The sequence below is a fragment of the Photobacterium sanguinicancri genome, assembly GCF_024346675.1.
Classification (GTDB): domain Bacteria; phylum Pseudomonadota; class Gammaproteobacteria; order Enterobacterales; family Vibrionaceae; genus Photobacterium; species Photobacterium sanguinicancri.
The window spans coordinates 922,745-1,038,087 of sequence record NZ_AP024850.1; the positions used below are offsets into that span (position 1 = coordinate 922,745).

106 protein-coding genes, 1 other RNA gene and 1 riboswitch (2 of these 108 running past the window's edge) are annotated in these 115,343 nt (G+C 43.3%); of the genes, 71 read left to right on the plus strand and 36 right to left on the minus strand.

Annotation, left to right across the window (positions count from 1 at the left end; all coding sequences use genetic code 11):
- The 9 genes from OCU87_RS04595 to OCU87_RS04635 all read left to right on the plus strand — a co-directional run.
- Positions 1-650 carry the final stretch of a hypothetical protein gene (locus tag OCU87_RS04595; RefSeq protein ID WP_261857906.1) on the plus strand. Its footprint begins 1,372 nt before the window's first position, so the window shows 650 of its 2,022 coding nt (coding positions 1,373-2,022); the start codon falls outside the window, past its left edge; it ends in the stop codon at positions 648-650.
- A 127-nt stretch (positions 651-777) separates the two neighbouring features.
- On the plus strand, positions 778-1,260 hold the full coding sequence (locus OCU87_RS04600) for a hypothetical protein (RefSeq protein ID WP_094956365.1): 483 nt from the start codon (positions 778-780) through the stop codon (positions 1,258-1,260).
- 37 nt (positions 1,261-1,297) lie between these two features.
- Entirely contained in the window at positions 1,298-2,116 is an 819-nt protein-coding gene (locus OCU87_RS04605) for an FTR1 family iron permease (protein ID WP_094956364.1), read from the plus strand.
- Positions 2,113-3,537, plus strand: coding sequence for an FAD-dependent oxidoreductase (locus OCU87_RS04610; protein ID WP_062689790.1), 1,425 nt, complete (start codon positions 2,113-2,115; stop codon positions 3,535-3,537). The genes OCU87_RS04605 and OCU87_RS04610 overlap by 4 nt, the downstream gene beginning before the upstream one ends.
- Before the next feature lie 20 nt (positions 3,538-3,557).
- Positions 3,558-4,148 carry a hypothetical protein gene (locus tag OCU87_RS04615; protein ID WP_261857907.1) on the plus strand — a complete coding sequence of 197 codons (591 nt, stop codon included), beginning with the start codon at positions 3,558-3,560 and terminating at the stop codon, positions 4,146-4,148.
- Positions 4,149-4,166: 18 nt separating this feature from the next.
- Positions 4,167-5,654, plus strand: a complete 1,488-nt coding sequence (locus OCU87_RS04620; RefSeq protein WP_261857908.1) for a hypothetical protein — start codon at positions 4,167-4,169, stop codon at positions 5,652-5,654.
- 40 nt (positions 5,655-5,694) lie between these two features.
- Positions 5,695-8,622, plus strand: a complete 2,928-nt coding sequence (locus OCU87_RS04625; RefSeq protein WP_261857909.1) for a cytochrome D1 domain-containing protein — start codon at positions 5,695-5,697, stop codon at positions 8,620-8,622.
- 382 nt (positions 8,623-9,004) lie between these two features.
- On the plus strand, positions 9,005-10,747 hold the full coding sequence (locus OCU87_RS04630; protein ID WP_094956360.1) for an ABC transporter transmembrane domain-containing protein: 1,743 nt from the start codon (positions 9,005-9,007) through the stop codon (positions 10,745-10,747).
- Positions 10,747-12,528: a SmdB family multidrug efflux ABC transporter permease/ATP-binding protein gene (locus OCU87_RS04635; RefSeq protein ID WP_261857910.1), complete on the plus strand. Its 1,782-nt coding sequence runs from the start codon at positions 10,747-10,749 to the stop codon at positions 12,526-12,528. The genes OCU87_RS04630 and OCU87_RS04635 overlap by 1 nt, the downstream gene beginning before the upstream one ends.
- Positions 12,529-12,759: 231 nt before the next feature.
- Here the strand turns inward: OCU87_RS04635 and tesB are convergent, their stop codons facing one another.
- Positions 12,760-13,620 carry an acyl-CoA thioesterase II gene (tesB, locus tag OCU87_RS04640; protein WP_062689794.1) on the minus strand — a complete coding sequence of 287 codons (861 nt, stop codon included), beginning with the start codon at positions 13,618-13,620 and terminating at the stop codon, positions 12,760-12,762.
- A 235-nt stretch (positions 13,621-13,855) separates the two neighbouring features.
- Between tesB and OCU87_RS04645 the strand changes: the two genes are divergently transcribed.
- The gene (locus OCU87_RS04645) at positions 13,856-14,275 is read left to right on the plus strand and encodes a YbaY family lipoprotein (protein ID WP_094956357.1); all 420 of its coding nucleotides are present in this window, start codon (positions 13,856-13,858) and stop codon (positions 14,273-14,275) included.
- Between the two features lie 72 nt (positions 14,276-14,347).
- Here the strand turns inward: OCU87_RS04645 and OCU87_RS04650 are convergent, their stop codons facing one another.
- A complete protein-coding gene (locus tag OCU87_RS04650) occupies positions 14,348-14,656 on the minus strand; it encodes an MGMT family protein (RefSeq protein ID WP_094956356.1) in 309 nt (102 codons plus the stop codon).
- A gap of 73 nt (positions 14,657-14,729) precedes the next feature.
- On the opposite strand from OCU87_RS04650, the gene OCU87_RS04655 reads away from it, so the two are divergent.
- From OCU87_RS04655 to OCU87_RS04675, 5 genes are all read left to right on the plus strand, one after another.
- A complete protein-coding gene (locus tag OCU87_RS04655; RefSeq protein ID WP_062689799.1) occupies positions 14,730-15,461 on the plus strand; it encodes a VP0952 family biofilm-associated protein in 732 nt (243 codons plus the stop codon).
- Between the two features lie 186 nt (positions 15,462-15,647).
- An RNA gene (ffs, locus tag OCU87_RS04660) (signal recognition particle sRNA small type) lies at positions 15,648-15,744 on the plus strand.
- A 419-nt stretch (positions 15,745-16,163) separates the two neighbouring features.
- Positions 16,164-17,204: an ethylbenzene dehydrogenase-related protein gene (locus OCU87_RS04665; RefSeq protein ID WP_261857911.1), complete on the plus strand. Its 1,041-nt coding sequence runs from the start codon at positions 16,164-16,166 to the stop codon at positions 17,202-17,204.
- A 70-nt stretch (positions 17,205-17,274) separates the two neighbouring features.
- Complete coding sequence (locus OCU87_RS04670; RefSeq protein WP_062689818.1) at positions 17,275-17,850, plus strand: cytochrome C; 576 nt, start codon at positions 17,275-17,277, stop codon at positions 17,848-17,850.
- A gap of 9 nt (positions 17,851-17,859) precedes the next feature.
- The gene (locus OCU87_RS04675) at positions 17,860-18,288 is read left to right on the plus strand and encodes a cytochrome c3 family protein (protein WP_094956352.1); all 429 of its coding nucleotides are present in this window, start codon (positions 17,860-17,862) and stop codon (positions 18,286-18,288) included.
- Between the two features lie 156 nt (positions 18,289-18,444).
- Here the strand turns inward: OCU87_RS04675 and OCU87_RS04680 are convergent, their stop codons facing one another.
- Complete coding sequence (locus OCU87_RS04680) at positions 18,445-19,116, minus strand: GntR family transcriptional regulator (protein ID WP_239928734.1); 672 nt, start codon at positions 19,114-19,116, stop codon at positions 18,445-18,447.
- Positions 19,117-19,263: 147 nt separating this feature from the next.
- Here OCU87_RS04680 and OCU87_RS04685 point away from each other — a divergent pair, with 147 nt between their 5' ends.
- The 10 genes from OCU87_RS04685 (at position 19,264) to OCU87_RS04730 (ending at position 31,541) form a co-directional block, all read left to right on the plus strand.
- Positions 19,264-19,593 carry a hypothetical protein gene (locus tag OCU87_RS04685; protein WP_062689820.1) on the plus strand — a complete coding sequence of 110 codons (330 nt, stop codon included), beginning with the start codon at positions 19,264-19,266 and terminating at the stop codon, positions 19,591-19,593.
- Positions 19,593-20,768: a UxaA family hydrolase gene (locus OCU87_RS04690; protein WP_062689821.1), complete on the plus strand. Its 1,176-nt coding sequence runs from the start codon at positions 19,593-19,595 to the stop codon at positions 20,766-20,768. The genes OCU87_RS04685 and OCU87_RS04690 overlap by 1 nt, the downstream gene beginning before the upstream one ends.
- Before the next feature lie 55 nt (positions 20,769-20,823).
- Complete coding sequence (locus OCU87_RS04695) at positions 20,824-21,780, plus strand: DMT family transporter (RefSeq protein WP_062689822.1); 957 nt, start codon at positions 20,824-20,826, stop codon at positions 21,778-21,780.
- 116 nt (positions 21,781-21,896) lie between these two features.
- Positions 21,897-23,039, plus strand: a complete 1,143-nt coding sequence (locus OCU87_RS04700) for a mandelate racemase/muconate lactonizing enzyme family protein (protein WP_062689823.1) — start codon at positions 21,897-21,899, stop codon at positions 23,037-23,039.
- Positions 23,040-23,446: 407 nt separating this feature from the next.
- Entirely contained in the window at positions 23,447-24,013 is a 567-nt protein-coding gene (locus tag OCU87_RS04705) for a TetR/AcrR family transcriptional regulator (protein WP_062689824.1), read from the plus strand.
- A gap of 391 nt (positions 24,014-24,404) precedes the next feature.
- On the plus strand, positions 24,405-26,024 hold the full coding sequence (locus OCU87_RS04710) for a methyl-accepting chemotaxis protein (RefSeq protein ID WP_062689827.1): 1,620 nt from the start codon (positions 24,405-24,407) through the stop codon (positions 26,022-26,024).
- A 127-nt stretch (positions 26,025-26,151) separates the two neighbouring features.
- Positions 26,152-27,420, plus strand: coding sequence for a hypothetical protein (locus tag OCU87_RS04715; RefSeq protein WP_261857912.1), 1,269 nt, complete (start codon positions 26,152-26,154; stop codon positions 27,418-27,420).
- A 10-nt stretch (positions 27,421-27,430) separates the two neighbouring features.
- The gene (locus OCU87_RS04720; RefSeq protein ID WP_094957881.1) at positions 27,431-27,826 is read left to right on the plus strand and encodes a type 2 periplasmic-binding domain-containing protein; all 396 of its coding nucleotides are present in this window, start codon (positions 27,431-27,433) and stop codon (positions 27,824-27,826) included.
- 197 nt (positions 27,827-28,023) lie between these two features.
- Positions 28,024-28,506 carry an RNA-binding S4 domain-containing protein gene (locus OCU87_RS04725; protein ID WP_261857913.1) on the plus strand — a complete coding sequence of 161 codons (483 nt, stop codon included), beginning with the start codon at positions 28,024-28,026 and terminating at the stop codon, positions 28,504-28,506.
- A 251-nt stretch (positions 28,507-28,757) separates the two neighbouring features.
- On the plus strand, positions 28,758-31,541 hold the full coding sequence (locus OCU87_RS04730) for a M16 family metallopeptidase (protein ID WP_261857914.1): 2,784 nt from the start codon (positions 28,758-28,760) through the stop codon (positions 31,539-31,541).
- 89 nt (positions 31,542-31,630) lie between these two features.
- Here OCU87_RS04730 and OCU87_RS04735 read toward each other — a convergent pair whose 3' ends face one another.
- From OCU87_RS04735 to dinG, 7 genes are all read right to left on the minus strand, one after another.
- Complete coding sequence (locus OCU87_RS04735; RefSeq protein WP_261857915.1) at positions 31,631-32,548, minus strand: cation transporter; 918 nt, start codon at positions 32,546-32,548, stop codon at positions 31,631-31,633.
- A gap of 191 nt (positions 32,549-32,739) precedes the next feature.
- Complete coding sequence (locus OCU87_RS04740) at positions 32,740-34,047, minus strand: phosphatase PAP2 family protein (RefSeq protein ID WP_261857916.1); 1,308 nt, start codon at positions 34,045-34,047, stop codon at positions 32,740-32,742.
- Positions 34,048-34,250: 203 nt separating this feature from the next.
- Entirely contained in the window at positions 34,251-34,412 is a 162-nt protein-coding gene (gene rsmS, locus OCU87_RS04745) for a pleiotropic regulatory protein RsmS (RefSeq protein WP_062689841.1), read from the minus strand.
- Between the two features lie 20 nt (positions 34,413-34,432).
- Complete coding sequence (locus OCU87_RS04750) at positions 34,433-35,344, minus strand: histone deacetylase family protein (RefSeq protein WP_261857917.1); 912 nt, start codon at positions 35,342-35,344, stop codon at positions 34,433-34,435.
- A 2-nt stretch (positions 35,345-35,346) separates the two neighbouring features.
- The gene (locus OCU87_RS04755) at positions 35,347-35,898 is read right to left on the minus strand and encodes a primosomal replication protein (protein WP_261857918.1); all 552 of its coding nucleotides are present in this window, start codon (positions 35,896-35,898) and stop codon (positions 35,347-35,349) included.
- A 40-nt stretch (positions 35,899-35,938) separates the two neighbouring features.
- Entirely contained in the window at positions 35,939-36,712 is a 774-nt protein-coding gene (locus OCU87_RS04760) for a sulfite exporter TauE/SafE family protein (protein WP_261857919.1), read from the minus strand.
- Between the two features lie 14 nt (positions 36,713-36,726).
- Positions 36,727-38,805 carry an ATP-dependent DNA helicase DinG gene (dinG, locus tag OCU87_RS04765; RefSeq protein ID WP_261857920.1) on the minus strand — a complete coding sequence of 693 codons (2,079 nt, stop codon included), beginning with the start codon at positions 38,803-38,805 and terminating at the stop codon, positions 36,727-36,729.
- A 534-nt stretch (positions 38,806-39,339) separates the two neighbouring features.
- Here dinG and OCU87_RS04770 point away from each other — a divergent pair.
- Together OCU87_RS04770 and OCU87_RS04775 are read left to right on the plus strand one after the other, a co-directional pair.
- Positions 39,340-40,308 carry a porin gene (locus tag OCU87_RS04770; protein WP_261857921.1) on the plus strand — a complete coding sequence of 323 codons (969 nt, stop codon included), beginning with the start codon at positions 39,340-39,342 and terminating at the stop codon, positions 40,306-40,308.
- A gap of 134 nt (positions 40,309-40,442) precedes the next feature.
- Entirely contained in the window at positions 40,443-41,090 is a 648-nt protein-coding gene (locus OCU87_RS04775) for a YccT family protein (RefSeq protein WP_315972479.1), read from the plus strand.
- A 188-nt stretch (positions 41,091-41,278) separates the two neighbouring features.
- Here the strand turns inward: OCU87_RS04775 and OCU87_RS04780 are convergent, their stop codons facing one another.
- A complete protein-coding gene (locus OCU87_RS04780; RefSeq protein ID WP_094958489.1) occupies positions 41,279-41,644 on the minus strand; it encodes a TraR/DksA C4-type zinc finger protein in 366 nt (121 codons plus the stop codon).
- A gap of 754 nt (positions 41,645-42,398) precedes the next feature.
- Between OCU87_RS04780 and OCU87_RS04785 the strand changes: the two genes are divergently transcribed.
- From OCU87_RS04785 to recR, 5 genes are all read left to right on the plus strand, one after another.
- Positions 42,399-42,788, plus strand: coding sequence for a YbaN family protein (locus tag OCU87_RS04785; protein WP_062689851.1), 390 nt, complete (start codon positions 42,399-42,401; stop codon positions 42,786-42,788).
- A gap of 99 nt (positions 42,789-42,887) precedes the next feature.
- Positions 42,888-43,433, plus strand: coding sequence for an adenine phosphoribosyltransferase (gene apt, locus OCU87_RS04790; RefSeq protein WP_062689853.1), 546 nt, complete (start codon positions 42,888-42,890; stop codon positions 43,431-43,433).
- Between the two features lie 147 nt (positions 43,434-43,580).
- Positions 43,581-45,794, plus strand: coding sequence for a DNA polymerase III subunit gamma/tau (gene dnaX, locus OCU87_RS04795; protein WP_261857922.1), 2,214 nt, complete (start codon positions 43,581-43,583; stop codon positions 45,792-45,794).
- A gap of 64 nt (positions 45,795-45,858) precedes the next feature.
- A complete protein-coding gene (locus OCU87_RS04800; RefSeq protein WP_062689856.1) occupies positions 45,859-46,188 on the plus strand; it encodes a YbaB/EbfC family nucleoid-associated protein in 330 nt (109 codons plus the stop codon).
- Positions 46,189-46,191: 3 nt separating this feature from the next.
- On the plus strand, positions 46,192-46,794 hold the full coding sequence (gene recR / locus OCU87_RS04805) for a recombination mediator RecR (RefSeq protein WP_062689858.1): 603 nt from the start codon (positions 46,192-46,194) through the stop codon (positions 46,792-46,794).
- 81 nt (positions 46,795-46,875) lie between these two features.
- Here the strand turns inward: recR and OCU87_RS04810 are convergent, their stop codons facing one another.
- Positions 46,876-47,421: a regulatory protein ToxS gene (locus tag OCU87_RS04810; RefSeq protein WP_261857923.1), complete on the minus strand. Its 546-nt coding sequence runs from the start codon at positions 47,419-47,421 to the stop codon at positions 46,876-46,878.
- On the minus strand, positions 47,412-48,272 hold the full coding sequence (locus OCU87_RS04815; RefSeq protein ID WP_062689862.1) for a winged helix-turn-helix domain-containing protein: 861 nt from the start codon (positions 48,270-48,272) through the stop codon (positions 47,412-47,414). The genes OCU87_RS04810 and OCU87_RS04815 overlap by 10 nt, the downstream gene beginning before the upstream one ends.
- A 255-nt stretch (positions 48,273-48,527) precedes the next feature.
- Between OCU87_RS04815 and htpG the strand changes: the two genes are divergently transcribed.
- From htpG to OCU87_RS04840, 5 genes are all read left to right on the plus strand, one after another.
- A complete protein-coding gene (gene htpG, locus OCU87_RS04820; protein WP_261857924.1) occupies positions 48,528-50,432 on the plus strand; it encodes a molecular chaperone HtpG in 1,905 nt (634 codons plus the stop codon).
- Positions 50,433-50,645: 213 nt separating this feature from the next.
- Positions 50,646-51,290, plus strand: coding sequence for an adenylate kinase (gene adk / locus OCU87_RS04825; protein WP_062689866.1), 645 nt, complete (start codon positions 50,646-50,648; stop codon positions 51,288-51,290).
- A gap of 271 nt (positions 51,291-51,561) precedes the next feature.
- The gene (locus OCU87_RS04830) at positions 51,562-51,987 is read left to right on the plus strand and encodes a hypothetical protein (protein ID WP_062689868.1); all 426 of its coding nucleotides are present in this window, start codon (positions 51,562-51,564) and stop codon (positions 51,985-51,987) included.
- 103 nt (positions 51,988-52,090) lie between these two features.
- Positions 52,091-53,068 (plus strand): ferrochelatase, encoded by a 978-nt coding sequence (gene hemH, locus OCU87_RS04835; RefSeq protein WP_062689870.1) that lies wholly within the window; start codon positions 52,091-52,093, stop codon positions 53,066-53,068.
- A 204-nt stretch (positions 53,069-53,272) separates the two neighbouring features.
- A complete protein-coding gene (locus OCU87_RS04840) occupies positions 53,273-54,577 on the plus strand; it encodes an inosine/guanosine kinase (RefSeq protein ID WP_062689872.1) in 1,305 nt (434 codons plus the stop codon).
- Positions 54,578-54,663: 86 nt separating this feature from the next.
- Here the strand turns inward: OCU87_RS04840 and OCU87_RS04845 are convergent, their stop codons facing one another.
- The 6 genes from OCU87_RS04845 to nagB form a co-directional block, all read right to left on the minus strand.
- Positions 54,664-55,569, minus strand: coding sequence for an aldo/keto reductase (locus OCU87_RS04845; protein ID WP_062689874.1), 906 nt, complete (start codon positions 55,567-55,569; stop codon positions 54,664-54,666).
- A gap of 327 nt (positions 55,570-55,896) precedes the next feature.
- Entirely contained in the window at positions 55,897-57,567 is a 1,671-nt protein-coding gene (gene asnB, locus OCU87_RS04850) for an asparagine synthase B (protein WP_094958466.1), read from the minus strand.
- Positions 57,568-57,871: 304 nt separating this feature from the next.
- Positions 57,872-59,461, minus strand: coding sequence for a cation:proton antiporter family protein (locus OCU87_RS04855; protein WP_062689876.1), 1,590 nt, complete (start codon positions 59,459-59,461; stop codon positions 57,872-57,874).
- A gap of 177 nt (positions 59,462-59,638) precedes the next feature.
- The gene (gene nagC, locus OCU87_RS04860) at positions 59,639-60,853 is read right to left on the minus strand and encodes a DNA-binding transcriptional regulator NagC (protein WP_062689878.1); all 1,215 of its coding nucleotides are present in this window, start codon (positions 60,851-60,853) and stop codon (positions 59,639-59,641) included.
- 3 nt (positions 60,854-60,856) lie between these two features.
- Complete coding sequence (gene nagA / locus OCU87_RS04865) at positions 60,857-61,993, minus strand: N-acetylglucosamine-6-phosphate deacetylase (RefSeq protein ID WP_094956958.1); 1,137 nt, start codon at positions 61,991-61,993, stop codon at positions 60,857-60,859.
- 13 nt (positions 61,994-62,006) lie between these two features.
- Complete coding sequence (gene nagB / locus OCU87_RS04870; RefSeq protein WP_094956957.1) at positions 62,007-62,807, minus strand: glucosamine-6-phosphate deaminase; 801 nt, start codon at positions 62,805-62,807, stop codon at positions 62,007-62,009.
- Between the two features lie 254 nt (positions 62,808-63,061).
- On the opposite strand from nagB, the gene nagE reads away from it, so the two are divergent.
- The 3 genes from nagE (at position 63,062) to glnS (ending at position 66,614) form a co-directional block, all read left to right on the plus strand.
- A complete protein-coding gene (nagE, locus tag OCU87_RS04875; RefSeq protein ID WP_062689880.1) occupies positions 63,062-64,552 on the plus strand; it encodes an N-acetylglucosamine-specific PTS transporter subunit IIBC in 1,491 nt (496 codons plus the stop codon).
- A 124-nt stretch (positions 64,553-64,676) separates the two neighbouring features.
- A complete protein-coding gene (locus OCU87_RS04880) occupies positions 64,677-64,811 on the plus strand; it encodes a hypothetical protein (RefSeq protein ID WP_261857925.1) in 135 nt (44 codons plus the stop codon).
- 141 nt (positions 64,812-64,952) lie between these two features.
- Positions 64,953-66,614 carry a glutamine--tRNA ligase gene (gene glnS / locus OCU87_RS04885; RefSeq protein WP_062689882.1) on the plus strand — a complete coding sequence of 554 codons (1,662 nt, stop codon included), beginning with the start codon at positions 64,953-64,955 and terminating at the stop codon, positions 66,612-66,614.
- A 119-nt stretch (positions 66,615-66,733) separates the two neighbouring features.
- Here glnS and fur read toward each other — a convergent pair whose 3' ends face one another.
- Positions 66,734-67,180: a ferric iron uptake transcriptional regulator gene (gene fur / locus OCU87_RS04890; protein WP_062689883.1), complete on the minus strand. Its 447-nt coding sequence runs from the start codon at positions 67,178-67,180 to the stop codon at positions 66,734-66,736.
- Between the two features lie 277 nt (positions 67,181-67,457).
- Between fur and OCU87_RS04895 the strand changes: the two genes are divergently transcribed.
- On the plus strand, positions 67,458-67,955 hold the full coding sequence (locus OCU87_RS04895; protein ID WP_261857926.1) for a DUF4442 domain-containing protein: 498 nt from the start codon (positions 67,458-67,460) through the stop codon (positions 67,953-67,955).
- Between the two features lie 119 nt (positions 67,956-68,074).
- On the opposite strand, the gene fldA is transcribed toward OCU87_RS04895, so the two are convergent.
- The 3 genes from fldA to OCU87_RS04910 form a co-directional block, all read right to left on the minus strand.
- On the minus strand, positions 68,075-68,602 hold the full coding sequence (fldA, locus tag OCU87_RS04900; RefSeq protein WP_062689887.1) for a flavodoxin FldA: 528 nt from the start codon (positions 68,600-68,602) through the stop codon (positions 68,075-68,077).
- Between the two features lie 205 nt (positions 68,603-68,807).
- The gene (locus OCU87_RS04905; protein ID WP_094956952.1) at positions 68,808-69,029 is read right to left on the minus strand and encodes a DUF2788 domain-containing protein; all 222 of its coding nucleotides are present in this window, start codon (positions 69,027-69,029) and stop codon (positions 68,808-68,810) included.
- Between the two features lie 145 nt (positions 69,030-69,174).
- Positions 69,175-69,936: an alpha/beta fold hydrolase gene (locus OCU87_RS04910; protein ID WP_062689889.1), complete on the minus strand. Its 762-nt coding sequence runs from the start codon at positions 69,934-69,936 to the stop codon at positions 69,175-69,177.
- A 103-nt stretch (positions 69,937-70,039) separates the two neighbouring features.
- On the opposite strand from OCU87_RS04910, the gene seqA reads away from it, so the two are divergent.
- Both seqA and pgm read left to right on the plus strand, forming a co-directional pair.
- Positions 70,040-70,591 carry a replication initiation negative regulator SeqA gene (gene seqA, locus OCU87_RS04915; RefSeq protein ID WP_062690032.1) on the plus strand — a complete coding sequence of 184 codons (552 nt, stop codon included), beginning with the start codon at positions 70,040-70,042 and terminating at the stop codon, positions 70,589-70,591.
- A 39-nt stretch (positions 70,592-70,630) separates the two neighbouring features.
- Positions 70,631-72,277, plus strand: a complete 1,647-nt coding sequence (pgm, locus tag OCU87_RS04920; protein ID WP_261857927.1) for a phosphoglucomutase (alpha-D-glucose-1,6-bisphosphate-dependent) — start codon at positions 70,631-70,633, stop codon at positions 72,275-72,277.
- 72 nt (positions 72,278-72,349) lie between these two features.
- Here pgm and OCU87_RS04925 read toward each other — a convergent pair whose 3' ends face one another.
- The gene (locus OCU87_RS04925) at positions 72,350-73,186 is read right to left on the minus strand and encodes a DUF1853 family protein (RefSeq protein ID WP_261857928.1); all 837 of its coding nucleotides are present in this window, start codon (positions 73,184-73,186) and stop codon (positions 72,350-72,352) included.
- Between the two features lie 108 nt (positions 73,187-73,294).
- Between OCU87_RS04925 and OCU87_RS04930 the strand changes: the two genes are divergently transcribed.
- Positions 73,295-74,053, plus strand: coding sequence for a Nif3-like dinuclear metal center hexameric protein (locus OCU87_RS04930; protein WP_261857929.1), 759 nt, complete (start codon positions 73,295-73,297; stop codon positions 74,051-74,053).
- Between the two features lie 114 nt (positions 74,054-74,167).
- Here OCU87_RS04930 and OCU87_RS04935 read toward each other — a convergent pair whose 3' ends face one another.
- A complete protein-coding gene (locus tag OCU87_RS04935) occupies positions 74,168-75,457 on the minus strand; it encodes a citrate synthase (RefSeq protein ID WP_048898703.1) in 1,290 nt (429 codons plus the stop codon).
- A 411-nt stretch (positions 75,458-75,868) separates the two neighbouring features.
- Between OCU87_RS04935 and sdhC the strand changes: the two genes are divergently transcribed.
- The 9 genes from sdhC (at position 75,869) to OCU87_RS04980 (ending at position 85,891) form a co-directional block, all read left to right on the plus strand.
- Entirely contained in the window at positions 75,869-76,255 is a 387-nt protein-coding gene (gene sdhC / locus OCU87_RS04940; RefSeq protein WP_062689896.1) for a succinate dehydrogenase cytochrome b556 subunit, read from the plus strand.
- Positions 76,249-76,596: a succinate dehydrogenase, hydrophobic membrane anchor protein gene (gene sdhD, locus OCU87_RS04945; protein WP_094956947.1), complete on the plus strand. Its 348-nt coding sequence runs from the start codon at positions 76,249-76,251 to the stop codon at positions 76,594-76,596. The genes sdhC and sdhD overlap by 7 nt, the downstream gene beginning before the upstream one ends.
- Positions 76,597-78,363 (plus strand): succinate dehydrogenase flavoprotein subunit, encoded by a 1,767-nt coding sequence (sdhA, locus tag OCU87_RS04950; protein ID WP_261857930.1) that lies wholly within the window; start codon positions 76,597-76,599, stop codon positions 78,361-78,363.
- Between the two features lie 14 nt (positions 78,364-78,377).
- Positions 78,378-79,091, plus strand: a complete 714-nt coding sequence (locus tag OCU87_RS04955) for a succinate dehydrogenase iron-sulfur subunit (RefSeq protein WP_062689901.1) — start codon at positions 78,378-78,380, stop codon at positions 79,089-79,091.
- A gap of 105 nt (positions 79,092-79,196) precedes the next feature.
- Positions 79,197-82,007 (plus strand): 2-oxoglutarate dehydrogenase E1 component, encoded by a 2,811-nt coding sequence (sucA, locus tag OCU87_RS04960; RefSeq protein WP_261857931.1) that lies wholly within the window; start codon positions 79,197-79,199, stop codon positions 82,005-82,007.
- Positions 82,008-82,059: 52 nt separating this feature from the next.
- Positions 82,060-83,274 carry a 2-oxoglutarate dehydrogenase complex dihydrolipoyllysine-residue succinyltransferase gene (odhB, locus tag OCU87_RS04965; RefSeq protein WP_261857932.1) on the plus strand — a complete coding sequence of 405 codons (1,215 nt, stop codon included), beginning with the start codon at positions 82,060-82,062 and terminating at the stop codon, positions 83,272-83,274.
- 141 nt (positions 83,275-83,415) lie between these two features.
- Positions 83,416-84,582 carry an ADP-forming succinate--CoA ligase subunit beta gene (sucC, locus tag OCU87_RS04970; protein ID WP_062689906.1) on the plus strand — a complete coding sequence of 389 codons (1,167 nt, stop codon included), beginning with the start codon at positions 83,416-83,418 and terminating at the stop codon, positions 84,580-84,582.
- Positions 84,582-85,454: a succinate--CoA ligase subunit alpha gene (gene sucD, locus OCU87_RS04975; RefSeq protein WP_094956942.1), complete on the plus strand. Its 873-nt coding sequence runs from the start codon at positions 84,582-84,584 to the stop codon at positions 85,452-85,454. Before sucC ends, sucD begins: the two co-directional genes overlap by 1 nt.
- A 131-nt stretch (positions 85,455-85,585) precedes the next feature.
- A complete protein-coding gene (locus tag OCU87_RS04980) occupies positions 85,586-85,891 on the plus strand; it encodes a VF_A0006 family four-cysteine protein (protein WP_062689908.1) in 306 nt (101 codons plus the stop codon).
- Between the two features lie 65 nt (positions 85,892-85,956).
- Here the strand turns inward: OCU87_RS04980 and znuB are convergent, their stop codons facing one another.
- A complete protein-coding gene (gene znuB, locus OCU87_RS04985) occupies positions 85,957-86,745 on the minus strand; it encodes a zinc ABC transporter permease subunit ZnuB (RefSeq protein WP_062689910.1) in 789 nt (262 codons plus the stop codon).
- Positions 86,738-87,526 carry a zinc ABC transporter ATP-binding protein ZnuC gene (gene znuC, locus OCU87_RS04990; RefSeq protein WP_094957066.1) on the minus strand — a complete coding sequence of 263 codons (789 nt, stop codon included), beginning with the start codon at positions 87,524-87,526 and terminating at the stop codon, positions 86,738-86,740. The genes znuB and znuC overlap by 8 nt, the downstream gene beginning before the upstream one ends.
- A gap of 93 nt (positions 87,527-87,619) precedes the next feature.
- Here znuC and znuA point away from each other — a divergent pair, with 93 nt between their 5' ends.
- The 5 genes from znuA (at position 87,620) to OCU87_RS05015 (ending at position 92,876) form a co-directional block, all read left to right on the plus strand.
- The gene (gene znuA / locus OCU87_RS04995; RefSeq protein WP_094957065.1) at positions 87,620-88,513 is read left to right on the plus strand and encodes a zinc ABC transporter substrate-binding protein ZnuA; all 894 of its coding nucleotides are present in this window, start codon (positions 87,620-87,622) and stop codon (positions 88,511-88,513) included.
- A 2-nt stretch (positions 88,514-88,515) separates the two neighbouring features.
- A complete protein-coding gene (mepM, locus tag OCU87_RS05000; protein WP_062689914.1) occupies positions 88,516-89,865 on the plus strand; it encodes a murein DD-endopeptidase MepM in 1,350 nt (449 codons plus the stop codon).
- Positions 89,866-90,133: 268 nt separating this feature from the next.
- Complete coding sequence (locus tag OCU87_RS05005; RefSeq protein WP_062689916.1) at positions 90,134-90,361, plus strand: FeoA family protein; 228 nt, start codon at positions 90,134-90,136, stop codon at positions 90,359-90,361.
- Positions 90,361-92,637: a Fe(2+) transporter permease subunit FeoB gene (gene feoB / locus OCU87_RS05010; protein ID WP_062689918.1), complete on the plus strand. Its 2,277-nt coding sequence runs from the start codon at positions 90,361-90,363 to the stop codon at positions 92,635-92,637. The genes OCU87_RS05005 and feoB overlap by 1 nt, the downstream gene beginning before the upstream one ends.
- Positions 92,634-92,876: a FeoC-like transcriptional regulator gene (locus OCU87_RS05015; protein WP_062689920.1), complete on the plus strand. Its 243-nt coding sequence runs from the start codon at positions 92,634-92,636 to the stop codon at positions 92,874-92,876. The genes feoB and OCU87_RS05015 overlap by 4 nt, the downstream gene beginning before the upstream one ends.
- 73 nt (positions 92,877-92,949) lie before the next feature.
- Here OCU87_RS05015 and OCU87_RS05020 read toward each other — a convergent pair whose 3' ends face one another.
- On the minus strand, positions 92,950-93,381 hold the full coding sequence (locus OCU87_RS05020; RefSeq protein ID WP_062689922.1) for an HIT domain-containing protein: 432 nt from the start codon (positions 93,379-93,381) through the stop codon (positions 92,950-92,952).
- 372 nt (positions 93,382-93,753) lie between these two features.
- Between OCU87_RS05020 and OCU87_RS05025 the strand changes: the two genes are divergently transcribed.
- Positions 93,754-94,359 (plus strand): DUF924 family protein, encoded by a 606-nt coding sequence (locus tag OCU87_RS05025; protein WP_062689924.1) that lies wholly within the window; start codon positions 93,754-93,756, stop codon positions 94,357-94,359.
- Between the two features lie 92 nt (positions 94,360-94,451).
- Here OCU87_RS05025 and OCU87_RS05030 read toward each other — a convergent pair whose 3' ends face one another.
- Together OCU87_RS05030 and argS are read right to left on the minus strand one after the other, a co-directional pair.
- Positions 94,452-95,471: a GGDEF domain-containing protein gene (locus OCU87_RS05030; RefSeq protein WP_094957063.1), complete on the minus strand. Its 1,020-nt coding sequence runs from the start codon at positions 95,469-95,471 to the stop codon at positions 94,452-94,454.
- A gap of 189 nt (positions 95,472-95,660) precedes the next feature.
- Entirely contained in the window at positions 95,661-97,391 is a 1,731-nt protein-coding gene (argS, locus tag OCU87_RS05035; RefSeq protein ID WP_094957062.1) for an arginine--tRNA ligase, read from the minus strand.
- A 418-nt stretch (positions 97,392-97,809) separates the two neighbouring features.
- On the opposite strand from argS, the gene OCU87_RS05040 reads away from it, so the two are divergent.
- Positions 97,810-98,394 carry a VOC family protein gene (locus OCU87_RS05040; protein ID WP_062690034.1) on the plus strand — a complete coding sequence of 195 codons (585 nt, stop codon included), beginning with the start codon at positions 97,810-97,812 and terminating at the stop codon, positions 98,392-98,394.
- A 143-nt stretch (positions 98,395-98,537) separates the two neighbouring features.
- Here the strand turns inward: OCU87_RS05040 and purU are convergent, their stop codons facing one another.
- Positions 98,538-99,371: a formyltetrahydrofolate deformylase gene (gene purU, locus OCU87_RS05045; RefSeq protein ID WP_261857933.1), complete on the minus strand. Its 834-nt coding sequence runs from the start codon at positions 99,369-99,371 to the stop codon at positions 98,538-98,540.
- Positions 99,372-99,553: 182 nt separating this feature from the next.
- Between purU and OCU87_RS05050 the strand changes: the two genes are divergently transcribed.
- From OCU87_RS05050 to rnd, 7 genes are all read left to right on the plus strand, one after another.
- Positions 99,554-101,491, plus strand: coding sequence for an ATP-dependent DNA helicase (locus OCU87_RS05050; RefSeq protein ID WP_261857934.1), 1,938 nt, complete (start codon positions 99,554-99,556; stop codon positions 101,489-101,491).
- A gap of 20 nt (positions 101,492-101,511) precedes the next feature.
- A complete protein-coding gene (gene tsaB / locus OCU87_RS05055) occupies positions 101,512-102,213 on the plus strand; it encodes a tRNA (adenosine(37)-N6)-threonylcarbamoyltransferase complex dimerization subunit type 1 TsaB (protein WP_062689931.1) in 702 nt (233 codons plus the stop codon).
- Between the two features lie 34 nt (positions 102,214-102,247).
- Positions 102,248-102,550, plus strand: a complete 303-nt coding sequence (locus OCU87_RS05060; protein WP_062689933.1) for a hypothetical protein — start codon at positions 102,248-102,250, stop codon at positions 102,548-102,550.
- A 75-nt stretch (positions 102,551-102,625) separates the two neighbouring features.
- Positions 102,626-103,174, plus strand: a complete 549-nt coding sequence (locus tag OCU87_RS05065) for a Slp family lipoprotein (protein ID WP_062689935.1) — start codon at positions 102,626-102,628, stop codon at positions 103,172-103,174.
- A 29-nt stretch (positions 103,175-103,203) separates the two neighbouring features.
- Positions 103,204-104,076: an alpha/beta fold hydrolase gene (locus OCU87_RS05070; RefSeq protein ID WP_261857935.1), complete on the plus strand. Its 873-nt coding sequence runs from the start codon at positions 103,204-103,206 to the stop codon at positions 104,074-104,076.
- 275 nt (positions 104,077-104,351) lie between these two features.
- Complete coding sequence (gene fadD / locus OCU87_RS05075) at positions 104,352-106,040, plus strand: long-chain-fatty-acid--CoA ligase FadD (RefSeq protein WP_094957059.1); 1,689 nt, start codon at positions 104,352-104,354, stop codon at positions 106,038-106,040.
- A 280-nt stretch (positions 106,041-106,320) separates the two neighbouring features.
- Positions 106,321-107,442 carry a ribonuclease D gene (gene rnd, locus OCU87_RS05080; RefSeq protein WP_261857936.1) on the plus strand — a complete coding sequence of 374 codons (1,122 nt, stop codon included), beginning with the start codon at positions 106,321-106,323 and terminating at the stop codon, positions 107,440-107,442.
- A gap of 79 nt (positions 107,443-107,521) precedes the next feature.
- On the opposite strand, the gene minE is transcribed toward rnd, so the two are convergent.
- The 3 genes from minE to minC are packed head-to-tail and all read right to left on the minus strand — an operon-like array spanning position 107,522 to position 109,281.
- On the minus strand, positions 107,522-107,782 hold the full coding sequence (gene minE, locus OCU87_RS05085; protein WP_062689938.1) for a cell division topological specificity factor MinE: 261 nt from the start codon (positions 107,780-107,782) through the stop codon (positions 107,522-107,524).
- A 2-nt stretch (positions 107,783-107,784) separates the two neighbouring features.
- Positions 107,785-108,597, minus strand: a complete 813-nt coding sequence (gene minD, locus OCU87_RS05090; protein WP_062689940.1) for a septum site-determining protein MinD — start codon at positions 108,595-108,597, stop codon at positions 107,785-107,787.
- Between the two features lie 21 nt (positions 108,598-108,618).
- Positions 108,619-109,281, minus strand: coding sequence for a septum site-determining protein MinC (minC, locus tag OCU87_RS05095; RefSeq protein ID WP_261857937.1), 663 nt, complete (start codon positions 109,279-109,281; stop codon positions 108,619-108,621).
- Positions 109,282-109,502: 221 nt separating this feature from the next.
- On the opposite strand from minC, the gene OCU87_RS05100 reads away from it, so the two are divergent.
- A complete protein-coding gene (locus tag OCU87_RS05100) occupies positions 109,503-109,784 on the plus strand; it encodes a YcgL domain-containing protein (RefSeq protein WP_062689944.1) in 282 nt (93 codons plus the stop codon).
- 7 nt (positions 109,785-109,791) lie between these two features.
- Positions 109,792-110,757 (plus strand): lytic murein transglycosylase, encoded by a 966-nt coding sequence (locus tag OCU87_RS05105; protein ID WP_261857938.1) that lies wholly within the window; start codon positions 109,792-109,794, stop codon positions 110,755-110,757.
- Between the two features lie 446 nt (positions 110,758-111,203).
- On the opposite strand, the gene OCU87_RS05110 is transcribed toward OCU87_RS05105, so the two are convergent.
- On the minus strand, positions 111,204-111,605 hold the full coding sequence (locus OCU87_RS05110) for an H-NS family histone-like protein (protein WP_062689949.1): 402 nt from the start codon (positions 111,603-111,605) through the stop codon (positions 111,204-111,206).
- A gap of 366 nt (positions 111,606-111,971) precedes the next feature.
- Positions 111,972-112,154, plus strand: a riboswitch (Lysine riboswitch).
- 92 nt (positions 112,155-112,246) lie between these two features.
- Between OCU87_RS05110 and OCU87_RS05115 the strand changes: the two genes are divergently transcribed.
- Positions 112,247-113,842 carry a Na+/H+ antiporter NhaC family protein gene (locus OCU87_RS05115; RefSeq protein WP_062689951.1) on the plus strand — a complete coding sequence of 532 codons (1,596 nt, stop codon included), beginning with the start codon at positions 112,247-112,249 and terminating at the stop codon, positions 113,840-113,842.
- Positions 113,843-114,062: 220 nt separating this feature from the next.
- Positions 114,063-114,641, plus strand: a complete 579-nt coding sequence (locus tag OCU87_RS05120) for a thymidine kinase (RefSeq protein WP_062689953.1) — start codon at positions 114,063-114,065, stop codon at positions 114,639-114,641.
- A gap of 124 nt (positions 114,642-114,765) precedes the next feature.
- On the opposite strand, the gene hisIE is transcribed toward OCU87_RS05120, so the two are convergent.
- Positions 114,766-115,343, minus strand: the 3' portion of a protein-coding gene (gene hisIE, locus OCU87_RS05125) for a bifunctional phosphoribosyl-AMP cyclohydrolase/phosphoribosyl-ATP diphosphatase HisIE (protein WP_062689955.1). 64 nt of this gene lie beyond the right edge of the window; the window shows 578 of its 642 coding nt (coding positions 65-642); its start codon lies beyond the right edge, outside the window — the gene reads right to left on this strand; it ends in the stop codon at positions 114,766-114,768.

The following is a 115,343-nucleotide window of genomic DNA, read 5'->3' on the forward strand; positions in this document are numbered from 1 at the left end:
GTTATGCTTCTGCAGAGTCTGGTGATGTAGACCTGAAAACCGCAGCGGGTAAAGACGCATTAGCGATGATCAAAGGTCAGGCTGACTTCATCATTGATCACCTTGTTAGCAGCAACGGCCTTGTGTTTGATGGCCTAACGTTAAATAAAGTGAATACCCTCAACAAAGACAAATCACTGGATGCACAGTTTGCTGCTATTCGTGGTTTGGTCGCCGCTTACCTTGCAACGGATGATGTGAAGTACAAGCAAGCTGCCCGTTCTATTTACCTAGCGGTAGAGAAAAACATGTTTGATAAAAACATCAACACATGGGCAACCGTACCGGGTAAAGCAACTATCCACACTCCGTATACTGAAGCGGCAATTTCAGGTGGTCTGCGCGAAGCGATTCTCCACCTGAAAAACGAAGAAGGCGAGAACGAGCCAGCACTAGAATTAACTACCCTAACGGATCGTTATGTCAGCTGGTTCCGCACTGTGATTAATGGCGGTATGCAGTTAGCAGAGTGGATGGGTGATTCAGGTGAAAACCAAATTAAAGGTAGCAGCTCAACGGATACAGATGAAGATGGTGTTCATCAAATCATCGCTGCTGGTGGCAAGTTTGGTACTGCAATGACAATGGCAAATAAGGCCAGTGTTAAATAACCAGTCACCATAATTTGTTACGGATTAGGCAGCGATTTTGTATCGCTGCCTTTGTCGTTTTTATCATTTTGATTATTTATTGTGTTTTTTATCGGTAAGTAATGACGGGTAGTGAGTAAGAATTGTTATGGCTGCGCATAGTGTGTCGGAACAGCTTCCGAAGTCCGGGTGGTTTAACCAATGGTGGCTGAGTTTGGCTTATCACCATAAATGGGCTGAATCTTTACTCTATATGATGTTTTTCAGCGGGATCTTGCTTTGGGATCGCGTTGGGGTGACGTGGCAGGTTGAGCGTTGGTTACTGTTGGCACACATGCTGGTAGGCGCAACCTTGTTCAGTCTTATTGTTGGCGCATTTTGGGGCGCTCACCGTCGTCTGATCGTTAAAAGTAATAAGCCATTTCTACGCCAAACCGGCACTTTGATTGAGTGGCTCTTGATAGCGTGCAGCCTCAGCGGCTTCTATCTGATTTTTTACGGTAACACGGGCAACCCCCTTGGTGTCGTAATGCAAAATATTCACTTCTATTCATCTTGGTTACTGGCTCCATTGGTGTTTCGCCATGCAATGCGCTGGAGCGTGTTAAACCTATCGAAATTTTTTAAGTGATGAATAGCAAAAACAGTAAAAATTGTTTGGGGAAAACATGTTAGCCAGTTTTTTAATTACTCTACGAGAAGGGCTGGAAGCCTTCTTGCTTGTGGGCATCGCCTTATCCTATTTAGCTAAACTTAATGCCCGCCAATACAATAAATATATCTATTTAGGGGTGTTTGTCGGTTTGTTGCTTTCATTGGTTGTGGCTGTTGTGTTCCAAGTGGTCGTCGATCAGTTTAGCAACGAGCTATACCGTAACTATTTGATGGCAGGGATCCTCACTTTTGCGACTGTCGTGCTGACTTACATGGCGATCTGGATGCAGAATCAGGCCAAAAACCAAGTCGCGCAGATGCAGCAAGATGTATCTGATATGGTCAGTTCGGGCAACTTATTTGGCTTGGTCTTTTTGTCTTTGTTGGCGGTATTGCGTGAAGGTTTTGAGACGATTTTATTTTTCTCTGCCTTGATGTATTCAAACTTTGGTGAATTCAGTACCCAAGATGCCTTAATTGGCGCTGTCGCTGGCCTGTTACTTTCACTGGCAATCGTGTGGTTGATGTTACGTACAACGCGTAATGTGCCGTTGCGATCTTTTTTCCGCTGGACCAGCCTATTGATCATTGTGATTGCAGCAGGACTGTTATCGTCGGCAGTGAACATGTTGCAAGCGGCACACGTATTGCCTGTTCTTCATGCGCAGCTTTTTGATATTTCGCACATCCTCGATGATCGTGGAGTGTTTGGCACTTTCTTACGTGCTTTGTTTGGCTACAACTCTTCGCCGGGGTTATTACAACTCGCGGTTTGGGGCGGCTACATGGTGACATTTATCTTTTTCTGGAATCGAGGTTATAAGCAAGCATGAGTACGGCAGCTGAAAATAAACACATTGCGGTATTAGGTGCCGGTCCTGCGGGTTTGATGGCGGCGTGGGAGTTAATGGAAGCGGGTTACCAAGTGACCATTCTAGATCGTGATGATCATGTTGGTGGTATGTGTGCCACTCAGACTTTTACGGGGCAACATGGTGATTACCGATTTGATTTTGGTGGCCACCGTTTTATTACCAAGAACCCCAAACTGCTGGCTTTCGTGGATTCACTGATGGGTGAAGAATTATTGTTCGCCCAACGTAAAAGTGTCATTCGCTACCGTGGCCGTATTTATCAGTATCCCTTGGCGCTGGTGGATTTGATCAAGAATGCACCTTTACCGTTGTTGGTGGGGGGCGCAGTCGATTTAGCGAAGCAAATCTTTAAGCCAAAACCACAAGATCAATCTTCGGTGAGTTTTGCTGAGTGGATTGAAAGCCGCTTTGGTACCACCTTGTATAAGCACTTTTTTGAAGGTTATACCGGCAAATTATGGGGCATTGATCCTAAGTTTTTATCTGGTGACTGGGCGTCACAGCGTATTAGCCTGATGGATTTGAAAGACGTCGCACGTCGTTTATTACCTGGACGCCGCTCGTCGGTGCGTACTTATGCTCGCCAATACCGTTACCCTAAACTGGGCTTTGGTCAGCTGTATACTCGCCTTGCTGAAGAGCTTGAAAAGAAAGGTGTTACCATCGTTTTAAATAGCGATGTCTGCGGTTTGACGGTCAATGCTAACCAGCAGATTGAGCAAGTTGAGTACCGTCATCAGGGGGTAACGAAAACCCTTAGCTGCGATAATGTGATTTCGACCTTACCACTATCCTTGATGTGTCAACTGACAGGATTCGACAGTGGATTAGAGTTTCGTTCATTGCGCTTTATGAATATGCCAATGGAAACTCAAGATATCTCTGACAACACTTGGCAATACCTTTCGGATCCTGAATTGCTAGGCACGCGTCTGCAAGAGCCCAAACGCCGTTCTTCATTTATGGCACCTGAAGGGCGATCTTCTGTGATGATCGAAATTCCATGTAACAAAAATGATGATGTGTGGAACATGGACGGTGATCGTCTGCAACAGCGCGTTCTTGCGGATCTGGCGTCATTAGGCGTTGATCCTCAGCTTGCGACGGGTGAGTACTTCACGTCTTACACCGAGCATGCTTATCCGTTGATGGACATGACCTATCAAGCGAAGCGCGAAAAAGCGATCACCCACCTTTCGCAATACAGCAATTTAATCATGACAGGACGTCAAGGTACATTCCGCTATATTTTCACCGATACCGCAATGGAAATGGGCATGATGGCTGCGCAATCTGTGATTGATGGTAAAGATCGTCGTCGGGAGATTTTTGATTTTCGTAACGAAAAGACCGTGATTGAAGTCCAGAGTGTCGCATAGCTAGCCAAGAGGAATAACAGATGAAACGACAAGGTTATGTTCAATTATTCGCACGGCTGTTAGTGCTTGGTTTAGCTTTATTCGCGAGCACATCAAGCTATGCCTACTCCTATGCAGCGGCAGGTAAAGAACCTGTTATTGATGGTCGTGAAGCTATTTTGACTGCTTTGAACCAGCAAGACTTTGTGGCAGTACAACGTGCCGTAGATGGGTTGACGGATGAGTTTACCTATCTACAAAAAGAGCATCAGGTTGATCTGTTTACGCCCATGCAAGCGGCAGTGGCAGCCAAGGATGCAGCAAAAGTTGAAGCGGTGATGGATCGCGCTGTGGTTGAAGAAATCATTCGTCGCTTAGACGGTGCAGGTAAAAACTTGGCCGATTATCAAGTCGCAAAAGTCTTAGTTGTAAAAAGTAAGCTGTTTCTGGATTTGATCACGCCTAAGTTGGATGACGTCCACCGCCAACAAGCAGATCTGGCTATCCAAGGCACACTAGAGTCCATTGGTAACCCTGGGGTATTTGGTGTGGGACAAGCGCCAGCGGATCCTCAAGCATTTAAGCAGCAAAGCCAATTGTTGATTGATGTGATCAGCACTTTGCACCAGTAGTAAGGCGGTGAATTAAACGTGGGCCAGCTAAAGCTTGATGCTGTAGCAAGACAGGGTAAACAAACGAGTCTTTGCCTGCTTGCTATGCCCTATAAAGTAGTTTGGCCTGGGTGCGCCCTGTTTACCCTGCTGGCTTACCTGCTTTGGTGGCATTGGATTGGGCAATTTCCACTGCAACTCACCAGTGATGATGCGCTGAATTTTGCTCGCGGTGTTGAGCGCTTTTCGGTGCTGGAGTTTCGACCTCACTTTCCGGGGTATCCTGCATTCATTGGTTTTGCGCGATTAGCTGCGCTATGGGTTGCGCCTAATACTGCTGCGATCTGGGTGTCATTAATGAGCGCCATGCTGATCCCTTTGGCTGTCGCTCGCTTGATTTATTTGTGTTCGCTTTCATTGGTTGCTGCAACGTTCGGCGGTGTCTTGGCTTTAACGCAACCTTTGCTGGCTTCAATGGCCTTAAGTGGCTTATCCGATGCACCCGCAATTTTGTTGTTGCTGGTGGCTTTGGTCGCTGCGGTGCAAAAACAGTACTGGCAGGTGGGCTTGTGGCTGGGGTTGATGCTTGCTACTCGTCCATCCTATGTCGTACTTGCTTTGGGTGTGGCAGCGGTACCATGGTGGCAAGGTCTGCATCGCCAACAGGGCTTCGTCGGGCAAACAAAGGCCTTTTTGAAAGCCAGCTGTTCATTGGCTTTGGTCGGGAGTGTGAGCCTAATTTTTATTTGGGCGCATGATGGTGCAGCTTATATCACCGAAGGGATCCGTTTTACTCAAGGACACTTTGCCATTTGGGGCAATACCGTTGAGGGGAATGATGCAACCTTGTGGCAATGGGTTAGCGCATTGCGTGAGGGCTTTGGTGGATTATTGCTATGGGCAAGTTTGCTGTCACTCAGTGCTGCTATAGCGATGGGCCACATTAAGTCGACCTGTCTAATGGGCTTATCGCGTGCGGTTGCTTCACCAGCGTTGGCAGCTTTAGCCACGGTCGCAGCTTTGTACTGGGTATGGATCAGTGTTGGGCAAAACCCTGACAATTTACGCCATTGGGCACCGGTATTGTTTTTAGCGCTAGTGGTGATGTCAGCACAAATGGCCCGTTTGGTACAAGGTCGCCCAGTGCTGATTGTGGTGGTGGTTGGTCTTATTAGTTATCACGGTGGACGCAACATCGACACCATGATGCCATCGCTTGAGCTGGAGCAAACTCAGCTTCAAGCGCCGATACAGCAGGCGATCCAATGGATCCGTACCCAACCACAAATCAAGGTGGTTGGTACAAATTACAGCGTGAATTTATTACGTGCCCAGCTTCAAGATCGCGCGGTATATGACATGTTTTACCCCAGTAGCGAGCGAGCGCTACGAGAGCAAGCGCACCAAGTTCCAAATAGTGCGTGGCGTATTTCTGGTACTCAGCTATCAGGATTGAAACTTGAAGCACAGTTTGCACCAAGGTTTATTGGTGAACGGCGCCTCTTTTTATATCAGATAAGTCAGTAATGAGACTGGCTGATTGGAAGTTATGTGAGTGTAAAGGCAAATGAATTTAAATAGTAAATATAAGCCTATTAAGCAGTTGTTTTTATTGATTGTTGTGCTGATGAGTCAATCAGTCTTCGCGATCGAAAAAAGCAGCTCGATGCTTTTTAATAGCGATAAAACACAGATCATCAGTGCGAATTTTGATGCCGGCAGTGTCAGTCTGCTCAATCGAGAAAATGGTGACATTGAAAAAGAGGTCACCATAGGTCGTGATATCCGCCGTATTGCGCTTACCCAAGATGAGACACTATTACTGGCAACGGATTACTTAAGTGATCAGGTTGTACTCTTAGATGCCAAAACACTCGCGACCAAGCAAGTGACGCAAGTGCCATCGCGTCCATTTGGTGTGGTGTTTGATGCCAATAATCAGCAATTTTATGTCACCAGCTTTGAACGGGATAAGTTATTGGTGATTGATCGCAAAGGGGAGGTTACTCAAACCTTAGCAACGGCTTCCACGCCACGTGGCTTGGCTCTGACCGATGATGGTCGTTTGTTGATTACCCATGCGTTATCGGGCGAAGTTTCAATTTATAACGTGACAACCCCAACGCCGCAGCTTATCAAAGTGGTGCAACTTGCAGAGACCCCCGCCCATCAAGAGAAAACCACGCCACAAGGTAAGCCACGTTTATTAGATAACATTGTGATTTCGCCTGATGGTCAGCAGGCATGGTTACCCCATGTATTGTGGTCGTTTGGCCATGATTTCCACTTTCAGTCGACTGTCTTCCCTACGGTGTCGATTTTGGATTTGGAGCAGGGCAATGAACATGAAATTATTGATGAACGTAAGCAGCTATTTAAACAAATCAACATAATTGAAAGTGGTAACCGTATCCGCATCGTTTCAAATCCCCATGATGGTGTGTTTACCGCAGATGGAAAGAAAGTCATTTTCACCTTAGCGGGTTCTGAAGATTTGATGGTGTTTGATTTATCTCGCCAAGGTAAGAAAAACAAAAAACGTCACCGCCGTAAGAAGTTTCAAGGCGGGGTTAAAGCTACCCAGATTTTCCGTAATGTGCCGGGTGATAATCCGCGCGGCATTTTGGTGGCTGGGCGAGAGTTGTATGTACAAAATGCGATGTCATTGGATATTGCTAAATTTGATACTGGTGCTGTAGGGCCATTTGCCAAAGTTAAGCTGACGAAAGCAAACTTTGCCAACCTGGTGAGTGCCGATCCACTACCGACACAATTGCGCCGAGGCAAAACCTTATTTAACCGTGCCAACATGGCCGATAATCCTAAATTCCCTATGGCGGGGGATTTCTGGATGAGCTGTAATTCTTGTCACCTTGATGGCTTTAACTTTACTAACCGTCAACTGATGGAAGACGGCAAGAAGGACCGCTTTGAAAATGCAACTACTGGTCATGTTGATGTACGTAAGATGATCGCTGGCGACCCGATTGGCGCTTATATCGATATTATTCAAAAGACGCAAGGTGGTATGGGCGGCGATCCGCGTGAAGACGATATGCCACCAGTGAATGTCGAGCAACCGCCATTGGAAGCGGCAAAAATGATGATGGCTTTGAATGAATATGTTCGTTCACCAGAAAATTTGCCGTATCTCTCAACTTGGCTGCGTCTTGATGACAATAAGCGTTACACCCATCCCGATGAGTGGGTCAATTCCGCAGAGTGTTCAGATTGCCACACCACGATTTACGACCAATGGGCGGATTCTAACCATGGTATGAATATGGATCACCCTTATTACCGTTTTCAAGAAGATGTCGCGGCACAAAGCGAAGGGGAAGAGTTCCGTGTGCTCTGCCGTGGCTGCCATGCGCCTCAAATGGTGATCAATGGTGAGAATAAGCCATTTTCCGACTTTGGTGATATGCGAGAAAAAGGTGGCAAGTCACTCAAACTGGCATTGGCTCATGGTCAGTCAGTGAATGAACGAGGTACTGGGTGTGTGTTCTGTCACCGTGTGACCAAAGCGGAAAATGCAGGTGGTAACACCGACATGACGGTTAACCTTAAAGATCGCGACAGCTATGTGTTTGAAGATGCGAAAAACAGCATGCTGAAATGGCTATCAGAAAAACAAATTAATGCGATGCCAGAACCACATAAAGCCTCTTATTCTAACCCTGAGCTTTATCAGAGTTCATTGTATTGTGCGACATGCCACAATGAATTTACTACGGGGCAAGGGGCGAATGTGAATGACAACTTCGGTGAGTGGTTAGCATCCCCATTTAATGCACCTGGAAATCCAGCCCAGAATAAGACGTGTATTGATTGTCATATGACGCAAGATGTCACTAATTTTGATAATAAAGTCGGTGGTCAATCAACCAATGACGGCCCTATGAAGTCGAACTTACGTTCGCACCACTTGGTGGGCGGAAACTACTTCTTTACTGGGATGCGTAATCCTGAGCATAAGAAGATGAGTATCGACATTCTAAAGACGGCACTGAGCTTAGACGTTGAAAAACAAGGTAACCAACTTACGGCTAAAGTGACCAATGTGAACTCAGGCCATGATATGCCTGGTGGTGCTCGCCGCCAGGTGTGGTTGGAAGTGATTGCCACTGATGCCAACGGTAAGCAGGTGTTTACCAGTGGTGTGATGCAAAATGGCGTGATCCCGAAAGATGCCCATAAATTTATTAAAGTGGGGGTTGATAAAGACGGCAAGCCTGTCGGATTGCGTTTCTGGCGCTATGTCAAAATTGGCAAAGACACCCGCATTAAATCTGGTGAAACCCGCAATGAGGTGTTTGAATTACCTGCTGGTGTGCAATATCCGTTAACGGTTTCAACTCGAGTGCTATATCAAGTGTTTGCCAAAGGCTTAACGGATAAAGTACGCGCCGCATACCCTGATGAGCATATCCCTGATCCTGACGTGATTGAATTGCAGGCTGTGACGAAGACGTATGCTACTAACAATGGGTGACTCAGAGCGTCAATAGCAAAGTATTAAGCTTGCAGTAATCGACTAAAATACCGCAACAAACTGAAAGAGGCTTATCCAGAATAAGCCTCTTTTTTTTTCGTTAATATAATCACCATTAAATGCTAACTGTACAAAGTGATATATGCCTAATCACAGACTAGAGGTGCTCTTAACTTAGATGGATGTCTGCTTTTTTATTAAGGATTAAATAAGTTGTTGAATAAAAATACCATAGTTAGATAATTATCAGTGTTAATGGGATGTTTCAGATTCATTCCTACCTAAGATCTTCTTCGAGATCGACTAAAAAAGACGATAAAGCATTAGCTCTCACCTATTTGATGCTTACATTTTGGCTGTACCTGATGTCTGTGGAGGGATGATGCAGATTTTCTGGCAACTTCGTTGGTTCTTTATACAAGAGTGGCGCCGATACGGTGGCGCAATCATGATTTTGGGTGTGGTAGCGTTATTTGAGCTAGTCCCCCCCAAGGCTATTGGCTGGGTAGTGGACAGTGTTGTGGCTGGCGACATGTCGACATCAACCTTATTACTGAGTTTAGCTGGACTTATTGCTTTGTGGGGCGTGGTGTATGTGCTGCGCATTATTTGGCGAGTCTGGTTATTTAGTGCGGCAGCGAAATTAGGGACAGTGATCCGTAACCGCTTATATCGCCATTTTTCATCACATCCTCCCGTCTTTTTTGAGCGCTTTAAAACCGGTGATTTGATGGCCCGTTCTACCAACGATGTTAACTCGGTGGTGCTAACCGCAGGTGAAGGGGTATTAACGGCTGCAGATTCATTACTCACTGGTATTGTTGTGCTGTTGGTCATGACAACCCAATACAGCTGGGAGTTGACGGTACTGGCATTGCTGCCAATGCCGATAATGGCCATTGCGGTATTTTTTCTGGGGCGTCAATTACACACACGCTTTGGTGTTTCACAAGCTGCGTTTTCTAACCTTACTGATAAAACCCAAGAAACGCTTAATGGCGTGCGGATGATCCGTGCTTTTGGGCTTGAGCAGCGTCAACAGCAAGAGTTTGATGCGGTTGTTGATGATACTGGCCGAAAGAACCTCGCAGTCGAAAAAGTCGATGCACTGTTTAATCCAGTGATCCAAATTACCATCGGCATGTCCTTCTTTTTGAGTGTCGCTGGTGGTGCATATTTTGTTTCGACGGGGCGTTTATCGCTTGGTGATCTGACGGCCTTTACCTTGTATCAAGGCTTGATGATTTGGCCAATGCTTGCCATGGCGTGGTTGTTTAATATTCTGGAACGAGGTTCCGCGGCGTGGAAGCGGTTGCAGCATATTTTTGATGAAGCCCCTGAGATTGTCAGCGGTGAAACCGCTTTAGATAAACATCAGCAAACCTTGTCTGTCGGTATTGAACAATTTACTTGGAAAAGTCAGCAGTTTAGCGTGCTCAATGATGTGAAATTTGATTTACCCGCAGGGCATATGTTGGGGATAGCTGGGCCTGTCGGTAGCGGTAAATCGACCTTGCTAGGGTTATTATTGCGTCAGCAAACCTTGATTGATGGCTCAATTAAATACGGTGATATTAGTATTGAATCAGCCAACTTAGATCATTGGCGCAGCCGCTTTGCCGTGGTGAGTCAAACGCCGTTTCTGTTTTCTCGCTCGATTGCCGATAACATTGCGTTAGGGCAACCTGATGCAACAGAAGAGTCTATTCGTGAAGCGGCGAGATTGGCCTGTATTGATGATGACATTATGCAGTTTCCCGAAGGCTACGCCACCTTAGTGGGCGAAAAGGGTATTACACTTTCTGGCGGGCAAAAGCAGCGCATAGCAATAGCGCGAGCTTTACTGCTTCAGGCCGAAATTTTGGTGTTAGATGATGCACTATCTGCGGTAGATGGTAAAACCGAGCATCAAATCTTAAGTAATTTACGTCGTGAACAGACACGGCAGACGGTGATTGTGATTGCACATCGCCTAACGGCTTTAGAGCAAGCAGAAGAAATTCTCGTATTACAGCATGGTTGTATTGCTGAACGTGGTACGCATAAAGCCTTAATTAAGGCCGAGAGTTGGTATGCAGAAATGTACCGTTACCAGAAATTAGAACAAGCAATCGAGGGGGCGTAATGAAAGGGGCTGTTAATCCGAAAATACTAAAACGCCTGCTGAGTTATGGCTTAACAGATAAGCGAAAGTTAGCGATTGCCATTGTTTTTTTGTTTATTGCATCAATGGCGGATGTGGCTGGACCTTGGCTGATGCAGCATTTTATCGATAACCATATAGCCAAAGATGATTACCCTTTAAAGGTGATGGTTGGGCTGGGCGCGAGCTATGTTGGCTTAATGATTATTGCCGCTCTATTTCAATATTGGCAGGCCATTCGTTTTAATGATATTGCGATAGGGGTGGTGCAAACGGTTCGGAAAGAGCTGTTTGGCAAGATTTTGAATCAGCCATTATCGGCATTTGATTATATGCCGACGGGGCGGTTGATCTCTCGGATCACTAATGACACGGAATCAATTAAAGACTTTTATATCTTCGTGATTTCAACTGTCGTAAAAAACATCGCGCTAATTAGCGTTATGTTGGTTGTGATGAGTATGCTGAGCTGGCGTTTAACGCTAGTGGTCATGGTACTACTACCGATAGTCGTCGGCGTTATGATCATTTATCAGCGCAAGAGTGCAGACACTTACCGCCGTATGCGTGATTTACTGTCAGACATTAATGCCTCGATGAGTGAATCAATTCAAGGTATGAGCTTAATCCAATTAATGCGCCAGGAGCGTGCGTTTAGCCAACAGTTTGCCGAAATCAATAAGGATCACCTAGCTGCTCAAGTGAAAGTAACCAAGCTAAATGGCCTATTGTTACGGCCATTAATTGATTTACTTTCCGGTATTGCACTGATCTCTTTGGTTGCTGTATTTGGCGTCAGCGGCGTGGAGCTTGTTGGAGTCGGGGTCTTATATGCCTTTATTAGTTATCTTGGTCGTGTGACCGAGCCATTGATAGAGCTGACCCAGCAACTTTCATTATTACAGCAAGCCTTGGTGGCGAGTGAGCGTATTTTTGGATTTATTGATGCCAAGCAACAAGCTTATGGTGAAGATAAGCAATCGTTAGCCACCGGTGCAATACAGTGCGATAAGATCACTTTCAGTTATGATGGTAAACAAACCATATTGAAAGATATCTCCATTGATTTACCGCACCGTGGTTTCCTCGCATTAGTGGGACACACTGGCAGTGGAAAGAGCACATTAGCCTCGCTTTTAATGGGCTTTTACCCGGTAAAAGACGGGGAAGTTCGTATCGATGGGCGACCATTGGCAAGCCTTGAGCAAGCCGTATTACGGCAAGATGTCGCTATGGTGCAGCAAGATCCGCATGTCCTCAGTGATACTGTGCGCGAAAATATTTGTTTAGGCCGTACCGTCAGCGATGATGCGGTTTGGCAGGCGTTAGAAGATGTTGGTTTAGCAGCGCAAATTCGTCAATATAGCGATCTACTGGAGACCCGATTAGGTGGTGGTGAAGTCAATTTATCGGCAGGGCAAAAGCAACTATTAGCATTGGCACGGGTATTGGTAGCGAAGCCTAAGCTTCTGATTTTAGATGAAGCAACCGCCAATATTGATTCAGGGACCGAGCAAAATATTCAGCGCGGTCTGGCGTTGCTACGTCAAGATATGAGTATTGTGGTGATAGCCCACCGTTTATCAACCATCATGGATGCTGATGAAATTGTGGTACTCAGCCGTGGTGAAATCATCGAACGAGGCACACACCAACAGCTATTGACCGAGCAGGGTCACTACTTGCAGATGTACCAGCTGCAGCAGGCAAGCGAACACCTTCAACAGCTAGAAAATGATGGTATGGAAGCAGCCTCGGCATAATGCTGATGGAATTGAAATATTGATTGGTCATTATTAGCATAATTGTGCTTAATAGTATGATTAATATGAATGATTTTACTTAACCCTGACAAAGCCTAACTAAGGGGCAGTATGCTTATTCATGGGCTCAATGCTTTGTGAACTAGCATAAAGTCAAACGCCACAGAAACCGGCGTCGTTTCTGTGGCGTTTTATCATTTGCTATACAGTAGTATCTTGATGCCGTTCGCACTATTTATGGTGACGCATCAGCCCTTCTTGGACGGCAGAGGCAACAAGTTCGCCTTGTTGATTGTATATTTCACCGCGAACAAGCCCACGAGAACCACTGGCTGATGGGCTGTCGATAACGTAAAGCAGCCATTCATCTAAGCGGAATGGGCGATGGAACCACATTGAGTGATCTATGGTAGCGACTTGAAGCTTCGGTGTTAGCAGCGTGACTCCATGTGGTTGCAGGGCGGTGACTAAAAAGCCCCAGTCTGAAGCATACGCCAATACATACTGGTGAATACGTAAGTCATCTGGCATTTCGCCATTGGCTTTTATCCATAAGTATTGTTTTGCCTCTGTTTTGGTTGGGCTTAATGGGTTGATAACATTAACCGGACGTACTTCAATAGGACGATCTCGGCTAAATGTTTCTACCGCTTGCTTTGGTAAGTAATCAGCAAGAGATTTCACTAACTCCGTTTCAGATTTAAGTGTCTCAGGAGCTGGAACATCAGGCATCGTAGATTGATGGCTATAGCCTTCTTCTTCTCCCTGATAAGAGGCCGTTAAATAGAAAATAGGACGGCCATTTTGAATTGCTTTTACACGACGAGTACTAAAGCTTTTACCGTCGCGTAAATTTTCGACATCATAAATAATGGGTTTTTGCGGGTCGCCTGGACGAAGAAAGTAGCTATGGAATGAATGAACATGACGGTCAGCTTCCACGGTTTTCTTCGCAGCAGAGAGCGATTGACCAATAACTTGGCCACCATAAACTTGGGGTAACCCGAGATGTTCACTTTGCCCACGGAACAAACCTTGTTCAAGAGGTTCTAAGTGCAACAGCGTGAGAAGTTCAGTCAGTTCTTTGCTCATCTGGTATCCATTATTAATGATATTGAATGTTAAAAGATAAGCACTATCTTGCTGATAGTCTAGGTAATTGCTTATCTTTGATTAAGAGTTTTACGAGGACTTCGCTATAATATCAAGTTAAATCGCATCATGATGTCCAACCTTAACGATATATATGGGGTTTATATCAAACGATTTAAAGGCGAAAGTAGTGAAAGTCATAATGAATGAATCGTAGGGTATTATGAGGTTAACAATGAAAAAGGTTATTACAGTCTTATTGGGCTTAGCCGCAGCATTAGCAGTAACGGCATGCTCAACAATTATTCAGCAAGACAAAGGCATAGATACAGTGGAAGGAACAGTAAGCTACCGTGAGCGTATAGCAATACCCGCGGAAGCCAAAGTGACAGTGACCTTGTCTGATGTGTCTTTAATGGATGTTGCAGCCGAAGTGATCAGCCAGCAGTCTTTCCTCGCTGATGGTAAGCAAGTCCCGTTTAGCTTCCAGCTTGATTATGAAACTGATGAAATTATCGCCAATCATACCTATGCTGTGAGTGCGCGCATTGAAGTCGATGGTAAGTTGATGTTCATTACAGACACTTCAAACCGCGTGATTACCGATCCAAATAAGACTGAAAAGATTGATTTGATGTTAGTAAAAACGCATTAAAAATCCGCGTATTACTAGGTACTCAGTTTGAGAGCAAAGCATTGGTTTCCCCCCCAATGCTTTGAATCTCCTTTAACGGCAGACTTCCCACCGATAAATACGTAACGATAGCTTTCCGCCATCACTTACGGTAACCCCTTCACTACGTAATTTTTCACGCTGACGCGCAAGATCATCCCCCGTTAATGAAATCATCCCTTTAGCGTTAATCACTCTGTGCCAAGGAAGTTTCGAGCCTTCAGGTAAGCGAGACATCAGCTTTCCGACTTGCCGAGCATAACCGGGAAAGCCTGCTAATCGTGCGATATCACCGTAGGTTGCTACCGTTCCTGTCGGAATTTGATAGACCACGCTATAGATTTGCCCAGTAAAATCGTCCATATTAAGAGTTAGACCGTAAGAAATAGACTGCTATTTTTCTATGTCCTACCGAACAACGCAAGGAGGTGCTGCCATGTTGTATGCCGCGTTATTAGTTCTGGTCAGTGTTGCATTAACCGTATTAGGTGTCACTGCACTCGGATACAGTGATGGGCAGCTACCTGCTCTCGCTTTAGCTATTCCTGCTCTCTGGCTTCTTCCGCAAGGAGGAATCGCAGCATGGCTGCTGCTTGTTGGCCTTGGCGCGTACGGCATGGTCTTGCCTGAGCAGCCTCTAGCGCTTTCCATCAGCATTTTCATGATGCTGCCTGTCTTTAATATTTGTATGTCTCAAAAGAGTAGTTGGCAGTTGGGTGCATTGTTAGTCTCCATTATTCTCGCCATGGATGTCGGGCTGATGGCACTACAAAGTGAAGGCAAGTTGCCGGGAAGCAGTTTATATACTGTGGTGCAAATACTCGCTGTGGGTGTTATTTGGTTTGCTTGTCGCTGTTGGAGGCCGATAGAAGGTAATACATGGTGGCCACTGTTTCTTGTGGTGCCATTATGGGTTGGTGGCATGCAACATGCTGCGTTAGTCGCATTATGTATTACTGGCTTAATCGCAGCGATGCAGGGGATGGAGAAGGTTAAATTTGGTGATTGGGTGCCTCGTCTGTCTTGGGTACTCCCAGCTGTGGGGTTTGCTACCTTGGTCGTCGTACCACACTTTGATGTACCCAACCCAATATTGGTAGCTTGGTTACTGATACTCGGTGGCGCATTGCTAGGTGAATACTTGCTGGAAGATCCTGAAGAGGTATAACTCGGCTTAGTACAAGAAATAGCTCAGAAATGAGTTAATTCAAACGGATAAAGTAGTAATGCTCGAGTTTTGTGTAATAAAACACCACTTAAACGAGAGTTTACCGAGAACGCCTTGCAAAGCGACAAGCCTTAGTAGATAATCCATCCCGTTCTCGTCGAGAGACAAAGAATCTATGGAGGCCCCCTTTGGTCCTCCCGCAACACTAACTTGTGAACCTGGTCAGGCCCGGAAGGGAGCAGCCACAATGAGCGACGTGTGTGCCGGGATGTGGCTGGAGGGGGCTTCCACCCATCTGCCGTTTGGCAATACTCCCCATAGAACTATCAATTCAAATCATTCTTCGCGTTTTCATGTATCCCTAACTTTCTTGATATAACCTCCATCTTTTACAGAACCTGCTCCAATCATAAAAACATATCACTAGTCATTTCTATTACACACCCTTGCTGGATCTACATTTGGCCCTAGATGCTCAGATCTGATTATATTTGCCCATGATTTACCTATTTTCCCCTCACTATATTTATATAGAGTATTGATAGTTAAATTAATAATATTTTCATTTTTTATTTCCCAAGATGACTTGATGTTAATCAAGTGTGATCCTTTTATTCGTAACTACGCTTTATGGTAACAGTGCCTTTCACTTGTATTGTTTAGTGGTGTAAGAGCATAGGAATGAATGTAAGGAGAATAGCAATGAAGCTTTCTACCATAGCTGTTTTTATTGTGACTGTATTTACGACCTTTAGTGTGGCCCATGCGAAAGAGACTACCTTAGAGAGCAGTAAACTGTCTGCGAGCTTAATCCTTGATGGTAAAATCGATGCGGCGTGGAATGACGCTAAATCGATATCTCAGAAGCTAACTAAACTTCCTTACAAACCGAATAATGGCTATACCGGAATAAAAAGAACAACTGTTGAAATGAAATCGTTATATGACGATGAATACGTTTATTTTCTTGTTACTTATGCCGATCCGACAATGAGCATTGATAGGTTCCCTTGGGTGAAACAAGACGATGATAGTTGGCAACAGCTATCAAATAAAGACAGCACAGGGCATGACAATACTTATTATGAAGATAAGTTTGCGGTTTATTGGGATATAAATACGCAAGATTTCGCCCAAAAAGGTTGTAATGCCGCCTGTCACAGAGCTGAGGGCGGTATGAATGCTGGGCGTAAAGATAATAACCCTGCACGTAAATACACCAAAGAGGGTGAGTTCATTGATATGTGGCATTGGAAAGGGGTGAGAACTGCCGCGCATAATCAGTTGGATGATCAATACGTTGATAGTAATACCGACCCTAAAGAGAATAAAGGGTGGGGGCGTAAAGGGGACAGTAAAATCAGTGGTGGCTATGTTAATAACATTAAAGATGGTCAGCCCGCATTTGTCTCAGATAACTTAACCAATGAAACGTTGCTAATTCTAGATTCCGAGAAGAAGCCATTTACGGTTGAATACAATAAGACCGATCGCATTCCAGGGCTAACAGGCAAGCCATTTGTTGGTTCTCGTGGTGATGTTGAAGTCGCTGCTCGCTGGAATGAAGGTGTATGGGTACTTGAAATGAAGCGGAAGCTAGTGACCACAGGAGAAAATTCAGAGACTCAAGATGTCCAATTTAATGATCTAACCAAGGTTTATCCATTTGGTATTGCTGTCTTTGATAACTCACAAATCAATCATATATATCACCGTGGGGTACTGAATTTTAAGTTTAAATAAAGTATCAGGTAGATTAGACAGGGCCAATTTATATTGGCCTACCCTCATTTTTATATGAATGAGTCTCGCTATGGTTGTCATTTTTGGTCGTTTTTTATTCCAGCTCTTATTATGCCTGTCACTGTTATCACTTTTATTGGGGTCATACCCAGCTGGATCGATTGATTTAAAAACTAAAGCTTTTTCATCTCAAGCCAGCGATGATGCTCAAATGGCGGTGTTGATAAAAGAGAATAAGCGGTGTATTCGCTGTCATCACAAGCCGCGTTTAATTAAAAGGATAGAAGCGATTACGTCTGTTGGTGTCCATGCGAGTTCTAATTTTTATAACAATTGTACCGCCTGTCATGGCCCTAAGGGCGATCACCCTAAAAGATCTGATGCGATAATTTCATATAAGATTCAGGGCGATATGTCCGTTTTCACTCAAAACAAGCAATGTATAGCCTGCCATTCACCTGATCATTTGCGAAGTAGTGAGTGGACGCATGATGTACATGCCACCAAGTTGCTCTGCTCAACCTGCCATAGTTTGCATCGTGAATTTGATCCAATCATAGGGATAGATAAAAAAATCCGAATAGGCTTGTGTCGAACTTGCCATGAAGCGATTCAGCGCGCGTTGAAGCTTAGGTTAAATAATTAGGTGACTGATATGATCAAGCGTATCGCTTTACTATTCGCAGTTGTGTTGCTTAACGTTGCCTTTGCTGGAGAGCTACCGAACCCAGATGAGGATAATCTTGCGAATTTTCACCTGTTAGATGAGACCTGTAGCGGCCAATGCCACCAAGAAGAAAAGCCATCAGAGGATCTTGAATTCGAGTTCAATAGTTGTGTCGAGTGCCATGATAGTTTATCAAATTTGGATGGGCCTCAGCACAATATTAAACATCAAGAGAGTGAAGGGATGGAGTGCGTAGAATGTCACTTTCCACATGAGGAGTTCGACCCCAAAGAGATCTGTACTGATTGCCATGATGAAGGGTGGAAGGCATTAGGCGTCATGCACCGTGAGTATAGAGGCGGCATGAGCAATAACAATTTACCGTATTTAGTTGTCCTGACGTTTTCTACGTTTTAAATGTCGCATTGATTCTCTTGCACCAGACGACTACCTGCCAGCTCAATGACTGTATGAAATCGCTATTAAGACGGAGATACAATCATTACTGATGAAGGAATATAGTGGGGCCTCTTAAAATTGAGAGGCCTAATTCAGTGTGTCTGGCGACAGCGATTAGTTTTGATTACGATCGTTTTTCTTACTCTGCAGAGAAAGATCAGTGAATGCCGTAATGTTTTGTTTTGATTCTAGCCAAGCACGGTTGGCATCGCCTTCGATGATCGCTTCAACAATACCAGTATGGCTGATACCACTTTGCGAAAGGTCGTAATCATTATGGGTGAGTTTGATGTAACTTTTTAGTTGATTAGAAATCTGTTCATATATTTTTATGAATTTATTGCTCTTACTGATTTCGACAACTTTTCTATGCAATTCAAAGTCTTTTTCACAAACGTCGAAGATATCCAAGGTTTCTGTGCCACATAATTCACAGAATTCATTGTAAATACGACTTAACTCATCTTTATCATCTTGGGTCGCTTTTTCTGCTGCCATTACCGCTGCTTGTGACTCAATGGCAACACGTAAATTGTACAGTTCCCACAAATCGTCGTCCGACAAAGTGAATACATGCCAGCCAACATAAGGCTTTTGTATCACTAAGCCTTCATGTGAAAGTGAGTTCAGTGCCATGCGAACAGTACTGCGCGAAAGCTCTAGTTCTTTCGATAGCGTACTCTCAACAATTTTATCGCCCATCACTAGCTGACCCGAAACTATCATATCTCTAATAAATTCAGTGGCTTGCTCTTCTAGGCTCTGTTTGTTGATCTTCATTTTCATGATTTGTTCTTAGTGCATGCTTTAAGTTATTGAAAAATATAACACGAACTTGTGATGTTTGTCATATTTTGTCATCTGTAGATCTGTATACTGCCGATTGTCGGACAATAGACGATTAACTGTTAACGATAGACAGAGAATATAATAATGAAAGCAATAAAACTTTCTTCTACAGACAACGTAGCCACGCTATTGGGTAGTGTAGAAAAGCATGAATTAGTTGAAATTATTTCCGCTAACAATGAAGTGATTGCACAAGTTAATGCCCTACAAAAAATCACATTCGGTAATAAGATTGCGCTTGGCGATATCCCGCTGGGTGAGCACATTTTGAAATGTGGCCATTCAATTGGTAAATCGATTGTTGAAATCCCGCTAGGTCAACTTGTTCATGTTCAAAACGTTCGTAGCGAACGTTTAGACATTCCAGACGCAATAATCGAAGAAATCATCAAGCAAATGGGGATCGAGCAATAATGAGCGCGACATTTAAAGGCTACCCACGTCCAAACGGTACATTTGGTATTCGCAATAATGTAATGATCGTTGCGATTGATGAATGTTGTGAAGGTATTGCACGCAATATCAGCAAAGAAATTGATGATTCAGTTGTTGTTACTAACCATTACACCTGTATGTATGGTGGCAACGAAGAAATGATCGATACCATCATTCACACGGCAACTAACCCAAACATTGCTGGTGTGCTGGTTATCGCGATGGGTTGTGGCTCTATCGATCCTGAAATGGTGGCAGGGCCTGTTCGTCAACAAGGCTTCCCCGTTCATACCCTGACGGTTATTAAGAACAAGGGCACTGTCGAAACAATTAAAGACGGTATCGAACTTGCGAAAGAACTAAAAGCATACGCAGACAGTGTCGAGCGTGTAGATACACCTGTTTCCGCGCTACGTATCGGTATTAAGTGTGGTGGTTCTGACACCTCTAGCGGCCTAGCTTCTAATCCTTCAGTAGGCGCGGCATCAGACAAGCTTGTAGATATGGGCGCGATCACCATGGCGGGTGAGTTACTTGAACTGCTGGGTTGTGAAGAGATCCTAAAAGCGCGTTCAGTTACCCCTGAAGTGGGCGAGAAGATTGAGCGCTTGATCGCTGAAGACCTAAAACGCTGGCATGTTATCGAAGGCACTGAAACAATGTCTATCGGCAACAGTGTGGGTGGCCTTACAACCATCGATGAAAAATCACAGGGTGCAATGCACAAAACAGGTACTCGTCCTATTCAAGACTGCCTGCGCATTAACCATATTCACCGTGAAAAACCAACCGTTCCAGGTTTCTACCTAACAGAAACAACCATGTTGTGTGGTGGTGCTGCAATGCACTTCGCATCACTTGGCTGTCAGTTAATTCTGTGGACAGCAGGCGCTGCGGGTTTCAATAACTCGATTGTTCCGGTTATTCGTGTGTCAGGTAATACGTCTCTTATCACTGCAGATATGGACATTAATGCTTGTGGAATCATGGATGCAACAGACACGATTGATAACGTATCAAACCAGATCATCGACAAAGTGTTCGCGGTAGCAAGCGGTGCACCAACCAACTTGGAAGGTGTTGGTTTTGCTTATGCTTCGCTATATCAAAAAGACCAGCGATTAGAGCATGTCATCGGTATTTGCCCTCAATAATCATTGTTGCCTTTAAAAAGGGTCTTCTGAGCCCCTTTAATTGAGAATAAAAAAAATGAGTAAACCTATTCCTAATAAATCACTTGGGTTAAGCCTTGCGCTTGTGTGTGCTGCTTTATGGGGTGCTTCGTTCCCGCTAGGTGGTGTTCTTGCAGGTAAACTTGATCCTGTTGTTTTAGCTATCGCACGTTACGCGATTGCAACATTAGGTTTTGTTGTTCTGTTTGCTTTTTCTAAAAAGCACACGCTGAAGAAAATCCAAAACAAGAAAGATGCAATCTTGCTAATGAGTGCGGGTATTTCAGCACAAGCGATATTCTTTTACTTTACGATTCTTGCTTACGAATTCACCTCATCAGGTGAAATCGGCGTTATCAATGGTATGGCCCCGTTCCTAACCATGCTAGCGGTATTTGTTATCGATAAAATTAAGCCGTCGGCGCCAAAAGTCTTTGCCGTTGTTTTGTCTCTAGTGGGGGCGGCAGTTATTGCTTATGACCCATCGAATAAGATCCAAGGTATTAACCTAGGTCACTTATTCGCACTGTGTGGTGTACTGGGTTTTGTTACTTACAACTACATCTTAGGCAAATTCGGTTCAGACCTAAACTCTCGTTACGACACCTTCTCTAGCTGCTTCTACCAATTCGCAGCTGCAACAGGTGCGCTACTTATCGTTGGTTTAGTAACGGGTGCTGATTTTAGCTCGGCAGTGGTACTGGTGGAGAATGGTAAATACATCGCAACTATCTTGTCGCTAGGTCTTCTATGTTCTGGTATTGCATACGCGGTATGGGAAGTGGCAACACTGAAAACGCAAGATGCAGTTATCACCACAATGGCACTGAACGTCCTACCATTATTTGCGATGATCGTTGCTTACTTCCTACTAGGTGAAGTGATGACAATGCAAAAACTGGCTGGTGTGGTAACAGTAGTTGTCGCGCTTTGTATCTACACAGTTGGTGACAAATTCAAGAAAACCCCTGTTGTTCAAGAAGCTGCAGCTTAATTAGAACACGCTACTAACTCGCTGTTAGTCCCTATGCTGGCAGCGAATTTCAAGCTGAGTCTAATTGCTCCACGATTGGACTAAGTACTGAATATATTTAATATCAGAGAAACAAAATGCAATTTAACGAATTGAAAATCACTGAAGTAGAAGTTATTCACCTGCGTGTTCCTGCTCTTGATGAAGCTTGTGAATGGGGTGAGGATGGTGTTCTTATCCGCGTACACACAAACGCAGGTATCACAGGGGTGGGCGAGTCTGATAGCTCACCTATGATGATTCAAGCTTGCATTAAAGCTACTCAAAGCCACGGTTCTTCTCAAGGTATTGAACGTCTTCTTGTTGGTGAAAACCCGCTAGAAATCGAACGCCTATACACTAAGATGTACAACGGCACTCATTATGCTGGCCGTCGCTCAACCATGATCCACGCTATCTCTGCTATTGATATGGCGCTATGGGACATCGCGGGTAAATTCTACAAAGTGCCTGTATGGCAGCTTCTAGGTGGTAAATTCCGTGAAAAGATCCGTGCATACGGCACGTTTATTCCTTCGGCAATTAAAGAAGAAAACATTGCTCGCACAGCTGAATTGCTAGCTCAAGGCTTTACTTCACTGAAGTTTGGTGGCGGTCCGTTAGGTAAAAATGCAGAGACTGATTACGAGATCATCAAGACCGTTTGTGAAACCGCTCGCGGCATCAACAAAGACGTCGAAATTGCAATCGACCTAGCAAGTGCATGGCGTACAGCTGGCCACACTATTGAAATGGCTAAGAAGCTTGAAGAATTTAACCTGCTATGGATTGAAGAGCCGATTACTGATGATGTTCTTGCGGGTTACCGTAAGATTTCTCAATCGACGTCACAAAAGCTGGCTGGTGGTGAAACCTTGACTACTCGTTACGAGTTTGCGAACTTCATTGAAAAGTCGGGCGCTGATTTCGTACAACCTGACGTGACGCGTTGTGGTGGTATTAGTGAGATGGTTAAGATCTACGACATGGCGCACATGGCAGGGATGAAGCTAGTTCCTCACGGTTTCTCAACCGGTATCTTAATTGCAGCCACTGTGCACTTCCTCGCTTCTCGTGAGCATGGTGACTTGATTGAATACTCGCAGAGTACAAGTCCACTGTTTACGTCACTGGTTAAAAACCAAATTGCTTTTAAAGATGGTTATGTTGCAGTGCCAAACACCATAGGCTTGGGTGTTGAACTTGATGAAGAAATTATTGCTAAATACCGTGTAGAATAACTCAAACGGTAGAAATTAAGTGAGGTGGGCTGCTACTCACCTAATTAACGCTTTACCACGTCCTCACTAGGAAATGACCAATAAGTCATTAATTGAATATTAATGACAGCTAAATGTCTGGTTATTTTTGTCTAGTCTAAAATTGAAGAGCTTAGATGCGAAAGTATTTAGGCTCTTTTTTTTGTGTGATAATTCACATCGTTATTTTGTTTTATTTGCATATATCCCCACTTGATCATCCTTTTGTTCGTAGTGTTATCCAATCGTGTTTTTCGTGTCACAATTATCATTTGAATGCTGTTTTTTTGTCGGCTTATATATTATGGTGGCGAAAATTCGCTAGTGAAAAATGCACTAGTCAGTGATATTTACTGCTCAGTGTTGTCCGCATAATAGGTCTGTAATAAATGTTGTCTGAAGCTAAAACAAGAAAAAAAATACTTTCAAATGCAACAGATCTCTTTGCTCATAATCCATATGGAAAAGTGACAATTAGAAAAATTGCACAAAGTGCTAATGTTAGCCCTAGTTTGATTATTTATTATTTCATATCGAAAGAAAATTTATACTGTCAGATTTTCGAAGAGTTTTTTCCTGAGCTTGAAAATATGATTAAAAAACTAAAAAAAGAACCAAAACTAACATTGTCACTGATTGTGAATAGTTATATTGAAGTTTGGCGGATTAATTCACTTATTCCTATCATTATTCATCGTGAACTACTGTCATTAGATAATACGGAAGCGAAGAATCGGCTTGCCAATAAACTATTGATACCTCATAAGAAAAAGCTAATGTCCTTGTTGAGCAGTATTACGGAATGTAGCCCATATAATGAAGGGTATTATTATATGCTTGTGATATCTCTATCTACATATCCATTTATTTCAGATCATATAAGTAATGAGCAAAACACCGATATGTCTTTTTTGCAAAATGTCTATGAAAGTGTATTGCCTCAAGCTGTTTGCTAATTTTTATTGCCATAGGTTTATATTAATTTATCTTTTTTGATGAAGTGGCACTTTCGGGCTCTGCTAGTAAATCCTTGATCTTGAACACTTTATTTTCGTAGCTAATGCACTTGATTAAAGTGCTCATCCTTATATACACGCGCGATGGTGAGGTAAAGCGTATTCCTGTACAAATGGGCTGGTTTGTTTAATGGTTTGAGTTAATAAAACTATACTATTTAAATATAATCATACTTTATGACACTGGTGAGTATCATCACGTGACTATCCGTACTCGTCCTTAGTTACGGCGTATTTAGTTAGAAGCTATAACATTTTAACGACACTGCTTTGACTTTTTTATTTCTTTCATGGCGCTTATCAAGCGAACCATTAAGCACAAGAATATATTATGAATTTATCTCGTTACCTAACGATTCGTCATCAATTTTGGTTGTTAATGGCTTTTGTTTCTACTGGTATTGCCGTCATTATTTTGATGAACGCAAATGTTCATCGTACAAATAATCTTCATTTAGTGTCATTGGATCAGCAATATTACCCAGCGATGGAAGTTGTCGTTCGCTTAGACGGTACGCTTCCACGGCTAACACAACAATTTGAAACCGCTGTCGTAACGGGAGAAGAAGATGCACTTAGCGAAGCAGCGTTACTTTACCAGCTGTTAAATAAAGATTTAGCTGAAATAAAAAAACTGTTACCACAAAAGAGTAATGAATTAGCACATGTCGAAACATTGATGGCGAGTTATTTCGGGGCAGGTAATCAGCTAGCTCTTGATTTTATTAATATGAATGAATCTGTTGCTGTTATCTCTCGCAAAGCAGAACAAAATCGTCAGACTCAAGAAAGCTTAGAAAAAGAATTAAAAACGCTACAAGATTATGTGCGGGAACAAGTCGTTAGCTTGATCGGTAATGCACGTGAAAGCGCTGATCAAGCAGGTGTGAATTCTATGATTTCTGGCTTGATTGTCGTGGCATTTTTGCTGAGCTTCGGTTTTGCTATTCTACGCTCAATTAGTCAATCTATTGCGATTGTTACGGCAAGAATGAATGAGATCGCTAATGGTGAAGGTGATCTTACTGTTCGTATTCATTATGACGGCAAAGATGAAGTGGCCGAGCTTGTTAATAACGTGAACCAGTTTATTAGTAAATTACATGCCACTATTTCAGATACCATTTCAAGTATTCATCAGCTAGAGGCGATAACGGGTCAGTTATCTGAAAGCCGTCAAGATACATCTCGTTTTACTGCTGAGCAGCAGTCAAATATTCAGCAAGTGACGCTATCTGTTGGTGAAATGCTACAAACTGTAAGCCATGTGGCGGACTATGCAAGTCAGGCGTCGGAACAAGCTAACGATGCAAATACCAAAGCTGAAGATGGTTTTACTGTTGTGCAACAGACGGTCAATGTTATTAATGTTCTTTCGGACGATGTTCGTAAAATAGCCACAGTTATCGATAAACTTGAGCAAGACACGACTAATGTCGATGCTATTTTATCTACGATTAAAGGCATTGCTGATCAAACCAACTTATTAGCACTGAATGCCGCAATTGAGGCCGCACGCGCTGGTGAACAAGGTCGCGGTTTTGCGGTTGTTGCCGATGAAGTGCGAACACTCGCGGCTCGTACTCAGCAATCGACAGAAGAAATTCAAGTGGTGCTGGGAGAGCTGCAAGTTGCTTCTAAATCAGCAGTTGAAGCCATGCACCAAGGTTTGCGTCAGACAGAAGATGGTGTGAGTAGCGCAGCGACTGCGGGTGAAAGTTTGCGGTCCATTACGGAGAAAGTTGCCGGTATCACGGTTGTAAACGATCAAATTGCTTCCGCAACGGAAGAGCAGCACCAAACCTCTCTTATCATTCAAGAACAGCTACAAGAGTTTAACCGTAGCGCAGAACAAGTTTCTTCCTCTTCAGACCGACTCGGCATTGCCAGTGATCAACTGGTGGGTGTGGTCGAGCAACTAAGCCATTCGACGGCGCAGTTTAAAGTTTAGCAACATGCAATAAACGATAAATAACACGCTTTTTTACAGAGCCCTTTCGATGGGGCTTTGTGATTAAGGGCGTGACAAAAAACAGTTACACAAGCAGTGACATACTATAAAAATAAACCGGAGTTTCATGATGACAATAAAGGCTTTTCGCCTGTTGCCACTAGCAGCCTTATGCGCGCTTTCTGGCCAAGCTAATGCAACGAGTACTACAGATGCGCGTATTAGTGAACTAGAAAACCAAGTTTCAGTATTAACCGAGCAACAACAATCAAGCGTCGCTGATCGTTTTCAATTTGATGGCTTTGCATCATTAAAACTTCAAGTTGCGAATAATAAGGCGGGTTATGTTGGTGCAACGGATAAGCTGAACCTAGATGAAGGTTCCCTGTTTGGTTTGCAAACCGTATTTACGGTAAACGATTCAACCCAAGCAACAGTTCAGTTGGTTAGCCGTGGTACAGAGCTTGAAAACTGGAAACCACAAATCGAGTGGGCATTTATTAGCCATGAATTTACGCCAAACCTAAAAGGTCGTGCGGGTAAATTACGTTTACCTTTGTTCATGTTGTCTGACTACCTTGAAGTGGGTTATGCACAACTTGGTGTACGTGTGCCAAATGAAGTCTACGGTAATGTTGTCGCAACATCGTTCACCGGTGCCGACATGCTTTACGATATTGAATTAGACGATAGCAGCATTCAACTTCAAGGTTTTGCAGGTTCTCATAACTTGAGTTCTGATAAAACTAAATTCCGTGCGCAAACTACATTCGACCAAATTTACGGTGGTGTGGTGTCGTGGACTAACGATACAGTGACATTGCGTTCAAGCTATGCTCAGGCGAAAGTGACGTCGCAAGACGAGTGGACGCTGAGCGGCGCTTCATTAGCTGGAACGAAGTTCGAAAATGATGAAGCGAAGTTTTACGGTATTGGCGCTCGCTTTGATGGTGAAAACCTATTTGTAATGTCAGAAGTAACACGCACTGAAACGCAAGGTTTTTACCCTGATGCTGATGCTGCATACGTGACAGCGGGCTACCGTATTGAATCTGTAACACCGTACTTCACTGTTTCACATCTGAAAACCAAAGATAATGATGATCGTAAGAAAGCTTCAGCGCAAGCCGTTGCTAACTCGATGAAAAATCCGAAAGATCCAGCAGCCGCTTATTTAGCGGGTTCAACGCAACTACAGCAAGCCGTGCTTGATATGCAGCGTACCAGCTACAGTGTAGGTGCGCGTTGGGATGTTTACACCAATATGGCACTAAAAGCAGATATGACTTATGTGACTAATTTTGGTGATACCAACGGCGGTTTAGCGGGTGCAGCGAAAGATCAGTCCATTGATGACACTATGGTATATACCGTAAAACTTGATGTAGTTTTCTAAGGAGAAAGTCATGTTGAAAAAAACAGTTTTAGCACTTTGCCTTGCTGCTTCAAGCTTTGCACAGGCTGCGGTTGTGGTTATTGCAAATCCTGCAGCAGCAGATCTTGATGCATCGACAATCAAGAAAGTGTACTTAGGTAAAGCGAAATCACTGAACATTGATGCGATTGATCTTGACGATGGTCAGCCACTGAAGAGTGAATTCCACGCTAAAGTTACCGGTAAAACGGAAGCTCAGCTTCAAGCTTACTGGGCTAAAAAAGTGTTCACGGGCAAAGGTCAGCCACCAAAAGCGGTGAGTTCTAGTGCGATTGTGAAAAATACAGTTGCTAATACCGCTAATGCGATTGGTTATATCGACGAAAGTGAAGTTGATGGTAGCGTGAAAGTAATTTTACGCCCGTAGGTTAACCCGTAAGAGTAAACATACAAAAGCCATCATTTTGATGGCTTTTTTGGTGCGCTAAAAATATTAGCATTCGCGCCACATTGGCTTCTCGGGTAAACTGCAGCGTATTAAGCCTAGTGTCGATATAGCGAGACGATTTATCGCGGACTATTGTTAAAACACTAGCATCAGAATAATAACCCAGAGCCAAATTTATGTTTGAACATGAAGAATATGAAGTAGAAGCGCTAGAAGTTGAAGTTTCTGCTCAGCCGATTGAGTTGTATAAAGTGCTTAAAATTGCCAACGTTGTGAGCGGTGGTGGTGAAGCGAAGTTTGCCATATCTGAAGGTTATGTTGGTGTTAATGGTGAATTGGAGCAACGTAAGCGCCGTAAACTTTACGATGGTGACGTCATTGAGTTTAACCAAGAGTACTACGTTGTGGTCTGTAACCAACCAGTGACAGAACCAACAGAAAAAGTGGTGAAAGACGTTAAAGCTGCGGCACCTGTGGGTAAGAAAAAAGCAACAGCTAAAAAGCCGTCGGCTGAAAGTGGCAAAGCGGATAAAAAACTCAGCGCTAAAGCTAAGCCTGTAAAAAGCGCAGCTAAAAAAGCACCTAAAAAATCAGTGAAAAAAGAAGCAGAAAAGCCTTCTTTTGATCAAACGACGGGTCGTAAATCCCTTAGTTTCTAAATGAAAATAATGTGTAACGCTAATCATCTATTTGATTAGCGTAAATATAAAAGACTCTGCGGAGTCTTTTTTTATGCCTGTTAATACCACCCTTAGATAAACGTGCATATAGCGTTTATCTAAGGGCGTTAAGTCTGCGTTGTAAAAGCGATATTTGACTACGATATCGCAAATTAATGCTTCTATATGATCTATTTATCTCAATTATATGAGTAGTGTTGTATTGTCGAGGAAATAGATAAGGGGCATATATGAAACAATGGTTTAGAGCATATAGTTTTCTGCTGATAGGCACGATTTTCCTCGTCGGATGCCAGCAAGATAACCAGTGGCATGCAACAAAAATAACCCCAGATCCCGATTGGCAACATGGGACGTTAGAGAATGGTATGAAGTATCACCTTTATCAGAAGGATGATGAACCCGTCGAGTTACGATTTATTGTTCGTGCAGGTAGCGCTCAAGAAACGGCGCAACAACAGGGATATGCCCATTTTCTTGAACATATGGCGTTCAAAGGTTCTAAAAACTTTGCTCAACAAGATGTGTGGCAATTCTTCGAACGTTTAGGGCTAAGTGCTGGCGCTGATTTGAATGCTTACACTTCTTATAATAAGACTTGGTATCAATTAAAGCTGCCTGATTCAACTGAAGTGACCACCGCGTTTACTTGGTTTAGGGATGTGGCTGATGGCATGCTACTAAAACCTGAAAAGGTTGAGGCTGAAAGAGGTGCGGTAATGGGGGAGTATCGTCTTCGTCTACCGCAAGAGCGCAATATTTATAGCCAGATGGATGAGCGTTTGCGTGCAGATTCTCCTGCTTATCATGAAATACTCGGTACCAAGGAAAGTATTCAATCGGTAACGCCAACTGGCTTGCGTGAGTATTATCAGCGTTGGTATTTCCCAGAAAATACAGAGTTGGTGGTGGTAGGCGATTTCGATAAAACGGTAATTGAGACTCAAATAGCTCAACACTTTGCTTCATGGCAGGCTAAGTCGCAACCGCTCGCTAATATTGAGCCGTTAGTGTTACCAACGCAAAAGCAGCAAGCATTAGTTGCGCCGCAAGGTGGTGACTCTGCACTGATTTTATTGCAGCCATTGGGGGAATCTAAGCGGTTAACTTATGGTGACCAATATCGTTATTTAGAGGTTGGCCTGTTAAATAGTCTTATCCAAGCACGGCTAATGGATCGCAGTATCGCGTTGGCAGCTAATACAAGCTACATCGAAGCTTATGATAGTACTTTCGAAGGGCAGCAATTGGCTACGTTAGCGGTGGGTTTTAAAGAAGGGCATCGTGCTGAGGTTCAAGCATTTTTTGCCAAAGAGTTGGCGAGTTTACGTGATTACGGTGTCGGTGAGGTCGAACTCGCAGCTGCGCTAGCCAGTTATAAATCTAATTTGAAAAATCATGCAATGAATTGGCAGGCAACGGATTCTTGGGTGATCACTGAGGCCATGTTTGCGAGCTTATTCGAACCTCGTGTTTTGATGTCTGAAGCTGAACATAAAGCGGTACTCGAGCGCTTCGTGGCAGAGATGGATCAGAGCCGAGTTAATCAGAGCTTAAAACAGCAACTAGAACAACTGGTACCGTATTACTTCATTGCTTATGCCAATACAGACCAAACTCAGCAGTTAGCGCAAGATGTTCAGGATGTGACGCAGTTACTTGCTAAACCGGGTCAAGCCTTGATGATGGCGAAAACCGTAGCTGTATTTTCGTCGCCAGCGCAAAAAGGAGAGATCGTTTCACAGCAGCAAGTAGATGACACCACTTGGCAATGGCAATTGGGTAACGGTGTTGAAGTTTGGCTTAAGCAAATGCCTGACATTAAAAAAAATGCGTACATGAACTGGGCAGCAAAAGGAGGCAGAGCACAATTGGATCCTGCATTGTATCCAGCCAGTGAGTTAGCGTTTGACACATTATATCGGAGTGGTTTTGCTGGCTTGGATGTGGCAGCCATTGAAAAAGTGTTCGCTGCAAATAATACCTTGCTGACCCCTTATCTTAGCGATTTTGATAATGGGTTATCCATTGCGACTCAGTACGATGATCTGCCGTTTGCGATGTCGGCACTTCATCATGTATTAACGGAAGGTAAAGTTGACCCTGTGCAGTTAAAGCAGGTTAAAAAGCAATATGTTGAAGGTAGAGCTGAATTTGAAACCTCGCCATTTGGGCAGGTACTGACAAAGGTGAATGATAGCCAAGTTGTACGTGGTACTTTTTATAAAATCTGGCCAAGTAGCACTTTCACTGAAATAACAAGCGATGATGTTCAACAGGTTTATCAACGTTTGTTTCAACAGCAACACCACAATCGCTTGGTGATAGCTGGGGATTTTCAACCAGAAGATATCACCCCACTGCTACGTCAGTATGTTGCGAATATTCCCCTTGCGGAAAATAAGCAAGAATTGTTGCCACAAGTTGAGTTAAATAAAACGTCACAAGTGCTGGAGTTACCGGTATCGAATGAAAAGTCTGTGAGTTATTTGATGATAATGACTAACCCGATCCAGACGCAATCACCGGTGACGGCGGTAGATGTGATGGCACAAGATATGTTGTCTCGTATTGTTAATCAGCGTGCTCATCAACTGCTTAGAGGTAAATACAGTTTAAGCTATGCACCTGAAGTAATCACTGAGATCCCAGATAGTGGTTTACACAGTACTGTTATTGTCAGTATGAACTTAGATCAAAAGGATTTAGCTAAATCGAAGCAAGCGGTGGCTGAGCTGTTAAAAGGTATTCAGCAAGATGGCATTACATTACAAGAGCGAGACACTGCAGCGAAACAGTTGGCGGTAGCGTTAAAACCGATGGCTAAAAATGGGGCTGAGACGGTACGCTTTATGGGGCGTTATTTACTGCATGGTTATAGTGTGGACGCAGTGAAAGATCCGCAACCCTACATAGATCAAGTCACGACAGAGTTGTTAAATCAGCAGGTTAAGCAATTCATGGGTAAGCAAAGTTACACCATTGAAGCCACGATACTGCCGAAAGCATCGTAAGCTGTTTGCTTGATTCAAGAAACGAAAAGTCGCCAGATTGGCGACTTTTTTATGTCATTGGGTTATGACGACGTAATGAATGGACGGCATCAGCTTAAGACTAACTCGACATCAATATGTGGGTATTTCGCGGTCAGCTGTGTCGACAGTGATTGTTTAATATGAGCAAATATCGTAATGCCTTTTCTGTCTATCTCTTCGGTCGTAAAGCTTAAAACGACTAAATAACTGCTCCCTGTTTTACTGATGAAAACATTACGTGCCATAGTTTCTTGTTGCGTTAACTGTTGGGTAATAATGCTTTCGATGTCCTCGTAGGCATCAACATTTTGTAGGCGTCCGCCTGCAAGCTCGATAAAGGCTTCTTTAACAATAGTGATGGGTTGTTTTACCATGATAGTCGCCAAAATAAGGACCATGATGGCATCACCTATATACAGTAAGAAATTAAAGCTACTTGCAGGAGTGATGTAACCAATAAGTACTAAAGCAGCACCTGTTCCTGCGGACATACAGCCATCAACCAGAGAAGATGCTTTGTCCGTGGTAAGCATGCTGCTGTTATTACCTGTACGTTTATTTTGGTAGTGATAAAACAACGAAAGACCAAAGCATGTAACAACCATCGCGATAGAGTAAATTAAGATTGGCCCTGTTTTTAACATGGTGAGTTCTTCACCTTGAATAAATTTGCCGATTTTGGTGATGTTTCCCGTTATTGCGGTAAGTAACACTCCACCAATTAGTAGTCCTTTAAGTAAAGAGTAGAGAGCTTCTGATACAAATAAACCAAAAGGAAAAGTGTTAGAGCGGTTAGCTTTAATAGCGGAAATTTTTAATGCTGCGATTGAAGATAAAAACAGGATAAACGAAAAGTTACCATCCAATAATAAAGCTTCTGATCCCGAAAGGTAAAAGGTTGCCCAACCTGAAAAAGCCATGAATAAGTTTGCGCATATTCCTACAGTTAAAGATTGGCGTTCGATCTGTATAATTTTGTCTTTCATCTTTGACTCGTATTGGATGGTTGGTGATTGTTTATTAAAGTCGAAAGGTCGCTATGGTTCAATCTATTCACTTACGGCTATCATTGGTTGGAAATGATATAGTGATATTGGATAGATTTATTATGCTTAGGTATGAAACAACGCCCATTTGGAGGGCGTTGTTTATCAATATTTGTAGTCGCAAATCTAACTTAGAAGCGATTAGCAAAAGTTAGCACAATAGATTGACTATCGTAGTTTGCTTTAAATGTTGAATTGTCGAGTTCGGTATTAGTATAGGAATATTTGAGGCCCGCATCCCACGCAGGGTTGATCTGATACTGAAGACCAGCTTCAGCAACCGCGTAAGCATCACCTTCCCAGAACTGATATTGTGCCTTGGCTAAGACTGAAATTTCATCTGTGAACTTATACTGGGTTTTTACTGCTAAATTTGGGAGAACACGCCATGAGTCGGCGGTTGAATATTTTCCACCTTCATTTTTATCCACATCAACGGAGATCCAGTGTACGTATAGACCTAGACCAAAGTTGACGTCGAATTTTTCATTAATTTTGTAGCCTTTGTACGCGGAAGAGCCCAAAGTCCAATGGCGAAAAGCAGTAAATAGCTGACCATCTCCTGGTTCATAGGTAACACCATCCACCGTAAAAGGTTGGCTTGCGTTACCACGCCTGCGAGTTTCACTTGGAATAAATTCAAACTCAAAGCTGTTGTTATTGGCAAGCTTGCGTTGGTAATTGATGTATGAAAACGGTTGGTATTCATCAATTAGCTCGGAATTCGAGAGAAATTCGGTAGCCCCAAACTGTCCAGAGCTATCTGCGAGATTAACGCCAATACCTAACTCTATGCGATTTTTATAATCAATCGATGATAATTGATAGCTTGCGCGATCTCGACTTTTATCTTCGAATGCTGCGTCAGTTAGGGTTACGCCAACAGCAATACCATCTTGTGTTGGTTGAGCACTAAAATAAACACCCTCCGTGCGGTACGGTGAGACAAAATATTGGTTTACTAAAAATGCGATACCAGCACCAGCGACGACATCACCAGCGTAGTGTCGGTTACCGTGGATTCGACTTAAGCCCACGAAGGTGGCTCCAGCGTAGGCAGGGATACCCCAAGCTGCACCGTAGCGCGATTGCAAAAAAGCAGCACCAGAAAAGGCTGCAGATGTGTGACCCGATGGAAAAGAGTGCCAGTTACTGTCATTTGGGCGTTTTCGACCAACAGTATATTTCATTCCTTGGACTATCGCCTGGGTGGAAGCCGTTGCATAGACCAGTTGTTTCGCCCCTTCTGCATCATCGTACATCCAAGCAGCAAATAACCCTGCTGCAGGAAGTAGTATTTGTAACATGTCACCAGCTTCAACGATATCGCTGTTGACCGTTCGTGTTATCTCATTAGGCTCACTTGGCGGACTATTTGCGTAGGTGAGTGGTGCGATTACAAGTAAAGCGGGTAATGAACATCTTAAGCATTGAAGCATTATTTATCCTTAATTTGATATCTCCTTCAACAAAATTATAGAACGAGAATGCATGCTGAAGAGTAATATTTCAAATGTAGTTCAATGTCAAGCCAGTGTAAATGGTTAATTTGCACTTAAAAATACGTAAAGGCGGTTCAAATCTTTTCAAATAGTGTGAGTAATTATCTTTTATTACTTTTAGTTATTCTAACGGCAGCCATTTACTGGCTATTAACTTTTGATTCTAAATCATTTTTTACAATAGCAAGTGCAGATAATGCTATTTTAGGATCTATGTCATTACTCTCTAGCAAGTAAATAAGATCGACAGCAAGCTTTATATCTTCTGGTGCATTATCTAGCGGTGATTTTTTTTCGGTCATGATTATCTCAATAAGAATATTTAAATAAGCGTCAGAGCGGCTTTTATTAGTTGGCTATGTAATACAACTAATTGTTGGTGATCGGCACGGTAGCCACCACCGACTACAGCCGCAACGGGGATCGCGTGTTGCTTACAATGTGATAATACTAAGAGATCACGTTGATAAATACCGTCTTTGCATACATCAAAGTAACCAAGTTCATCATCAGTGTGGATGTCGACACCAGCATCATAAATAACTAAGTCGGGTTGATGCTGTGCGAGTGCTAACTGCAATATTGGCTGGAAGACCCTCAGGTATTCTTGGGTGGTAGTGTGGCGTGGCAATGCAAGATCTATGGTTGAGTCTGGTTTTCTTGCGGGGAAATTTGTATCACAATGCACTGAAAAAGTAACAACATTATCCTTATCCGCGCAAAGTGTGGCTGTCCCATCACCATGATGTACATCGCAATCAATGATCATCACTTTATCTACATTATCTAAACGCAGCGCTTGGTGTGCCGCTAATGCGAGATCGTTAATCAGACAAAAACCACTACCGAACTCATGGTGAGCATGATGGTAGCCGCCACTTAAATGAATGGCCAAGCCGTGCTGGTGGGCAAGTTCTACTGTTCGACAAGTTCCTCCTGCCGATGTCAGTGTTCGCTGTATTAACTGCTCACTCCACGGAAAACCGATTCGGCGCATTTTTGCTACAGGCAAGGTGTTATTGATTAACGCGTCAACATAATCCGAGTGGTGAACAGATTTTACCGTATCGATTGAAAGTGGCTGTGGCTGGAAAAAAGCTAATCGTTGTAAATCACTGACATTAAAGGTTTTAAGTATATGGCCATATAAACGGCGGTATTTACTGATCGGGTAGCGGTGCTCTGGTGGTATATCCAGTTGAGAGTAGATGGTGTGATAAACAAGAGGTAGCATGTTTAGCCCTGACGCTCTCTGAACGTTATCTGCTTTTCAATTTGAGCAACTGCAGATTGGCAGCGCTGTACTCGCCCTTCAAGAGCTAATATTTCTTTTTGTAATATCTGTTGTTCTGCAAGGCTTTGACATCGATTGAGCATCATGGCTTTATCACGGCTCATACCGACTAAACGGCGTTCCCATTCTTGGTGTTTAGCCAAATCTTGGTACAATTCATGGATTGGACGCTGTTTGGTGTTGTTTTGCTTAGGTTCGTTTTTTCTGATGGTTTGTGTGGCGAGTTCACGTTGAATCGCTTGTATCTGCGCGACGATTTTATCGCAGATATGTGCAGTACGAGAGGCTAATAATCGGCCTGATTGCTGTTCTCGTTGCAGTGATTTTATTTTCTGACTAATTTCTTCAACGCATGGTGTCAGTAATTTACTGCGACTTTGAAAGAGTTGTTCATCAAACAAAGGGCGAAATGCTTCACCACGCTGGCGATCAACCGCAGCAGCGTCTTTTAATAATTGATCAACGTGTGCTTTTAATCTGGTTACATCAAACATACTGACTGCTCTAAACCTTCGTTGTGATCTGATTTATATATTAGAACCAAGCCTGCCAAGCCAGCTTACCGGCAAGAATAACAACCACCGTCACAAAGACAGGACGGATAAACTTTGCCCCAAAACGTATTGCTGAATGTGCACCTATATAGGCGCCCATCATTAAACATACGCCCATTGTTAATCCTAGCGCGACATTAATATGTCCTAAAATGGCAAAGGTAATCAGAGAGGTAATATTACTGGTGAAATTCATGGCTTTGGCTAAGCCAGAAGCAAGCAGAATATCTAACCGGTATAATGCCATACTGGAAACGGTCCAAAATGCACCAGTACCGGGGCCAGCGACGCCATCATAAAACCCTAAGATCCCACCTTGTAACCATTGCTTTTTCTTTAGTTTCTGATCGTCAGTGGGCAGTTGACGCTGCTCTCCTTTAGGCTGAGGGTGCCAAATGGTATAACCGGCGGCAGCTAAAATGATTAACGGAAGGGCTTTTTCTAGCCATTCAGTACTAATTATGTCGACGATTAGAGTACCGCCGATAGCACCTACCAAGGTGGCTATAAACGATAACTGCCAGAAGTGCGGTGAAAAGAGCTGTTTACGATAATAAGTCCATGCCGCAGTTGAAGAGGCAAATGTCGCTGCTAATTTGTTGGTGCCAAGGGCAATATGGGGCGGAAGCCCTAAAGACAAAAGTGCTGGAACGGTAAGCATACCGCCGCCACCTGCAACGGCATCGATAAATCCAGCTAAAAATGCCACAAGCCCAAGTATTATGAGCGTGGTCGGTTCAATCATTTCTATCATTATGGCAATTCTATTTATTTATGTTCGATAATCCGCTTAAACGGTGGTAATGAGTCTAATAATGCTTTGCCATAACGGCGTGAAATTACGCGTCGGTCGAGCAAAACTACTCTACCAGAATCTTCTTCTTTTCGCAGTAAACGCCCAGCAGATTGAATCAGTTTTTTACTCGCTTCTGGTACAGAAATCTGTAAGAACGGGTTCCCACCTCGGCTTTCGATGTATTCCGCGTGTGCTTCTTCAACTGGTGAAGTCGGCACGGCAAATGGAATTTTAGTGATGATCAAGTTTTTAAGTAAATCACCAGGTAAATCAAGCCCTTCAGAGAAGCTGCCAGTACCAAATAAAATGCTCGGAACCTGATTTTTACAGTTTTCTTTATGTTTTTTTAGAATGGCGTGTCGCGCTTCATCACCTTGAACGAGTAATTGCCATTTATTTTTCTTGGCGATAGGCTGCAAGCTTTCCGCGACTTTATTCATCTGCCAATAAGAAGAAAACAACACCAAGCTCGCGGTTTCGCCTTCCAAATATTCAGGTAAGGTTTCAATCAATAGCTCGGTGAATTTATCAGCTTGTGGTTCTAAAGGTAATGCAGGGATCACTAAACGCGCGTTGTTTTGGTAATCAAACGGAGATGCAAGGGCTAGGAATTTCACACCATCTGATTCAGAAATACCGGCTTGGCGACAAAAATAGGTAAACTGGTTAAGTGCGCGCAAGGTTGCTGAAACTAAAATAGACCCCGCGGCACGACTCCATAATAGTTGGTCTAAGCGGTAACCCACTTCGAGTGGTGAAACCTCGATAATATAATCATCTTCACGATCACCGCTTTTTTCAATCCACCGTGCAAGAGGGGCACCTTTCTTATTACAAGGCTGCGCCATTAGCGCCCATACCTTTTCAAGATTTTCTAGACGTTGCAGGTAAAAGCCAGACTCAGCTAAAGCGGGTTCACCTTGACGTGCTGCAATTTCATTATCTTTTAATCGCTCAGAAATTAAGTCATGTAATTTGCCTAACGCTTGTAGTGCCTTCTTACTGGCATCTTTACAGCCTTTTGCTTCTTCTTGTAACCAAGCAGGAAGCTCACCGTGTTCAAAGCGATAGATTCCATCTTTGCTAAAATGGCTCGGATCGATATTTGCTGCTATTTGGCGCAAGGTTGGAATTAGATGCTGAATATTTTCTTGTAAGGGTGACTGGAAGCGACCTGCTTTACTGTAGTCAGCTAGCTCAGCGAGTTTCCCGACAGATTGATTGAGCTTTTCTAACCAATTAGTCGCGCCTTTTAAGCTTGCAGCGGCAGATGAAAAGTCACGTGCCACTTGTGGTAAGTGATGGGCTTCATCTATTACATAAATGGTTTGCTCCGGTTCAGGCAGAATAATGCCACCACCTAACTCAATGTCAGCCATTAAGAGCGCATGGTTTGCAATAATGACATCGGCTTTATCTAAATGTTCGCGTGCCTTAGCAAAAGGGCATTGGCGATGTTTAGGTAAACCTGCGTGACAGCTGTGCTTATCTGCCACAATTTGTTGCCATACACGGTCAGGTATCTGTTTTGGCCAGCCGTCACGGTCACCATCCCACTTCCCTGATTCATAGGCTTTTTTCATGCGAGTCAAAAGTTCTAAATCAGACTTTTTAGGTTTTTCTTGCCAAAAACTCATCTGATCATCGCTCGTTCCATCGCATGACGCCGCTAATTTATGGCCACAACAATAGCGTTGACGCCCTTTGGCAAGAATAAAGCTGAATTCTTTAGGGTAGATGCGGTTAAACAAGGGTAGGTCTTTATCAATAAGTTGCTCTTGCAATGCGACTGTTGCGGTTGAAATGAGCAGTTTTTTATTGTTAAACAGCGCAAAAGGGATACCTGCAATCAGATAAGCCAGTGATTTACCGATACCTGTCCCAGCTTCAGCGACCAACATTCTGTTCTTTTTATGGTATTCACCCGCTAGTGTTTTGGCTATTTCTGCAACTAGGTAGTTTTGAGCACGCCTTGGTCGGAAGTTATCAAGCTGGTTTCCAAGGTTCTCATAGCATTGCTTGATATCGCTTTTTATTTGGCTGTGTAACATAACTGCAACGTGTTAAATGACAAGGGCATTGATTATAACACGAACATCTGAATGTGAGCGGGGGCAAATAAATTGAACAACTTTGAATCTAAATGAGATTTTGGTCACGAAAATAAACTGAACTCAACATGAATGGGTAGTGAGGTTGTCGACAAAACACTAACTTAACTAAAAAAGCAGTGTTTTATAATATAAGTAACTGGATGTTAGTTGGTTTTTCATTTTTTGCAGTTTTTTGTGTTGTTATTTTGTCTTTGTAAAAAACTATATACCAGCTGTTTTGTGACTTTTTTGCTATTTGTCTTTTTTGCTTTCTATGTTAACTCATTGAAAAGTAGGGGATAAATATTTTTTGATTAATTTTTTGAACTATTTGACACTTAGGCGAAAACTCTGTCAGGATAGCCACGCAATCAGATTGCTTTAGATGATTATTCTTTTGGTATTAACCGGGTAGTCCTCTAAAAAAACATAATAGAAAAGGAATTCTGGAAATAGGAATTCCATTCCAAATAAGAAAAGGCAGTGGATCTCATGAAAAAGACTCTTTTAGCACTTACAGTTCCAGCACTTCTAGTAGCAGGTTCTGCTTCTGCAGCAGTATCTCTATACGACCAAGATGGTACACAAGTTACTATGTCTGGTGCTGCTGAAGTTCAGTACATCCTTCGTGCAGAAGATAACATCGCAAAAAAAGACGCATCAATCCGCATTGATGATGGTGACCTAGCACTACGCGTTCAACACGAAGTTAACGCTAACCTATACGCTCTAGGTGCTATCGAACTAGCTATCGGCGAAAGCAAAGATAACCAAAAAGACGGCGCAAGCATTGGTGACGTTAAAAATGACGGCCTGTACGTTGGTCTAGGTGGTGCATTTGGTGAGCTTACTTTCGGTCGCCAACTAGCTATCATCGATGATGCTGGTGTTGGTGTTGACATCGAGCTGAAAGACACAGCTGGTGTTAACTACGAAGATACTGACATGGATCAGTACATCAAATACCGTTTCTCTGGCGAGAAATTCTGGGCAGGTGCTGGTTACAACATCGCTCAAGAAACAAACGGTAAAAAAGGCGAAGAGCTACTAGAAGTTGCTGCTGGTGTTCCATTTGGTGATTTCGAAGCACGCGCTTACTACGCTGACTACAAAAACGAACAAACTGTTGCAGAACAAACTGCATGGGATCTAGAGTTCGTTTACGCTGCTGGTCCTATCTACGTTGGTGCACTATACGGCCAATCTGATAACGGTGCTGACAAAAACAGCGATATCCAAACTTGGGAACTTGCTGGTTCTTACACTATGGGTAAGAACACATTCGGTCTAGGCTACGCACAGAACTCTGGCGATGCTAAATCTCAAGACGCAACTAACTTCTACGGTAACGTTGCTCACCAACTAACTGCTAACACTCGTGCATACGTTGAAGTTAGTTACGAAGACCTAGAAGCAGATAGCGACTTCGGTTACGTAGTTGGTATGGAAGTTAAATTCTAATAACGCTTTTAGCGAATTAGGAACTAATATTTCCCCCTATATGTAAAAGCTGCCTTCGGGCGGCTTTTTTCGTTTATAGTCGAGGGTAACGGTTAGTTAGTTTGGTATTTTGACGCTTTGAAGGAGTAAAGGTAATGAAAAAAACGATTGTTAGCTTAGCCTTAGGTATGCTGCTTGCCGCGACGGCACAAGCAAACACCTTAGAAACGGAATATGGTCTGTCTGTTATGGCAATCAACGGTGTTGCAGTAAACAGTGATAATGCCATTGCCGACAATACTTACAACATAGCCGAAGGCAAAAATCAGGTGGTTATTCGTGGTGAGAAAATGCTACGTCGCGGCACCCAAACGGAACTTTTCAGTACTAAACCTTTTATTATGAGTTTTGACAGTACTGATGATGTGGTTATTCGCTTCCCTGAAGCAGCCAATAATTACCGCGCTGCTGAAACTGAATTTCGTGGTGATGCGCCCAAGTGGAATGTAACTGTCGGTAGTACAGCTTTGCCGTATCAAGCGGAAGTACTACCTGGTAGTGGCGGTTTTATTCCTTACTCGGACATCGAGGAATTAGTGGCTAGCTATAACCAAGAAAAAGGTATTGCTTTAGAGCAAGGTAAGCTAACAGATATGACGAAAGCAGCAGTTGTGGTTAACGATGCAGGTGAAGTCACGATTACAGGTGACTCATTAGCCCAGCTTAAATTGTGGTATACCAAAGCATCAACAAAAGAGAAGAAGGCCTTCAAGATTTGGATGGCAGAGCAAGAGTTTAAGTAAGCGTCATAATCTGTGGTATATGCCACAGCTATCGAGTGTTTAAAGCATGCGTATAAGCTGCATTTATGAGTAAAGTGCAGCTTGACGATACCTTTTGTGAACGTTCACTTTTAGCGTACTTAGAATAGCATCATCAGATCCGATGCATTCATCATGCTTACAAGTCCGCACTAGCGGCGTTTTTCAAGCTAGTCATCATGGTGGTATCTGCTATGCTCGCGACATGCACGGCAACGTGGCTGAGCGGGATCTTTCAAAAGATCGTCGGCTTCAATTTCTTCCTCGCAATCGGCACATAGGCCATACATACCTAAAGTTAAGGTGCATACCGCGGCATCCACTTTTTCTATTTTAGCCGCAAGATCTAATAACGTTGGGATGTAAGATGACTTCGCCATTTTTATTAGTTCATTCAACTCTAACTTTTTCATTGCGGTTAGGTTTGAAATCAGTGCATTTGATATGACTTCATGTCTGAGTGATGCAGCCAAGGTTTCGTATTGAGCTTCTAAATTATGTTGAAGCACATCATCTATTCTCTCTGGGGTAGCCATAATCTTTTATTCTTTTTGTTTTATCGTCTTTTTAGTCTAAATCTCTCTAGATTCATTATCCTGATTTGAATCAAACCATTATAAATCTTTATAGTGAAGATCATATATATCCCTACTTTCAGTTGGTTTTTGTCGGTGATGTCCTCTTATATAGTGTTACCGCGATAAACATCCATAGAGATGCGCCAGCCTCATCACATTGTGCGAGGTTGGATTTGGTAAATTCAGCTCATATGAAGCGAATATATGTGCGTCATTATCTATGATGCTGTGTTTTCGCCGTTTTCTATCATAGAAAGGAATATATAAAGGAAATTAAGATGGAATATGGATATAAAGAACCCTACAACGCGTTGTATTTTATTGGCTTAATTGTTGCTCTATTATTGCCAACATTACCCGCTAGTTTGACACTGCTCGATATTATTGCCCGCTAGTAGAATAACGGTTTTGTCGTCAGGCATTGAAGCGTTATATCCATCATGGTATTGACTATGATGGATATTCTTTTTTGGTTTTTTTAGATTGGATTTAGAGTTAACTATTTCATACTTAACTGTTTATAGCGACGAATGGTGTTACTGATGAATAGCTTTTATAAACGCGCTTTCTAGTCGCATTTTGATACAGATTATTCGAGAGAACAGCTTAATTCTTGCTCTTGTTATACTAAGAATACGATAGAATCATATCGCTCAAATTTCAGGTGCTTATTGGCATTGCATTGACTAGGTTTGTGAAGGCGACGAGTGGAATGATAAAGCGATTTATATTAATAGCATTTGGTTGGGTTTGTGTCGTCTTAGGTGTTCTGGGCGTCTTCTTACCTTTGTTGCCAACAACCCCATTTTTATTATTGGCTAGCGCCTGTTTTATGCGTGGTTCACCACGACTGAACTTGTGGTTAACTACCCATCCAACTTTTGGTCCTATTTTGCATAATTGGCATCAACACGGTGCTATTTCACGTAAAGTAAAACGACGGGCAAGTATCATGATCGTGGCGAGTTTTGCTTTTTCTATCGCTGTAGTACCACTTGTGTGGCATAAAATGATGCTGATTGTGATCGGGGTAACTTTGTTAGTCTGGTTTAATCGTTTGCCCGTTGTCGAGTCGGTTGCTCCTCGCCGCGAAAATTACTAATATTGCGGGCTGATTGCGTCCGCTGCTTGTTTTTGCAGTCGACGTATTGTTTGCGTAAAACCCTAAACTCATTATTAGGGTAGGGTATGGAATACAATTATGACTCAAGACAAGCTAGCTCTAATCAAAAATAGCATCAAATCAATCCAAGATTACCCTAAGCCAGGTATTCTTTTTCGTGATGTTACTAGCTTAATGGAAGATCCTGCGGCTTACCGTGCAACCATTGCCGTGCTGATTGAAAAGTATCAAGATCAAGGTATCACTAAGGTGATTGGTACCGAAGCGCGCGGTTTCTTATTTGGTGCGCCTTTGGCATTAGAGCTTGGCGTAGGTTTTGTTCCTGTTCGTAAGCCTGGCAAATTACCTCGTGAAGTGATTGGCGAGAGCTATGAGCTAGAATATGGTCAAGACACGCTAGAAATTCATGTTGATGCGATCAATGAAAACGACAAAGTATTGTTGGTTGATGATTTACTAGCAACGGGCGGAACAATTGAAGCAACGACCAAACTTGTTCGTCGTTTAGGCGGTAAAGTAGAAGATGCGGCTTTCGTTATTAATCTACCTGACATCGGTGGTGAGGCACGTTTGAAGACTTTAGGCCTTAATGTGTTCAGCATTTGTGACTTTAGTGGTCACTAATCGTTAAGCTTGATGCTCAATGTCTTCACCACTGCTGTGTAATACGCACCAGTGGTGAAGTATTGGACGCTCAAGCTAGAGTCCTCTCGCGCCAAAATCCTCCCTGTGCTAGCATTGAAATCTTGATTCAGTAAGGTTAAATAATTCATGAGTTATCAGGTTTTGGCTCGCAAATGGCGACCACATCAATTCGACGATGTGGTAGGTCAATCCCATGTCTTAACGGCTCTGGCCAATGCACTTGCCCATGACCGACTTCACCACGCATATCTTTTTAGCGGCACTCGTGGTGTCGGTAAAACAACCATCGCACGTATTTTCGCCAAAGGGCTAAATTGTGAACAAGGGATCACGGCATCACCTTGTGGACAGTGTTCGACGTGCCGTGAAATTGATGAAGGTCGCTTTGTTGATTTATTAGAAATCGATGCGGCATCGCGAACCAAAGTAGAAGATACTCGTGAGTTGCTCGATAACGTGCAATACAAACCTGCTCGTGGCCGCTTTAAAGTGTACCTGATTGATGAGGTGCACATGCTATCTCGTCACAGCTTCAATGCGTTATTGAAAACACTGGAAGAGCCACCGGAATACGTTAAGTTTATCTTAGCGACCACCGATCCTCAGAAACTGCCAGTCACGATCTTATCGCGCTGTTTACAGTTTCACTTGAAGCATTTAGATGTCACCCAAATACATGATCAACTTGCCCATGTCTTAACGCAAGAGCAGGTTGATTTCGAACCGCGAGCGCTTAATTTATTAGCCCGCGCCGCTGATGGTTCAATGCGTGATGCGCTTAGTTTAAGCGACCAAGCGATTGCGCTTGGTAATGGCAGTGTAGGAACAGAATCTGTTGCTATGATGCTAGGAACGCTAGATACCGATCAAGCATTACAGTTACTTGAATCTGTTGCTCAAGGCGAGGCACAAGCTGCGATGGCGAGTGTGGCATCGTTAGCGGCCATTGGTGTTGAGTGGGATAGCTTATTACGTGAATTAGCAGCACAGTTGCACCGTGTAGCCCTTCACCAAGCTTTGCCTGCATCGTTAGATGAATCTGCCCCTGATGCTGAACGTATTGCTGCATTAAGTGGTGCTATGTCGCCGCAAGATGTACAACTGAGCTACCAAATTGCCTTACAAGGCCGTCAAGATTTAGCTTATGCACCAGAAGGGCGAACTGGCTTAGAGATGGTCTTGCTGCGTATGCTTGCGTTTAGACCTATGTCAGGACAGGGGATCACTCCGCAGTCTATTAATGTCCCTGTGACCGAGCCTGTTGCGGCTACGCCACCAACGCAAAGTATGCAACAACAGCCAAATGTTCAAGCAGCCCCTCATTCATCACCTGCACCAATGTCGGGTGGAATGGAGCGCATGCAAGCATTAAAAGCGAAGATGCAACCGTCTAGCTCGGTAAGCTCAATGTTGCCTTCTGCGGAAAAGGTAACAACACGACCAGATGCGATGCCTTTAAATTCGCAGCCTGCGTCATATAATGAGCTGCCTCAAACACAGCAGTCTCAAACACAGCAGCCATTGCAACCTATCGCGCCGACAGCGCAGAGTAATACGATGGTAGAGCCCCAACCTATAGCGCCGCCTGCACCGCCGCAATCAGGTGTCTCAGGTCTATTAGCGGCACGTAATGGTTTACGTAGTCAGAAAAACCGAGGTGAACAGCCAGCAGGAAAAAAGCCTGAATCGGCACCCGCCAAGAAAGTCGCAACTAATGTTTTAGATCGTATAGCGACTAAAGCAAGAAATGGCCATGGCCAAACTGCGATGTCGGTGTCGAATTCATCCATGCCGCCACATTTAGCTGCGCAGCATGCGCCACTTGAGCCTGAAGAATACCAGTGGAAGTCGACGCAAGTCGTCACCGAACCGGAATCTAAGGTTAAGGTTGCCCCACGCCAGATAAAGCAAGCGTTAGAGCATGAAAAGACGCCCGAAATGACAAAACAACTTGTCAATGAAGCGGCAAATCAGGATAGTTGGTCAGATTTAGTGACTAAGCTTAATGTGGGACGTTTAGTTCAACAATTAGCACTAAACTCTGCGTATCAGCAAAGTGAACACAAGGTCACTCTGCAATTACGTCAAGCGCAAGCGCATCTCGATAGCCCGAAGGCGCGAGAACAGTTACAAGAAGCAATTGGTCACTTGCTAGAGCAGCCGATTGAATTAGCGATTGAATTAAGTGATGAAGGGCAAACTCCGCTGGAATGGCGAGAGGCGATTTATCAAAATAAATTGGGTCAAGCGAAGCAAAGTTTGCAGCAAGACCCCCATGTGAACTTTATCTGCCAACGCTTTGCGGCTGTAGTAGATGAAGAGAGCATTCGACCGATTTAACTGCAGTCATTATCAGTACTGTGGTATAGCGTGAATATTAACCAGACCAATAGAGAGAGATAATATGTTTGGTAAAGGCGGTATGGGTAACATGATGAAGCAGGCGCAGCAAATGCAAGAGCGCATGCAAAAGATGCAAGAAGAGATCGCTAACATGGAAGTAACGGGTGAGTCCGGTGCTGGCCTTGTTAAAGTTACGATCACTGGTAGCCATAGTGTACGTCGTGTTGAGCTAGATGATAGCCTAATGGAAGACGACAAAGACATGCTTGAAGATCTTATTGCAGCGGCATTTAACGATGCTGCACGCCGTATTGAAGAAACGCAAAAAGAGAAAATGGCTGGTGTTACAGGTGGTATGAACTTACCAGCTGGCTTGAAGTTGCCTTTCTAATCAATGCGTACCAGTCAATTACTGGAACAATTAATGGAGGCCCTTCGTTGCCTGCCTGGGGTTGGTCCCAAGTCAGCACAGCGAATGGCCTTCAGTTTGTTACAGCGCAATCGGCAAGGTGGTCTTCAACTTGCTGATGCTCTAAGCCAAGCCATGACAGAAATTGGACACTGCCAACAGTGTCGAACATTCACTGAAGAAGAGGTATGTGCGATTTGTGCTAACCCTCGTCGTCAGGAATCGGGGCAGATTTGTGTTGTAGAAAGTCCCGCAGATATTGTGGCTGTTGAATCAACAGGACAATTTTCTGGACGATATTTCGTGCTCATGGGGCATCTATCGCCGTTAGACGGTATTGGTCCATCAGACATTGGTTTGGATCTTTTGGAATTTAGACTCCAAAAAGAGACCATCAGTGAGCTGATTTTAGCGACTAACCCAACGGTGGAAGGTGAAGCGACAGCGCATTATATTGCAGAGCTTTGTAGTGAGTATGATGTACCTGCGAGTCGAATCGCGCACGGTGTCCCTGTTGGAGGGGAGCTGGAATTGGTGGATGGCACAACGCTATCACATTCAATTGCTGGCCGTCAGAAGCTGTATTAGGCAAAACATGCTAACAATAAAAAACCGCACTCACGTGCGGTTTTTTTATGTCTTGTTTTGCTGCTTCAACAGACAAGTGACTTACAACGAGTAATACACGGTTGAGCCGTATGTCAGACTGGTTAGCAGTAAGCTCTTTTCATTCAGAACATCAATACGTCGACTTTGGCGTGCATCCATACGGAATATTTTTCTGATCGCTGTTAGCTGCTTTTTCTGGAAGTCTTTATTTGTACCCGAAGTAATGTCTTTAAACTCTGATGGTTCCGTCAGTAAATAACCACCACTGATATTCCAAACACCTGATTCAGAGATATGTAAAGTCAGTGGTTCTTCATTATCACTGTACAGCTTCATGAGTGTGATTCGAGAATAATTCTTGTTAGGCAGATAAACCATGTGGCTTGTTTGCTCAACACGACGAAGCACGACTAGTTCATTATCGAGCAACTTTTCTTCAATACGGCTTACGGTATTTGATTGCCATTCACGCGACATAATCAGCTGTTCTTGCTTATAGTCACTTGAATAATATAGCCAGCTACTGAACACCGTTGATATAGCCAAGATCAGGTATGGCCAAAAGCGTTTAAAAATGGTTGAGGCAGAACTTTTTTTTATTTGCATAACTGGTCGTTATCCTCTTGGCTTGATAACAAACGTAACGTCACATTTTCAGTAGGCGTATCAATACTATGGATATAGTTAATCCAAACTTGGTTTTGTTGGCCACCCGTCGCAATCACTTCGATAGGGCGTTTGTTTTCTGGGTGATACTCAAGGTAATGTGCGACACAGCTACGAATCATTGGCTCCCAGTTACTTAAACCAGGGTGGTTATTAGGTGCAAGAACAGGAATCCCATCTACTTCTGTTATTTGGTTAAAAGCAGCAGATTTAGGTGGGTAACTATTATTGATAATTAAAGGTAGCAACAGTGCTAATGCCAGAGCCAACCAACCGAATAAGTTCACACGTTTATTTATGCTTTCTGATGATGTAACTGCGTGGTGAACCGTATTGTCAACTGGCGTCGTTTCGCTTTCAGTCGCTTTATTTGACGTCGTCGGGATTTGGCTTACGAGGTCTTCTGCAAATGTTTTTTCAGGTTTTTCGGGTTTTTCAATGTGCGCTAAATGCTCAGAAACGGGCGCTATCATTTGATAACCGCGTTTAGGTACTGTTTTTATAAAATCGGGTGATTTGGTTGAATCTTTAAGCGCTTTGCGTAGCGTTGAAATAGCCTGGGTTAGGCTAGAGTCATCTACCTCAAAACCTTGCTCTCGCCAAACAAAATCATGGAGTTGGGTGCGTGTGATGATTGCGCCAGGCTTTTCTATCAAAAGGCTGAGGGCGCGGCTTTCATTACTGCCTAGGCGAGTAAGTTCATCATTTTCAAGTTGATCAATTAAGCTGTTGTCGTAAGGGTCAAAAAGGAAACGCTTACCAATTAAGAACTTAGTGGAGGTGTTATGCATTTTTAGCCCCAGTGAAACAGTTTAGGCACTTATATATCATAATTCCCTGAATATAATCTGAATGTAAAAAAAAGAAAATTACAAATTAGAAATTCTAAAATGAATAAAAAAGACTATTTTAGGTTGAAAATGCACTATTTGACCACATCTAATTAGTATCTAATTTGGAATTTTTGCCATAGATGGACAAGCAGTGGTTTAACTGTATGAATATCGTGGTAATTTTACGTAGAACTACTTGTATTTGGAGTGTCGATGAGCGAACAACATACTGCCACTAATAAGGAAACCCGTGGTTTTCAGTCAGAAGTGAAACAACTTCTTCATTTGATGATTCACTCTTTGTATTCAAATAAAGAGATTTTTTTACGTGAGCTAATTTCTAATGCGTCTGATGCATCAGATAAATTACGTTTTCGTGCACTGTCAGAGCCAGACTTATATGAAGGTGACTCAGACCTTGGTGTTAAATTATCCTTTAATGCTGAAGCTGGTACGTTAACCGTCAGTGATAACGGCATTGGTATGAGCCGTGAAGATGCGATTGAACATTTAGGTACAATTGCAAAGTCAGGCACAAAAGACTTCTTTAGTAATTTAAGTAACGAAGAAAGCAAAGACTCGCAGCTGATTGGTCAATTTGGTGTTGGTTTCTATTCTGCATTCATCGTGGCAGATTCTGTGACTGTGCGTACGCGTGCTGCAGGTGCACCAGCAGAGCAGGGTGTTAGCTGGCAATCGAGCGGTGAAGGTGACTACAGCATTGAAGACATCACTAAGCCGACACGCGGTACCGATATCATTCTTCACCTGCGTGAAGAAGAAAAAGAATTTTTAAGTGAATACCGTCTACGTGATGTGATTGGTAAATACTCAGATCACATCGGTATTCCCGTTCACCTTCAGGCGGCAGAAATGGACGAAGAAGGTAAAGAAACGGGCAACAAAAAATGGGAACAAATCAATAAAGCACAAGCTTTGTGGACGCGTAACAAATCAGATATTTCTGAAGAAGAATATAAAGAGTTCTATAAACACGTATCTCATGACTTTGCAGAACCACTGCACTGGAGTCACAACCGTGTTGAAGGTAAGCAGGATTACACTAGCTTATTATATGTCCCATCGAAAGCACCATTTGACTTATATAACCGCGATAGTAAGCACGGCTTAAAGCTCTACGTTCAACGCGTATTTATCATGGATGACGCAGAGCAGTTTATGCCAAGCTACTTACGTTTCATGCGTGGTTTGATTGATTCTAACGATCTGCCACTGAACGTATCGCGTGAAATCTTGCAAGATAACAAAGTGACTCAAGCACTGCGTAAAGCGTGCACTAAGCGTTCACTGACCATGCTTGAACGTATGGCGAATAACGATGCTGAAAAATACCAAACGTTCTGGAATGAATTTGGCCAAGTGCTTAAAGAAGGCCCAGCTGAAGACTTTGCTAACCGCGATAAGATTGCAAACTTGCTACGTTTTAGCTCAACAAACAATGATGGCGCTGAGCAGGTTGTGTCATTGGCTGATTACGTATCGCGTATGAAAGAAGATCAAGAGAAGATCTACTTCATCACAGCAGACAGTTTTAAAGCGGCGCAAAATAGCCCTCACCTTGAGCAATTCCGTGCAAAAGGTATTGAAGTTATCTTAATGCATGATCGTATTGATGAGTGGTTCATGAGCTACTTACCTGAGTTTGACGGTAAGCAATTCCAATCGATCACTAAAGCCGATCTTGATTTGTCGAAGTTCGAGAATGAAGAAGACAAAGAAAAGCAAAAAGAAACACAAGAAGCATTTAAGTCAGTCGTTGAGCGTACTCAAGCTTACCTAGGTGATCGTGTGAAGGAAGTGCGTACTACCTTCAAGCTGCACGATACTCCAGCGGTTGTTGTGACAGATGAAAACGAAATGGGTACGCAAATGGCGAAGCTAATGGCTGCTGTTGGTCAAGAAGCGCCTGAAGTGAATTACATTTTCGAAATTAATCCAGAGCATGCGCTGGTTAAACAAATGGCAGACGAAGCGGATGAAGTCGTATTTGGCCGTTGGGTTGAAATGCTAATGGGTCAGGCGATGCTTGCTGAGCGCGGCGCGATGGAAGATCCGTCTCAGTTCTTAAATGCAGTAAACCAACTGCTAGCTAAATAGTGAACCATTGGTGAGATACCCAGTACTGGCGTACGCATGAGTGATTAATTCTGACTAAGGTCTAATCGACGCTCTTGCTACTATCGCATAGTATGTTGATAAAGAATGTAAACCGAGCCCAGACTGAGTGCTGGGCTTGCGACTGACGTCTAATCAGTGTATTTTCACTTTTTTTGAGAAACACCAAGCTTATTTATATTAAAGGGGATTACGATGCGCATCATTCTTCTGGGCGCTCCAGGTGCAGGTAAAGGTACTCAGGCACAATTCATCATGGAGAAATTTGGCATTCCTCAAATCTCTACTGGTGACATGCTACGTGCAGCAATCAAAGCGGGTACAGAGCTAGGCAAGCAAGCTAAATCTGTAATCGATGCAGGTCAACTTGTGTCTGATGACATCATTCTTGGTCTGGTTAAAGAGCGTATTGCCCAAGACGATTGTGCTAAAGGCTTCCTACTAGATGGTTTCCCACGTACGATTCCTCAAGCTGATGGCTTGAAAGAAAACGGCGTTGATATCGACTACGTTATCGAATTCGATGTTGCTGACGAAGTTATTGTTGAGCGTATGGCGGGCCGTCGTGCTCACCTTGCTTCTGGTCGTACTTACCACGTTGTTTACAATCCACCAAAAGTGGAAGGTAAAGATGACGAAACTGGTGAAGATCTTGTTATCCGTGAAGATGACAAAGAAGAAACAGTACTAGCGCGTCTAGGTGTTTACCACAACCAAACTGCACCTCTTATCGAATACTACGGTAAAGAAGCAGCAGCGGGTAAAACGCAGTACCTTAAATTTGATGGTACACAAGATGTTGCAGCTGTAAGCGCTGAGCTAGAAAAAGCATTATCTTAATCACGTATTCATTGTGATTAATAAAAAAGGGCATACTTAGGTATGCCCTTTTTTTTGCTTAAATTTACAGAGTAGGCAAGGGGCTCTGTGTGGGTATGCGAAGCGGGCATACACCCTAATTTCAGTCGATAGTGTATCGAACCTCCCAGTCTTTCTTTTTAACTCTGCGAGAGACTACCCATTCTTCTGCTATGCCTTTAGAGTCATACCTTTGTAACAATAACTATCGTTTGTTGAACATGACTAAATACAAAGGAAAAGGAATAAAGGTATGAATGGCGCTGGCGGTACATCGGGCGGTATTGGTCAATTTTTTATTGGCTTGATTATGATGTGTGGAGGATTTTATTTACTCTTTAACGCCATATCGGTGTCATCGAGTTTTGGTTTTGGTTCTAGATTGTATGGCTTTTCTGCGTTAGGTTCAGGCTTTGGTGTGACTGGGGGCATGATTATGATCCCATTTATGTTTGGTGTTGGCCTCATCTTTTTTAATAGTAAAAACATCATCGGTTGGTTATTAACAATAGGCTCACTCGTTGCACTCATTTTTGGCGTTATTTCATCGATTCGCTTTAGTTTCAACGCAATGACAGCCTTTGAATTGATGACGATACTGGTGTTAGCAATTGGTGGACTTGGGTTATTCCTTAGGTCATTAAAAGCCATAGATAAAAAGTATCCTGACTCGAAATAGGTAATTTTGTAAGCTGCGTGATCTTTTACGATATTGAGCCGTACAAGTTAGTGATAGTATTAGCTATTATATGGTTTAACTAAGATAGAGCGGCGGATAGAAAATGAGTCAAAAGTACGGCGTATTGTTGGTGAACTTAGGGACGCCAGACGAGCCAACATCGGCCGGAGTAAAGCGTTTTTTGGGTGAATTCTTGCACGATAAACGTGTGGTTGATATGACACGCTGGCTTTGGTGCCCAATTTTACATGGTGTTATTTTACCTATCCGTGCACCCAAAGTGGCGAAATTGTACCAATCTGTTTGGATGGATGATGGATCACCATTAATGGTGTACTCCAAACGTCAGCAGCAGCTATTACAAACGCAGCTTGATGTTCCCGTCGAGCTCGGTATGACCTATGGCTCACCGAGTATTCAAGATGGTTTAGCTGAGCTTAAAGGGCAGGGCTGTGACAAGGTGTTGGTGCTACCGCTTTATCCGCAATATTCGCAAACAACCACCGCAGCAGTATTTGATAAGCTGGCTAAGTCGATTAAAGCATGGCCAGAAATTCCTGAATTACGCTTTGTTAACCATTATTTTGATCACCCAGATTACATTTCTGCCCTTGCACAATCGGCAACTGATTTTTGGACTGAGCATGGTCAGCCGGATTATTTATTGTGTTCATACCATGGCATTCCAAAGCGCTATGTTGATAACGGCGATCCATACTCGGCACACTGCAATCAAACCACGGCATTATTGGCTGATAAGTTAGATCTACCGCGTGAAAAAATGAGCATGAGTTATCAATCTATTTTTGGGCGTGAAGAGTGGTTGCAACCTTATACAGACAAGACCATTGAAGCTTTAGCAAAAAAAGGCGTCAAACGTTTAGACGTTATGTGTCCTGCTTTTTCTGTTGATTGTTTAGAAACGTTAGAAGAAATTGCAGAAGAGTGCAAAGCGCTATTTATTGAAGCTGGTGGCGAAACGTTCAATCTTATTCCATGCTTGAATGATAACTCAGCACACATCACTATGATGACTCACCTTATTGAGCAACATACGCGAGGTTGGTACTCAGAAAACTGATACTCTAAGTTGTTGATCATCCGAATTTTCGTATTGTTTTGATTGTGATGGTTAACGACGCCTAACATATTCAGGCGTATAAAATGGCATTATTGTGTTACAGGAAAAGGATCGGCCTCTCAAAAAGAATGATCGGCTTTCTTTTATGTTCACGATAATGTGATAGAATTCGCAAAAAGTTCACTAGACAGATAGCTCATTCAGATGAAATTTCCAGGCCAACGTAAATCGAAGCATTACTTTCCAGTGCATGCTCGTGATCCACTTCTGAGTCAAACTAAGCAAGAAAAACGTCTAACTCGTACCCATGTTGTTGGTATCGATCAAACTTTGGTTGATATTGAAGCATGTGTAGATGATGCTTTTCTTGAACGTTATGAGCTAAGCAAAGGTCATTCTTTAGTGATCTCTGATGAAAAAGCAGAAGCTTTATATCAAGAACTAAAAGAACAGAACTTAATTAGCCATGAGTTTGCCGGCGGTACCATTGGTAACACGCTACACAACTATTCAGTATTGGCTGATGATAAATCGGTACTGCTAGGTGTAATGAGTAAAGATATTGAAGTAGGTAGCTACGCATATCGTTACTTGTGTAATACATCAAGCCGTATGGATATGAATTACTTACAGCCTGTACATGGCCCTATTGGTCGTTGCTTTGCGTTAATTTCGGCAGAAGGTGAGCGTACCTTTGCGATTAATGAAGGCCACATGAACCAACTAAGCCCTGATAGCATTCCTGAATCTGTATTCAAAAATGCATCTGCACTTGTATTAACAGCATATCTTGTTCGTTGTAAAGATGGCGACCCAATGCCAGCGGCAACAATGCGAGCAATTGATTATGCGAAAAAATACGATGTGCCAGTGGTATTAACGCTGGGTACTAAGTTCGTTATTCAAGATGATCCACAATGGTGGCGTGATTTCCTACGTGATCACGTGACGGTTGTAGCAATGAATGAAGATGAAGCAGAAGCACTAACTGGTGAATCTGATCCATTGGTTGCAGCAGACCAAACGCTAGAGTGGGTAGATCTGGTTTTATGTACTGCTGGCCCTATTGGTTTATACACAGCAGGTTACACGGAAGACAGTGCTAAGCGCACAACAAGCTTGCCATTGTTACCTGGTGAAATCGCAGAGTTTAACCGCTACGAATTTAGTCGTCCTATGTTGAAAGATGCTTGTGAAGAGCCGATCAAGGCGTACTCTCACATCTCACCATACATGGGTGGCCCTGAGCGCATTAAGAATACCAATGGTGCGGGTGATGGCGCCTTGTCTGCATTACTGCATGATATGTCAGCAAACCGTTACCATAAAGAGAACGTCCCGAATTCAAGTAAGCACCAGCATAGCTTCTTGACTTATTCATCGTTCTCTCAAGTTTGTCTGTACTCTAACCGTGTTAGTTATGAAGTACTTGCGCAGCACTCACCACGTTTATCTCGTGGTTTGCCAGAGCGTGAAGACAGCCTAGAAGAAGCATACTGGGAACGTTAATCACTCGCTGATAACGATGACCAATAAAAAAACCAGCATTTATGCTGGTTTTTTTGATCGTGGCGATAACTCAGCAGCCAATCTTTTTAAGGCACATTATGGCCATTTGATGCAACCCAAATACGGAACCATTGTTGGCGAGTCAATGTAATATCAGCACTGCGTAGTGCTTGGCGAACACGTTCAATTTTACCACTACCAATGATAGGTAACGGATTTGATGGTAATGCTAGTATCCATGCATACACAATTTGGTCGATACCGTCAGCCCCTACTTGAGCGGCAATGCTTTCAAGTTCTGCCCGTAAGCGCTTAGATTTTTCATCTTGCCCACTGAACAAACTACCGCCACCAAGGCATGACCATGCCATAGGGGCAATGCGGTGTTGCTGCATTTGGTCTAATGAACCATCGTGAAGGGTCGTCATGTTTACAGGGGAAATTTCTAGTTGGTTAGTTGCTAACGGGTAATCTAGACGTGACTGTAATAAATCAAATTGGCTGGTAGTGAAGTTCGATACCCCTACATGTTTTACTTTGCCATCTTGTTTTAATAGGTTAAATGCTTCAGCTATATCATCCACATTCATTAATGGATCGGGGCGGTGTACCAGCAATAAATCAAGGTGATCAGTTCGTAGGTTTTTTAGTGATTGCTCAGCCTGCGCGACAATATAGTCTGTAGTGGTGTTGTAGTGTGGAAGGGTTACATCATTTGATGGCGAACTTGGTAAGCGAATACCACATTTACTCACTAGCTCGATGCTATCGCGTAAACTTGGTTCGAGCTTTAATGCCTCCCCAAAAGCTGATTCACACTCATAGTTGCCATAGATGTCGGCATGATCGCAGGTTGTGATGCCTAACTCTAGGTGCTGCTTTAGGAAGGTTAGACGCTCTTGTGGTGTCATGTTCCAATCCATTAAACGCCAATAACCCGCAATGAATTGAGAAAATTCAGGGCCGTTTGCTTCTGTCTTGATTCGTTTCATGTCGTGTTTATCTACTAGTTGTAATTGATGAAAAATTTTAACTTTCCTAGCCAATTGAATAAGTATTAACTAGACGTGATAATTATTTAATACGTGAAATTACTTAGTATTTGGCTGAATATGTAAAGCTTATTGCAGTCAGACTAGGGGATAACATGAAAGGGTTCTGTGGGCTGGTTAGCGTTTTTATAAAAAACGAGGTAAATTTACAACATAAATTCTCAGTCTTTGTGCGTTAAGTTGCAATCAAGTGGCAGTCGTAATAACGAAAAAACGCAACCCGAGGGCTGCGCTTGATCACTAGGAATTGTGGGGGAAATAGGAATACTATTTTTTGTATGCTTCGTTGTGGATTGCTGCCACTGCACGGCCTGAAGGGTCCGCACTGTTTTTAAAACTTTCATCCCACTCAATGGCTTTAGCGCTTGAACAAGCAATTGATGGACCACCCGGTACACATTTCGCCGCGCTTTCTAACGGGAATAACTCTTCAAATATTTCACGGTATACATACGCTTCTTTAGTCATTGGTGTGTTGTACGGGAAGCGGAATTTCGCAGTTTCGAGTTGCTGATCAGATATTTTTGCTTCTGCTACATCACGCAGCGAGTCAATCCAGCTATAGCCCACGCCATCTGAGAATTGCTCTTTCTGACGCCATGCGACTGATTCTGGTAGGTAATCTTCAAAACATTCGCGAAGAATGTGTTTTTCCATCTTACCGTTACCGCACATTTTGTCTTGTGGGTTAACACGCATTGCTACTTCCAAGAATTCTTTATCAAGGAATGGTACACGCGCTTCAATCCCCCATGCCGCCATTGATTTGTTGGCGCGAGCACAGTCAAACATATTCAGAGCGAGTAGTTTACGTACTGTCTCTTCATGGAACTCTTGTGCGTTGGGTGCTTTGTGGAAGTACAGGTAGCCACCAAAGACTTCATCTGCACCTTCGCCAGAAAGTACCATTTTGATACCCATAGCGCGGATTTTACGCGACATAAGGAACATAGGGGTAGATGCACGAATGGTGGTTACATCGTAGGTTTCAATGTGGTAAATCACATCACGGATAGCGTCTAAGCCTTCCTGTACGGTGTAGGTTAACTCATGGTGTACTGTTCCGATGGCGTCAGCGACTACTTTTGCTGCTTTTAAATCAGGCGCATCTTCAAGACCAATTGCGAAGGAGTGTAAGGTTGGCCACCAAGCTTGTGATTGTTCATCATCTTCAATTCGTTTAGCCGCGAATTTTTTCGTAATTGCTGAGATAACAGATGAGTCTAGGCCACCAGAAAGTAATACGCCATAAGGTACATCTGTCATTAGTTGGCGTTTAACTGCACTTTCAAGTGCATCCTTCAGTGCGACTTTATCGGTTTTTGCATCAGCGACAGCATCAAACTCCATCCAATCACGTTTGTAATAGCGTACTGGCTCTCCTTGCTTGCTCCATAGGAAGTGACCCGGAGGGAATTCACTAATCGTTTTACAAACCGGTACTAACGCTTTCATTTCAGATGCAATGTAATAGTTACCGTGTTCATCATGGCCGTGATAAAGCGGGATAATACCAATATGATCTCGGCCGATTAGGTAAGCGTCTTCTTGCTCATCGTAAAGAATAAAACCAAAAATACCGTTTAGATAATCCAGTAGTTCTGGGCCTTTTTCTTTGTATAGCGCCAGAATGATTTCACAGTCAGATTCAGTTTGAAAAGGGTAGTCGGGTGCAAATTCAGCACGCAATTCTTTGTGGTTATAGATTTCACCGTTAACCGCTAACGCATGTGTTTTTTCTTGGTTATAAAGTGGTTGTTCGCCGCTGTTTAAGTCGACAATTGCCAAGCGCTCGTGCACTAAAATTGCTTTGTCAGATGCATAAATACCAGACCAATCTGGTCCACGATGGCGCATTTTTTTAGACATTTCTAATGCCGTTGTACGTAATGCGCTTGCATCACCTTTAATGTCTAAGATACCAAATACTGAACACATACTTCCACTCCAACCTAAACTATTGCAATTCTTGATAATTTCTTCGGGTTGCCTTATTTGGCTAATGGCTCAGTACCAAATTTAACGGATACGTCACTTTTCCCTTACTTGTTTTTTAAAATTGCGTATTCAGTAACTAAATGCAATGAAAAACTCTAGATCAATTAAAGAAAAACACCCTGACTGAATAATATTCATTTATTTTGCTTTTAAGTGAATTATATCTATATCGAGTGTTTTTTTGAGCAAAAAAAACGGTTGCCGAAGCAACCGTGTGAAAATATGCATTATTCGAACATAGAGTCTATGTGCGTTGCTTAAGATCGATATCAAGCTCTTCGTATACATGGCGAGCAAAACCGCGGCCTGCTTCGTGATAAATATTGAAGGCTGCGTCAATGCCTAAATTTTCTAATTCTTCCATCTCATCGGCATATTTTGCAATAGCAGCAACTTTTCCTTTGTAGTTCAGCGTATTGATTTGCTCCATCGCAAAACTGTTAGCGTGGCTGTTTGGCATGGCAAGTAAGACTAACGAGATCTGATGGCTGCCGATCACCCGCGCCCAAAAGTCAGGGTCAGTGGCATCGCCATGTAAAACGTTGCGACCCACAAGAAGGTGATCATCAACTGACTCCTCTCGTGTTTCAATGCCAATGACTTTATTACCATAACGTTCTACTAATTCGTCATAAGCACCACTACCGATACGGCCCATACCTAAAATGAGTACCCTTGCTTGGCCAAAATCAATCAGCTTATCGCTTGGGTTAAGTAGATCTGCATCATATTCTTTAAGCCATTTTGAAGTATCGTTATACAGTTTATGGCCAATGCTGTTGAGTGGGGCTGCTATCAAAAACGAGATAGAGACGGTCATCGCAATCGCGACCAAGAAGCTACCTGGTAGCCAGCCTAATTTATAAGCTAAACCACTCACAATTAAGCCAAATTCACTGTAGTTGAATAGGGTTAATGTACCAAGTAACGATGTGCGTACACGGTAACGGAATAGGTGGAAAATGAGGTAATACAGAATCCCTTTGATGGGTAGTAAGAGCAATAAGATGACAGCCATAATTGCGCCATCTAAAGTTGGGGCTTCCGATAAACCAATATTAAGGAAGAAGCATACGAGGAGCAGCTCTTTCAGATTGAAGAGTGATTTGGACATCTCCGAAGCTTTCGGATGCGCCGCAAGCATCATACCTAGAATCAGCGCGCCAAGGTCTGCTTTTAAGCCAACAAGTTCAAAGAGTCCAGCACCTGCTACTAACGCCAAGAAGATTGAATACAGCACCAGCATTTCACCGTGCCCTGCTTTGTCCAAAATACGAAACATAAGAGGACGCAAGAAAGGGAGTGCAAATAGCCCTAGCGCAGTGATTTCAGGGATCTTACCCGTTGATATAGTTAAGAACAGCACGGCGAAGATATCCTGCATAACCAGAATACCAATGGCTAAGGTGCCGTAGGTTGCATTCAACTCACCTTTATCTTGCAGGGCTTTAATCGCAAAAACGGTACTTGAAAAAGAAAGCGAAAAACCAAGAAGTGCTAGATGGGCAAGGCTCAAATCAGCGAGCATGCCTAAACCGAGTTGTTTTAAACCGAGCAAGGCGAGGGTAAATAACCCGGTTGATAGTAGGTTATGGAGTGTTGCGCCGCCCCAAATTTCTTTGGTAAGCAGGGTTTTAACATCTAACTTTAAGCCGATAGTAAAGAGAAGTAGGGTAACACCAAGATCAGCCAGCATGGAGAGAGTGTCAGTGCTTTGCACTCCCATGCTGCTTAGCCCAAATCCAGCGACAAGGAAGCCGACGAGAGGAGGGAGTTTGCATTGCATTGCAATAAAACCAGCAATGAAGGCGGTGATAATAAAAACGAGTTCCATGGTGGGGGTGATGCTCCTTCTCTCTTGAACGCAAAATATTGCACGAGAATATAACACAAGGGCCATACGTCTGGTGACGTATGGCCCTTAAATAACTGTTACAAATTAAGAGTCTTAGTGTAGCGATGTGGTTAAGGTTGGTTTTATAAACGTTAACCACTCTACTTGTTGCTACTCTTAATCTTCCAGTAGACGTTGCAATAACACACCATTTAACATTGCGCGTTTAATCATTGAAAAAGCGCCAATGGTAGGGTGCGAAACAAGCTCTGATGGCACTATCGGCAAGTCTTTATGGAAAGTTGATAGTGATTGCGTTTCAATGCAGCGACGGATAGCGGGTAAGACCACATCTTTAGCTTGAGTAATATTCCCGGCTAAGACAATTTTTTGTGGGTTAAATAAGTTAATGGTCATCGCGAGTGCTTTACCCAGCTGATTTCCGACCTTAATTAACGCTTGGCTAGCAAGCTCGTCGCCTTTATTGGCAGCTTCACAAATCGCGAGCATGGTGATGTCTTCAAGCTCTTGTAAGCTGCTTGAATAACCCTGGTCGAGTAGTTTTTGTACTTGGGCAATAACAGCAGGATCAGATGCGACTGTTTCAAGGCAACCAAAGTTACCACATTGGCATTTGTCACCGAGTGGGTCGATTTGAATATGACCAATCTCACCTACATTACGATTAAAACCAAGAAAGACTTGGCCATTAACAATAATACCTGCGCCAGTACCGTGATGGACACTAACTAAGATTGAGTCTTTACAGTCACGACTTGCACCAAAATAGTGTTCAGCCAGTGCGAGTCCGCGAATATCATTACCGACAAAACAAGAAACACCAAAGGTTTCAGTGATGATACCTGCGAGTGGGAATTTATCGACTTCAATGTTAGGCATATATTCAATAATGCCTTTTTCAGGGTCGATAAGGCCCGGAAGTGTGATACCAAACGCGACTAATTCCTTCATAACAGCTTCATTATCAGCAATAAACTGATGAATGTGCTTCATTAAGCCTGAAAGTAGCGCATCTTGGGTTTCGTAATGGAATTGTGTCGCCATACCTGCGATATATTTACCGCTTAAGTCGTATAGCGTTAACTCAATTAAATCACGCCCTAGTCGGATAGCAATTGAGTGAAAAGCAGCTGACTCCGTTGTCAGCGAAATAGCACGTCGACCACCTGTCGATGCTTGTTGCGCGACCTCTTTTATAAGGCCACGCTCAAGTAACTGGCGGGTAATTTTAGTAACACTTGCGGGAGCAAGTTGACTTACGTCTGCAACCTGAATCCGTGAAATAGGGCCTTGTAAGTCGATCAGTCTATATACAGCAGCGCTGTTCAGCTGCTTTACTAGATCTACATTACCAATTTGTCCGCCTGTCATAGTTTAGTTCTGCTCGTATTCACCGTTAACAACAGTCGCCCGAACATTGAATTGACGATCAAAAATAGTCAGGTTAGCAACCATGCCTTTTTTGATGGCACCCAGTTTGTTATCCACACCAATAGCGCGTGCAGGATACAGAGTAGCCATACGAATCGCTTCGTCCAGGGCGATACCTGCATGCTCGACACTATTTGCTACTGCTTCAATCATTGTCAGTGCCGAGCCGCCAAGTGTGCCATTTTCATCAACACACTTGCCATCACGATAATATACTTTCTTACCGACAAAAATAAAGTGATCCATGTCTGCTCCTGCAGGTGCAGTTGCATCGGTGACCAGTACGAGCTTCTCACCTTTCATGCGATGCGCCATACGGATGTTGGCATAATCAACATGGAAACCATCAGCAATAATACCCGTATAGACTTCAGGTGTATCGTAAATGGCACCTACCATCCCTGGTTCACGGCCAGCGATAGGGGTCATTGCATTGAATAGGTGAGTGGCAAAAGTAATGCCAGATGCAAAGCCTCGGCGTGCTTCAACATACGTAGCATTGGTGTGGCCCGCTGAAACAACAATACCAGCTTCAACTAATTGCTCGATGTGCTCGTGCGAATTTTGTTCAGGGGCAAGAGTTACTTTCGTTACGACATCTGCGTTATCACAGATAGTTTGGATCATGTCATCATCAGAACGACGAATATGATCAACACTGTGAATGCCTTTCTTCATAACGTTTAGGTATGGACCTTCAAGGTGCAAGCCTAAAGAATGGTTATTGTATTTGCTCTGGTATTCACGTTCTGCAGCAATAGCGGCTTTCATGTCTGCATCTGATGAGGTGATCAGTGTTGGCAAAAAGCTAGTACAACCTGATTTCAGGTTCGCAAGGTGCATGGTATGAATAGTATCTGCGTTGATTTCATCGTTAAGCATTACGCCACCACAACCATTCAGTTGTAGATCGATAAAACCTGGCGTGAGTTCAGCGCCATCTAAATCAAGGGTTTTGATATCTTGAGGAAGTTCGGTAACAGGGCATACGGCATGAATGTTCACGCCGTCAATGATGACGGCGTGGTTATTCAGCACATCGCTACCGGTAAAAATGCGGCAATTGGTAAGCGCGTACATGAACAGTTCCTTATTAAAGGTTTTTGATATTTTCAGCTTCAAGTTCTTGGAAGTAGTTTACTGTCTTCACTTTTAGCTCTTGTGTTGCAGCTTCATCACAAACAATCAGTGATTTAGGGTGAAGTTGCAGTGCTGATACTGTCCACAAGTGATTTACAGAGCCTTCAACAGCAGCTTGTAGTGCTTGTGCTTTGTTGTGGCCTGTAACCAGAATCATGATTTCAGCTGAATCAAGTAGTGTACCTACACCAATCGTTAGTGCGTATTTAGGCACTTGCTCGATATCGCCATCGAAGAAACGAGAGTTAGCAATACGAGTATCTTGGGTCAATGTTTTGATGCGAGTACGAGAAGAAAGTGACGATGCTGGCTCGTTAAAAGCAATGTGACCGTCGTTACCCACGCCACCCATGAATAGGTTGATGCGTCCGTAAGACTTAATTTTGTCTTCGTAACGTTGGCATTCGGCTTCGTGGTTGTCTGTATTACCGTTAAGAAGATTGATATTTTCTTCTTGAATATCAATGTGATTGAAGAAGTTACCATACATAAAGCTACGGTATGATTCAGGGTGATCCGCTGAAATGCCAATGTATTCATCCATGTTGAAGGTAACAACATGCTTGAAACTTACTTCGCCGGCTTCATAAAGTTCAATTAAACGCTTGTAAGTGGTTAATGGCGTGCCACCAGTTGGCAGACCAAGAACAAATGGACGCTCCGCAGTTGGCTGAAATTTGTTAATAGAATCAGCGATATGGCGTGCTGACCACAAACCTACATCTTTAGCGTTATTAAGCGGGATTAGTCTCACAGTGACACCTCATTCAAGATTGATAATACGGTAAAAATATTAACGGCTTCTTGCCTTTGTTTCGAATGATAAAATAAGTTTTATGATCGAGCTAGCAAAATCGCCTAGATCTTGTCTCTGCAGGTGATAAAGATCACAAATGATGACCTTTTAATTTGCGGGGCGAAATTAATTTCTTAAACTGCAAAGGACTAAATCGGATAGCAAAATAAGTTATCTAAATTACATCTAAGAAACCATAGGGGGAACTAAGGGTGAATATTCTTGGATATTTTCAAAAAGTAGGTAAAGCATTGATGGTGCCAGTCGCCACATTGCCTGCCGCAGCAATCTTAATGGGTATTGGTTACTGGATTGACCCGGTAGCCTGGGGCGGTAACAGTGCACTAGCAGCGTTTTTGATTAAAGCTGGTGCCGCTATTATCGACAATATGTCTGTACTCTTCGCAATTGGTGTTGCGTACGGCATGTCTAAAGATAAAGACGGTGCAGCTGCACTTTCTGGTTTTGTTGGCTTCTTAGTTGTTACAACGCTGCTTTCTCCGGGCGCTGTTGCACAAATTCAAGGTATTGACCCAAGTGCAGTTCCTGCCGCGTTTGGTAAAATCAATAACCAATTCGTAGGTATCCTTGTTGGTATCACTTCTGCTGAAATCTACAACCGTTTCTCTGCTGTAGAACTTCACAAGGCATTAGCATTCTTCTCTGGTAAGCGTTTGGTTCCTATCCTAACGTCTTTCGCTGGTATCTTTATTGCTTTCGTTCTGATGTATATCTGGCCTGCTGTATACGGTGGTCTAGTAAGCTTCGGTGAAACAATTCAAGGTATGGGTGAGGTAGGTGCTGGTCTTTACGCATTCTTCAACCGTCTATTGATTCCTGTTGGTCTTCACCACGCACTTAACTCAGTATTCTGGTTCGACGTAGCGGGCATTAACGATATTCCTAACTTCCTTGGTGGCGCGAAATCTATCGCTGATGGTACGGCAACTGTAGGTGTTACAGGTATGTACCAAGCTGGTTTCTTCCCAATCATGATGTTTGGTCTACCAGGTGCTGCACTTGCGATGTACCACACAGCTAAAGCGAAGAATAAAGAAAAAGTAGCATCTATCATGATCGCTGCAGGTTTCGCATCATTCTTCACGGGTGTTACAGAGCCGCTAGAATTCGCATTCATGTTCCTAGCGCCTGCACTATACGTAGTTCACGCAGCACTTGCTGGTCTATCTGTATACATCGCTGCATCTATGCAGTGGATTGCTGGCTTCGGTTTCTCTGCAGGTTTAGTAGATATGGTTCTATCTACTCGTAACCCACTAGCAGTTAACTGGTACATGCTAATCGTACAGGGCGTTGTATTCTTCGGTCTTTACTACACTATCTTCCGCACAGTTATCGTTAAGTTCAATCTTAAGACGCCTGGTCGTGAAGATGATGATGTAGAAGAGTCTGGTGTAACTGGCTCTAAAGAAACAGGTGAACTTGCTAAGCAATACCTTAAAGCGCTTGGCGGTCACGGTAACCTAGAAAACATCGATGCTTGTATCACACGTCTACGTCTTACTCTTAAAGACAGTAGCCTTGCGAACGAAAAAACATTGAAAGCACTAGGTGCAATGGGTGTGGTTAAACTAGGTTCAAACAACCTACAAGTTATCCTTGGCCCACTAGCTGAAATCGTTGCTGGCGAAATGAAAAAAATCCCAGCATCTGAAGACCTATCTGCAGTAAAACTGCCTTAGTCTCTTCAAACAGCTAAGTAAGTGTTAATTGTTATCGGCCTCTATTTGAGGCCGATATTTTAAGTAGAAGCAGAGCTTAAAGGAGATGATTTCTGTACCCCTCATTGTCATGGTGCATTTAATAATGGCAAAGATGATGGAAGGTTCAGAAGTTATTTCGGTGACTTCCCCTTGTTTTTCAGGGGCAGGTTGTTCTCAATCCCATTGTGGACTCCTGAGTGGAATGTTGTTTATTGGTGCTAAATTGGCATTGTGGTAAAATCATGTATTGTATTAGCCCCGCTATTGCGGGGTTTTTTTATCCATATCAACAAACAATGCATACTATTTGTTGAGTCGTGAGCCATATTTATGGATCATAGAAGACTCAAAAATCCTGTAAGCACACGAGGTCTAATTGATGAGTGAATCTGAAGCTCGTCCATCAAACTTTATCCGCCAAATTATTGATGCGGATTTAGCCAGTGGCAAACATTCAAACGTCCATACCCGATTCCCGCCGGAGCCGAACGGCTACCTGCATATTGGCCATGCTAAATCTATTTGTTTGAACTTCGGTATCGCTCAGGACTACCAGGGACAATGTAATCTTCGCTTTGATGATACGAACCCTGAGAAAGAAGACATCGAGTACGTTGAGTCTATTAAGAACGATGTTAACTGGTTAGGCTTCGAGTGGAGCGGTGAGATTTGTTACTCATCTAACTACTTCGATAAGCTACACGGGTTTGCAGTTGAACTAATTAATAAAGGCTTAGCGTACGTTGATGAGCTAAGTCCAGAGCAGATGCGCGAATACCGTGGCACATTAACTGAGCCAGGTAAGCATAGCCCATACCGTGATCGTAGTGTTGACGAAAACATTGCACTGTTTGATCAAATGAAAAATGGTGAGATTGAAGAAGGCAAGATGTGTCTTCGTGCCAAGATCGATATGGCATCACCATTTATGGTAATGCGCGATCCGGTTCTTTACCGTGTTCGTTTTGCTACTCACCACCAAACTGGTGATAAGTGGTGCATCTACCCAATGTATGACTTTACGCACTGTATTTCGGATGCGTTAGAAGGCATTACGCACTCAATTTGTACGTTAGAATTCCAAGATAACCGCCGTCTATATGATTGGGTTTTGGATAACATCACAATTGAGTGTCAACCGCATCAGTACGAGTTCAGCCGCCTGAATCTTGAATACACGGTAATGTCTAAGCGTAAGCTAAACCAATTGGTTACTGATAAATTAGTATCAGGTTGGGATGACCCACGTATGCCAACTATCTCTGGCCTACGTCGTCGTGGCTTTACGTCTGCATCTATCCGTGAATTCTGTAAGCGTATTGGTGTTACTAAGCAAGATAACACGATCGAAATGAGCTCGCTTGAGTCTTGTATTCGTGATGATCTAAACACCAATGCACCACGTGCAATGGCAGTGCTTGATCCGATTAAAGTGGTTATCGAAAACTTTGGTGATACTGAAGTACTAACGGTTGCTAACCACCCGAACAATCCAGAGATGGGTGAGCGTCAGGTGCCATTTAGCCGTGAAGTTTACATCGAGCGTGATGACTTCCGTGAAGAAGCGAACAAGAAGTACAAACGTCTAGTTTTAGGCAAAGAAGTACGTCTACGTGGCGCGTATGTGATCAAAGCTGAACGTATCGAAAAAGATGCTGAAGGTAACATCACAACGATCTTCTGTACTTACGATGCTGATACGTTGGGTGTGAACCCTGCTGATGGCCGTAAAGTGAAAGGTGTAATTCACTGGGTATCCGCAGAAGCGGGTCTTCCAGCTGAATTCCGTTTATACGATCGTTTATTCACAGTGCCAAACCCGGCTGCTGCTGATGATTTTGTTGCGGTTATTAACCCTGAATCGCTAGAAGTGCAAAATGGCTTTGTTGAACCATCGTTACAAACGGCAGAAGCTGAGAAAGCATTCCAGTTTGAGCGTACAGGTTACTTCTGTGCTGACATTAAAGACTCTTCTGCAGAGAAACTTGTCTTTAACCGTACTGTTGGTTTACGTGACACTTGGGCAAAAATTGGTGATTAATCACTGGTTATAATGCACAAACAAAAAAACCAGCCTTCGGGCTGGTTTTTTTTCGTTAATTTAATGCAGTGGATTAAGTGTTGAGCTCTTAATCTTATAATTTTAGTCGCTGCAGTAAATTATTTTCGGTCGTGAAGGCTTTCGTCTTCCGCGCAGTTACCTTCCATGCAATGACCGTAGAGGTATAGGCTATGGTTGGTTAACTTCACATTAAAGCTTGAAGCAATTTGCTTCTGGCGTTCTTCAATTACATCATCAGAGAACTCAATTACTTTGCCACAATCAAGACACACTAGGTGATCATGGTGATGTTGAGTCGCTAATTCAAAAACAGACTTGCCGCCTTCGAAGTGATGGCGTGTCACGATGCCAGCATCATCAAATTGGTTTAAGACGCGGTAAACAGTCGCAAGGCCAATCTCTTCACCAATATCGATTAGTTTTTTATACAAATCTTCAGCACTAATGTGCTGGCAATCTGGTTGTTGTAACACTTCTAAAATCTTTAGACGTGGAAGCGTAACCTTCAAACCTGCTTGTTTTAGTGCATGGTTATTATCTGACATCTGGGTTTCCTATTGGCTAGCCGCAAAGTTGGTCTGCGGTAGTCTTTCTCGTATTTATTTATTATAAGTGACGATAAGGTAACAATAAACCTTAAAAGCGGATGAATCTAGTCAGCCTCAAATAATTAGTCTGTTTTTTAAATCGTCATATGCGTATGTGTGAATGCTTAGTTGGTTATAGTTATTCTTACTGTAAATAAATTCGCTTTTTTTGTTGTTACTAAATTGTTAGTCTTTGTGTCTGAGCCTCATCGTACCAGTTGAAAGGAATCGGCCTGTGTATAAATACTATAAACCCAATATTGTTCGGCATGCATTAAATCTTTGGCCTCCTTTTTGGGGAGCGGGGATTAACATAACTCACATCAGCGATGATTTTCGGGCGGTAGACGTAAAGCTTAAATTACGTTGGTGGAATAAAAATGCTAATCGTACCCAGTATGGTGGAAGCATATTTTCACTGACGGATCCTATTTATGCATTAATGCTGATGGGAATCTTAGGCAATGAGTATTATGTTTGGGATAAACAAGCAGATATTAACTTTTTAAAACCAGGCAGTTCTGATCTGAGTGCACAGTTTGTTATATCAGATGATTGTGTACGTTGGATTAAGCAGCACACTGCGACAGGTGATAAATGCTTCCCTGAATTTGTTGTGAATGTGATGAATGCAGAGGGAGATATCGTGGCAACAGTGAAACGTGTGCTCTATGTACGTAAAAAACCGCACTTTCGTGAAGATTCCACAAATGCAGAGGAAGTACATCAGTAGTCGATTTTTCGTATCTGCAAATAAAGGCGGTATCGAAGCTAGTATCTAAATGTGTCATTACGTTTTAGCAGGCAATAAAAAACGCGCTTAAAAGCGCGTTTTTTTGATGCCGAAATAAATTAGTCTGCTAATTCAGCTAGGCACATTTCTTCATAGATTTGACCAACCCACTTCTGAACACGTTCTTCAGTTAGTTCAGGCTGGCGATCTTCGTCAACACATAGGCCTACAAAGTGATTATCATCAACTAAGGCTTTAGATGCTTCAAACTCGAAGCCTTCTGTAGAGAAGTGACCAACAACTGTTGCACCACGGCTTTCTACGATGTCACGTAAGCTACCCATCGCATCGCAGAAGTATTCTGCGTAATCTTCTTGGTCACCACAACCAAAGATAGCAACAAGCTTGGTTGAAAAGTCGATGCCTTCTAGTTCAGGGAAGAAATCATCCCAATCACACTGAGCTTCACCGTAGTACCAAGTAGGGATACCTAACAGAAGAAGATCAAAATTATCGATGTCTTCTTTGCTGCTTTTAGCAATGTCTTTAACTTCAACTAAGTTTTTGCCTAGTTGCTTTTGAATCATTTTCGCGACAGCTTCGGTATTACCTGTGTCGCTACCAAAGAAGAGTCCAACGCTCGCCATAGTAGAGATTACCCGTATATAAGATTATGACCGAAAAAATATTAACGGTTTTTAGTAACTAGTTCAGGAAACGCCTGAAATAATTTTAATGATAATCGTTTTGATCAACTAGTGCGATAGCTTTTGTATCGAACTATCTCCATGATTATCATATGTTCAGTGAACACGCTGCTTAGCATGTGATTTTATGCTAAGAAACAAAACATTATCCGAGGCCAGCACCTTCCCAACTTAGTTGGATTAACCCTTTGGTTATAAAGCCTGCACAGCCCAGAAATAGCACTAGCCAAACAATTTTCCGTCCAAACGGTGGCACATTGCCTTGATTGAGCACATCTTTTATCGCCATTCCGATAAAGAAAAAGATCAATGCAAACAACAAGTCCAATCCGATGGATTCAAGCAGATCCATATGCTCGTATAACACACTGTCTCCCTACAACGTTTGAGCTAGGGCGAGACTATAACATAACCCATAGCTCACTGTTAACGCTTGCAAACGGTAATCAGCAATATTGATAGCGATACCATCAAGAGAGCTCAGTGCGATAAGGCATTGGTTATAATGCGCGTTACGAATTCAAGAAGTTTAGAATAATTCGGCTAACGACGTCGGGTTTTTCAGCATGGAGCCAGTGGCCTGTATTGGCGACCATATGGGCTTTAGCGTTGGGGAACTGTTTCGCAACGTCATTTCGGTGTGCCGTTTGAATATATTCGGAATTTTGACCTTTAATAAATAAAGTTTTACCAGTGAAAGGCTCAATAGGGGACCAACCCATAATGGTTGAATAATTGGCGATGAGTGCCTCAACATTGAAGCGCCATGCATACCCGTTATCGCCTTTAGCAAAAGACTTTAGTAGGAACTGACGTACCCCAGGTTCAACCACATGCTGAGCTAAGTAGGTTTCCGCTTCGCTTCGCTTGCTTACTGTATGTTTTGCTACTTCGAGTAGGCCTGCAAACACATTTTTATGGCGGTGTTCTTGGTAAGCAACAGGGGCAATATCCATGACGATAAGTTGGGTTAAGCGATCTTGAGCGATCTCGCTTAATGCCATGGCAACTTTACCACCCATCGAGTGACCAATTACAGAGAACGTATTGAGCTGAAGATCATCTACGACGGTGAGCACGTCTTGTGCCATCTCACGGTAGGTAAAACAGTCACTTTTAGGCGACTGACCATGATTGCGTAGATCCACGCTGATCACTTGGTAGTGTTCTTTAAGTACTCGGGCTAACAAGCCGAGGTTGTCTAAACTGCCAAAAAGGCCATGGATCAAAATGATCGCTTCGCCTTCGCCTTCCACGCGATAATGAAGATTCACCGACTAATTTCTCTTGTTGTTAATGGTTTTCCGTAGAGTATAACCGTATATCACGTTATAATCGCATCGTGAATTTTTAAACGGAACGATAATGAACACTACGATGAAGACGATTGAAGTCGACGACGAGCTATACCGCTATATTGCTAGCCAAACTCAGCATATAGGTGAAAGTGCCTCTGACATTCTGCGTCGATTACTGATGATGCCTCAGGAAAACCTTCAGGTTGCAGTTGCACCTGAAACGGTAATGCCTGTTCGCCCACGCGGTATCGTTGTAAGTAAAGATGCTGGTAATACACCGCAAATCGATCGTGTAAAAGAAATGCGATCGCTATTGATCTCTGACGAGTTCGCGGCACAGGAAAAAGCCATTGGTCGCTTTATGATGATCCTATCATCTCTTTATCGCATTGATTCTAAAGGGTTCACAGAAGCTGCGGCCATTAAGGGGCGTACGCGTGTATATTTCGCAGATCAAGAAGAGACTTTACTTGCGAGTGGCAAAACGACAAAACCAAAAGCCATTCCTGAGACACCTTTCTGGGTAATTACAAATACGAATACTGACCGTAAACGCCAAATGGTAGATCAACTGATGACTAAAATGGGCTTCGGTGGTGATATTACCGAAAAAGTTTGCGGTGAAATTTAAGGGCAATAAGCCTCTCTTTTTACAAGGATAGAAAATTTTATGGCGATTCATCCTCGTGCTGGGCAGCAAGCCCAGCAAGAAGATATGCACAATATTCCAGCGTTAGTGGCTAATTACTTCCTAATTGAACCTAAGGCTAATAATCCGCAGCAAGCAGTTGCTTTCGGGACTTCTGGTCACCGTGGTACCGCCGATAAAGGCACGTTTAATCAGCATCATATTTGGGCAATTGCTCAAGCGGTAGCTGAAGTACGTGCAGAAAAAGGTGTTACAGGTCCGCTTTTCTTAGGTAAAGATACTCATGCACTGTCAGAGCCTGCATTTACTTCTACATTAGAAGTGCTGGTAGCGAATGGTGTTCAGGTTGTTATCCAAGTCGGTAAAGGCTATACCCCAACACCGGGTATCTCGCATTCCATCCTTTGCCATAATAAAGTGAATACTGACAAAGCTGACGGTATTGTTATTACGCCTTCACATAACCCACCGCAAGACGGCGGCATTAAGTACAACCCTGTACATGGTGGCCCGGCGGAAGGTGAGCTCACTACAGCAATTGAAGCGCGTGCTAACGCGATTATTGCGAATGGTTTAGTGGATGTGAAGCGTGTTGCGATTGAAGATGCATTGGCAAGTGAGCTTGTCGTAGAGCTAGATTTGGTTGCACCTTATGTTGACGATCTTGTTAATGTAATCGACATGGCTGCAATTCAAAAAGCGAAGCTAACAATCGGTGTTGACCCTCTGGGTGGCTCTGGCATTGAATACTGGCGCCAGATTGCGGCACATTACGGTTTAGACCTGACGCTGGTGAATGAGTCTATCGATCCATCGTTCCGTTTTATGTCATTAGATAAAGATGGCGTAGTACGTATGGATTGCTCGTCTCCTTACGCAATGGCAGGCTTACTTGCGCACAAAGACAAGTACGACTTAGCGTTTGGTAATGACCCTGATTATGATCGCCATGGTATTGTCACACCAGCAGGTTTAATGAACCCGAACCATTACTTGGCAGTGTGCATTGATTACTTATACCGTCACCGTCCTGAATGGTCTGAAAGTGTTGCGGTTGGTAAAACATTAGTATCAAGCGCTTTGATTGACCGTGTGGTTGCTGACCTTGGCCGTGAGCTTTGTGAAGTACCAGTTGGGTTTAAGTGGTTTGTTGATGGTTTGTATTCTGGTGAGCTAGGCTTTGGTGGTGAAGAGAGTGCAGGTGCATCTTTCTTACGTACCAATGGTACGCCTTGGTCTACCGACAAAGACGGCATCTTACTTTGTCTTTTAGCTGCTGAAATTACAGCGGTGACAGGTAAGAATCCGCATGAATATTACCTAGATCTCGTGGCTAAGCACGGTGAGTCCCAGTATAACCGCCTACAAGCTGTTGCCAATGGTGAGCAAAAAGCAGTACTAAGTAAGCTTTCACCTGAAATGGTAGCGGCAGAAACACTGGCTGGTGATCCTATCACTGCGCGGTTAACACACGCATCAGGTAATGGCGCTGCAATTGGTGGCTTGAAAGTAACAACTGATAACGGTTGGTTTGCTGCTCGTCCATCAGGCACTGAAGATATCTACAAGATCTACTGCGAAAGTTTCAAAGGCGAAGAACACCTTCGTTTAATTGAAAGCGAAGCACAAGAAATTGTGAGTAAAGTATTTGCAGACGCAGGTTTGTAATTAGCCTTACAGCTAGATTATTACATGATGAAAAGACGCCAAGCGGCGTCTTTTTTTATGTCTGAAATTCGGCTACTTCGCGATAAGGTCGTTGTTATGCAAAGGCCAATGATCGGGAACGATAAACCATACTTGGTCATTTTGGTCGATTGCCTGAGTTGGCGTCGTCAACTGATTTAGTTCAAGGTATGGTGATTTTTTTTGTGTACTGGTGCTGGGACGAGGCGGGCAGATCCACTGAGGTTTACTAAGAGTAAAGAACTGATAATGCTTTTTGGTTAATGCAATCGCTTGATGTTTGAAACACCACTTACCGTTAACGGTTGCTGGATTTATTGCAATGTTCGACCCCTGTTGTTTGTCATCTATGCAATCAAATAGCCTGCCTTGCATGATCAGGCGTTTGTGTCGAATTAAACCGTATTGCGATTGGAGCACTGTCTGATAAGCGGGGTGTTCAGTGAGGCGCAATTGATGATCAACCATTCGTGCGGTTTTTTTATCAAGGTTGTCACTGGCATTTGGACCAAGCCATTGCCCCTGATAGGCAAGATAAAACTTGATTGCAACCTCCCAATGTTCTACCTCGTTCGTGCGTAAGTTTTTGACCAGAAAATCGATAGCGCCTAGCGTTTGGTTTTGCCAATTTAGCTGCACTTCTTCCGCCACGAGTGCGTAATCTGGGTGAGCATTGATCAGCTGTAGCCAAAGCCATTGATAGTAAAACCCTAAGCGTCGGTTCCCTTCATAAGCCTCAATGTTGGGGATATGAGCCTTGCTTTTGAATGCAGTTAACCAAGCATCATCAATTTGGAATCGCTGTTGGTTGGTGAGCGAAGGGAGAGTTAATACCGCATTGAAGTCGTTTGCGATTTGTTGGACATCGTCATAACAAAGTTGTGTTTTCATTCAATACATTATCTAAATGGCTTTTCACCATTGTAAGCGGGTGATCTGGGTGATGACAATGGCTACACTATAGGTATTAACTTCACCTGTCGTCAAATGGAAGACTGAATGAATAATTTAAAATTAGAAGCTGTATTAAATAAGCTACTTAGCCCACACTTAATTAAAGACTACTGCCCAAATGGCTTACAGGTTGAAGGTAAGGCTGAAGTTAAAAAAATTGTGACTGGCGTGACAGCTTGTCAGGCTTTAATTGATCGCGCTATTGAAGAAAAAGCCGATGCGCTAGTGGTTCATCACGGTTTCTTCTGGAAAGGTGAAGCCGCTGAAATCCGAGGCATGAAGTTTCGTCGAATCAAAGCGCTGATGGATAACGGCATTAATTTATACGCTTATCATTTGCCGTTAGATGTCCATTCAGAGCTCGGTAATAATGCACAACTCGCTAAACTGTTAGGGTTTGATGTACTGGGTGGCTTGGAAGCGGATAACCCGAAATCCGTAGCAATTCACGGCCAACTTGAAGAGCCATTAACAGGTGAAGAGTTGGCGGCACGTATCGCGATGACCTTACATCGTGAGCCTTTGCATATTGGTGATAATGCGCCTGCTGAAATTAAAACCGTCGGTTGGTGTACTGGTGGTGGTCAGGACTTTATCGAATTAGCAGCACAGAAAGGCCTTGATGCTTTTATTTCTGGTGAGGTCTCTGAGCGGACAACCCATATTGCACGTGAATTAGGCATTCATTATTTCGGTGCAGGGCACCATGCGACAGAGCGCTATGGCGTGAAAGCATTGGGTGAGTGGCTGGCGCAAGAGCACCAGTTTGATGTAACTTTCATTGATATTGATAATCCAGTTTAGTGGTGTAGGCATCATTGATGCCTGCTTCATGAATACAGCCTCGTTTGGTACGTATGATTGGTATAAAAAAGGGTTGCCACTGGCAACCCTTTTTCGTTCTATTGTTTTGTAAGGCTATTCACGCTCATGAATTGGCTGGAATTCACGTTGTGTGTAACCCGTGTAAAGCTGACGAGGACGACCAATACGGTTTGTAGGATCGGCATGCATCTCGCTCCAGTGCGCAATCCAGCCGACAGTACGCGACATCGCGAAAATTACTGTAAACATAGATACTGGAATACCGATTGCTTTCAGGATGATACCTGAGTAGAAATCGACGTTCGGATATAATTTCTTATCAATAAAGTATGGGTCAGAAAGTGCAATACGCTCGAGTTCCATTGCTACATCAAGTAGTGGATCTTGAATGTTAAGCTCTTCCAATACTTCATGACATGCTTCACGCATTACAGTTGCACGTGGGTCATAGTTCTTGTAAACACGGTGACCGAAGCCCATTAGGCGGAACGGGTCATCTTTATCTTTAGCACGATCAATGTATTCAGGGATCTGATCAACACTGCCAATTTCTTCGAGCATCTTCAGACAAGCTTCATTAGCGCCACCATGCGCAGGGCCCCAAAGTGATGCAATACCTGCTGCAATACAAGCAAATGGGTTAGCACCAGAAGAACCAGCAAGACGTACGGTTGACGTTGATGCATTTTGTTCATGATCAGCGTGCAGGGTGAAAATTTTGTCCATAGCACGTGCGACAACCGGGCTCACTTCGTACTCTTCACAAGGTGTAGCGAACATCATATGCAAGAAGTTTTCTGCATAATCAAGATCATTGCGAGGGAAGATAAACGGTTGGCCAATGGAATATTTGTAACACATCGACGCTAATGTTGGCATTTTAGACAATAGACGGAAGGCCGTGATTTCACGGTGCTCGTCGTTATTAATGTCTAATGAATCATGATAGAAGGCGGCAAGTGCCCCAACCACACCACACATAACAGCCATTGGGTGCGCATCACGACGGAATCCATGGAAAAAGCTCGCAATTTGCTCGTGTACCATAGTGTGACGAGTCACAGTGGTACGGAAGTTTTCGTACTCTTCACGAGTCGGTACTTCGCCATATAATAGGACGTAACAAACTTCAAGGTAATCAGCATTGTTGGCGAGTTGATCAATAGGGTAGCCGCGGTGCAGAAGAATACCTTTATCACCATCAATGTAGGTGATTTGTGATTCACACGAAGCAGTGGCTAGAAAACCAGGGTCGAATGTGAAGTAACCGTTAGCGCCTAGTTTACGCACATCAATTACCTCTGGCCCCTGAGTGCCCCCGATAATCGGCAATTCGATAGGAGCCTTCCCTTCAATATGAAGAGTAGCGTTCTTATCTGCCATAACAATCTCCTTTGTTTTTTATAATCCTAATCCAAGGCGGATGCATATTTGTTGTACCGCCCGAAGCTCATTTTGTCAATTTTTGTGCTGTGATGTGTGCGCTTGTTAATAACTTTCGATAAAAACGTACGAATTCCCGAAACCGTGTTAGATGTCATGTTAAGAGGTTTGTAATTGGTTGTTACGGGGCATATAATCGCGGCAGGTCTCTAGCACAGCTATGCTGGTAACAAATGTTCTAGTCATCAATGTTATTAGTAACTTAAAGCTATAAATGTTCTAAATGTATAGTAGAACAACATAATAACCGTAAGTTACTAGAATGTTGCATTTGTTTGAGAGGCTAAGTGGAAAAATGAACTGGAGAGTTCATTCATAAAAATAATGCGCTCCAAAGGAGCTGAGTGGGCAATGACCGTGAAAGTAAAAAAGCCAAGACCTGTCAACCTCGACCTACAGACGATTCGCTTTCCTCTGACTGCGATTGCGTCGATCGTACACCGTGTATCCGGCGTTATTACGTTTGTTTCTATTTCTATCCTACTGTGGCTGCTCAACATGTCACTTTCTTCCCCTGAAGGCTTTGCAAGTGCTGCCGACATCGTTGATAGCTTCTTTGTGAAATTTGTTCTGTGGGGAATCCTAACTGCGCTGTTTTATCACATCGTTGTGGGTGTCCGCCATTTAATGATGGATATGGGGTATTTCGAAGAAATGGAAACTGGGATTGCAAGCGCTAAAATTAGCTTCGCAATTACAGCGGTACTTTCTGTATTTGCAGGAGGCTTAGTATGGTAGGCAATGTTTCAACTGTCGGCCGCAATGGCATACATGACTTCATTTTAATTCGTGCAACTGCACTGATCCTTACACTTTACACCTTCTATATGGTCGGATTCTTCGCATTTGGTCCGGAATTAACGTTTGAAACTTGGTCTGCATTTTTTGGCCAGTTAAGTACCCGTGTATTCACACTGCTAGCGTTACTTTCGATCTTAGTACATGCATGGATTGGCCTGTGGCAAGTACTCACTGATTATATTAAACCCGCAGCTTTACGTGCAGGGCTTCAGTTGGGAGTGGTTGTTGTTCTTCTTGTTTACCTGTTTTCAGGTTTTTTAATAGTGTGGGGTGCGTAAGTGAGCATTGCAGTTCGAGAATTTGATGCTGTTGTTATTGGTGCTGGTGGTGCAGGTATGCGCGCCGCACTTCAAATTTCTGAGCAAGGCTTAAAATGTGCCTTGTTGTCTAAAGTATTTCCTACCCGCTCACACACTGTATCTGCTCAAGGTGGTATTACCGTTGCCCTTGGTAATTCTCACCCAGATAACTGGCAGTGGCACATGTACGATACCGTAAAAGGTTCTGACTACATCGGTGACCAAAACGCCATTGAATACATGTGCCAGAATGGCCCAAAATCAGTTATTGAACTAGAAAAAATGGGACTGCCATTTTCTCGGTTTGATAACGGCACTATTTATCAACGTCCTTTTGGCGGCCAATCAAAAGAGTTTGGTGGTGAACAAGCGGCACGTACCGCTGCCGCTGCCGACCGAACAGGCCACGCCTTGCTTCATACGCTTTACCAACAAAATATTAAACACAAGACAACCATCTTTTCTGAGTGGTATGCGCTTGATTTAGTGAAAAACCAAGATGGTGCCATCTTAGGTTGTACGGCGCTTTGCATGGAAACCGGTGAGATTTGCTACTTCAAATCAAAAGCAACCATCCTAGCAACTGGTGGTGCTGGCCGAATTTACGCATCAACAACCAATGCACACATCAATACCGGTGACGGTGTAGGTATGGCGCTACGTGCTGGTGTTCCAATGCAAGACATCGAGATGTGGCAATTCCACCCAACAGGTATCGCTGGTGCTGGTGTGTTGGTTACAGAAGGCTGTCGTGGTGAAGGTGGCTATCTGCTGAATAAAGACGGCGAGCGCTTTATGGAACGTTACGCACCGAATGCAAAAGATCTTGCTGGTCGTGATGTTGTCGCGCGTTCAATGATGGTTGAAATTCGTGAAGGCCGCGGCTGCGATGGTCCATGGGGGCCACACATTAAGCTGAAGTTGGATCACTTAGGTAAAGACGTACTTGAATCTCGTCTCCCTGGTATTTGTGAACTTTCACGTACCTTTGCACATATTGACCCAGTGAAAGAGCCAATTCCTGTTATTCCAACCTGTCACTACATGATGGGCGGTGTCCCAACACAAGTTTCAGGGCAAGCTCTAAAACAAACTGCATCAGGCCAAGACGAAGAAGTTCAAGGTTTGTTTGCTTGTGGTGAGATCGCTTCGGTATCGGTACATGGCGCCAACCGTCTAGGTGGTAACTCACTGCTGGATTTGGTGGTTTTTGGCCGTGCAACAGGCTTACACCTTGGCGAAACCTTAGCGGCACAATCGGAAGCTCGTCCCGCAACAGATTCTGATATTGAAGCATCACTAAGCCGTGTTAACCGCTGGAATACGACCCAAAAAGGTGAAGACCCAGTAGAAATCCGCAAAGACCTGCAATCTTGTATGCAGAACAACTTCTCGGTATTCCGTGAAGGTGATGCGATGGCGAAAGGCCTGAGTGAACTGAAAGTTATTCGCGAGCGCTTGAAAGAAGCGCGTCTAGATGACACATCGTCTGAATTTAATACCCAGCGTATCGAGTGTCTTGAACTTGATAACTTGATGGAAACGGCATACGCAACAGCGGTTGCCGCAAATTACCGTACTGAAAGCCGTGGTGCCCATGCGCGTTTTGACTTCCCTGAACGTGATGATGCGAATTGGTTGTGCCACTCAATTTACAACCCAGAGACAGAAGAGATGTCGAAGCGTGATGTCAATATGGCACCGATTCATCGTGAAGCTTTTCCGCCTAAAGCTCGTACATACTAGGGGAGGGATAAATTATGAAACTGAATTTTTCAATTTACCGTTATAACCCTGATGTCGACAATGCACCGCATATGAAAGGTTACATTCTTGATGTGCCTGAAGGTTCAGACATGATGGTACTGGATGCGTTAATTTTGCTGAAAGAGCAAGACTCAACGTTATCATTCCGTCGTTCATGTCGCGAAGGTGTCTGTGGTTCAGACGGTATTAACATGAATGGCAAAAATGGGTTGGCTTGTATCACACCACTCTCGGCGCTAACTGGCGAGAGTACAATAGTGATCCGTCCATTGCCGGGATTGCCTGTAATTCGTGATCTAATCATTGATATGGATCAGTTCTATACAAACTACGCCAAGGTGAAGCCATTTCTTATCGATGATGGCTCATTACCACCGGCACGTGAGAACTTGCAATCACCAGAAGATCGCGCGCATTTAGATGGTTTGTACGACTGTATTATGTGTGCATGTTGCTCTACTTCTTGTCCTTCATTCTGGTGGAATCCCGACAAGTTTATTGGTCCTGCTGGCTTGCTTGCTGCCTATCGTTGGCTAATTGATAGTCGAGACACTGCAACAGATGAGCGATTATCCGATCTCGACGACGCTTTTAGTGTTTTTCGTTGCCATGGCATCATGAACTGTGTAAATGTTTGTCCTAAGGGATTAAATCCGACGAAGGCAATCGGACATATCAAAACTATGCTGCTTAAACGCGCAGTATAAAATTCATATTATCGATATGCTGGTGACCAATAAATTGGAAGCCAGCTTTTATAAGCTCGGCTTAGACCAGAGCAATTGGCGATAACTAGTGGTTAAGGGAAAACAATGCAGAATGGCGTTATGAAGACATGGCTTGAGTCTTCACACCTGGCTGGCGCCAATGCGACTTATGTAGAGGATCTCTACGAGTTGTATCTTAGCGACCCAGACTTAGTTGATGACGTATGGCGAGACGTATTTGACGGCTTACCTGTAGCGGAAGAGACCGTTGTTGAACAACCTCATTCGCGTGTACGTGATTACTTCCGACGTTTAGCTAAAGAGACAACTTTTTTAAGCGCAAGCGTCAGTGATCCAGATGTGGATGCCAAGCAGGTTAAAGTTCTACAGCTCATTAATGCGTACCGCTTCCGCGGACACCAACACGCAAATCTTGATCCGCTTGGCATATGGCAACGGGAAAAAGTCGAAGACTTAGATCCAGCTTTCCATACACTAACAGCGGAAGACTTCGATCAAAGCTTCAACGTGGGTTCGTTTGCTATCGGCAAAGAAACCATGAAATTGTCTGAAATTTATGACGCATTGAAAAAAACCTACTGTGGTTCAATCGGTGCGGAATATATGCACATGACAAACACAGATGAAAAACGTTGGATTCAACAACGTTTAGAATCCGTGGTGGGTCAAGGTACTTTCAGTCAAGAAGAAAAAATCACTTTCCTAGAAGAACTCACTGCAGCTGAAGGGTTAGAACGTTACCTAGGGGCTAAATTCCCTGGTGCTAAACGTTTCTCGCTTGAAGGCGGTGATGCAATGATCCCTATGATGAAAGAATTAATTCGTCATGCGGGTGCACAAGGTGTTCGTGAGGTTGTTGTGGGCATGGCTCACCGAGGCCGCTTGAACATGTTGGTAAACGTTCTAGGCAAAAAACCACAAGACTTATTCGATGAATTCGCGGGTAAACATGGCGAATCATGGGGTACGGGTGATGTGAAATATCACCAAGGTTTCTCAGCAGACTTTGCAACACCGGGTGGTGATGTGCATTTAGCATTGGCATTCAACCCATCTCACCTTGAAATTGTAAATCCTGTGGTTGTTGGCTCTGTGCGTGCTCGTCAAGATCGTTTAGGCGATTGTGATGGCTCTAAAGTACTGCCGATTACTATTCATGGTGACTCTGCAATAGCAGGGCAGGGCGTAGTGGCTGAAACATTCAATATGTCTCAGTCCCGTGGTTACCGCGTGGGTGGAACAGTACGTATTGTTGTTAATAACCAAATCGGTTTCACGACATCAAATCCTCAAGATATGCGCTCAACGCAATACTGTACCGATATTGCAAAAATGGTTCAGGCTCCGATTTTCCATGTAAATGCGGATGATCCTGAAGCCGTTGCATTTGTAACGCGCATTGCATTTGATTACCGAAATGAATTCAAACGTGATGTTGTGATTGATTTGGTATGTTACCGCCGTCATGGCCACAATGAAGCTGATGAGCCGAACGCGACTCAGCCTCTGATGTACCAAAAAATCAAGAAACATCCCACTCCACGTAAAATCTATGCGGATGCTTTAACGGATGTTTCAACCGTTGAGCTAGAAACAGCAACGGCACTGATTAATGAATACCGTGATGCATTAGACCGCGGTGAGTGTGTGGTGAAAGAGTGGCGCCCAATGAAACTGCATTCAGTGGATTGGGAACCTTACTTAGGCCATGACTGGACAGTCGATTGGACAAGCAAAGTTGACAAGCAGCGTTTAGTTGAACTTGGTCAGCGAGTGTGCCAGTTCCCTGATAGCCACACGCTACAAAGTCGTGTTCAAAAACTCTACAACGATCGTTTGTTGATGATTGCTGAAGAGAAAGCGGTTGATTGGGGTATGGCTGAAACACTCGCCTATGCGACTTTGGTTGATGACGGTAATCGTATTCGTATTACTGGTCAGGATTCGGGGCGCGGTACCTTCTTCCACCGTCATGCGGTTCTACATAATCAAGGCGATGCAAGTACCTATATTCCGCTGGCTAATATTCATGATAAGCAAGGCACTTTCCAAGTGTTTGACTCTGTTTTATCGGAAGAGGCAGTGCTGGCATTTGAATATGGTTATGCAACAGCAGAGCCAAGCGTTTTAACCGTTTGGGAAGCACAGTTTGGCGATTTTGCAAATGGTGCTCAGGTTGTTATCGATCAGTTCATCAGTTCTGGTGAACAAAAGTGGGGCCGTATGTGTGGTTTAACCATGCTGCTACCACACGGCTACGAAGGGCAAGGTCCAGAGCATTCATCTGCTCGTCTAGAACGTTACTTGCAGTTATGTGCAGAACAAAATATGCAAGTAATCGTACCGTCTACGCCAGCACAGGTTTACCACATGCTGCGTCGTCAGGTGGTTCGCCCTATGCGTCGACCTATGATTGTAATGTCACCTAAATCATTACTTCGCCATCCTCTTTGTACTTCAACGATGGATGAGCTGGCGAATGGCAGTTTCCAACCTGCGATTGGCGAAGTTGATGACCTTGATTCAACACAAGTAAAACGTGTTGTGTTCTGTTCAGGTAAAGTCTATTTCGACCTGCTTGATCAGCGTCGTAAGAATGAACAGACTGATGTGGCGATTGTTCGTATTGAGCAGCTTTACCCATTCCCTAAAGAAGATGTTGAAGCAGCATTAGCTGATTACCAACATGTATCGGATTTTGTATGGTGTCAGGAAGAGCCACAAAATCAAGGGGCATGGTATTCAAGCCAGCATAATTTCCGTTCAGCATTGCCAAAAGGCGCTGATCTTAATTATGCCGGACGTCCAGCTTCTGCTTCTCCGGCTGTAGGTTACATGTCGGTACACTTGAAACAACAAAAAGCGTTAATTGAAGACGCATTGACTATTGCTTAATTGAGCCCTAGTGACCTCGATTAGGCACTGGAACAAAAAGGAAAAAACCGATATGACAATCGAAATCTTCGTTCCCGATTTACCTGAATCTGTTGCAGATGCGACAGTAGCAACATGGCATAAAAAACCTGGTGATGCGGTAGCACGCGATGAAGTGTTAGTCGACATTGAAACGGATAAAGTTGTACTAGAAGTTCCCGCGCCTGAAGACGGAATTCTAGAAGCAATTTTTGAAGGTGAAGGTACGACCGTTCTTACCAAGCAACTGATTGGTAAACTAAAAGTTGGTGCTGTTGCCGGTGAGCCAACAAAAGATGTACCAGCTGAAGCTGAAGCGTCACCAAACAAACGTAATACAGCGGCTCTTTCTGAAGAAAATAATGAAGCGCTGAGCCCGACGGTACGTCGCCTACTTGGCGAGCACAGCATCAAAGCATCTGATGTAAAAGGCACGGGAGTTGGTGGTCGTATTACTCGTGAAGATGTTGAAGCTTACGTAAAAGAAGCTAAAACTGCGCCTGCTACAGCTCCGGTTGTTGAAGCTAAAGTAGAAGCGCCACTTGCTCATCGTAGTGAGAAGCGAGTACCAATGACACGCCTACGTAAGCGTGTTGCTGAACGTTTGCTTGAAGCGAAAAACAGTACAGCGATGCTAACGACATTCAATGAAGTAAACATGAAGCCAATCATGGATCTTCGTAAGCAATACAAAGACATCTTTGAAGAGCGTCATGGTATTCGTCTTGGTTTTATGTCTTTTTACGTGAAAGCGGTTGTAGAAGCACTAAAACGTTACCCTGAAGTCAATGCATCTTTAGATGGCGAAGACATTGTTTACCATAACTACTTTGATGTCAGCATTGCGGTGTCAACACCTCGTGGTTTGGTAACGCCAGTGCTACGTGATTGCGACAAGCTAAGCCTTGCTGAGATTGAAAAAGGTATTCGCGAACTCGCATTGAAAGGCCGCGATGGCAAACTGACAGTTGATGATCTAACGGGTGGTAACTTTACCATTACCAATGGCGGCGTATTTGGGTCGTTAATGTCGACTCCGATTATTAACCCACCACAATCTGCGATCCTTGGTATGCACAAAATCCAAGACCGCCCAATGGCTGTGGGTGGCAAAGTTGAAATTTTACCGATGATGTACCTAGCACTGTCTTATGATCACCGCATTGTAGATGGTCGTGAATCAGTGGGTTATTTGGTTACGATTAAAGACTTATTAGAAGACCCAACACGCCTATTACTAGACGTGTAATACCTGGTTGATAAATAGTGCAGGCCGAACATGCTCACGTTCGGCCTAGTTTGAGTTCAGGTATGAGTGGTGTAGGGCATAAGTGCTACATCAGATGGATATAACAAATCCCCTAAGGGATATAAAAACGGATAGAACATCATGAATCTGCACGAATATCAGGCAAAACAGCTGTTCGCTGAATACGGTCTGCCAGTTCCAGAAGGCTATGCTTGTGATACACCACAAGAAGCAGCTGAAGCGGCGGGTAAAATCGGCGGCGACAAATGGGTAGTAAAATGTCAAGTTCACGCTGGTGGCCGTGGTAAAGCGGGTGGTGTAGAGCTGCATGACACAAAAGAAGGCATTAAAGAATTTGCGCAGAAATGGTTGGGTAAAAACCTAATCACTTACCAAACAGACGCAAATGGTCAGCCAGTGACAAAAATTCTGGTTGAAGAAGCATCTAATATCGCAAATGAACTGTACTTAGGTGCGGTTGTTGACCGTGGTACTCGCCGCGTGGTTTTCATGGCATCGACTGAAGGTGGTGTGGAAATCGAGAAAGTAGCAGAAGAAACGCCAGAACTTATTCATAAAGCGGCAATTGATCCATTAGTGGGTCCTCAGGCATACCAAGGCCGTGAATTAGCATTCAAACTCGGTCTTAAAGGCGATCAAATTAAGCAATTCACTAAGATCTTTATGGGTCTTGGAAACATGTTCTCTGAGTACGATCTTGCACTACTTGAAATTAACCCTCTAGTGATTACCGGTGATAACAACCTAGTTTGTCTGGATGGTAAAATTAATATTGATTCAAATGCTATGTATCGCCAGCCAAAATTGCGTGAAATGCACGATCCATCGCAAGAAGATGAGCGTGAAGCACATGCCGCGAAGTGGGAGCTTAACTACGTCGCGCTAGATGGCAGCATCGGCTGCATGGTTAATGGTGCAGGTCTTGCTATGGGTACGATGGATATCGTTAACCTACATGGTGGCCAGCCTGCTAACTTCCTTGATGTTGGCGGTGGTGCAACAAAAGAGCGTGTAACAGAAGCGTTCAAAATTATCCTTTCTGATAGCAATGTTAAAGCCGTATTGGTAAACATTTTCGGTGGTATCGTTCGTTGTGATTTGATCGCAGAAGGTATCATTGGTGCTGTTGAAGAAGTTGGCGTAGAAGTGCCTGTGGTTGTTCGCCTTGAAGGCAACAATGCTGAGCTAGGTGCGTCCAAACTGGCTGAAAGCGGCCTAAACATTATTGCTGCGACTTCGTTGACTGAAGCAGCTGAGAAAGTAGTTGCTGCGGCGGAGGGTAAATAATGTCAGTTCTAATTAATAAAGATACCAAAGTAATTTGTCAGGGCTTTACTGGTGGGCAAGGTACATTCCACTCTGAGCAAGCTATTGCTTACGGTACACAAATGGTGGGTGGTGTTTCACCGGGTAAAGGCGGTACAGAACACTTAGGTCTACCTGTTTTTAATACCGTACGTGAAGCGGTTGAATCAACAGGTGCAACGGCTTCTGTGATTTATGTACCTGCGCCGTTCTGTAAAGATGCGATTCTTGAAGCGATTGATGCAGGCATTAAGCTAATTGTAACTATCACAGAAGGTATTCCAACGCTGGATATGCTGGATGTTAAAGTGCGTCTTGATGAAGCAGGTGTACGCATGATCGGTCCTAACTGTCCGGGTGTTATCACACCAGATGAGTGCAAGATTGGTATCATGCCTGGCCATATTCACAAAGCGGGTAAAGTCGGCATTGTTTCTCGCTCTGGTACGCTAACGTATGAAGCGGTTAAACAAACGACAGATGAAGGCTTTGGTCAGTCTACGTGTGTTGGCATTGGTGGTGACCCGATCCCAGGCTCAAACTTTATCGACATTCTAGAAATGTTTGAAAAAGATCCAGCCACAGAAGCAATTGTAATGATTGGTGAGATCGGTGGTACAGCAGAAGAAGAAGCTGCTGCTTACATCAAAGCTAACGTGACTAAACCTGTTGTTTCCTATATCGCAGGCGTAACAGCGCCTCCTGGTAAACGTATGGGTCATGCTGGTGCGATTATTTCTGGTGGCAAAGGCACGGCTGAAGATAAGTTTGCGGCACTTGAAGCTGCAGGCGTTAAGACAGTGAAAAGTTTAGCCGAGATTGGCTCTGCATTACGTGAAGTCACTGGTTGGTAAGCTTTTAATCTGTAATAAAAACCCGCTACTGGTTAGCGGGTTTTTTTATGTGAAGTATTTATATGCAACAATATAAAACACTGTATGATTTACTTTGTACTAACAAATATAGGCGTGGGAGACGTTAGACAGTGAGAGTAAATAAATGGCTTGGAGTTACATTATGCTTAGTGGCAAGTACAGCTGTTGCTAAACAAGACAAAGAGGCTTATCAAGATTGTATTTTAGCTTCAGCATCCAAAGCAGAAGATACTTCGGCTGCGAGTATGATGACAAATGCTTGCCATCGATTGTATATCGATAATTTTATGTTAAGTCAGAAAGACCAAGATTACTTTCAGTGTTTACTTGATTATTTGCCCGATGTTAAAAAGCGTTCTGTCGCAGTGCAAGTTCAGCAAACTTGCGATCAAAAACATAGAAGTTTTTTTAATTAGGCCAACAATACATGCTGGCCTATTAGTGATTTTTAGCTAACTGTTTAAGCTGGCGTTAATGAATATTAAGACGCTTCACCGCGTTTGAATTGACTTAGCATAAAGAGTGCGGCGGCTGCTACAACGACAGAAGGGCCTGCAGGGGTGTCATAATGCCATGACATGGCTAGCCCCAACATGACAGCAATAGAGCCTAAAGTTGAGGCGATAATCGCCATGGCTTCAGGGCTTTTTGAAAATCGGCGCGCTGTTGCAGCTGGGATAATTAGTAATGAAGTAATAATCAAAGCACCGACAAACTTCATTGCCACTGCTATCACCAGACCTACCATTAGCATTAAAATTAATCGCATTAAATCGACATTAATACCTTCAACTTGCGCGAGTTCTTCACTGATCGTCATCGAGAGTAAAGGTTGCCACAGAGTGACAAGCAGCGTGAGTACAATGGCTGCCCCACCATAAATCCATAATAAATCTGATGTGGTTACAGCGAGCAGATCACCGAATAAGTACGACATGAGATCGATACGAACATGATCGAGAAAGCTAATGGCTACCAAACCTAATGACAAAGAGCTGTGCGCTAGAATACCGAGCAAGGTATCAGTCGCGACATATTTCTGTTTTTGTAAGGTGACCAAAATAACCGCAAGTACCAAGCAGCAAATAAGCAGTGCAAGGTTCAAGTTAATATTAAAGAGAAAGCCAAGTGCAATCCCCAATAATGATGCATGCGAAAGCGTATCACCGAAGTAAGCCATTTTCCGCCAGACAACAAACGAGCCCAAAGGGCCTGCAATCAATGCGATACCAATGCCAGCAGCAAGGGCGGGTAGAAGAAACTCAAGCATTTTTATTGTCCGAACAAGGTTCTGAGTGATCGTGAGTGTGTTGACATGGCCCTACAGGGCTACCTGCTGAATCATGGTCGTGATTGTGTTGATGATGATACAGCGCCAGTTGTTCGCTTTGTTGTTTACCAAATAAAGCGACATACGATGGGTGGTTAGTAATTGCATCGGGCTCACCAGAACAACAGATATGATGATGCAAACAGATAACATGATCTGTTTTAGCCATCACAAGATGTAGGTCATGAGACACCATTAAAATAGCGCAATCAAGCTTGTCTCTGAGTGACTGGATTAAGCTATACAATTCTAGTTGCCCGTTTACATCAACACCTTGTACAGGTTCGTCGAGTACCAGTACATCGGGTTTTTGTAATAATGCACGTGCGAGTAAAACGCGCTGAGTTTCCCCGCCTGATAAACTGTGCATGTCGCTATGATGCAGATGTGGGCCACCGACTAAACGTAATGCTTCCAAGCGATCGGATTCAGAGTAGCGTCCTGCTAAGCGCATAAAGCGATCCACGGTAAGTGGCAGCGAGGCATTAAGCTGAAGCTTTTGTGGGACGTAACCAATACGTAATCCTTTCTTACGGATAACTTTGCCCGCAGATGGTTTACGTAATCCCGTGATAACCTTCACTAAGGTGGACTTCCCTGCGCCATTTGGTCCAATTAAGGTTGTGATTTGGCCTCGTTCAAGTTTCAGAGATACTTGATCGAGCACGTGCCGTTCCGCAAAGGTAACGGTGACTGACTGTAATTCAACTAATATGGTCATAAAAAAGAGATTAGTAAGGACGTTAGCAAGCTTGGATGTTACAATATAACACTAATTTTTCTATTAGTGATCACAATTATAATGGAAACCAATATGAGTCGCTTTATCTCATTCGGATTAATCTTCACTTTTTTCTTTTCTAGCCATTTGATGGCAAAAGAGTTTAACGTTGTAACTAGTGTTAAACCATTGCAACTTATTGTACAAGAATTGACTCAAGGTGTGACTGCACCACAGGTGCTATTACCTGCCGGGGCTTCACCGCATGATTATGCATTGAAACCGTCAGATGTAAAAAAAATTCATGATGCAGATTTAGTGATTTGGGTTGGACCTGAACTTGAAACCTTTATGGCAAGAATACTGACAAATGATGTGACTAATATAGCATTGACTAGTCAGTCATCAATTGACTTCTTATATTACGATCATGATGAAGAAGGTGACCATACTGGACATGATCATAGCCACGAAGGGGTAGATCCTCACTTTTGGATGGGGCCCAAACAGTCATTACAAGCAGCAACTGTAATTACTGACACATTGATTGATTTTGACCCGTTGCATAAAAATGAATATAAAGCTAATCTTGCCCTGTTTGAAAAATCGGTGAATATTGCCACCGATGAGTTAAAAAAACAGCTTCAACCAGTGACACAACATGGCTACTTTGTTTTCCATGACGGCTACGGTTATTTTGAAAAGTATTTCAAGTTAAACAATTTGGGGCACTTTACCGTAAAGCCAGATCGTCGACCTGGTGCTAAAACTCTTATTTCAATCCGCCGTGCGCTGCAAGAGAAGCAAGCTTACTGTGTGTTTAGTGAGCCTCAGTTCTCTCCTGCGGTTGTTGGTAGTGTAGTAAATGGCACTGGTGTCAGCATTGGAACGTTAGATCCAATGGCTACAAATATTGCTTACGAGCAGGGTGGATATATCGCGTTCTTACAAGAACTAGGTCAAAGTTTTACCAAGTGTCTTAAATAATAATGAAATTACATAAGGTTGCAGCTGCGACAATCAAGCAGCTCCCACGCCAACACCGTATTGCGCTAGCTTCAACATCCTTGTTGCTGCTTGCTGCCTTTGTATGGCAGCCCTCGAAACCTATTACGCTTAGCACCTTCGGGGCGAATGAGCGTGTAGATATCGCACTTAGTTCCGACTTGGAAAAGCTGTCAGATATGAACAGTGAACCCATCGGTGAAGTTGTCGACCCTAAAGACCCTGAGTTTTTGGTGCCAAAAGATGAACTAGAGCAGCAGCTTCAAGAAGAGGTTGATGTATCACACACTCACCAAGTCGCCTCTGGTGAAACTCTCGGATCTATTTTCTCGCAGTATGCGTTACCTATTTCAAATATGTATTCGCTCATCAATGTGAATAAATCTATTCAGAACCTTCGTGTTGGCCAAACCATTGAATGGTCGGTAGACGATGAAGGTCAAGTGACTGAGTTTTCGGTTAAACGCAGTGCCAAAATTACCGATACTTTTTCTTTAACCAATAATGGTTACTCATACGAAAAAGTGGAAGAAAATGGTGAGATTAAGCCTGTTGTGCTAACTGGACGCATTAGCGGTAGTTTTTATAATTCAGCGATGGCTGCGGGATTAACGGCTAACCAAATTCAAACTTTAGCGCAGAAGCTACAATGGCGTTTTGATTTTGGGCGCGAAGCTCGCAAAGGTGATCGTTTTGCTGTAACCGTTGATCGTGAATTTATTGATGGCCGTGCTGTTAATAAAGGCGAAGTGAAAGCAATCTATTACCTGAGCGGTAAACGTGAAGTGTTTGCGATGCGTTTAGGTGACAATTCGTTTTATGATGCCGATGGTAAGAGCCTTGATCGTGCTTTACGCCGACTTCCATTAGAAAAGCGTTATCGTATAAGCTCACCATTTAATCCTACGCGTAAGCATCCTATTACTGGTCGAATTTCACCACACAATGGAACTGACTTTGCGGTACCAATTGGTACCTCAGTACTTGCCGCTGGTGATGGTGTAGTGGTGAAATCAAGCAAGCACCCATTAGCGGGTAATTACATTGTTATCAAACATGGTCGTGAATACATGACGCGCTACCTTCACTTAAATAAACGTTTAGTGAAAGTGGGCGATAAGGTGACCATGGGTGAACGTATTGCGCAAAGTGGTAACACAGGGCGCTCAACAGGGCCTCACTTACACTATGAGCTAATTAAAAAGAATCGCCCAGTGAACGCAATGAAAGTCCCATTGCCACAGGCTGAACCTGTTCCATCTAAAGATCGTAAGGATTATTTACGATTAGCCAGCGAAGAACGTCAGAAGTTATTAGCTGTTATGCCGGGTTAATTTTACATCATAATGAAAGTTGTAAAATGCGCACTTTTAGTGCGCATTTTTTTTTGCGGTAAAGTTGTGTTTTAGAGAGCGAGGCTCAATACCTATGGAATATCAAGAATCCAATGTAGCCGTATGAATAACAAGCACTTTATAGCTAAGTTACTTAACCGAAATGTAAATAAGTTAATCTTTGTTGACTTTAATCAAGACGTAAGGTGTTGCGATATGTAACATAGCAACATTAAATGCTAATTATTATTATTAAGGTAAGCGATTCATGAAGCTGTCGGAAATGGCATGTGGTGTGGGTGCAGTAGTGACTAATTTATCAGCTCTACCTACAGCAACGCGTAAAAAACTAATGGTTATGGGTTTACTACCCAATACTGAAATCTCGGTTGTGCGCATCGCACCAATGGGTGATCCACTTCAGGTTCGTGTTCGTGGTGTTGATATTGCACTGCGCAAGCAAATTGCCGCAAATATTGATGTGGAGGTGCGCTAATGCAGTACAACATTCTTACGGTTGGTAATCCAAATAGTGGTAAAACAACACTCTTTAATGGTTTAACGGGCGCTAAACAGCAAGTCGGTAACTGGGCGGGTGTTACGGTTGAGAAGAAAACCGGTAGATACCAATGTTCTGGCGATGATTTTGCGCTAACCGATTTACCTGGTATTTATAACCTTGATAGCGCTAATGATGCTAACAGTCTTGATGAAGCGATTGCATCTCGTGCTATTTTGACATCACCCGCTGATGTGATCATTAATGTTGTTGATGCATCTAGCCTTGAACGTAGTCTTTACATGACCCTACAACTACGTGAACTTGGCCGCCCTATGGTTGTTGTCCTTAATAAAATGGACGTTCTACAGCGTCAACGCCAAGTGCTCGATGTTAAAGCTCTCGAGAAGGCATTAGGCTGCCCAGTTTTTACTTTATCAGCAAATAACCAAAATCAAGTTGCTGATTTTAAAATGAAGCTGCATAAAATGCTGACACAAGGTGTCGCAGTTAAAGAGCTAAGCCTTAATTACGGTGACGTATTTGAAGCGGCAATTAAAGAACTAACTCCATTATTTGCAAGCGCTGAAGTTAATGCTCGCTCACAAGCTATTCGCGTACTAGAAAATGATACGCTGATCATTAATCGCTTATCTGAATCAGATAAGAACGCGGCATGTAATATTCGCAATAAAGTAGCCGTTGTCGTTGATCCTGACATTCAAGTTGCTGACGTACGTTACACATTCTTACACCAACTTTGTCAGCAAGTTCGTCGCCAAGAAGGTAAGCTAAGCCGCAGCGTGAGTGATAAAATTGATAGCGTGCTACTTCACCGTGCGTTTGGTATTCCTTTCTTCTTCGTTGTTATGTACCTGATGTTCATGTTCTCTATTAACATTGGCAGTGCATTTATCGATTTCTTCGATATCAGCGTTGGTGCCGTGTTAGTGGATGGCGGTCATTACCTGCTTGACGGGCACTTACCTATTTGGCTTGTTACTGTTATTGCTGACGGTATCGGTGGTGGTATTCAAACCGTCGCGACTTTCATTCCTGTAATTGCTTGTCTGTACTTGTTCTTGGCTCTACTTGAGAGCTCAGGTTACATGGCGCGTGCAGCGTTTGTACTTGATAAAGTGATGCAAAAAGTTGGCTTGCCGGGTAAAGCATTCGTACCTTTGGTTCTCGGCTTTGGTTGTAACGTTCCCGCTATTATGGCAACCCGTACACTAGAGCAAGAACGTGAACGTAAACTTGCAGCAGCAATGGCACCCTTTATGTCATGTGGTGCACGTTTACCTGTATACGCGTTATTTGCGGCGGCTTTCTTCCCTGATAGCGGTCAAAACGTGGTATTTGCGTTGTACCTGCTAGGCATTTTTGCTGCTGTCCTTACTGGCCTTATCTTACGTAATACGCTTTATCCTGGTTCAAGTGACAGTTTCATCATGGAAATGCCAGACTATGAATTACCGACTATGCGTAACGTTGGTATTAAAACGTGGCAGAAACTGAAAAAATTCGTACTGGGTGCGGGTAAGACAATCGTTGTGGTTGTTGCTTTCTTGAGCTTCTTCAACTCATTAGGTACAGACGGTACTTTTGGTAACGAAGATACTGAAGTGTCAGTGCTATCGAGAGCGGCTCAAATTGTAACGCCTGTACTTGCACCTATTGGTGTGAAGGAAGATAACTGGCCTGCAACTGTGGGTATTATTACGGGTATCTTTGCAAAAGAAGCGGTAGTCGGCACCTTGAACAGCTTGTATGCGCCATCTTCAGATGATGACGACGCAGAATATGACTTGCTAGGTAGTTTGCAAGAAGCCGTTGGTAGTATTGGCGCCAACCTATCCGACCTAAGCTACAGCGATCCACTTGGTATTACCGTTGGTGAGCTTAACGACTTAGATGCCGTTGCTGAAGACCAAGAAGTTGATGCCTCTGTATTTGGTAACATTCAAGCGCATTTTGTTAGCTCGGCAGCTGCAATGGCATACCTAATCTTCATCCTGCTGTACACGCCATGTGCGGCGGCAATGGGGGCTTATGTTCGTGAATTTGGTCAGAAGTTCTCACTGTTTATTGCAGGTTGGACTATGCTGCTGGCTTACACATTTGCATCTGTGTTCTACCAAGTTGCACACTTCTCTGATCACCCAACAAGCAGCATGCTGTGGATTGCGTTCTTCGTCGCGATCAATGCAGGCTTACTGATACTGTTTAAGCGTGAAGGTAAGAAGCAACAAGCAGAGGCTCTAGCACTATGATTTTAAAGCAGCTGAAAGACTATATAGAACAGAAAGGACGCGCGCGTCGTAGCGATTTAGCTCATCACTTTGGTATGAGTGAAGATGGTGTTGATGCAATGATTGCGATCTGGGTTCAAAAAGGGAAGATAGGCAAGGAGCTAGTAGGTTGTGACGCTGATAGCTGTTGCCAGAGTGCCCAAGAAGTATGGTATCGACAGCTGCAAGACAATGAACTCTCTATAACGGTAATGCGTTAGGTTCAGTGTTTTAAAATTCAATGCGATTAAAAAGGCAACCGAGAGGTTGCCTTTTTTGATCTAAAACTTGGTCTTAGCTGATAGTGACAAAGCCAGTAATAGCACTGAGTTCTTCGCGTAGTTCTTCTGCTAATGCCAGTTGCAGCTCAGCATTGCGCTGCGTGCCATCGGTATTTCCCCACACTGGACCTGGCCAAGCGACATCGTTTTCAAAACGGGCAATATGATGAACATGAAGCTGTGGCACTAGGTTACCTAAAGCTCCTACGTTGATCTTATCGGCTTTGTAATCATTTTCGAGCAACGCAGCAACAGCGCTTGATTCGTTAATGAGTTGATACTGCTCACTTTGATCTAAGTGGTGGATCTCACGTAAATCGTTTTTACGCGGAACTAAGATCAGCCAAGGACCTAATGCTTCTTTTGAGAGTAAAACACGGCAAAGGGGAAGATCGCCCAAAACTGTGGTATCTGTCGCTAAACGAGAGTGAAGCATGAAATTCATTGTAAATATTCCTATAGAGTACAGCGGCGCTCACAGGCTGCTAGATTGAGTATTTTCAAACATTCGCACTGCGCTATTCTGACATTAAAGATACCAAGTATAAATAATTGAACCGTCTTAAGGTGTGATTACGCAGCCAATGGTTAAATACATAATATCGCACCATTTTTTTTATACAACGACGTAACGATAATACCAGTACCATAATTAACTAAGCCGAATATTGCACAGCAAAAATACTTTGAACTAGGCATAGATTACAGTTAGCTATTTGTTCGAACGACAAAATTTATGACGTAGTTATTAGTGGTTTTAACCAGCAAGAATGATTTGGTAATCATGATATTGGTATATTAAGAATGGAGAAAGTAGATGGCCGCAGAATATCAAGCCATACTCGATTACTGGTTCGGGGATATTGAGGGTGAAGTGACGACAACCAATAAAGGTGCGTTGTGGTTTCAAGGAGGGGCTGACATTGATCAGTATATTACGGATAATTTTCTTCCGTTGGTGAGTAAAGCCGGAACGGGAGAGCTAGCCTATTGGGCAAAAGAGCCGAGAGGCGCGTTAGCGTTGATTATTTTACTCGACCAATTTAGTCGTAATATATATCGTGGTTTAAGTGCCGCTTTTCGTAATGATGCACTGGCATTAGCAATTTGTAAGCGCGGATTAGCACAGAACATTGATCAACAGCTCTCACCGATAGAGCGTGTTTTTTTCTATCTGCCATTAGAGCATTCAGAGGTACTCGAGGATCAGGAAGAATGCGTATTCCGCTTTGAGCAACTCCGCCAGTTAGTATCGAATGAAAACAGAGATATGTTCGACGGGTTTTATGACTACGCTATTAAGCACTGCGACGTGGTGAAAGCATTTGGCCGTTTTCCACACCGTAATGCGGCGCATGGTCGGCTTTCAACAACCGAAGAACTAGCGTGGTTGCATGAAGGCGGCCAGCGATTTGGACAATAAGTTTGCTGTGGTGGCGGGCGAGCAATATACGGTTAAAAAAAGGTCAGCAGAACTGACCTTTGAGTATGTGTTTTATTGTAAGTTTGCGCGGCTTAACTGATTGGTAACACGCGATTTCGGCCCAACTTTTTGGCATCATTCAAGAATTGATCAGCGCGGCGGATCACCTCTTCCGCGTTTTCTGTTCTATTTCTTTCTGCAATACCAAACGACGCTGTAATGGTATTAATCCGCTCACCATTACGACGATCAAGCACAGAAATCTTTTCTATACTGCGGCGCAGTGTTTCAGCATGCTGGCGGGCAGAGGAATGGTTTCGATTCATCAATATGATGGCAAATTCTTCACCGCCATAACGGTATGCCTGCATTTGTTCTCGGCAGCTTTCTTTCAAACGACGAGAGACCGCTTTGATGACCTGATCACCAAGTTGGTGTCCATAGGTGTCGTTGAATATTTTGAATTTATCAATATCGAGCATGATAAGAGCAAAAGGGAGCGATTTTTGTTGCAGGCTATCAATATCACGGTCAAATGCCCGACGATTGAAAAGGTGCGTTAATGCGTCTTCATTCGCTTCTTTTTGACTCTCATGCAAGGCTTCGCGCAAAGAGGCAATTTCTTGCTGGGCGGTGTTCAGCTGGCTTTTGAATGCCCCTGTTGAAAGCTGAATATTACGTGATTCTTTAATTAGCCCACGTACCAATCCCATGGTTTCTTCTAGAGAAAGACCTTCACGTTCAGCAGATTCTAACTGCGTAAAACCCTTATTGAGGTTTAGCTGGAAGGATTCGGTTTCTGTCAACGTGTCTGTCATTGAGTGAGACACTTCCTGCATCATCAGCGTTAAGCTTTGTTTGAGTTGCGATATATCTTGTACCGCTTTACTGGCTATATGTTGATGATAAAGTTGTTCACAAGCCGTTGGGGTGCATTGACCTTGAGAGGCGATTTCACCATCAATCGCTTGGTTTAATAACGGTGACTCTTGAGAAACATAGGTGTACCACAGCGCATAATTCGCTGGAGTAGTAGGGACTTTGTGCTTGATCATCAGCGGTACAGTTTGTTTTAGTGTTTCCGTTGATTTCACAAAGTTATCTTTGTTCATAGCCTGCATTCCATCGATCAGCAGAGGGGGAAGTCATAACATCTAACCATCGCGACATTGGTTTTTTAACTCGCTATTTTATATTGTGGAGCGAGTTGCCGCGCTTTATTCTATTTTGTCTTAAGCACAAAAAAGCCTTCTAAGGATACCCTAGAAGGCTAGTATTTTTTAGTCTAACGTAACATTTATTTACATGCGTTCTAGGGTTTCGATACCTAGAAGATCAAGACCTTGCTTGATAGTTTTTGATGTAAGAAGTGCTAGTTTTAAACGGCTTTGCTTCACATCTTCTTCTGCATTCAGAATTGGGCATGCTTCGTAGAAGCTTGAGAATTTACCTGCTAGTTCAAATAGGTAAGTACACATTAGGTGTGGCTGACCTTCACGAGCAACGTTCAATACTGCTTCTTCAAATTGTAGAAGAGTCGATAGAAGTGCTTGTTCTTTCTCGTCGTTGATCACGATAGGGTGAGTCAGATCTGCAACTTCAACGTTTGCACGTTTGAAGATAGAAGATACACGAGTGTAAGCGTACTGCATATAAGGTGCAGTGTTGCCTTCAAACGCTAGCATGTTGTCCCAATCGAAGATGTAGTCAGTCGTACGGTGTTTAGAAAGATCCGCGTACTTCACAGCAGCCATAGCAACAGTATTCGCGATAGTCGCTTTTTCTTCTGCATCTAGCTCTGGGTTTTTCTCTTCAATCAGTTTAGCTGCACGTAGCTCTGCTTCATCAAGAAGATCAGCTAGACGAACAGTACCGCCAGCACGAGTCTTGAATGGACGACCGTCTTTGCCAAGCATCATGCCGAATGCGTGGTGCTCTAGTGTTACGTTTTCAGGTAAGTAACCTGCTTTACGCACGATAGACCAAGCTTGCATTAGGTGTTGGTGTTGACGTGAATCGATGAAGTAAAGTACACGATCGGCGTTTAGTTCTTCGTAGCGGTATTTAGCACAAGCAATATCGGTTGTTGTGTATAGGAAACCGCCATCACGCTTCTGGATGATAACACCCATAGGCTCGCCGTCTTTGTTTTTGTATTCGTCTAGGAATACAACTTGTGCGCCATCACTTTCTACTGCAAGGCCTTTTTCTTTAAGGTCTGCAACAATGCCTGGAAGCATGTGGTTGTACATAGATTCACCCATAACGTTATCACGAGTTAGTGATACGTTGAGGCGGTCGTAGTTCTGCTGGTTTTGAACCATAGTAACGTCGACAAGTTTCTTCCACATTTGAGCACAGAATTCGTCACCGCCTTGTAGTTTTACTACGTAGCCACGTGCACGTGCTGCAAATTCTTCGTCTTCGTCGTACATTTTCTTCGATTCACGGTAGAACGCTTCAAGGTCAGATAGCTCCATTGAAACTTCACCAGACTCTTTTTGTACACGTTCAAGGTTTGCAATCAGCATACCGAACTGTGTGCCCCAGTCACCAATGTGGTTAGCACGAGTAACATTGTGGCCAAGGAATTCAAGCGTACGAACAACGGCATCACCAATGATGGTTGAACGAAGGTGACCTACGTGCATTTCTTTTGCTACGTTTGGCGCAGAGTAGTCAACAACGATGTTCTGTTGTGCTTCAGCTGCAACACCAAGACGGTCATCTTTTAATGCTTCTTCAGCGCGTTCAGCAAGCCATGCTTTGTCTAAGAAAATGTTGATGAAACCAGGGCCTGCAATTTCTACTTTTTCTGCAATGCCGTCTAGTTCAAGCACATCAATCACTTTTTGTGCGAATTCGCGTGGGTTAGTTCCCAGTTTTTTCGCAACACCCATGACACCGTTAGCTTGGTAGTCACCAAATTGAATTTTTGCTGATTGGCGAACGGCTGCTGGGCTTCCAGCTGGTGCGCCAGCGGCTTCAAGAGCCTGAGAAACCTTGTCATTAATTAGTGCTTGAATATTCACACGCTTATCCTTCAAATCGTTTAGGACGCCAGATACCGGTAATCTAGCGTTGCAAGAACGTCACTGTGCTCGAGTTCATATACCGTCAAAAATAGTCACGGCACCGAGAACAAAGGGTTAATATCCCTAGGAAATTGGCTTGCGTGAGTATTTTTGACGGGCTAGTGTTACTTTCAGAACAGAAAGTCTGCGAACACAGAGTCTTAATGCCCTAATAATACCCACAAAGTAAGGTGTTTTGGCAACCCATAAAGTGTATTGTTTGCGATTTTTTTTTCGCTTGGTGTGTAGGGTGAAAATTATGCATCAAGCAAGATGGGGTAAGGTCTGTGGTGGCAAAGGTTATCCTTTCGCCTTGTGCGAAAACATGGATAATTATGCGCTTGTTGAGAAATATAAAAACAACTGGAGAAAAAACATGCAAAAGCTCTTTGATGTGGGCTTACACCCTGAACAAATGTTGGCAGAATTACCTGGGTTTATGAGCAAAATTTCAGACTTAGCAACTACGCTGGGGATTGATCTTACGCCGTATCAAGCTGACCACATTGCTTTGCGTGTTAATGATCATGAATTGGCAAAAGCCTTGCACCAAGCATGGTTAGCCTATGGCGATGAATGGTCGAATAATGAAATTAATGGCCGTCCAATTATCGTGATTGGTTTTACTCAGCCATTAGAAGTTGGAGGTTGGACAATTGAGGCACTTGAATTACCTTACCCAAGTGACAAAGTTTACCCACAGCAGGGCTGGGAGCATGTCGAATTTGTGATTCCCTCGCAAGCTGCGACAACGGATGAGTTACAAGAAGACTTAGCCGTACTCTTGCCTACATTGGCTTGGGGTGCATTAGCGGAACACGGTATTAAGGTGAAGGCAAGTTCGCCATCAGGCGAGCATGAGCGCTTGGCTAACCCTACTTACGCATTCAAGCAAGATAATCTCTGCATTAAGCTTCACCCTTGTAGCTTAAAAGCGGTGATTGACAGTGAAATAGCATAAAGAGTATTGATAATCTGCGAGTCAATTAAAAAAGGCGTACAGAGTCGTACGCCTTTTGTGTCTTTTTACTGTCCGCCCTGAAATATGTTTATTACGATTGAATTGAGCTGGATTAGGTAGCCAATACAATTAACAGCATAAAGCTACAGGATTACAGTACGGTTCCCCAGTACAAACACGCGATCATCTACTACCAACCCCAGTGCTTTACTTAAAACAGATTTTTCAACATCCCGGCCAGAACGTGCCATATCGCTGGCGTTAAAGTTATGATCTACCGGAATAACATTTTGAGTAATGATAGGACCTTCATCTAAATCATTAGTGACAAAATGGGCTGTTGCACCAATGATTTTGACGCCACGTTCGTACGCTTGTAAGTAGGGCTTAGCACCAATAAAAGCAGGGAGAAAACTGTGGTGGATATTGATGATTTTATGGGGGAGTTGAGCAACAAAATCAGGTGTTAAAATACGCATGTATTTTGCTAGCACCACATAGTCAGGCTGGTATTGCTGCACAACGGCCAGCAAAGCGGCCTCGTGCTCTTCACGACTAAGCCCTTCGTGGCTAATGTGGTGGAAGGGGATATCAAATTTTTCTGTTAGTCCCTGTAAGGCATCGTAGTTACCTATGACAGCGGTAATTTCAATATCTAAACTGCCATCAAAGGCTTTGACCAAAATGTCGCCTAAGCAATGCGCTTCTTTGGTAACCATGATGACCACCCGTTTACGCGCGGAGCTAATGAGTTGACGATGACTGCCTTGCGGCAAGGCGTGATCAAGATCCAATAAGAAAGTTTCATCATTGAATACACCTTCTAATTCAGTGCGCATGAAGAACTGTTGATTGGGGTTATCTACAAACTCATTATTATGAATAATATTCAGCTGATGCTTGTAACAAATGTTGGTGATTTTTGAAATCAGACCGACGGCATCAGGGCAATCGGTGAGTAATGTCTTCTTTTCCATTGTCTTCCTTGAATATTTATTTTAATCATCCTTTCTCTTTATTACCCGCTATTGTTTGTATGGTCAAAGGCTTTCCACTTCTTCCTTGCTGTGTTTGATGCTCAACATGGTAATTAATCATGGTCGCTCGCGGTGATTATTGGCATAATGGCGCGTTATCTACTGTATAAATAACCAATACTATGATCGAGAAGTTTTTTGCTGCAGGCGGTGCGCTGGACAAGGCGATTCCAGGCTTTCAGGCTCGCCAACCTCAAATAGACATGGCTAAGGCTGTCGACAGTGCTATTAACGAGCAAACTCAACTGGTCGTTGAGGCAGGAACGGGAACGGGTAAGACGTTTGCGTACGTTGTTCCTGCGTTAGTGCGTGGCAAAAAAACGATCATAAGTACGGGGTCTAAAAACTTACAGGAACAGCTTTTTCACCGCGATTTGCCGTTGATGGCAGATGCACTGGGTTTTACTGGGCGCTTATCTTTATTGAAAGGGCGGAGTAACTATCTTTGTCATGACCGACTTAGCCGCCAGATCACTGAAAGCCATGGGCAGTATGCCGATCCGACTTTATTAACCCAGCTGGTCAAAATTCGCACGTGGTCATCAGCGACTAAAACAGGCGATCTTGGCGAGTGTGAAACCATTGCTGAAGATAGCCCCGTGATCCCGATGATCACCTCGAATAACGATAACTGCCTAGGGCGAGAGTGTCCTTCCTACGATGATTGCTTTGTTGTAAAAGCAAGGCGCAAGGCAATGGAAGCGGATATCGTGGTGGTTAACCATCACTTATTTTTGGCAGATTTAGCCATTAAAGAAACAGGGTTTGGTGAGCTGATCCCTGAAGCGGAAGTGTTCATCTTTGATGAAGCCCATCAAATGCCTGATATTGCCAGCCAGTATTTTGGTCAGAGCTTATCGAGCCGTCAGATCCAAGAGCTCGCGAAAGACATTGAAATTGGTTACCGCACTGAAGCCAAAGATATGCGCCAATTACAGAAAATGGCCGATCGTTTATCGCAAGCCGCAGCTGAAATGCGAATTGTATTAGGTGAGCCTGGCTATCGTGGTAACTGGCGTGACGCATCGAATAACCCTGCAATTCAGCGTGAATTGGTGCGCTTGAGCGATGCGCTTGAATTGGCCCATGAAGTATTGAAGCTTGCTTTAGGACGAAGTCAGTTATTGGATGCCGCTTTTGAGCGTGCCACGTTATTAAAAGCGCGATTAGTCCGTTTAGCGGATACGTCTATTACCGGCTATTCCTATTGGTATGAATGTACGCCGCGCCATTTTAGTTTGAATATCACGCCTTTGTCGGTAGCCGATAAATTCCGCGAACAAATGCAGCAACAGCAAGGGGCGTGGATTTTCACCTCTGCGACCTTGGCGGTTGATGGTGATTTTGGCCACTTTAGCCACCGTCTAGGGTTAGAGCCGAAGCAGCAGTTTTCATTAGAAAGCCCATTTGATTACCAATCGCAAGCGTTACTCTGTGTCCCTCGTTTCTTACCTGAACCTAATAGCTTTGGTATTGCCGATAAGCTGGTAGAAATGCTGGCTCCCATTATCGAGCATAACCAAGGCCGCTGTTTCTTCTTATGTACTTCGCACCAAATGGTTAGGGATTTAGCCGAAGGTTTTAGAGCGGTGTTAGATATTCCTGTTTTAGTCCAAGGTGAGACGACTAAACAGCGTTTGTTGGCTGAATATTTAGAGCGTGGTAATGCGTTGTTAGTGGCAACAGGCGCCTTCTGGGAAGGAATTGATGTTAGAGGGCAAGCCCTTAGCTGTGTTATTATCGATAAATTGCCTTTTACTGCACCGGATGATCCGCTGCTAAAAGCGCGTATTGAAGATTGTCGCCTTCGTGGTGGTGACCCTTTTGCGCAAGTTCAAATTCCTGATGCTGTTATCACCTTAAAACAAGGGGTGGGGCGCCTTATTCGAGATAAAAAAGATAAAGGCGTATTAGTAATTTGTGACAACCGATTAGTTACCCGTCCGTATGGCGCGGTATTTCTACGTAGTCTACCGTCAATTCCACGTACTCGAGATGTGGCTGGCGTTGGGCAGTTTCTTAGTGCAATCAATGATCTTGATTGTACCGAAGTTGAGTAATTTAGCATTCAGAGGCTTGAATGAGCACCAAAATCTTAGCGGTTGATACCGCAACTGAGAACTGTTCTGTTGCCCTAATGGTGGGTGATGATGTGATTTCACGCTGTGAGTATGCTCCCCGTGAACACACCACAAAAATCTTACCTATGGTTGACGCAGTGTTAGCCGAAGGTGGCGTTTCGCTGAAACAATTAGATGCACTCGCATTTGGTCGTGGCCCTGGTAGCTTTACTGGTGTGCGCATTGGTATTGGTATTGCGCAAGGTCTGGCCTTTGGTGCCGATTTACCTATGGTTGGCGTTTCTACTTTGGCTGCAATGGCACAAGGCACTTACCGTGTGCATCAAGCAGAACGTGTTCTATCAGCGATTGATGCGCGTATGGGCGAACTGTATTGGGGGCAATATGCTCGCCAAGCAAACGGTGACTGGTTGGTTCAAGGTGAAGAGATGGTAATTGCACCAGCTGATTTGCTAACACGTTTTGAATCACAACAAGGTAAGTGGTTAACTGCAGGTACAGGTTGGCCAGAATATGCTGAACCTCTTGCACAGTTAGATGTCGAAACTGAAGCAGGCACAATCCTTTATCCTGACTCTCAAGATATGGTTGTGTTGGCAAATTTTGCTTTTGCACGTGGTGAGGTAGTGGATGCAGAACATGCAAGCCCAGTCTATCTTCGAGATAAAGTAACGTGGAAAAAACTTCCAGGTCGTGAGTAATCGCGCCTAATAAGCGAGGAATAATTCTACAATTATGGTTTCTATTCATCGTTTACCGCCATCGATAAACCCGCAGCAAAAGCCGCGGGTTTCTAAAACACCTACCTCACAGCCAGCAACTGAGCCAACGGCGGTATCCAAAGCGGTATCCAAAAATGTGTCTCAGTCGATGCGTTCAGCGGATCATTCAGCCTTGATCCAAGAAGCTCGTAGCCATATTCAATATGATCAGCCTGAAGGTAAACATCGCGATGCTGTATCGTCGTATTTAGACGTAATGAATCAGCAAAAACGCGATGAACTATCAGCCATGATTGGTGTTGATATGTATGCCTAACAAAAAAGTAAACGTTTGCTTAAATTAGGCCTTGATGCGCTGGATGGATAATGAACAATTGCTATGGAGAAACGCATGTTTAAAAAGCTATTTCTTGGGGTGTTCTTAGTCTTTATGGTAGGCTGCGCGAGCTTACCAGAGACATTGAAAACGCAAACTGAAACGCCAATTACCGATCTGGTGACCATCATTGATGATCCCGATGGTGCCCAAGGTCAAGAAGTCCGTTTAGGTGGCATTATTGCTTCGATAACCAATGAAAAAGATCGCACTCGCTTAGAAATAGCCAGCTTGCCTCTGACTTCTGATGGTCGTCCGCGTATTGATTCAAAGCCTGTTGGACGTTTCGTTGCTTATGTGCCCGGTTTTCTTGAGCCGTTAGAGTATGCGCCTGATCGTTTAGTCACGGTAGTGGGACGCCTAACAGGAAAAGAAGACGGTAAAGTTGGAGAGCATGAATATGCGTTCCCAGTCGTGGATGCGACAGGCAACCAAATTTGGCGTGTTAAGCAAGAAATTAGAATGGATGAGTTTGACTCTTACCATAGTTGCTTTGGTTCACGTTGTTCTTACTTTGGCTTTGGCACCACACGAGGTGAGGTTTATCATCGTGTAACAAAATAGCGTTGATAGTGCTTAACTCGAGAAACGTAATGAAAGAAATGGCTTTTCAGCTTGCAGAGCGTCAACTTACCGCCATGACAGTAAGCGACAGTGATGCTGAAAAGCCGATATTGTTAATGCTTCATGGCTGGCAAGATAATGCAGCTAGCTTCCGATCCTTATTTCCGCAGTTGCAAGACCACTATCGCCTCTATGCGCTAGATTGGCCGGGACACGGTTATTCAGAGCGAAGAGATGCCGATAACTATTATCACTTCTTTGATTATGTTGATGACTTACACCAAGTTATTTTACAGCTAGACGCCAATAAGGTGTATTTAGTTGGACATTCACTTGGGGCATTAGTGGCATCAGCGTACAGTGCCGCGTTTCCTGAAAAGGTGGCGGGATTAGTGTTGATTGAAGGTTTATCGCCATTACATGAAGCGCATGATAATGCGGTAACTCGATTACGCAATGGTGTCTTAAGCCGACAGCGATATCGCCAGCGTAGTCAACAAAAACCACGACGAAAAATGGTCTCGTTTGAGCAAGCATTAGCACTGCGTTGCCAGGTTAATCAATTGAGCGAAGCCTTATTAAACCCCATTGTTGAGCGCGGCGTGCAATGCATTGAAGGGGGATATTATTGGCGTCATGATGAACGGCTGCGTTGTGATTCTTTATATCGTATCGCGCAAGAGCATGCGCAAGCCTTAATGTCGGCGATAGAGTGTCCGGTTTTGTCTATTGTGGGTGAGCACGGTTTTCCGCGCCTACAACAGAGAGCACCGGAATTAGGTTGGGTGAAAAACATTCAACAACAGCGTGTGGCTGGTGGACATCATTGCCACCTTGAAAGCCCTAAGGCTGTCTGTAAATCAATAGTGGCGTTTATGTCAAATATTGAAAATCTGGCTTAATCAGTTTGTGTTAATCATATGTTAGTTATGCTGTAATGTGCTGATAAAGCATTGTTTGAACTATACCTTTGTCCGTAATTCATGTGGTATGAAGTTGCTTCGGTGACATGGTTTAACATCAATACCTTATATTGTTATCAATACATAAGATAACAGTAAAGGTGGGGAGTGATAAGTCGATAACCCAATGGATCATGAACAGACAATTACAGACATAGATATTTCCCTTACAGCAAATTCAATAGGCATCATCGCCAAGAAACAGGAGAGTGCAAGTGGATAAGGTTTGGCTTAACCGCTATCCGGAAGATGTACCGGCAGAAATTACCCCCGATCAATACCCATCATTAGTTGAGATGTTTGAACAATCAGTTCAAAAATATGCTGATCAAACAGCATTCATCAACATGGGTCAGGTGATGACCTTCCGTAAATTGGAAGAACGAAGCCGTGCGTTTGCCGCGTACTTACAAAATGAGCTAAAGCTTCAAAAGGGTGACCGTGTCGCCGTGATGATGCCAAACTTGCTGCAATACCCGATCGCACTATTTGGTATTTTACGTGCGGGTTGTGTTGTTGTGAATGTGAATCCACTTTACACCCCACGCGAGCTTGAGCATCAGTTAAATGATTCTGGCGCGAAAAGCATTGTTATCGTTTCTAACTTTGCACATACGTTAGAAAACGTTGTTAAAAATACGGGCGTTAAGCACGTTATTTTGACTCGTCTGGGTGATCAGTTATCACGCCCTAAAGGTACATTGGTTAACTTTGTTGTTAAATACATCAAAAAAATGGTACCAAAATACGACCTTCCGCATGCCATTTCATTACGTTCGGCGCTAAGCAAAGGCCGTCGTATGCAGTACGTAAAACCATTCATGTCGGGTGATGATATAGCCTTCTTGCAGTACACCGGTGGTACTACGGGTGTGGCGAAAGGTGCAATGCTAACGCACCGTAATATGCTCGCAAACGTGATGCAGGCGAAAGCAGCATACGGCCCAGTATTAACCGAAGGGCGCGAGCTTATTGTTACCGCTTTACCGCTATACCATGTATTTGCGTTAACGGTTAACTGCCTATTGTTTATCGAGATGGGCGGTCAAAGTTTGTTGATCACCAACCCGCGTGATATTCCGACCTTTGTTAAAGAGCTACAGCGTTACTCATTTACTGCTATTACGGGCGTAAACACACTTTTCAACGCGCTACTTAACCATGCTGATTTCAGTAAACTGGACTTCAGTAACCTTCGCCTGTCTGTTGGTGGTGGTATGGCTGTGCAGCGTGCGGTTGCTGAAAAATGGAAAGCAACGACAGGTAACTATTTACTCGAAGGCTACGGCCTCACTGAGTGTTCACCACTAGTGGCGGCTTACCCATACGATCTTGTTGATTACAATGGCTCTATTGGTTTACCTGTTCCTTCAACAGAAGTACGTTTGGTTGATGATGAAGGCAAGGTTGTAGGTAACGATCAAGTCGGTGAGCTGCAAGTGCGTGGGCCGCAAGTCATGAAAGGTTACTGGCAGCGCCCTGAAGACACGAATGATATTTTGAGTGAGGATGGTTGGTTATCAACTGGCGATATCGTACGCTTCGATGAGCAAGGTTTCTTACATATTGTCGATCGCAAAAAAGATATGATTTTGGTTTCTGGCTTCAACGTTTACCCGAATGAAATTGAAGATGTTGTCGCCTTGCATGGCAAAGTGTTGGAAGTTGCTGCCATTGGTATGCCGCATGAAGTATCGGGTGAAGTTGTTAAGGTGTGTGTGGTTAAACGTGATTCAACCTTAACCCGTGATGATTTATTAGCACACTGTCGCGAGCATCTTACAGGGTATAAAATTCCTAAAATTGTCGAATTCCGCGATGAACTTCCAAAGACGAATGTTGGTAAAATCTTGCGTCGCGCACTGCGTGAAGAGCAAGCAACAGAAGCGAAACAAGAAGCGTAAGATAACCGATTAAGCGCAGATGGCTTTCGCCAAGCTGGTCAATAATGGGTTACAATACGTAAAGGTATTAAAGTGCTGGCTTCTGCTGGCACTTTTTATTTTTACTGTCGTAGTGAATACCAATTGAAGAATGCTCTCACACTGATATGGCGTAGTAAACGGACGCAAATAACGATGTGGTGAGATAATTTTTCAATTCGGTATTTTAATACGGTAGATCCCTATATTTACTCCCATAAATACATGGTGCACTCATCGATAGTGCCAAGAAAGGTTTGCTGTGAAATTTGAAATCATAACAACAACAGAACGATTAACGACGGTATGTGAACAAGCGGCGACTCAGCAATATATTATGCTAGATACTGAGTTTGTTCGTACCCGCACACTTTACCCTAAGCTGGGTTTAGTTCAGCTTTTTGATGGTGCTACGCTATCGTTGATTGATCCGATTGCTATCGAAGATATGGAACCATTATGGGCACTTTTACGTGACCAATCGGTGACGAAAGTACTGCATGCATGTGGTGAAGACTTGGAAGTGTTCCAACATTATGCGGGTTGTTTACCTGTTCCAATGTTAGATACACAACTCATGGCTGCATTTTTAGGGCATGGTATCTCAACAGGCTTTGGTGCGCTGGTGAGTGAATATGTGGGGGTTGATCTTGAAAAAGGTGAAGCGCGTACTAACTGGATGGCTCGTCCTTTAACTGACAAGCAGTTGGATTACGCAGCAGCAGATGTTCACTATCTAAAACCTTTGTTTGAAACCTTGCTAGCAAAAGTGCAAGAAAAGGGACGCATGTCAGCATTGGAAGATGAGTGTGCAAGCTTGATGTTAAAGCGATCTCAGCAGACTGATCCTGAAAAAGCGTATTTAGATATTAAAAACGCTTGGCAATTAACCCCACAACAACTTGCCGTGTTACAAAAATTGGCTAAATGGCGAGTGCTTGAAGCGCGCAAACGCGATCTTGCGCTTAACTTTGTTGTGAAAGAACTTAGCCTTTGGAAAGTTGCGCGTTATAGCATTAAATCAAAAGCGGTGATGCTACGTGAAGAATTTGATGAGCGTGAAGTACAACGCCATGCTGGCCGTTTAGTGAAAATGGTGTTTGATGCAGAAGACATGAATCCTGCGGATTACCCAGAAAAAATTGTACGCCTTGTTGATCTAAGTGGTTACAAGCAGCTGGTTAAGAAAATTAAAGATGAAGTGACAAAAGTAGAAGCTGAAACAGGATTAGCTTCTGAGTTTCTGGCGTCTAAAAAGCAGATTAATCAGCTTATATCGTGGGCATGGAAAAATGAACGCCCACAAGATAAAAAACCTGAAATGCTAAAAACATGGCGTCAGCCGTTATTTGAAGCACGTGTACTACCATTATTAGATCGTTAATGCCGAGCTAATAACTAAACACAGATAAAAAAGCCACTGTATTGATTACAGTGGCTTTTTTCATGACGTCAAAATAAGTTTATCTGTCTTCAGGCAGTGTTACGTTTAGTTCTAAAACAGAAAGGTCTTCATCTTTCTGATCTAGGGTTACGCTCACTTGCTCTGGGCTGATCTGCACATATTTACGGATCACATCCAGAATATCTTGCTTCAGCTGTGGAATATAGCTGGGCGTAGATTGGCTGGCAGAGCGACGTTCAGCAACGATGATTTGTAGGCGCTCTTTCGCTACATTCGCTGTTTTAGTTTTTTTTGGGCGGAAAAACTCTAGCAAAGCCATAATCAGCCTCCAAATAGACGTTTAAGGAAGCCTTTTTTCTCTTCCTCTAAGAAACGGAATGGGCGTTCCTCGCCCATTAGACGGGCTACTGTGTCAGCGTATGCCTGTCCTGCATCGGATTCTTTATCAAAGATGACGGGTTCACCTTTGTTCGATGCGTTAAGTACAGCTTGTGATTCAGGTATAACACCTAGCAGCGGAATGTGTAGGATCTCTTCTACATCTTCAACGCTAAGCATTTCACCTTGAACAACACGTGCTGGATTGTAACGTGTTAATAGTAGGTGTGTCTTTACTGGCTCTTCTGCTTTCTCAGCACGGCGTGATTTCGAGTCTAGAATACCTAAAATACGGTCTGAATCGCGTACAGAAGAGACTTCAGGGTTCGTGGTTACAATGGCTTCATCTGCAAAGTATAACGCCATTAGAGCGCCAGTTTCGATACCTGCTGGAGAATCACAAATAATAAAGTCAAACCCCATTTCAGCCATGTCATTCAAGACGCGCTCAACACCTTCACGGCTCAGTGCATCTTTGTCGCGAGTTTGTGAAGCCGGCAGTACGTATAGGTTATCAACACGCTTATCTTTAATAAGCGCTTGGTTTAAATTTGCTTCGCCATTTATTACATTAACAAAATCATAAACAACACGGCGCTCACAACCCATAATCAAGTCTAGGTTACGTAAGCCAATATCAAAATCGATAACGGCTGTTTTTTTGCCACTAACCGCTAAACCTGATGCAATTGCTGCGCTGGATGTTGTTTTACCAACGCCACCCTTCCCCGAGGTAACAACGATAATACGAGCCATTTATTAATTCCTTATAAAACGTTACAGAGCAAGAGGCTCTATGTTTAAATTATTTTCAGTAAGCGAGATAACGACACCCTTGCCCCAAAATTTTTCTTCTATTTTGTCACTTAACCAAAAGTTGCCGTCAATCGACACAAGTTCTGGTTGAAGGTTGCGGCAGAATATACGAGCTTGTTTTTGGCCATTAGCACCAGCAATAGCGCGGCCGCGCAAGACGCCGTATACATGAATACAGCCATCAGCAATAATTTCTGCGCCTGCACTGACATTACTCATGACTACCAAATCACAATTTTTTGCGTAAATTTGTTGGCCAGATCGTACTGGCGTGCGAATAACGCGTGTTGGCTCCATTACTGGTGCGTTTGCTTTTACATGCTTGGCGGCGTTCATAACCGCTAATCCAGCTTCTTTAGCTAGGCGTTGCATTTTTGTATCTTTGCAACCACTGATACCGACAGGAATCATTCCAGCTTCAGTGATGCCTGCTTTCAGCTGTTTGAAGTCTATATTAGTGCCCGCATTTGAAATGTCGATGACAATGGGAGCGGCAGCAAAAAAATTTGGCGCTTGATCCACTTTTTCTTTTAAGTGAGCCGTTGCCTGTTGGATGTCATCATTACTCAGATGGAGTGCTGAGAGCGTGAATGTGCTCCCTTTTAGTTCTGCCTGTTTAGTCATAGTCTTTTACTGACTGAAGCGAAATTAGCCGTTCAGATACGTTATCACATAGGTATATGCATGTTATATTCCAAACTGTATATCAGCAAGCTATCCTTGCTCTTGCATTGTAAATTCAGACAAAGCTCTCATCTGATCAGCAAAAACATTCATTCCAAGAGGGAATGAAATCTAAGTTATAAGGTCAGATGTTATTAAGGGCGTAACTAACAGGCAGCAAAATGTTTTGTTCAATCTATAAAAGTCCAAAAAAAGAAAACACTTACCTATATGTTATTAAGAAGGACGATTTCTCAGCTGTGCCTGAAACGTTACTCGCAACATTTGGTACACCACAACTTGTTATGGTGGTGAAGTTAGCTGGCGATCGCAAATTAGCGGGCGCGGACATTGAAAAAGTAAAATCAGATTTAGCCACTGTCGGTTTTTATCTACAATTACCACCACCAGTGACTAACTTATTAGATGAATATAAAGCAGCCAAGGCGGCTCTAAAGTCTTAAGGTTTATATGTATAAGCGTTTGATTTCGGTCTTAGTGGCCATAGGAATAGGTACATCCACCGCTGCATTTGCGGATGAAGGGTTTGATAAATACGTTGAAAGCTTAAAAGCGGAGGCAAAAGAATCAGGCATTAGTGCTGATACGATTACCGCTGCTTTTGATGGGATCACTTTTACCGAACGCGCAGTTAAAGCCGATAAGAATCAGCCAGAAAAAAAACTCACGTTGGACGAGTATATTCCACGTGCAGTACCTGACTGGAAAGTAAAACAAGCGAATCAGCGGTATCAAGAACATAAAGATACGCTTGAGGCTGTGGGAAAGAAATATGGTGTTCAGCCACGTTTCATTGTTGCACTTTGGGGTGTTGAGAGTAACTTTGGCCGCTTAATGGGCAATTACAATGTGATTGAAGCGCTTTCGACATTAGCTTATGAAGGGCGCCGAGAGGCTTTTTTCCGTAAGCAAGTGATGGCTGCGTTACAAATACTTGATGAAGGCCATATTAGTGCGAAAAATATGAAAGGTTCATGGGCGGGGGCGATGGGGCAACCTCAGTTTATGCCGACCTCGTTTTTGACCTTTGCCGTTGATGGAAATAATGATGGCCGCGTTGATATTTGGAATACTCAAGCCGATGTCTTTGCTTCTGCCGCTAATTATTTGAGTAAATCAGGTTGGGATGATACTTATACTTGGGGTCGACAAGTCAGTATTCCGAATCTTCCTGAAGAGCTGAAAGGCGTGCAATCAGAGAAAGCGAAAACGCTAACTGAATGGCAAGCTTTAGGTGTTCGAAAGTTAGATGGTGGCGCTTTACCTAATGTAGATATTAACGCGTGGTTGATACAGCCAGATGACCAACATGGTCGTGCTTATTTGATTTACGGTAATTATCAAGCACTGCTGAAGTGGAATCGTTCGCATTATTTTGCTCTAGCCGTCAGTCATTTGGCTGATCGAATTCGTTAAAAGCATATGATATATAGTTAAAAGTCAGAGCCTGTTGCTCTGGCTTTTTTGTATGGACTATCAATGGAGTGGGAGTGTTCATTGCAATTATCTAATGCAGAGGCTGGTAATATCTGAAGAAGATAGCCTAGATCTAAGGCTGTTGCTGCAGCAAGACGTTCTAATTACAAACTGAATAGAGAGGTTATTTTAAATCTGAATACATTAGTGTTTACACTGTGCTCTATAAGCTAGCGTGATGTTTAGTTACTCGTTAGATTAAATATCAGTAAGGTTAGGTACAGGAAATGTGCCTGAGGGGGCTGGTTGGTTATAGTGGGAAGATATTATCTGAGTTGCTTATCCCTATTATTATAATAACGATGAATATGATTAAGAAGTGGAACACGCTGATTTTGGATACAAAAAAACCCAGGCTGTGCTGGGTTTTTATCAAGAATAAGAAATTAAATTTCAAATTCTTCTAGAGAGCGACCTTGGTCAAGCGCAGTTTTTAGCGCAGAAGGTGTACGACCTTGGCCTGTCCATGTTTTTTCTTCGCCATTTTCATCAACGAATTTATATTTAGCAGGACGAGCAGCGCGTTTTGCTTTTGGTGCTTTAGCGCCACCAGCAGAACCTAATAGTTCTTCTGGGTCGATACCGTCAGCTAGTAGCATTTCACGGTATTGATTAAGTTTCTCTGTACGTTCATTCTCTTTAGCGATTTCTTCAGCTTCTGATTCTTCACGTTCTGAAACGACAGCTTGAAGTTTTTCAAGACCTTCTTGAAGTTGCTCTAGAGTATATTCGCGAGCAAGAGCACGAAGGCTACGTAGGTTTAATAGTGCTTTTAATGCATCAGACATTTTTTATTTCCTGTTCGTTTAAACTGGCTTGAAATAAGAATAGCAGTCAAAAGTTAATAAGTGCAATAGTAATACTTCACACCTAATTTGCCAAACAAATTATTAATTAAAGTTATTAATAATTATTAAATTGAGATTTTCGTGATTTTCTTTAATTAGATTTATGTTGTTTTAAAGTAAATGTGACCTAGCTATAAAATCGAATGGATAATAGCCAAGCCCTAAATAGACAATGCTAGTAACTTAATGCTTCTTTGGGTTGTGCGATTTTTGAGCTCGCTGGTAAAATTATTCACTGTTTATGTTAAAAAATTCACCTTAACTTATTGCATCTTTGATTCGATTCCGTAGAATGGTTTGTACCTTCTAAAGGGTAGAGGTGCATTGTCTATAAGTAATTTGCTGGAGGTGATTCCGTTGATAGCAAATGAAAGGAGCCAATGCCGAAGTGAGAAATGAGTATCAAACATTCTTGCTGGGGTTGTCATCGAATAGAGGCAACACTGCCATAGTATATAATTACATTAACTATGGAGCGCTACTGTGGGGTCGGGGAGCTTTCAGCTCTCCTTATCGGCATCTCATCATGGCACAATTGTGCCAGCAGTAGATCTCCAACCAGATCGGTTGTAGTAGAGATCATGAATATTGTAGATTTTTCAAATTCCTCCATTTCGTTATTGCCCCCATTGGTGGCACTAGGTTTAGCGATTTTAACGCGTCGCGTTTTACTTTCGCTGGGTATGGGTGTTGCTCTTGGCGCACTATTACTTACAGACTTTTCCTTCACTCATTCAACAAGTTATATCGGAACCACCGTTGCTGGTTTATTCATTGATGACGGCGCAATAAATAGCTGGAACATGAGTATTGTTGCTTTCCTTATTCTATTAGGAATGACGACGGCTTTATTAACCTTATCTGGTGGCACACGTGCTTTTGCAGAATGGGCACAAACTCGGATTAAAACTAAACGAGGCTCTAAGCTTCTTGCTGCATTTTTAGGCGTGTTCATTTTTGTAGACGACTATTTTAATAGCCTAGCAGTAGGTGCAATTGCCCGCCCAGTGACCGATCGCTACTATGTATCTCGTGCAAAGCTGGCGTATATTCTTGATTCAACAGCTGCTCCTATGTGTGTATTGATGCCAGCATCAAGTTGGGGGGCATACATCATTACGATTGTTGGCGGTATTTTAGTTTCACATGGTGTGACTGAATATTCCGCGTTAAGTGCTTTCATGCAGCTGGCACCAATGAATTTTTATGCTGTGTTTGCTTTGCTAATGGTGTTTGTGGTCTCTTGGTTCCAAATTGATGTGGGTCCAATGCTTAAACATGAATTAGAAGCCAGTCGTGGTCATGGGTTTGATGATGGTGACGATGACAATAAAGCGAAAGATCTCAATGATGAGTTAGAAATAGAAGAAAGTGAAAATGGACGTGTAGCCGACTTGGTTATGCCAATTATTGCTCTTATTATTTCTACTTTCTTCTTCTTGATCTTTACGGGCTATCAAGCGTTAGCGGCTGACGGTATAGCATTTAATCTACTTGGTGCATTTGAAAATACCGATGTGGGTTTATCATTGTGCTACGGTGGTTTAATTGGTTTTATAGCTGCGCTAATTCCAGTTATTCGTCAGCGTATTCCTGTTCCAGATGTCGCGCATACATTGTGGATTGGTGCTAAATCAATGTTTGGTGCAATCTTAATCCTACTATTTGCTTGGAGTATTGGTAGCGTTATCGGGGATATGGAAACGGGTAAATACCTTTCTACCTTGGTACAAGGCAATGTTAACCCAATGCTACTTCCTGTGATTTTGTTTGCCTTGGCGGGTGTGATGGCATTCTCGACCGGCACGTCATGGGGTACGTTTGGTATCATGCTTCCTATTGCAGGTGATCTTGCTGGTGCCACCGATATTGCCTTAATGCTTCCTATGCTGGCGGCAGTATTGGCTGGTTCTGTATTTGGTGACCATTGTTCTCCTATTTCAGATACCACCATCCTGTCTTCAACAGGGGCGCGTTGTCATCATATCGATCACGTATCAACGCAGTTACCTTACGCGTTGGCGGTTGCCCTTGTATCCGCTATTGGTTTCGTTGTACTCGGTTTTACCGATTCTTTAGCGGTCTCTTTCTTGGCGGCGACATTAGCCTTCATTATTGTATGTACTTTCTTAGGGTGGTTATCTCGCCGTCGATTGTCATCACCAGTGAATGTTTAACTGGTGATACAATGTGTGGTGTATAAGCACATCTAATAACATTTGTGAATGATTAAAAACCAGCATTGTGAGGTGCTGGTTTTTTTATGGACGCTATTTCTTATAACATGGGTAAAGTCGTAAAAACTTGTGTCTATCGTTGCGTGTGACTTTAATTATTCGCGTATTTTATGTAGCATCTCGTCCGCACTTTCTTCACCCAGATGACTAGGAAAGCCTCATGGCCCAGATGTACTTTTATTACTCTGCAATGAATGCAGGTAAATCAACCACATTACTTCAATCTTCATTTAATTATCGCGAACGTGGTATGACACCTGTTATTTTCACTGCGGCACTTGATGATCGTTTTGGTAAGGGTAAAGTGACATCGCGTATTGGTTTACAAGAAGAAGCCGAGCTTTTTACCAATGATGATAACTTATTTGATCGCATTGCGACGATTCATGATGGGCAGAGAATTGATTGTGTGTTGATTGATGAATGCCAATTCTTGAGTAAAGAACAGGTATATCAGTTAACCGAGGTGGTCGATAAGTTACATATCCCGGTATTATGCTACGGTTTACGTAGTGACTTCCGTGGTGAGTTATTTGAAGGCAGCCGTTATTTATTATCTTGGGCTGATAAGTTGGTTGAATTAAAAACAATTTGTCACTGTGGGCGTAAAGCGAATATGGTGATTCGCCAGGATGAAACCGGACAAGCGATTGCTGATGGTGATCAAGTGGTTATTGGTGGAAATGACCGTTATGTGTCGGTATGCCGTCGACATTATAAAGAAGCCTTAGGTCGTTAATTACATTACCTAAAGGGCGGATTAAGATTTAATAAAAAGCCCGTAACGTGACTATAAATAGTTGTCGTTACGGGCTTTTTGCTATTTATGCATATCCTGCATCTAAATGCGGCTTATCAATAATTTACTTATTATGGCGTTCTTCTAAACGTTTAGTTATGTCAGATAGCGATAAACCTTGGTCCTGCAGTAATACAATTAAGTGATAAAGCAAATCAGCAGATTCGTTAACTAATTCCGCCTTATCACCCGACGTTGCCGCAAGCGCGACTTCAACACCTTCTTCGCCCACTTTTTGCGAAATACGTTTGGTGCCACGGGCATATAAACTGGCGGTATAAGAAGATTCGGGATCACTATTTTTACGACTAGCCAAGACTTGCTCAAGTTGATGAAGAAACACCAAAGCAGGTTGTTCAGATGGGGTGGCATTTGGATTGTCAAAACAGGTGGTTGTGCCTAAGTGGCAGGTTGGACCCACAGGGTTAACCTTCACTAGCAAGGTATCTTTATCACAATCGAGATCAATACTTTTTAGTGCTAATACGTTGCCAGAGGTTTCGCCTTTGGTCCATAAGCGGGACTTGGTGCGAGACCAAAAGGTAACTTGCTGAGTGTCTAATGTTTTTGCTAGAGCTTCGGTATTCATGTACCCCAGCATCAGTACTTGACCGCTGGTATTATCTTGCACAATAGCTGGAA

Bases quoted from the DNA above. Each gene is read 5' to 3' on its own strand.
- OCU87_RS04600 (WP_094956365.1), top strand. From the start codon at position 778: ATGGCTGCGCATAGTGTGTCGGAACAGCTTCCGAAGTCCGGGTGGTTT.
- OCU87_RS04605 (WP_094956364.1), top strand. From the start codon at position 1,298: ATGTTAGCCAGTTTTTTAATTACTCTACGAGAAGGGCTGGAAGCCTTC.
- OCU87_RS04610 (WP_062689790.1), top strand. From the start codon at position 2,113: ATGAGTACGGCAGCTGAAAATAAACACATTGCGGTATTAGGTGCCGGT.
- OCU87_RS04615 (WP_261857907.1), top strand. From the start codon at position 3,558: ATGAAACGACAAGGTTATGTTCAATTATTCGCACGGCTGTTAGTGCTT.
- OCU87_RS04625 (WP_261857909.1), top strand. From the start codon at position 5,695: ATGAATTTAAATAGTAAATATAAGCCTATTAAGCAGTTGTTTTTATTG.
- OCU87_RS04630 (WP_094956360.1), top strand. From the start codon at position 9,005: ATGCAGATTTTCTGGCAACTTCGTTGGTTCTTTATACAAGAGTGGCGC.
- OCU87_RS04635 (WP_261857910.1), top strand. From the start codon at position 10,747: ATGAAAGGGGCTGTTAATCCGAAAATACTAAAACGCCTGCTGAGTTAT.
- tesB (WP_062689794.1), bottom strand. From the start codon at position 13,620: ATGAGCAAAGAACTGACTGAACTTCTCACGCTGTTGCACTTAGAACCT.
- OCU87_RS04645 (WP_094956357.1), top strand. From the start codon at position 13,856: ATGAAAAAGGTTATTACAGTCTTATTGGGCTTAGCCGCAGCATTAGCA.
- OCU87_RS04650 (WP_094956356.1), bottom strand. From the start codon at position 14,656: ATGGACGATTTTACTGGGCAAATCTATAGCGTGGTCTATCAAATTCCG.
- OCU87_RS04655 (WP_062689799.1), top strand. From the start codon at position 14,730: ATGTTGTATGCCGCGTTATTAGTTCTGGTCAGTGTTGCATTAACCGTA.
- OCU87_RS04665 (WP_261857911.1), top strand. From the start codon at position 16,164: ATGAAGCTTTCTACCATAGCTGTTTTTATTGTGACTGTATTTACGACC.
- OCU87_RS04670 (WP_062689818.1), top strand. From the start codon at position 17,275: ATGGTTGTCATTTTTGGTCGTTTTTTATTCCAGCTCTTATTATGCCTG.
- OCU87_RS04675 (WP_094956352.1), top strand. From the start codon at position 17,860: ATGATCAAGCGTATCGCTTTACTATTCGCAGTTGTGTTGCTTAACGTT.
- OCU87_RS04680 (WP_239928734.1), bottom strand. From the start codon at position 19,116: ATGAAAATGAAGATCAACAAACAGAGCCTAGAAGAGCAAGCCACTGAA.
- OCU87_RS04685 (WP_062689820.1), top strand. From the start codon at position 19,264: ATGAAAGCAATAAAACTTTCTTCTACAGACAACGTAGCCACGCTATTG.
- OCU87_RS04690 (WP_062689821.1), top strand. From the start codon at position 19,593: ATGAGCGCGACATTTAAAGGCTACCCACGTCCAAACGGTACATTTGGT.
- OCU87_RS04695 (WP_062689822.1), top strand. From the start codon at position 20,824: ATGAGTAAACCTATTCCTAATAAATCACTTGGGTTAAGCCTTGCGCTT.
- OCU87_RS04700 (WP_062689823.1), top strand. From the start codon at position 21,897: ATGCAATTTAACGAATTGAAAATCACTGAAGTAGAAGTTATTCACCTG.
- OCU87_RS04705 (WP_062689824.1), top strand. From the start codon at position 23,447: ATGTTGTCTGAAGCTAAAACAAGAAAAAAAATACTTTCAAATGCAACA.
- OCU87_RS04710 (WP_062689827.1), top strand. From the start codon at position 24,405: ATGAATTTATCTCGTTACCTAACGATTCGTCATCAATTTTGGTTGTTA.
- OCU87_RS04715 (WP_261857912.1), top strand. From the start codon at position 26,152: ATGATGACAATAAAGGCTTTTCGCCTGTTGCCACTAGCAGCCTTATGC.
- OCU87_RS04720 (WP_094957881.1), top strand. From the start codon at position 27,431: ATGTTGAAAAAAACAGTTTTAGCACTTTGCCTTGCTGCTTCAAGCTTT.
- OCU87_RS04725 (WP_261857913.1), top strand. From the start codon at position 28,024: ATGTTTGAACATGAAGAATATGAAGTAGAAGCGCTAGAAGTTGAAGTT.
- OCU87_RS04730 (WP_261857914.1), top strand. From the start codon at position 28,758: ATGAAACAATGGTTTAGAGCATATAGTTTTCTGCTGATAGGCACGATT.
- OCU87_RS04735 (WP_261857915.1), bottom strand. From the start codon at position 32,548: ATGAAAGACAAAATTATACAGATCGAACGCCAATCTTTAACTGTAGGA.
- OCU87_RS04740 (WP_261857916.1), bottom strand. From the start codon at position 34,047: ATGCTTCAATGCTTAAGATGTTCATTACCCGCTTTACTTGTAATCGCA.
- rsmS (WP_062689841.1), bottom strand. From the start codon at position 34,412: ATGACCGAAAAAAAATCACCGCTAGATAATGCACCAGAAGATATAAAG.
- OCU87_RS04750 (WP_261857917.1), bottom strand. From the start codon at position 35,344: ATGCTACCTCTTGTTTATCACACCATCTACTCTCAACTGGATATACCA.
- OCU87_RS04755 (WP_261857918.1), bottom strand. From the start codon at position 35,898: ATGTTTGATGTAACCAGATTAAAAGCACACGTTGATCAATTATTAAAA.
- OCU87_RS04760 (WP_261857919.1), bottom strand. From the start codon at position 36,712: ATGATAGAAATGATTGAACCGACCACGCTCATAATACTTGGGCTTGTG.
- dinG (WP_261857920.1), bottom strand. From the start codon at position 38,805: ATGTTACACAGCCAAATAAAAAGCGATATCAAGCAATGCTATGAGAAC.
- OCU87_RS04770 (WP_261857921.1), top strand. From the start codon at position 39,340: ATGAAAAAGACTCTTTTAGCACTTACAGTTCCAGCACTTCTAGTAGCA.
- OCU87_RS04775 (WP_315972479.1), top strand. From the start codon at position 40,443: ATGAAAAAAACGATTGTTAGCTTAGCCTTAGGTATGCTGCTTGCCGCG.
- OCU87_RS04780 (WP_094958489.1), bottom strand. From the start codon at position 41,644: ATGGCTACCCCAGAGAGAATAGATGATGTGCTTCAACATAATTTAGAA.
- OCU87_RS04785 (WP_062689851.1), top strand. From the start codon at position 42,399: ATGATAAAGCGATTTATATTAATAGCATTTGGTTGGGTTTGTGTCGTC.
- apt (WP_062689853.1), top strand. From the start codon at position 42,888: ATGACTCAAGACAAGCTAGCTCTAATCAAAAATAGCATCAAATCAATC.
- dnaX (WP_261857922.1), top strand. From the start codon at position 43,581: ATGAGTTATCAGGTTTTGGCTCGCAAATGGCGACCACATCAATTCGAC.
- OCU87_RS04800 (WP_062689856.1), top strand. From the start codon at position 45,859: ATGTTTGGTAAAGGCGGTATGGGTAACATGATGAAGCAGGCGCAGCAA.
- recR (WP_062689858.1), top strand. From the start codon at position 46,192: ATGCGTACCAGTCAATTACTGGAACAATTAATGGAGGCCCTTCGTTGC.
- OCU87_RS04810 (WP_261857923.1), bottom strand. From the start codon at position 47,421: ATGCAAATAAAAAAAAGTTCTGCCTCAACCATTTTTAAACGCTTTTGG.
- OCU87_RS04815 (WP_062689862.1), bottom strand. From the start codon at position 48,272: ATGCATAACACCTCCACTAAGTTCTTAATTGGTAAGCGTTTCCTTTTT.
- htpG (WP_261857924.1), top strand. From the start codon at position 48,528: ATGAGCGAACAACATACTGCCACTAATAAGGAAACCCGTGGTTTTCAG.
- adk (WP_062689866.1), top strand. From the start codon at position 50,646: ATGCGCATCATTCTTCTGGGCGCTCCAGGTGCAGGTAAAGGTACTCAG.
- OCU87_RS04830 (WP_062689868.1), top strand. From the start codon at position 51,562: ATGAATGGCGCTGGCGGTACATCGGGCGGTATTGGTCAATTTTTTATT.
- hemH (WP_062689870.1), top strand. From the start codon at position 52,091: ATGAGTCAAAAGTACGGCGTATTGTTGGTGAACTTAGGGACGCCAGAC.
- OCU87_RS04840 (WP_062689872.1), top strand. From the start codon at position 53,273: ATGAAATTTCCAGGCCAACGTAAATCGAAGCATTACTTTCCAGTGCAT.
- OCU87_RS04845 (WP_062689874.1), bottom strand. From the start codon at position 55,569: ATGAAACGAATCAAGACAGAAGCAAACGGCCCTGAATTTTCTCAATTC.
- asnB (WP_094958466.1), bottom strand. From the start codon at position 57,567: ATGTGTTCAGTATTTGGTATCTTAGACATTAAAGGTGATGCAAGCGCA.
- OCU87_RS04855 (WP_062689876.1), bottom strand. From the start codon at position 59,461: ATGGAACTCGTTTTTATTATCACCGCCTTCATTGCTGGTTTTATTGCA.
- nagC (WP_062689878.1), bottom strand. From the start codon at position 60,853: ATGACAGGCGGACAAATTGGTAATGTAGATCTAGTAAAGCAGCTGAAC.
- nagA (WP_094956958.1), bottom strand. From the start codon at position 61,993: ATGTACGCGCTTACCAATTGCCGCATTTTTACCGGTAGCGATGTGCTG.
- OCU87_RS04880 (WP_261857925.1), top strand. From the start codon at position 64,677: ATGGCAAAGATGATGGAAGGTTCAGAAGTTATTTCGGTGACTTCCCCT.
- glnS (WP_062689882.1), top strand. From the start codon at position 64,953: ATGAGTGAATCTGAAGCTCGTCCATCAAACTTTATCCGCCAAATTATT.
- fur (WP_062689883.1), bottom strand. From the start codon at position 67,180: ATGTCAGATAATAACCATGCACTAAAACAAGCAGGTTTGAAGGTTACG.
- fldA (WP_062689887.1), bottom strand. From the start codon at position 68,602: ATGGCGAGCGTTGGACTCTTCTTTGGTAGCGACACAGGTAATACCGAA.
- seqA (WP_062690032.1), top strand. From the start codon at position 70,040: ATGAAGACGATTGAAGTCGACGACGAGCTATACCGCTATATTGCTAGC.
- pgm (WP_261857927.1), top strand. From the start codon at position 70,631: ATGGCGATTCATCCTCGTGCTGGGCAGCAAGCCCAGCAAGAAGATATG.
- OCU87_RS04925 (WP_261857928.1), bottom strand. From the start codon at position 73,186: ATGAAAACACAACTTTGTTATGACGATGTCCAACAAATCGCAAACGAC.
- OCU87_RS04930 (WP_261857929.1), top strand. From the start codon at position 73,295: ATGAATAATTTAAAATTAGAAGCTGTATTAAATAAGCTACTTAGCCCA.
- OCU87_RS04935 (WP_048898703.1), bottom strand. From the start codon at position 75,457: ATGGCAGATAAGAACGCTACTCTTCATATTGAAGGGAAGGCTCCTATC.
- sdhC (WP_062689896.1), top strand. From the start codon at position 75,869: ATGACCGTGAAAGTAAAAAAGCCAAGACCTGTCAACCTCGACCTACAG.
- sdhD (WP_094956947.1), top strand. From the start codon at position 76,249: ATGGTAGGCAATGTTTCAACTGTCGGCCGCAATGGCATACATGACTTC.
- OCU87_RS04955 (WP_062689901.1), top strand. From the start codon at position 78,378: ATGAAACTGAATTTTTCAATTTACCGTTATAACCCTGATGTCGACAAT.
- sucA (WP_261857931.1), top strand. From the start codon at position 79,197: ATGCAGAATGGCGTTATGAAGACATGGCTTGAGTCTTCACACCTGGCT.
- odhB (WP_261857932.1), top strand. From the start codon at position 82,060: ATGACAATCGAAATCTTCGTTCCCGATTTACCTGAATCTGTTGCAGAT.
- sucC (WP_062689906.1), top strand. From the start codon at position 83,416: ATGAATCTGCACGAATATCAGGCAAAACAGCTGTTCGCTGAATACGGT.
- sucD (WP_094956942.1), top strand. From the start codon at position 84,582: ATGTCAGTTCTAATTAATAAAGATACCAAAGTAATTTGTCAGGGCTTT.
- znuB (WP_062689910.1), bottom strand. From the start codon at position 86,745: ATGCTTGAGTTTCTTCTACCCGCCCTTGCTGCTGGCATTGGTATCGCA.
- znuC (WP_094957066.1), bottom strand. From the start codon at position 87,526: ATGACCATATTAGTTGAATTACAGTCAGTCACCGTTACCTTTGCGGAA.
- znuA (WP_094957065.1), top strand. From the start codon at position 87,620: ATGAGTCGCTTTATCTCATTCGGATTAATCTTCACTTTTTTCTTTTCT.
- mepM (WP_062689914.1), top strand. From the start codon at position 88,516: ATGAAATTACATAAGGTTGCAGCTGCGACAATCAAGCAGCTCCCACGC.
- OCU87_RS05005 (WP_062689916.1), top strand. From the start codon at position 90,134: ATGAAGCTGTCGGAAATGGCATGTGGTGTGGGTGCAGTAGTGACTAAT.
- feoB (WP_062689918.1), top strand. From the start codon at position 90,361: ATGCAGTACAACATTCTTACGGTTGGTAATCCAAATAGTGGTAAAACA.
- OCU87_RS05015 (WP_062689920.1), top strand. From the start codon at position 92,634: ATGATTTTAAAGCAGCTGAAAGACTATATAGAACAGAAAGGACGCGCG.
- OCU87_RS05020 (WP_062689922.1), bottom strand. From the start codon at position 93,381: ATGAATTTCATGCTTCACTCTCGTTTAGCGACAGATACCACAGTTTTG.
- OCU87_RS05025 (WP_062689924.1), top strand. From the start codon at position 93,754: ATGGCCGCAGAATATCAAGCCATACTCGATTACTGGTTCGGGGATATT.
- OCU87_RS05030 (WP_094957063.1), bottom strand. From the start codon at position 95,471: ATGAACAAAGATAACTTTGTGAAATCAACGGAAACACTAAAACAAACT.
- OCU87_RS05040 (WP_062690034.1), top strand. From the start codon at position 97,810: ATGCAAAAGCTCTTTGATGTGGGCTTACACCCTGAACAAATGTTGGCA.
- purU (WP_261857933.1), bottom strand. From the start codon at position 99,371: ATGGAAAAGAAGACATTACTCACCGATTGCCCTGATGCCGTCGGTCTG.
- OCU87_RS05050 (WP_261857934.1), top strand. From the start codon at position 99,554: ATGATCGAGAAGTTTTTTGCTGCAGGCGGTGCGCTGGACAAGGCGATT.
- tsaB (WP_062689931.1), top strand. From the start codon at position 101,512: ATGAGCACCAAAATCTTAGCGGTTGATACCGCAACTGAGAACTGTTCT.
- OCU87_RS05060 (WP_062689933.1), top strand. From the start codon at position 102,248: ATGGTTTCTATTCATCGTTTACCGCCATCGATAAACCCGCAGCAAAAG.
- OCU87_RS05065 (WP_062689935.1), top strand. From the start codon at position 102,626: ATGTTTAAAAAGCTATTTCTTGGGGTGTTCTTAGTCTTTATGGTAGGC.
- OCU87_RS05070 (WP_261857935.1), top strand. From the start codon at position 103,204: ATGAAAGAAATGGCTTTTCAGCTTGCAGAGCGTCAACTTACCGCCATG.
- minE (WP_062689938.1), bottom strand. From the start codon at position 107,782: ATGGCTTTGCTAGAGTTTTTCCGCCCAAAAAAAACTAAAACAGCGAAT.
- minD (WP_062689940.1), bottom strand. From the start codon at position 108,597: ATGGCTCGTATTATCGTTGTTACCTCGGGGAAGGGTGGCGTTGGTAAA.
- minC (WP_261857937.1), bottom strand. From the start codon at position 109,281: ATGACTAAACAGGCAGAACTAAAAGGGAGCACATTCACGCTCTCAGCA.
- OCU87_RS05100 (WP_062689944.1), top strand. From the start codon at position 109,503: ATGTTTTGTTCAATCTATAAAAGTCCAAAAAAAGAAAACACTTACCTA.
- OCU87_RS05105 (WP_261857938.1), top strand. From the start codon at position 109,792: ATGTATAAGCGTTTGATTTCGGTCTTAGTGGCCATAGGAATAGGTACA.
- OCU87_RS05110 (WP_062689949.1), bottom strand. From the start codon at position 111,605: ATGTCTGATGCATTAAAAGCACTATTAAACCTACGTAGCCTTCGTGCT.
- OCU87_RS05115 (WP_062689951.1), top strand. From the start codon at position 112,247: ATGAATATTGTAGATTTTTCAAATTCCTCCATTTCGTTATTGCCCCCA.
- OCU87_RS05120 (WP_062689953.1), top strand. From the start codon at position 114,063: ATGGCCCAGATGTACTTTTATTACTCTGCAATGAATGCAGGTAAATCA.